Raw genomic sequence first — 115,343 nt, 5'->3', positions numbered from 1 at the left:
TGCAGGGATTCGGCTGGGATCCCGGGGCCGTGCGCCGGTTGCTCGGACTGGGCATGTGGATCCAGCTCGCCGGCGTGGCCACCGTATTGCAGCTGCAACTGGACAAGTTCTTCCTGACGCGCTGGGCCGGGCTGCCCGTGGTCGGGGCTTACGAACTGGGCTTCCGTGTCGCGGGCGGATTGTTCGCCCTGCCGATCCTCGCGTTCGGCGCCGTGGCGCCTGCGGCAGCTGACTTCGCCGCGCGGGGCGACAGGGTGCGGCTGAGGGATCTCCACGTGCGGGGGGTGCGCTGGGTCGCGGCGCTGGCGCTGCCGCTCCTGGCCGGCACGTGGTTCGGCGGAGGCTGGCTGATGCGCGGCTGGCTGGACCAGGTCCCCGGCGGCGCCGTTCCCACGCTGCAACTACTGTCGCTGGCCTGGGCCCTCAATGCGCTCACCGGGACCGGAACCGCCATCCTGCAGGGAGAAGGACGTCCGCAGCTCACGTTCGCGTGCATGTCCGGGGCGCTCGCGGTGCACGTGGCGCTCGCCCTGGTCTGGGTGCCGCGATGGGGCCTGTCCGGCGCGCTGGCGGCGATCCTCGTTTCCATGCTGGTGTGGGTGGGGGCCTTTGTGCCGCTGTTCCATCGCCGCTGCGGCTGGTCGTCGTGGGATTGCGTGGTGCGCCCCCTGGCCCGGCCGGTGGTTGTGAGCGCGATCGCGGCGGCGGGGCTGTGGGCTGTCCAGCGGGGGCTGCCCGAGCCGGCAATTACCGGGCGCTGGACGTCCCTGGGCGTGGGCCTGATCCTGGTGGTCGCGCCCGTCGCCGTGTGCCTGCCGGTGCTGGCTGCCATCCGGCACTTCGAGCCCGCCGACCTGGCCGTGGTGCGCGAACTGGCGCGACGGTGCACCGCACCACGGAGATCGGAGCGCCCGTAGGGTCAGTCTCCCGTTTCCTCCCCGCCCGGGCCCCGCCGTGCCCCCACCACGGATTCGCAGAGCTGGGCCGTGAGCCCGGCCACCCGCTCGAGCGAGTACCGCCCCACCCCGTACGCGTGCGCAGCTCCCGCCAGGGCGCGGGCCCGTTCCGGGTCGCAGAGCAGGTCCGCAACCCGGCAGCCCAGTTCCTCGGCATCGTCGGCACACTCGAAGTGCACTCCGCGCTCGATTCCCAGCCCTTCCGCAGCAACGGGCGTGGCCACCACCGGCACCCGGGCGGCCATGGCTTCCACGATCTTCACCCGCATCCCGGCGCCGGTCCAGAGAGGCACGACCACCGCGGTGGCGGCCGCGAATTCCGGCGCGATGTCGTCCACGTAGCCCACGGGCTCGGCGCCCGAGCGGCGTGCCTGGGCGACCAGGGTGCCCTCCAGGCCCTTGCCCACCAGGCGCAGCCGGGCATCGGGCACCCGGTCCAGCACCCGCGGCCACCCTTGGAGCAGGAACCGTCGGGCGCCTTCCGCATTCGGGGGCCATCGAAAGGAACCGGTCAGGAGCACCACCGGCGGCAGGCCGGGCCTGGGGTCCTGGAAGCGGGCAAAGTCCACGCCTACGGGAACGATCTCGACCCGCGCGCGGGGAGCGAGGGCACGGATCGCCGCGGCCTCCTCCGGGTGGATCGCCAGCACGAGGTCGGCACGCTCGCACAGCCGCGCCTCGGCGGTCCGCATGCGCGCGGCCTGGCCGCGGGCATACCAGCGCGCCGGTCCGCGCAGTGTCCCGGAGTAGCGCTCCAGCCACACGCTCTCCACGTTGTGCTGTCGCAGCACGAAGGGAGTGGTGCCGAGATTGTCCGCGTAGGTCGCCAGGTGCAGGTGATTCACCATGGCGACCCTGGGCCGGACCTCCGCGACGGCGCGGGCCACCGCGGCGGAGAAGGCCGCGCTCCGGTACCGCGCGAGCGTGTACGGCCACGGACCCGCGAGGCCCTTCCACACCGCGAGGATGCCCCGCGGCGGCACATGGGGCACGGCCACCACCCGGGCGCCCAGCGCGAGCAGTTCCGGGGGCGTCGGACCGGCCTCGCGGCCCGGGGGCAGCATCATGAGGATCGTCGTGTCGTAGAACCGGGCCATGGACCAAGTGATCTGCCAGAGCCCGACGCGGCCGCCGTCGTCCAGCGGCCAAGCAGGTTGGGGCAGGAGCACGAGTGCGGGCTGCCGGGTCAATGAGGATCCTCCGCGCGTCACCGGGCCTGCGGAATCGAGTTGAGTGGGTGAATGCTACGTACCCGCGGCCGGGCGCGTCAAGGCGACGGGCCGCGCGACGGTCCGCGCGGCCCGGTCCGCGCGCGGCACGCGTCCGCCGTCCGTCGCCGCAGCGCGGCGGGGACCGCGGCGGGCATGCCCGGAGGGGAGGCAGGGGGACATGCGCGTTGACACTCCTTGGAAGCAGTACGTAGACTCCCGGGGTCGAGCAGGACAGTCCGCGAGAACACCCACAGTCGGGCAGTGGCGCTCTGGGTCCTGGGCCCGCCGCCGCGAATCCGCGCCGCCGGCGTGGGTCCGTGGAATCGGCAGAGGATCCGCCTCTTCTCCGGGAGAAACCTCTGTTGATCCTGTCCATCCGCCTCCGCCGCCGAGAGTACGTTGCCGCGTGCGTGGCGTTCTCCCTGGCGTCTGCCGCCGCCTGTCCCGCCGCGCCGGTCATCCTGGGCCGCCTGGGTGGCTTGGATTCCGCCGACCCAGGCCTTCGCTCCCGGTCCGCCGACTCGGTTCTCACGGCCAACCTTCCGGGCACCGCCGGCCTGCTCTCCGGGGCCATTGATCCGAGGGAATACGTCGTGGGGCCGGGGGACGTGTTCAGCCTGGAGAAGGGCTCGCCCGCCGGCACGCAGCAGACTCTCGTGGTGGACGCCGAAGGATCCCTGTACGTGCCGGATCTGGGGCGCCGCGGTGTCGCCGGGCAGCGCCTCGCCGATGTGCGCAGCAGGGTCCTGTCCGACCTCCGGCGCTTCGTGCCCCGGGCGGAGCTCGAGTTGCGCCTCCTCCGCCCGCGGGTCTTCAAGGTCTTCGTGGTGGGGGAGACCACCAATCCCGGGACCGTCGCCGCCACCGCCACGAATCGCGCCGTGGAGGCGCTGCAGGAGCGCGGCGGGCTGACCAAGACCGCCTCCATCCGGAACATCGAGCTGCGCCGGTCCTCCGGCGCCACGGATCGCGTGGACATGCAGCGGTTCCTGGTTCTCGGGGACAATGCGCACAACCCCTGGCTCCAGGACGGCGACCGCATCGTCATCCCGCGTCTCCGCGGACAGGTCTACCTGGCCGGGGCGATCGAGCGCCCGGGCTACGTGGAGAGCGCCCCGGGGGACAGCCTGGCCACCCTGGTGCGACTCGCGGGCGGGCTTTCGGACGGGGCAAGGGAGGACTCGGTCCTCGTCCTGGGCTTCCACGAAGGGGATGCCGCCGACTCCACATGGCTGCCCGTCGCGGCCGCAATGGCCTCGCCGATGCGCCCCGACGACCGGGTCTTCATCCGCCGCCGGACGCACTGGCGCCCGCTGGACCTGGTCACGGTGGAGGGGGAAGTGACGCTGCCCGGGGAGTACCCCATCCGGGAGGGGCACGATCGGCTCTCCGACGCGGTGTCCTGGGTGGGTGGATTCACTCCGGAAGCGTCGCTCCGCAACGTGGTCCTGACGCGCGACGCGGACGCGGCCCTGTTCGGCGATCCGGATCTCGAGCGGCTCCGGCGGCTCACGCGGGCGGAGATGACCGAGACCGAGTACTTCGACCTGAAGATGCGCACCGAGGGACACAGTCGTCTATTCCAGGTGGATCTCTCGCGTCCGCTCGCGCCGGGTTCCCAGGAGGACATCCTCCTGCGAAGCGGCGATCGGCTGACCGTGCTCCCGCGGGGACGGACCGTCCGGGTCGGCGGGGAAGTGGCCCGCCCGGGGCTGGTCGGATTCCATCCGGGTCTCGCGCCCGGGGACTACATCAACTTGGCCGGCGGATTCGGCTCCCGGGCCCAGAAGGACGGAGTCCGGGTGATTCGGGCGGGGGACGGCCTCTCCATGCCGCAATCGGCGGCGGGCAACCTGGCGCCGGGGGACTTCGTGTGGGTCCCGGAGAAGCAGCCGGGCACGCCGGCGTGGTCCCTGTTCAAGGAAACCCTCTCGGTCGCACTGCAGGTCGCGACGTTCTACTTCATAGTCAAGAAATAGCGGGTGGCGAAGATGTCTGATTCGACCTGGGGTGACCTGTTCCGCCCATTCCGGCCGCACTGGCGGATCCTGGCGTGGTGCTGCGCGGTCTCCACCGCGCTGGGCATCCTGCTGGCGTTCGTCCTGCCCGCCAGGTACATCGCGATCACGACCCTGCTGCCGCCGACCGAGGATCAGACCGGCCTCAGTCTGACCAGCCTCCTGCGGGGGATTTCCGTCCCTGGCGTGCGGGTGGCCCAGGCGGTGTCGGCCTCGGACCTCATGTTGTCGGTGCTGGAGAGCGACTGGATGCGGCGGCGGGTCGGTGGGCGGGTGGACCTGTGTCGCGTCTACTCCGTGCGGGACACGCTCGATGCCCGCGAGAAGCTGCGCCGGAAGTCGAAGTTCAAAGTCACCCCGCTCGGGGTGATCGAGATCCGGGTGGAGGCCCCGCAGGCCGACGATGCTGCCAGGCTGGCCAACACCTTCACGGAGGAGCTGGATCGCTTCGTGAGGACCCAGCGCATGACCAAGGGGCATCGGACCCGCGTGTTCATCGAACGTCGCATGGCCGATGTCCGGGCGGACCTGGACAGCCTGCAGCACGAATTCTCCGAATATGAACGCCTGCACCATGCCGCCGCGCTGGGTTCCGGCATGAACCCCGGTTCGGAGAGCGGGGCCCGCCTCTTCGCGGAGCGCCTCAACATCCAGTTCCAGCTGGAGCTGGCGAAGAGCTACTCCGCCGGCAACAGCCAGGAAGTCAGTCTCCTCGAGGCGCGTCTCGGGGCGCTGGACAAGGAACTGGACCGCCTCCCACCGGTGGGCATGGGCATCGCGCGCCTGCTGCGCGAGCTCAAGGGGCTGGAGGGGGCCTACGCGTTCCTGAGCGCCCAGTACGAGGACGCACGCATCGAGGAGGCCCGCGACGTCGTGGCGCTGGAAGTGCTCGACGCGGCCCGGCCGCCGCGCAAGCCCTCGTGGCCGAAGAAGAAGTTGTTCGCGGCGGCATCCCTCGCGGTGGGCCTCCTCTCGGGTGTGAGCTGGGTGGCCGTGGGGGCGCCCGGGAGCCGCGGAGGGCGCGCCATGGACGCCGTTTCGCGGAGCGGATGATCCCGGCGCAGGTCGACCCGGACCTGGGGGTCATCGTGGTGACCTACCGCTCCGGGCGCCACCTCGATGGCTGCTTCGCGGGCCTGCGAAGCGTCGCGGCGCCTGGAGCGGTGGTGGTGGTGGACAGCGCTTCGCCGGACGACACGCTGGAAGTGGCCGCCGCTCTCTGGCCGGAAACCACCCGCCTGCGCATGGATGACAATCTCGGCTACGCGGCCGGGGTCAACGCCGGCCTTCGCCTCCTGAGCCAGCCATTCGTGCTGGTGCTGAACCCGGACACCCGCGTGGACTCCTCCGGTCTCCGCGCGGGACTGGAATGGCTGCGCCGCCACACCGAGTTCGGCATGTTGGGCCCCCGGCTCCTGGGGGCGGACGGCCGGCCCCAGGCTTCACGCCTCCACGAGCCTACGATTCCCTGGGCGTTCCGCACCTACCTTGCCCGAGATGCCCGCGAGGCCCCCCCGCTGGCGCACGTGGATGGGGCGCTCGAGGCCCGGGTGCTGGCGGGGGCGGCCCTGCTGGTGCGGCGGGATGCGTGCCGCGCGGTGGGGGGGATGGACGAGGGGTTCTGGCTCTTCAGCGAGGAAGTGGACTGGTGCGTGAGATTCCGCCGCGCCGGGTACCGGCTGGCCTCGCTGCCCGGCTGGACGCTGACTCACCTGGGAGGGGCGAGCACGGCGCTCCTGCCCGTTCATCACCAGGCGATGGTGCACCGCAGCCGCCACCGGTACTTCCTGAAGCACCACGGACGCGCAGCCGCGGGGGTATTCCGGTTGCTCCTGGGTCTGTCGCTGCCGTGGGCGGCGGTCATCGCCGCCGTCAACGCTCTCCTGGGGCGCATCACCTGGCGGGAGGCGTGGCGGCGGGTCCACGCGCAGGCGGCCGCGCTGCTCTCTCCCGGCGTGTCGCGACCCGCGAGCCGGGCGTAACCCCGGGATCCCGCGCTCATGAAGATCCTCTATCTCAACAACTACCCCATGGACGAGGCATGGAGGTTGTGGGAGGCGGGGAAGTACCCGGGGAACCACCTCTTCGGCACGACCCACCTGGGCCGGCACGGCATCGAGGTCCGGATCGCTCCCTATCGCGTGCACACGTGGCTGGCGTCCCTGGGCAGGTGGTTGCGGCTCGGGGACCTGGACCAGCAGTACCGTGCCCTGTTCAGCGGATGCGACCTGGTCTACTCGGCCTGCCAGGGCGACACCCTGGGGCTGGCGATGCTCCGGTCCGCGGGGCTCCTCCGCCGTCCGCTCGTGGCGACGGTCCACGCGCCCTTTCGCCCGGGATTGGAGCGCTGGGTCGCCCGCGCTCCTTACTCGAGGGGGCACGACCAACTGATCTGCCTGGGCCCCGCCGTCGAACACCACATGCGCGAGGTGATCGGGTTTCCGCGGGAGCGGCTCCACATGATCCCCTGGGGAGTGGACTTGGACTTCTATCGGCGCGAGTTCCTCTCGGAGCCTCCGTCGGGCCCGCTGCGAATCCTCAGCGCCGGCAAAACGGCCCGCGACCACGAGACCCTCGTCCGCGCCGTGGACGGGATCGCCTGCGAGCTCACCCTGGTGACGTCCGGGAGACACGCCCCACCCCGCGGCTCGTTGCCCTCCAACGTGCGGGTGATCGCGGGGCCGGGAGATGAATTCGCACTCACTTACCCGGAGCTCATCGCGGCCTACCAGCGGGCCCACGTCGTGGCCGTTCCGCTCCTCGCGATGCGGCATCCAAGAGGGCAGACGGGAGGGACGAGCCTCCTGGAGGCCATGGCGATGGGCCGCCCGGTCCTCGTCACCCGCACCGAGCTGATGCCGCTCGACATCGAGAGCGAGGGGGTCGGCCTGTGGGTCGGGCCGGGAGACGTGACCGGCTGGCGGCACGCGATTCGCCGCCTGTTGGACGACCCCGGGGAGGCCCGGCGCATGGGTTCGCGCGGCCGGTGGCTGTGCGAAACCCGGTACAACATGGAAGAATTCGGCGCGCGTCTCGCCGGCGTGCTGTGGCAGGCCCTGCCGCGGAGGGGCGGCGCGCCCCCGGGCCGGCCCCGGCCGCAACCGGATGACAGCCGAGGGCGGCCGTGAGCGGGACCCGGGCCGATGGGCTCCGCCCGTTGCGGACCCACTGGCGGGTCCTGGTCGTGAACTGCGTGCTGTGTGCCGCCACGGGTCTGGCGCTCGCGTATCTTCTGCCGAAGCGGTACACCGCCCGCGCCTCGATCCTGCCGCCCAGGGAAGAACAGACCGGCCTGAGCGCTTCCGGCCTGGTGCGGGGCCTGGATCTTCCCGGAGTGCAGCTTCCGGCGCCTGTTTCCCCGACCGAGATGCTCCTGCCGGCGCTCGAGAGTGAGCGACTCCGGGCCGCGGTGGCCCGGCGATGCGACCCGCGCCGGGTCTACGGCGTGCGTGACTCGCTGGACGCGCTGGAGCGGCTGCGGAAGAAGAGCGTCTTCAAGGTGACGCCACGCAATCTCCTCGAGATCGAAGTGGTCGCGCCCAGCGCCCGGGACGCGGCGGCCCTGGCGGATGCCTACGTAGTCGAGCTCGACGGGCTGCTGCGGGGCCTGCGCGCGTCCCGCGCACGCCAGGCCCGGATGGCCCTGGGGCGCCGGCTCGGGGAAACCCGGGCCCGGCTGGACAGCATCGGGAGCGGGCTGGCCGACTACCTGCAGACCCACCACGCGGCGGCCTCGGACCTGCGGGGCGCGGCGGGGGGCGGGGGTGCCGGTGCGCTGGCGGCGGAGCAGGTGGCCCTGCGAGCCCGGCTCCGATGGGTCCGGGGCTACGCCGCGGACAGCAGCCGGGAGGTGCGCGATCTCGCGGGTCGCCTGGCGGCGCTGGAGCGCGTTCTGGACCGGCTGCCCCCGCAGGCGACCGAAGCCGCCCGTGCCATGCGCGATCTCGTCGCGGGGGAGCGGGCATTCGCCTTCCTGGCCGCCCAATACGAGGGCGCCCGGCTCGAGGAAGCCAGGGATCTCCCCGCGCTCGTGGCCCTCGATGCGCCGGCACCGCCACGCCGTCCGTCGTGGCCCCGCGCCCGCCACTTCGTCGCTGGTGCGCTGCTCGTCGCACTCATCGCGGGCGCGGGCTGGGCCGCGGCCGCCGCAGGTGCGGCAGGAGGTGCGGCGAAGGCCGCAGCGGCGCGCGCCGCGACACCCTGGCGGACCCTGGCGGGGCTGGGACTGGCCGAGGCCGCGCTGCTCGCAGTGGGCGCGCGGTTCGGGTGGCTGCCCGCAGTCCTGGTCGCCCTGGCGGCGGCGGTGCTGTGGCGGATGGGGCCGGACCTTCGCTGGCCGTTCGTCATGGCCCTCGGTGCCGGCGTGTTCACGGTCTACGGCGGCGGTCAGCTCACGCGCGAGCTGTCCATCGTGACCTTCTTCGGCGTACTCGCGGGCGCCCTGGGGCTCCGCGAGTACGCCCTCCGCGGGTGGAGCCTCTCCCGCAATCCGCTCACGATGGTGCTCGCCGGATGGATCCTGGTGGCGCTCTACGGCGCGGCGCTGGGAGTGGTCCGCGAGAACTCGCTCAAGTACCTGGGGATCGACATGTCGGGCTCCTTCGGCATCCTGACGGCGCTGCTGGCGCCCTTGTGGCGTGCGCGTCGGCGCGCGTTCCTCGCGTTCCTGGGAGCCTTCACATTCCTCTCCTACGTCAGCGCCGCGTACGGCCTGGTGGCCTTCGTCCGCTACAGGCGTCGGATCGGGGATGCCTGGTTCGGGCCCCTGCCGGCGATGGGAGCCCTGCTCCTGGTCTCGGTCGCGGCCCACGCGCCCCACCGGGGGGTACGCTGGGCCGCCCTGCTGCTGATCCCGGTGCTGCTGCTGCACCAGTTGCTTTCGTTCACCCGGGGATACTGGCTGGGTTTCCTGGCCGGTCTCCTCACGGTGCTCGTGGTGATCGTGGCCGGCAGCCGCGACCGGGGGCGGGCCGCCCTCAGGGCGGCCGGGGTGGGGCTGGCCCTGGGACTGCTCGCGGCGGGGTCATTCCTGGCGGCCCAGCAGCTCGCGGGAGGGGACCTGGCGGCTTCGGTGGGTTCCCGCTTTGGATCCAGCTTCACCACCGAAGCAGGTACCGCCACCATGTCCAACATCGTCCGCCTGGCCGAATGGGGCGTCGCGATCGAACAGATTTCGCAGCACCCCCTGATCGGTCATGGGGCGGGGGCCACGCTCTCGGTGAAGGACCCGTTTGTCGGGTTCCGCAACGAAGCGCCGTACATACACCAGATGTACCTGTTCGAGTGGTTCAAGTATGGGCTGGCCGGGCTCATCGCGCTGCTCCTCCTGTTCTGGGCCTTCGGCCGGGCCGGTTGGCGCGAGGGACTTGCCGCGCCGACGTGGGAGCGGCGCGCCGTGGGCACGGCGGTGCTTGCCAACACGCTGCTCATGGCCGTCGTGTGCACTTCCAATTTCACGCTCAACCTGGTCTTCGCGGGACCACCGCTGGCGTTCCTGTGGGGGCTGCTGCTCCCGGTGGACGGGCCCGAGGGGCGGAGTCGAATCGAGTGGCAGGGGGAGGCGTCCTGACCCGACGGCATCCCGGTGCGGCTTGCGACGGGGCATGGTGATGGGATAGGATGCCGATGCCAGCGCAGTTTCGGCCGACCCTCCCTTGCCTGCAATGCGCGCCCGCCGCCGCCGGCGCCGTGAAGCGCGGCCAGTTCGGTCATCCCGTGCACGTTCGATCCGGCAAGGACGGCACCCTGTGAAGATCGCCCTCCTGACATTTCGCTACCCCCATCCCCCCGATCGCGGCGACCGCATCACCGCCCTGGGGCTGCTGAAGGTCGCCTCCCCGAAGCACCGTTTCCATGTGCTCGCGCAGTGTCAGCACGCTCCGGCTCCCGCCTCCGAGCGGTACATGCGTGACCTCGGGGTTGATATGCGGACGGTGCGGCTCGCCCGGGAGCGGTCCACGGTCCAGATGGTCCTGGCCCTCCCCGGGCGGGATTCGTTTCAGCTCGCCTACTTCCGAAGCCGGGCCTTCGAGGCGGCGGCGCAGGACCTGGACGCGCGCGGCCCCTTCGATTGCGTGATCGCGCACGCGGTCCGCATGCTGCCCGCCGCCCGTCTGGTGCGCGCCCGGAGGCGGATCCTGCTGGCCGTGGACTGCCTGTCCATGGCCATGCGCCGGATGGCCGAGTGCAGTCGCGGTCCGGTGCGCTGGCTGGCCGCCGAGGAGGCGAAGAGGCTGGCGCGCGCGGAAGCGCTCGGGGCGGAATGGGCGGACGAGGTGTGGCTGATCTCCGACGTGGACGCGGCGGAATTCCCCACCCCCCTGCGACACAAGGTGCGGGTGGTCCGGCAGGGCATCAATGTCGGGCTGGATCCGCGGCTGGGATGGCAGCCGGATGGCCGGACGCTGCTGTTCGTGGGGCGCCTGGACGTGCGCCACAACATCGCGGCCGTCCAGAGGCTGTGTCGGGAGATCCTGCCCCGGGTGCGGCGGGAGGCGCCGCGTGCCCGGGTGCGGATCGTCGGGGCGTCCCCGGCGCCGGCGGTGAAGGCCCTGGCATTCATCCCGGGGGTCGAGGTGGCCGGTCGGGTCGAGGACCTCCAGCAGGAGTATGTCCGGGCCGCCGCGATGGTGGTGCCGCTCACGTTCTCTAGCGGGATGCAGAACAAGATCCTCGAGGCGGCCGCCGCGGGGCTGCCGGTGGTCACTACCACGAACGGGGCGGCGGGCCTTGGGCCCACCCTGGGCGCACGGGTGACCGTGGCGGATTCCAGCGACGCGATGGCCCGGGCCGCGCTGAGGATCCTGGCGCACCCGGGGGAATTCCTGGCGCTCGCGGGGCGCGCCAAGCAGGCGGCGTGGGAGGGCTTCCGGTGGGAGAACTTCCTGGATGCGCTGAATCGCCCCATGGCGGTGCCATCGGGAGGGAATCCGCCGGGCGCGGTGGAGAGATGGGGACCCGCTACCGGGGGCGCACCCGCGGAAGTCTACCTGCCCAGCGGTCGGACATCCCCGATCACCCGGACGTCCACGGCGAAGCCCTCGATCGAGTCCGGCACCCTCTCCAGCTCCGGGGTGCGGCGCGACACGTAGACCACGATTACGGCCCGGCCGCCGCTCTCACCCTGGCCCGTGCCCTCCACGCCCGGGATCGCCATGAGTTCCGGGGTGTGGTCCTCCAGCACCTTCTCAATGGGACGATCCGGCACTCGCAAGGTGCCTCCTTTCGGCGTGGCTGATCGGCCGCCGCATCCGGCTGCCGACAGGGCGAGGGCCAGCGCGATCGTGGCCAGCGCCCGCAGGGGCAGCGGGGGCCTCGTCGCGCCGGGTGCGGCGGGGGCGAAACCGCGGCGTGGTGCGGCGACAACAAACGAGGGAGGCCGCCGGCGGGAGGCCTCCCTCGTCTCCATGCTTGCGCTCCGTTCTCTTGCGGTGCGCGGGGCCGGCGCGGCGCGCCGGCCCCCGCTTCCGCTACTGGTTGCAGACCGTCGCGCTGAAGCGCGACAGCACGTTGCTGATCACGTTGGAGAACGACGCCTGCGAGCTGCCGGCGAAGCACAGCCCCACCGGGTTGTTCCCGCTCTGGGTCACCATCAGGGAGCCGGAGTCGCCGGAACGGATGAACTTGCCCGGGGTCTGGATCTGCCCGACGAACGTGGCCGTGCCGCCCGTGTAGCCCACGCGGATGGTCACATTGATCGCCTGAATGCTGCCGGTGGTTAGCCCGCTGGTGCGGCCGGTCTTCTTGACCGCCAGCCCCACGCTGGGTGCGACCACCGTGGATGATGGCGTGTAGCCGCCGGCCTCGGCGCAGGTGTACGCCAGGCCCGAGATGGGCTGGGCGATGGCCGCGTCGATGGTGTTGTTGGACGAGAAGCTGATCGCCTGGAAGTCGGTCAGCGTGGCGATCTGCGGCGTCTGGGCGCACTGCGGCCTGGCGTCGTAGCGGCCCGGCGCGTCAATGCGTTCGCCCTTGGCGGCGGCGTTCTGGCGCGCGAACACGTGGTTGTTGGACAGGAAGTACTTCACCCCGCCCTTGAGCACCACGCAGCCCAGGGTCCCGGAGGCGCACTCCTTGTCGTTGCCGGTCGAAGTGCCCATCTGCAGCGTCGCCGCGGCGGCCGCCACGGTGCCCCCGCCGCCCACGTACGGGGCCACGCCGCCGCCCTTGGAGACCACGGCGTCGTCGTCCTCGTAGGCGCGCACGTCACCCACGTACCGGAGGTCCACCGGGACGCCCTTGATGCTGGTCGGAACGCCGCCCACGATGGCCTTGCTGGTGTACACCACGATCGCCGGCGCGCCGTTCCAGCTCGCCCCGGTGCCGGTGCCCACCACGCCCGGGATGCTCATCAGTTGCTCGGTGTTCTCGTCCTGCAGCTGCATCACCATGGCCACGTGCGCGGGATTCTGCACCGAGAGGCCGGTGCGCGGCAGCGGCTGCGGCGCATCGGGAGCGGTGAGCCCCGCGCCCGGCCGGGTCGAACATCCCCAGCTCAGGAGCGCGGCCAGCGTCAGCAGGCAAAGGGCGGCGAGAAGAATGGGGCGGGAGCGGAGTTGGCTGCGGTGCATCGGTGCCTCCGGGGTCGAAGGGGGGTTTCCACCGTGAGGGCCGTCCAGTGAACCGCCGCCGGCATGCCGGTCCGCGAATTGGCCCTCGCATCCGAAATGGGGTTCCAGAGAGGCTAGTCCTGAGAGAGGGCAGGGTCAATTGGAATCGCGTGGATTTCGAGGGGAGGTGCGGGAGAGGGACGGATGGTGCGCCGGGGCACGCGAAGGGCCCCGCCGTTTCCGGCGGGGCCCCTGGGGGCACGCGCATGTCGCTCCGGAATCGCCTAGCGGTCCTTGCGCAGCTTCGCCGCCAGCGGAACCAGGCCCAGGGCCAGCAGCAGCATCGTGCCGGGCTCGGGCACCGCGCCGCCGGCCTCGGTCAGGCCGGCCACGGCGTCAATCTCCGCATCCCCGTCGGCGTAGTAGTAGTCCGGGTTGGGGTTGCCGGGGTTGCCCCAGGCCACCGAGGCATAGCGGAAGGTCTGGCCCGACTGGGCGGTCCACACGGTGGTCCAGCCGTCGGCGATGTTGGGGTTGCCCGACCAGCCCTCATCGTAGAGCACGTCCAGCTTCGCCTCGGTCCAGGAGAGCAGGTCGTTCGAGAGGTACACGTCGTACTCGAACGACTCCGGGCCCACCGGGCCATGGTCGATGATCGGGAACACCACCAGCTTGTTGGCCTGGCCCTGCAGGTCGAACCACAGGCCGGTCAGCACGTTCGCCACGGAGCCACCGGAATCGTGGATCCAGTTCCAGTCCCGGGCGTCGCCGTAGCCGCCGAAGCTGCCGGTCAGCGTGTAGTTGTAGGTGGTGGGATCGTAGGAAGTCCCGCCGTCTTCCGAGCCCTGCAAGTACTTCCCGTAGACCAGCCCGGACGGGTCGGTGAACGTGCCGTTGATGATGGTCACCGCGTCTGCGGGACCGGAGGCCACGGCGAGGGCCAGCAGCAGGGCAAGCATGGGGAGAAGTGGTTTACGCATGGGGGGCCGCCTTTCTCCGATATCTCTCAAGCGTTGTGTGGGTTCTGCGGGCCCTGCCGGGAGGCGGCCAGCCCCGGGGCCCCATATGTTCTTGAACGTATACTTTAGTCTACCGACAAAGGCGAGTCAAGCAGAATCGTAAAGCTGACCGGGTTCCTGGTCCCCAAGCCGGAGCCCGGGCGGCCGGGGAAACCCGCCCGGGCCCTTGCGGATTCAGGACTTACGCGTGCTGCAGCGACGGCATCACCTCCGGGCGGACCAGCCGGGCAAAATCGCTGTACGCCAGCTGGATCACCTCGGTGTGTGATCCCGCGTTGAACACGATGTCGCGGTTCTCCGCGAGGCTCTCCTCCACGTAGACCGGGAGCCCGTAGAGGTTGCCGAACGGAGGCATGGCCCCGGGTTCGCAGTCGGAAAAGAGGATCTTGAAGTCGGCCTCGCTGGCCAGTTCCACCCGGTGGGACCGGGAGCTGCGGCGCAGCACGTCGAGGTCCACCTTGTGGTTGGCCGGAAGCACCGCCATGGCCATGCGGCCGTCGAGCTTCACCATGACGGTCTTGGCCATTACCTTGCCGGGCACGTGCGCGGAGGCGGCGATCTCCTGGGCCGTAAACGCCTGTGAGTGGGACACGCTGACGTAGCGGACGCGGTTCTCGTCCAGGTAGGCACGGAGGCGGGTGGCGGGCATGGCGACCTCCTGCGTTCCGCTCCGGGGGCCGGGGAGGAGTTCTCCCGGGCCCGCCCGGTGCGATTTCGGCATCCCGCGGGGCGGGACATCGCGCTCGGTCGGCGGTCGCGGCGGGGTGGCCGCGGCCCGAACTGGCATCCGGAGTATGTCTTTATCATCGCGCCGCCGGGGCGGCGATGCAAGCGCGGTTGCGGCCGGCGCGCCGCTAGCGCGTCGGCAGCTCTCGCTGCAGCTTCTTCTCCGCCACCGGGCGGTACTTCACACCCAGTTCCTTGAACAGGAACGCGTACACGTCCACCTCCTGCTCCACGCGCTCGCTGCGGGAGCTGCCGATGCCGTGCCCCGAGTTGGCGCTGGTGCGCAGCAGCACGGTGGTCCCCGGGGAGGCCGCCTGCAGTCGCGCGGTCATCTTGCGCGAGTGGGCCGGGTCCACCCGGGGGTCGTTCTCGCCGGTCAGGAACAAGGTCGCGGGGTAGCTCGCGCCATCCCGGACGTGGTGATAGGGCGAGTAGGCGTGGAGCGCCCTGAACTGCTCCGGGTCTTTCACGGTGCCGAACTCGGTCACGTTGAATGCCCCGTTGGGGGAGAGCTCCACGCGCAGCATGTCGTAGATCCCCACGTGCGACACCACCGCCTTCATCAGCTCCGGGTGCTGCGTGAGCACCGCGCCCATCAGCAGACCGCCGTTGCTGCCGCCCTCCAGCGCCAGTCTCCGGGGATGGGTGTACTTCGCCTCGGCGAGGCGCTTCGCGCAGGCGGCGAAGTCGTCGAACACGTGCTGCTTCTGCACCAGGTTGCCGGCGGTGTGCCAGTCCTCCCCGAACTCGGAGCCGCCGCGGATGTTGGCCACCGCGTACACGCCGCCCTGTTCCACCCACGCGCGCACCATGGTGCTGAAGTGCGGGGTCATGTTGATGCCGTAGCCGCCATAGCCGTAGAGCAGCGCGGGGTTGCGGCCGTCGCGCTTCGCGCCCTTGCGGAGCAGGATGCTCATGGGCACCCGCGTGCCATCCCTGGACACGGCGTATTCGCGCACCACCTCGCAGTCCCGGAAGTTCGCGGGGGAGGTGCGGAACAGCGCGGTCTTGACCGGGGTCGTGGCGGCGGGGGAGAGCCGGTACCACGCGGGGGGATCGAGGTACGACTCGTTGCGGAACAGGATTTCGTCCCCGGAGAGACGGGTGAGCCCATCCACGGCGGAGACCGGCAGGATCGGCACGCTCCCGAGCCGTGCGCCGTCCAGCCCGTGCACGTCCAGCCGCGACGGCCCGCCCAGGATGCCGACCACGTGGATGCGGGTCGCGGTGGCCTCGAACTCGGTGATCGCGGCCTCGCCTTCGGCCACCACCGGTTCCGCGTCGGCCAGGGTGCCCGCGCCCGGCGCCAGGCGCAGCAGGCGGCCGCGGGGCGCCCCTTCGCGGGAGAGCAGGTACAGGTTCCCGTCGCCCCCGAACTTCACCACGGGGACCTTCTCGCCGTACTTCACGATCTGCTTCCACGTCCCGTCGGGCCCGAGCAGGTAGTGGGCGTAGTCGCCGCCGTCGCCGTTCTCCACGCTGGCCAGCACGAACCGCCCGTCGTCGGAGGACTGCAGCGCCACCTCGGCGATCCGCGGGAAGTCGTGTCCGATGCTGTAGGTGTCGCCGCCCTCGCGGGTGCCGAGCTTGTGGAAGTAGACCTGCTGGTAGAAGTCCAGGTCCTCCTTCGGGCGCTCGCCCTCCTTCGGGTAGCGCGTGTACCAGAAACCCGTGGCGTCCTCGTTCCAGGCCAGGCTGCCGCCGGCGGTGCCGCCGTTCACCCGCGGGATCACATCCTCCAGGGCCTTGCCGGACTCCACGTCGTAGAGATGCACGGTGCCGCTCTCGCTGCCGCCCTCGGACAGGGACACGGCCACCAGCCGGCCGTCGCGCGAAGGCACGTACCAGTCGATGGAAGTTCCGCCCTTCGGGTCGAGCAGGTTGGGGTCCACCACCGTGCGCGTGGAACGGGCGTCATCCACCGAGCCCAGCGTGACCAGGAAGGGCTGCTGCAGCGGAGGCTCCGACTTGATGGCGAACAGCCGCCCGCCCCGCTGGCTCAGCTCGTAGTGGTCGGGTGAGGAGGCCCGGTCGAGTTCCGTGATCCGCTTGCGGATGGCGCGCACGGAGGGCAGCCGGTCCAGCACCGAGCGGGCGTGGCGGTTCTGGCCGTCGCTCCAGGTCCTGACCTCCGGGCTGGCGATGTCCTCCAGCCAGCGGTAGTCCTCGGTGACGCCCGCGCCGTGGAAGACATCGGTGACGGGGCGTTTCTCGGCGCGGGGTGCGGGGGCGCCGGACGGTCGGGCGGCGAAGCCCATGGAGGCGGAAGCGCTCGCGGTGGCCAGCGCGAGCACGAGCGCCAGCCCAAGTGCGGACAGGGAACGTTGCATTCAGCTCTCCTTCCTGGATCCGGGGGGCCGGGCAAGTGGCGGCACGGCGCGAGTCTAGCGGATCGGGCCCGGGTGTCTACGGGCTCCGGCCGGGAGGCCGGTTTGCCGCCGGGCCGGGGCCCGTGCCATACTCCGGCCGCCCTTCCTCGAAGACGATGTACCGAACCTTTTCACGGAGGAGACATGCCCAACAGGGTCCAATGGCCCGGATTGCGCGGCATCGCGGTGTGGGGGCTGGTGGCGGGGCTGCTGGCGCTCGCCCCGGCCGCCCGCGCGGCGGCCAAGCCCGCGCCGGCCCGTCCCGGCGCCCCCGCCCCGGTCCGCACGGGTCTCGAGGCGATCGAGAAGCAGGTGAAGGAATTCACCCTGGCCAACGGCTTCAAGATGATCGTCCTGGAGCGCCACGACGCGCCTATCTTCAGCTTCGTGACCATGGTGAACGCCGGCTCGGCCAACGAGAACACCGGCACCACCGGCCTGGCGCACATGATGGAGCACATGGCATTCAAGGGCACCCCCACGGTCGGCACCTCCGACTACTCGAAGGAGAAGCCGCTCATGGATGCGGTCGAGAGCGCCTGGCAGGGCGTGCTGGCCGAGCGACGCAAGGGCTATCGCGCGGACAGCACCCGGATGGCGGCGGCCCAGGCGGCCTTCAAGGACGCGCAGGAGGCCTCCTTCAAGTACGTGGTGTCCAACGAGTTCTCCAAGATCCTGGAGCGCAACGGCGTGCAGGGCATGAACGCCTACACCGCCGACGATGTCACCGCCTATCACTACAGCCTGCCCTCCAACCGCCTCGAGCTGTGGGCGATGCTGGAGGGGGACCGGATGGCCAACCCCACGTTCCGCGAGTTCTACAAGGAGCGCGACGTGGTCTACGAGGAGCGGCGCATGCGCACCGAGTCCTCGCCCATCGGCCGTCTGATCGACGAGTTCATCCACGCGGCGTTCGTGGCGCACCCGTACGGCTTCGGCGGGATCGGCCACCCCTCGGACCTCAAGACCTTCAGCGCCGCGCAGGGCGCGGACTTCTACAAGAAGTACTACGTGGCGAAGAACATGGCCTGCGCCATCGTGGGCGACGTGAAGTTCGAGGACGTGCAGAAGTACGCGCAGCAGAACTACTCGGTGCTTTCCGACGCGCCGGTGCCCCCGGGACCGGACACCCAGGAGCCGCCGCAGTCGGCCGAGCGGCGCGTGATCCTGGAGGACCCCGCGCAGCCCATCGTGGTGATCGGCTGGCACATCCCCGCGGTCACCGACCCCTCCTTCACGGCGTACGAGGCCCTGGGCAGCCTGCTGGGCGGTGGCAGCTACTCGCGCCTGAACAAGGTGCTGGTCAAGGAGAAGAAGATCGCGGTGCAGGCGCAGGCGTTTCCGGGCTTCCCGGGCAACAAGTATCCCAGCCTGTTCGGCATCCTGGTGGTGCCCGCCGCGGGGCAGGACCCGCTGGCGGTGGAGAAGGCCGTCTACGACGTCATCGACGAAGTCATGACCAGCAAGCCCTTCACCCAGGAGGAGCTGGACGGCTACAAGGTCCGCACGCGGGCCCAGATGGTGGGCTCGGCGGAGTCCCGCGAGGACCTGGCCTCGGAGCTGGCCCAGGCCCAGACGCTGTTCGGCGACTGGCGCGAGTTCTTCCGCCAGGCCGAGCGGGTTCAGGGGCTGACGGTCCAGGACCTCACCGACGCCATGAAGCGCACCATGGTCAAGAGCAACCGCACCGTGGGACTGATCGTGAACGCGAAAACCGAGACGGCCTCGGGCGGGGGGCAGAAGTGATGACGACGAGCTTCCGTAGAATCGCGCCGGCGCTGGCCACCGTGGTGGCGGCCGCGGCGCTCGCGGTCGGGACCGCGGCCGGTGCGGGGGATCCCCGCACGCTGGCGATCCCGCCGCTGAACCCGATCCAGACGTTCCAGCCCGAACGCTACGTGATGCCCAACGGCATCGTGGTCTACCTGCAGGAGAACCACGACCTGCCGCGGGTGACCGCCACCGCGTACTTCAAGTCCAGTTCCGCGTGGTCCCCGGCCGAGAAGGCCGGGCTGGCCAGCGTGGTGCCCGCGGTGATGCGCCGCGGCGGCAGCACCACGCACTCCGGCGACTGGCTGGACGACCGCCTGGGCGCCCTGGGCGCGTCCATCGGCGCGGGCGTCGGGGCCGACAACGCCTCGGCCAGCTGGCGCTGCCTCACCGAGAACACCGCCGAGGTGTTCGGCCTGGCGGCGGAGATCCTCCAGGCCCCGGCGTTCCCCGAGGACAAGATCGAGTTGCAGCGGGTGGCCGTGCGCCGGGGCATCGCGTCGCGCAACGACGAGATGCTCAGCGTGCTCACCCGGACCGCGCAGCAGGCGATCTTCGGCAAGGAGAGCCCGTACGCGCAACAGCCGGAGTACGCCACGGTGGATGCCATCACCCGCGACGACTGCGTGAAGTTCCAGCAGCTGTGCTTCGCGCCGGAGCGGATGATCCTCGCGGTGTACGGCGACTTCCGCTCCGCCGACATGAAGAAGATCCTGAATGGGAAGTTCGGCGCGTGGAAGAAGAGCGGGCTCACCCCGCCGGCCATGCCTGCCATGCCGGTGCTGGGGCCGAAGCGCGTGGTGTTCGCGCCCAAGGACGACGTCACCCAGTCGGGCATTATCATGGCCCACCTGGGATTCAGGATCCTGGACGCGCCGGACTATTCGGACATGGACGTGCTGGAGAACGCGCTGGGCGGGGGTTTCCAGTCCCGGCTGCTCAACGTGATTCGCACCCAGCGCGGGCTGGCCTACGCCGCGGGCGCCGGCGCGGGCAGCGGCTACGCCCGTCCCGGCGTGTTCATGGCCTACACGCTCACGCGCAACGACTCCATCATGGTGTCCGCGGACCTCATGCGCACCGAGCTGGAGAAGGCGGTGCGCGAGCCGTTCACCGACGACGAGGTGAAGATCGCGCGGGAGTCGCAGCTGAACTCCTTCGTGTTCAACTTCGCCGAGCCTTCGGCGGTGATGTTCCGCTCGGCATTCTACGAGCTGGTGGGATACCCCAAGGACTTCCTCACCACCTACCAGAAGGGGCTGCAGGGCGTCACGCCGGCGACCATGTTCGAGGCCGCCAAGCGCCACATCCACCCGGACAACCTGGTCACCATCATCGTCGGCCGCGAGAAGGAGTTCGACCGGCCGCTGACCTCGCTGGGCCAGCCGGTGGAGCGCGTGGACATCTCGATTCCGCCGCCGGCCTCGAAGCTCAAGGTGGGCGCGGGCTCGGCGGAGGACGCGACCAGGGGCGCGGCGTGGCTCAAGAAGGCCGCCGACCTGGCCGGGGGCTCCGCCGCGTGGGCGGGAATCAAGACCTGGACCGTCGAGCAGAACCTGACGCTCAGCATGCAGGGCCAGTCCATCCAGCTGGGCGCGCACAGCTCCTGGGCGCTGCCGGACCGCTACCGCCAGGCGATGAAGACCCCCAGGGGCGAGATGACCTCGGGCGTGTCGGCGAAGGGCGGCTGGGCGAGGACGCCCGGCGGCCTGCAGGACCAGCCCGGCGCCATCGAGGATCTCAAGAACGAGTACGAGCGCTCCCTCTTCCGGCTGTTCGGTCACTCCGAGCAGGTGCAGCTGCAGGCGCTCGCCGAAAAGAAGGACCTCGGCGGGAAGAGCTGCGACGTGGCGCTGGCGAAGAGCGAGCTGGTCAAGGACTGGCTGCTGTACTTCGGGCCCGACGGTTCGCTGGCAGGCATGGAGTACATGGGCAAGGGCCAGGGTGGCCCCGCCCGGCACACCGAGATCTACACCGACTGGAAGGCCGTCGGACCCGTGAAGTTCCCCCACGCGGAGAAGGCGCTGATGGATGGCAAGGACTTCATGTCGTCCACCGTAACCGCCGCGCAGGCGAACCCGGCGCTGTCCGACACGCTGTTCACCAAGCCGGCGAAGTAGGGCAGTTCAGTCAGCAGGGATCAGGCGCCCGGGAGGGCGCCGAGCAGTACCAGGCGACCCGGGGCCAGGCAGTGGGCCCCGGGTCGTTGCTGCAGAGCGCAAGCGTCTGCCCGCCGCCCGGACGCGCCGATCCCCCGGACGCGATGCCCTCAGCGCCCGCCCGGGCGGGCAGCGAGGCGCGCCAGCATGCTCCGCGCGATGGTCCGGCTGGGCTCATCGATCCCCAACTCGATGCTCCGCTCCAGGTAGCGCGCAGCCGCCACCGGGTCGTGCCCGTTCTGCACCATCACCGCCCCGCAGCTGAACTGCACCACCGCCGCCCAGGGCATGCGCCGCGCGGCCGATTCCAGGTGCGGCTCCGCCTCCAGGAAGGCGCGGCGCATGACCAGGGTGGTGCCCAGGCCGAAGTGGGACTCGCCCAGCGTGGAGTCGTCCGCCACCGACTCCCGGAACACCTGCTCCGCCTCTCCGTGGCGGCCCAGCTTCTGGTACACCTGCCCCAGCGTGAGCAACGCCCCGGCGCGCCAGTCGGGGCTCAGCGCGTGCCACTCGGGCTCGCGGCGCACCCGCTCGATGAGCGGCGCGACCGCGCCCATGTCCTGGGCATTCAGCGCCCGCTGGATGCGCACGCGGAGGTCCACGAACCCGGGGCTCTCGAACGACCAGCGGTTGGGCTCCACGGTGGGATCGCAGTCCAGCACCACCCGCTCCACGTCCAGGCGTGTCATGGCGCGCTCGTCGATTACGCCCATGGCCAGGCTCGAGTCGGCGTACCAGGCGCGGAGCGCGTCGGAGCCGTGCAACGCCACGAGGCTCATGTTGGGCACCCTCGAGAGCAGCACCTGCGTGCCCGGCTTCAGGGTCGGATAGCGGCCACGCAGCGTGCGCTGCAGCCCGTCCACGAACCCACCCAGGCGGCGCAGGCGCGCCAGCGTCCACACCGAGTCGCCGCCGCTGTCGAACGCCCCCGCGCGCACCCCGTCCGCGGCGGGCCCCGCGAGCAGCAGCAGACCGCCCGCGGCCAGCGCGGGCCAACGCATGTTCCCCAGGAATGCGCCGGCGAGCAGGGCCAGGCCGGCCCCGGCCATCACCGCCAGGTAGGCGCTCCAGCGATGCCCCACCAGGAGCAGCGGCAGCAGGCCCAGCACCAGCCAGCCCGCGCCCAGCAGCGCCAGCGCGGGCAGCCGCGCGCCGCTCCGGGCGGCGGGCGCGCGGCGGGGTTCACGGCCCTTCCTGGCCCTGCCCCCCTGCGCCTGCGCGGACGGGGGAGCCGCGGCCCCGTCCCGCGCGCCACGAGTCGCGGGGAACACCGCCAGCGCGATGGCCCCGCAACCCAGTGCCAGGCCCAGCACGCCGCGCACGAGGTCGGCCGCGGTAGCGGGCACGGCCAGGCCGGCGTCGAGATTGACCAGGGCCAGCAGGCTCAGGGCCAACCCGGAGAGCGCGGACGCGCCGTCGGCGCGCACGTCCAGCACACCCACCGGGGGGGCGCCGGGGAAGTGCCGGAACCACAGCGCGTACGCCACGGCCCAGGCCGCCAACACCGCCAGGTGGGGCAGCGCCCCGCGCGCGGCGGCGCTCCAGCTTCGGCCGGGCAGGGATCGGGAGGCCAGCAGCACCACCAGCGGGCCGGCCGCGGCGGTCTCCTTGCTCAGCAGCGCCAGCGCGGTGGCGAGCACCGCGCCCGCGCGGCGGCCGGACAGGTGCAGCTCCACCGCCGCCGCCACGAAGGTCAGCGCGAACAGATCCTGCGCGCAGGAGGCCCAGCCGGTGAGCACGCTGCCGCCGTGCTGCGCCAGGAACACCACCGCGGCCACCACCCCCGCGCCGGGCGAGGCCAGCCGCGCGGCGATGCGTGCGAGCAGCCACGCACTCACCAGCAGCAGCCCCAGGCTGACCGCGTGGTAGGGCAGGGGGCTGGTGCCGAACAAGGCGCTCATCAACCCCATGTAGGCCTGCCGGGCGAAAGGCCGGTAGTACGACACACCGCCGGTTTCGCCCAGCCAGCGCAGGAAGGGGGTGAAGTGAGCCCCCGAGATAAACGCATAGTCGTCGGCCAGCAGCTGCAGGCGCAGGTTGGGGGCGTACAGCGCCAGGCCGCTGCACAGGGCCAGCGCCAGCGCGGCGCGGGGGCGGGGGACCGGCACGCGGGTGGGGGAAGCGGTGGTTCCGGACATGCCGGAGAGACTAACCGAGCAGGCGCGCGTCGCGCCAGAGCGCCGTGCCGCCGACCGGTTCGACGCGATGCCGTGCCGCGGGCGCCGCGCCGGCCGCTTGACGCGCTGCGCCCCATTGCCTCACGGTTGCCGCCATCCAATCCCGCGCGCCGCAAGGCGCGTCCCTGGCCCACGAACCCTGGAGGGACCCCGATGCGGCCCGGCGCCCTGTTCTCCTCCGTGCTGTGCTCCCTGTGGATGGCGGCGAACCCCGCGGCCGGCGAGGAGGCGCCCTCCGGGGGACCGCCGCCCCTGGCCGGCTACTCCGCCGCGGCCTCGCGCGCCGAGCGCGCCTGGGAGGAGCGCTTCCGCGCCATCCCCAGCGCCGACAGCGTGCGCGAGCATGTCCGGGCGCTCTCCGCCCGCCCGCATCCGGTGGGCTCGGAGGCCGGCAAGCGCAATGCCGAGTGGATGCGTGACCGGTTGCGCGCGTGGGGGCTCGAGGCGCAGATCGAGACGTTCTACGTGCTCTTCCCCACGCCCCGCGATCGCAGCCTGGAACTGCTGGAGCCGTCCGCGTTCACCTGCCGGCTGCGGGAGCCGGCGGTGCCGGGGGATCCCAGCTCGGCGCAGCAGGACGAGCAACTGCCCACCTACAACGCCTTTTCCTGCGACGGCGACGTCACCGCGCCGCTGGTGTACGTCAACTACGGCATCCCCTCCGATTACGAGCAACTGGAGCGCCTGGGCGTGGATGTGAAGGGATGCATCGTGATCGCGCGTTACGGGGCCTGCTTCCGGGGGGTGAAGCCCCGGGTGGCGGCCGAGCACGGTGCCGTGGGCTGCATCATCTACTCGGACCCGCGCGACGACGGCTACTACCAGGGTGAAACGTATCCTGCGGGCCCGTTCCGCCCCGCGGACGGCGTGCAGCGTGGCAGCGCGATAGACCAGTCCACCTACCCCGGTGACCCTCTCACCCCCGGCTACGCGGCCGCCTTCGGAGCGAAGCGACTGGCGCTGGCGGACGCGAAGTCCATCACTCGCGTGCCGGTGCTCCCGATCTCCTACGGCGACGCCCAGCCCCTGCTGGCCGCGCTGGCCGGTCCGGTGGCGCCGGACGCCTGGCGCGGCGCGCTGCCCATCACCTACCGCCTGGGCCCCGGCCCCGCGAAGGTGCGCCTGAAGGTGAGCTCGAATTGGGACCTCAAGCCCATCCACGACGTGGTGGCGCGCATCCCCGGCGCCGCCGCGGACGACGAATGGGTGATCCGCGGCAACCATCACGACGCCTGGGTGAATGGCACCCAGGACCCGGTCTCGGGGGTGGCGGCGGTGCTGGAGGAGGGCCGTGCGTTCGGTCAGCTGCTGCGCGCGGGATGGAAGCCGCGGCGTACCATCTTCCTGTGCGCGTGGGACGGCGAGGAGCCCGGGTTGATGGGCTCCACGGAGTGGGCCGAGGCCCACGCCGACGAGCTGCGCCGGCACGCCGTGCTCTACATCAACTCCGACAGCAACGGCCGGGGCTTCCTGGACGTGGACGGCTCGCAGCCGCTGGAGGCGTTCGTGAACGAGGTGGCCCGCGACGTGCCCGACCCGGAGACCCGGCTCTCGACATGGGAGCGCCGGTGGCTGCGCGAGATCGGGACCGTGGCGGGCGCCGACGAGCGCAAGGAACTTCGCGCCGCCCGCGCGTGGCGCCTGGGGCCGCTGGGCTCGGGCTCGGACTACACCGCCTTCCTGGACCACCTGGGCGTGGCGAGCCTCAACATGGGCTTCGGGGGCGAGGACCGCGGCGGCGTGTACCACTCCATCTACGACGACTTCTCATGGTACACCCGGTTCGCCGACGGCGATTTCCGCTACGGCCGCGCGCTGGCGCAGACCGCGGGCAGCGCGGTGATGCGCTTCGCCGGGGCCGAGCTGCTGCCCCTGGGCTTCACTCCGCTGGCCGCCGCGACGCGCCGCTTCGAGGACGAGGTGGAGAAGCTGCTGAAGAAGGCCCGGGAGGATGCGGTGGAGCACAACCAGCGGCTCGGGGAAGGCTACTTTGCCGCCGTGGCGGACCCGAAGGTACCGCTGCCCGCGCCGGTGCCGATGGAAGTGCCGCCCGAGCTGGACTTCCAGCCGCTCCGGTCGGCGGTGGATTCGATCGCCGCGTGCGCGACGCGCTACGACAGCGCGCGAGTCCGCGCGGCGGTCCGCGGAGGCGAGGCGCTGGCGCGGGTGAGCCTGGCCACGGTCAACCAGGCGCTCATGGAGACCGAGCGCCGGCTGACGCTCCCGGAAGGGCTGCCGGGGCGCCCATGGTACCGGCACATGGTGTACGCGCCGGGGCAGTACACCGGCTATGGCGCGAAGACGTTTCCGGGGGTGCGGGAGGCCATCGAGTTGAAGCGATGGGACGAGGCGCGCACCGAGATCGTGCGGCTGGCGGGGGTGCTGAAGGCCGAGGCGGCGCTCATCGACTCGGCGGCGCGGGAGCTGTCCCAGGCCGGGCCGTAGCGCGCGCGGTCGCGATCTTCGCCAGCCGGTCAAGGAACGGCTGCTCGCGGCGCGGGTCGCGCACATGCCCGAAGTAGATGCGCTTCAGGCCGGGGTAGAGCATCTCCACGTCGGCGTCGCGGACGGCCGGGAGCTGCTTGAGGAACCCGTCCAGGAGCACCGGGAAATCGTCGAAGCGCGCGCCGCGGCGGCGAAGCTGTTCCATAAGCGGCGGGTCCCACCTGAGGACGCGTCCGCGCACGTCGTCGAACAGGATGTCGAGCGTGGGCAGGGCCTCGTCCAGCTTCAGCTCGCGGGCCGCCTGCGGGTGGAACACGAACTGGCAGCGGCGCTGCTCGATCAGGTAGTCGAGCGGCGCCGTCTTCTCGTGCCCGATCCGGCCGCGCGCGCGCAGCGGCAGGCGCGCGATGGTGCGGTCGGTCAGGCCGGTCTGGCTCTCGATGGCCACCGCGGGTCGCGCGTAATACACCAGCCGCGCCTCCGAGCCCAGGAACGCCACGCGCACCGGCAGCCCCTCGAAGTAGCGGCGCAGCGTGAGCCCGTGCGCCTTCGTGGTCGCGGTATTCTCCGGCGAGTAGAAGGCCCACTCGTGGACGATTCCGCTGATCCAGCCGGTGCCCGCGAACGGGTACGGCGTGAGGGCGACGGCTGCCGCGGCCGCGGCGACCAGGAGCGCCTGCGCGGGCGCGAAACGCGGCGCCAGTCGCGCCACGCCCAGCTCCGCCATCACCAGGTAGAATGGTGTGGCCGGGATCAGCAGGCGCGCGAACATGAAGTCCCCGCCCACGCGCATCACGTACGCGGTGTAGCCCAGCGCAAAGAGCGCCGCCAGCGCGGCGCGCGGCCCCCAGCCCGCCCGCCCGGAGTCCTCGGGGTCCTCGCCGCGGGCGCGGGAGACGGCCCATGCCACGCCGGCGAGCGCGGCGCCGACCGCCACCGCCCAGTACTTCACGAAGTACAGGCGCACGTAGATCCAGCCCTGGGACATCCAGCCCAGCGAGGCGGACTTGGCGTAGTAGGGGTTGGGGAAGAAGTCGCCGTAGTAGCCCACGCGCCACGCGGTGAATGGCGCCCACAGCGCCAGGAACGCTCCGCTGAAAGCCAGCGCGCAGCGCAGGCGGGGGCGGCCCGCGGCCAGCACCCACGCGCCCGCCAGCGCGGCCAGCAGGGGCCCGTCGGGGCGCGTCATGGAGGCCAGGGCCAGCACCGCTCCGGCGCCCGCCGCGAGCCGCGGGCCGCCGTCGCGCTTCGCCAGCAGCAGGTAGCCCAGGACCGCGAGCAGCGTGTAGAGGGGTGTCTCCAGCCCGCTGGTGCCGAACACCTGCGCGTCCGGATGGACCGCGAACAGGATCGCCGCCACCGGCAGCCACGGGGCGGCGCCCGGAGCCTCGCGGCGCAACCGCCAGGCGTTCCAGGCCAGCAGCGCGATGCTCCCCGCAAAGCAGGCCACACCCCACGAGATCGCCCACGCCTCGGGGTCGGCGCCCAGCCGGAGCCCTGCCGCCACCCACATCGTCCACAGGAAGTTGCTGTAGCCCTCCACGCGCTCGCCGGCGTTGTACACCAGCCCCAGCCCGTGCACCAGGTTCTCCGCATAGCGGAAGGAAATGAACGCGTCGTCGCACACCCACGCCTTGCGCGCGGCGGCCCAGGTGGCCCAGCACATGGCGCCGATGGCCGCGGCCGCGAAGGGCCACGCCGCCGAACGCGACACGAGAGGCACGATGGAAGCCTGGGCCTTGCGGGCATGCCGTCGTCGGCTCATGCGAAGACTCCGTGGATGTTCGGGTGAAGCACCGAATTGGAATTGGCTGCGGTGTGCACGGGCAGCCGGGCGAGGCAACGATTCCGAATCCCTACCATGCCCGACCCCGGGGACGCAATGGAGCGGCGCGGCGACGGCGGGGAATAGTCCCCGGCATGGGTGAAATTTCGCCCAGTTCCGGGATGCCGCCGGCCGGGCCCGGACGCCCGGAGTCGCGATTCGCAGCCTGCCGGTTGCACTCCGCAACGGGTCCTCCCATGCCTCCACCGCCGCATCGCTTCCTGCGCCGCCCTGCTTCGCGTAATGCGATATGGCGGATGGCACTGCGCGGCACGCTCCCTGCAATGGAGGGAACCCAAGCAATGGAAGCCGCCCGGCCGCGCCGGGACTTGATGTCGAATCCACGGAGGTCGCCATGGAATCAGTCTCGAACCCTCATCCTCTGCGAAGGCTGGCAGCGCTGCTGATGCTCTCGGGAGTGGTCCTGGCCGGGTGCCAGGGGGATCCGGTGCAGCGGCTCGCGAACGTTCCAGACCCCTCCGAGCAGCTCGGTCCCGGCGGCCTGATGTGGATCAACCCCTCCCCCGGCTCGAGCGGCGGCGCTCTTGGCCACGCCGGCCGGCAGTACTCCCGGACCTTCGCCCTGGACGGCTCGAAGGGCGGCACCTACACCTTCGACCGGTACACGGTGTCCTTCCCGCCGGGCGCGGTGGCCGGCAACGGGTTTGTGACCATCGTCATCCCCAACCCGATCTTCGTGGGCTGTGACCTCAGCATCAGTCCTTCGAACCTCAACGGGTTCAGCAAGCCGGTCACGCTGACGATGGGCCTCGTGAACACCAACGTGACCCCGTTGAACATCGACGGCGTGTCCATCTACTGGGATGATCCGTCCTCCAAGTGGGTCAAGGTGGGCAGCAAGATCGACAAGGTGAAGTTCACCGTGGGCGCCGACCTGCAGCACTTCTCCGCCTACCGGGCAGGCTGGTAGGCGCGGAGTGGGTGGGATGAACCTCCTGCGACTGCCGCGCGGCGCCCTCGCACTGTGGGTGGTCGCCCTGGGGGCCGGTGCCCTCGCGGTGGCCTCCCCGTCGGTGGCGGCGCCCGCGGTGCTGGCGGTGTGGGTGGTGGCGTTCGCGATGGGGGAGGTGTTCTGGCTTCCCACCTACGGGCGCCGGGGCACCATCAGCACCGCGATGATGCCGCACCTGGCGGCGGTGGCGTTGCTCCCGGCGGGCCAGGCGGTGGCACCCGCGGTGTGCGTGGCGCTGCTGGCCGACCTGGCGATGCAGCGCAAGCCGGCGGTCAAGGCGCTGTACAACGCGGCGCTGCTCGCGATCACGCTGCGGGCCGCCGGGTGGGCATGGGCCGCGGGCGTCGCCGCGGTGCCGCACGCCGGCGTCATGACCGCCGCCCTGGGCCTGGCCTGCGCGGCGCTGGCGTACTGGAGCGTGAACCGCGCGGGCGTGGTCGCGATCATCTCGCTCGCGGAGGGGGTGAGTCCCTGGCGCGCCTGGCGCGAGAACTTCGGGTTCCTCTACGAAGCCCTGGTGCACGGCGTGGAGGTGGTCGTGACCGGGATCCTGCTCGCGGCGTGGCCGCGCGTGGGCGTGGCCGGGCTCGCCGCGCTGGCGCTGGTGTGCTTCTTCTGCAACGACGCCTACCGGCGGCGCAACCGCCTCGAGCGGCTCCGGGTGTCGCCGCGGGCGGGACGATCCAGCGGGCGGGCCCGGGCGGCGTAGGTCCGCGGGTCACAAGCTCCCGGTGGTTCCTTGGGGTCCGTGCCAGCCAGGCGCGGACCTCTCTGCTATACTCCCCGCAACTTGGCCGCGGGCGGCGGTTCCGCCCGGCTTCGATGGGGAGGAGCAGGGAGATGGACCGACGCACGGGGCTGATACTCACGGCGGCAGCCGTGGCGGTTGCGATATTCACCTGCGCGCCGGGTGCGTGGGCCGAAGACAGTCCCGACACTTCGCTGGCGGCGCGGGAACTGCGGCCGGGGGCGTGGGCGCTGCAGTTCCAGGGCCGGGGGTACTCCATCCTCGGGGACTTCACCGGCACCGGGTTGTCGTTCAAGCGGCATTGGTCCCCGCGGTCCGCGCTGCGCTTCGGCCTGGACATCACGCACTCCTCGCAGCGCATCGACGACACGAACTCGGAGGCGTACTCGGACACGACCCGTTCGGGCTCCTCGTCGTACGCCTACGATATGCGGAGCTCTTCGGTGGGCGTGGCGTTCCAGTACCTCTGCTATCCCCGGGCGCGCAGGAATCCCTCGCCCTTCTTCGGGATCGGACCGTTCGTCTCGATCTGGAGTGACCGCGACGTATCGGCAAATTCCCACACGAGCCAGGGGAGCACCGTGGAGTCCGGCCAAATTGACGCGCGTCACGGGGTCTCCGTGGGCGTGACGGGAAACGTGGGCATGGAGTGGTTCGTGGCCCGGGGCGTGAGCCTCGTGGCCCAGTACGACCTCACCATCCAGTACCGGCCGTCTGCACGTGACCAGCAGCGGGCCCAGGGATCGCAGTACGGCGATGCCTCCCTGCAGCATGACACGCAAACATCCCGCGTCTGGGACCTGGGAATGAAGTCCGTTGGCCTGGCGCTCTCGCTGTACTTCTAGCCCAGCCATGCCACGCGAGCCGCTCCCGGTCCGATTACGCCGGCTTCTCCACTGCTTCTGGGCCGCGCTGGCGGTGGCATGCGCATTGGGCCAGATCCGCGCGGACCGGGCCGCGGCGGCGGGTGCGTCGCTGGTCGCGGACTCTATTGCGCCGGTCGCCCGTGCTTGGGCTCTGAGCCTCCGCAGCACCGATGGCTACGTCTATCCCGTGCCCCGCGAGTTCGGCCTGGTGATCCAGCGCCGGATCTCCGCGGCGGCCGCCCTGCAGGTGGGCGTCGCATTCAAGAGCGCGCACAACAAGGAGGAGTATGCGGACAGCTCCGGGATCCAGTACTGGAATCCCATCGTTCGCGGCCGGGACAACACATTCGATCCCGCCTCGTGGAGCCTGAGCCTGAGATACGTCCGCTTCGCCCGCCCCCGGGGACGCTCCGTGCTGCATTTCGGGGCGGGTCCCGTCCTGGGCTATTCCGCCGAAGACCAGGCGCGTGATACGCGGATCGGCCCCGACAGCGTCGCCTCCCGGGACAGAGTGCGGCAGGGATACCGCACCCTGAGCCTTGGCCTGCGCGCTGGGATCGGGGCGGAGGTCTTCCCGGTGCGCAGGGCCAGCCTCGGCGCGACAGTAGATGCACACGCTACCTGGACGCGAATCCACGATTGGCGGGAGGCCGTCAACACGCCCTATGGCCGGCCCACCACGACCAGCACCTGGGATGTCCTCCGCCACCGCTTCTCCGCCGGCACTCTTGTCACCCTCGCCCTCACCTTCTACCTCTGATTCCTGCTATCCTCCTCTCCGGGAGGGCCAAGTCATGAAATCCGCCAAACGCCTCGTCTTCCTGGGCTGCCTGTGCCTTGCCGCCGCCTCCGCCTGCGGGAAGGACGCCCTGGTGAACCCGCTCGACGTCCGCAAGCTCGACGCCAGCCTGAAGCCGGTCGTGGACCAGATCGTGCCCGCCAACAACCGCTTCGCCCTGGAGCTGTACCGCCGGCTGGCGGCACAGCCGGGCAACCTCTTCTGCTCGCCGCAGAACATCTCCACCGCCTTCGCCATGACCTATGCCGGGGCGGCGGGGGACACCCGCGCGGAGATGGCGAGCGTGTTCCACTTCCCGCTGGCGCAGGACAGCATCCACGCCGCCTTCGGCGCCGTGCTGTCGAGCCTGGACCGTGGGGCCGCGCTGGGCGGCTACGAGCTGAGCCTCGCCAACCGGCTGTGGGGCCAGCGCGGGTTCCCGTTCCTGGCGCCGTTCCTGGACATCACGGGCATTCACTACCGGGCGGAGCTGCAGACGCTCGATTTCCACGCGCACCCCTCGGAGGCGCGCGACACCATCAACACCTGGGTGGGGGAGAAGACCCGCGGCAAGATCCCCGAGCTGATGCCGCGGTCCGCCGTCACCTCGGACACCCGGCTGGTGCTCACCAGCGCCATCTACTTCAAGGGCCAGTGGCAGACGAAGTTCGACCCGAACCTCACCGCCTCGGGTCCATTCCACGTGGCTCCCGGGGTGGACCGCATGGTGCCGACGATGCGCGGGGAGCTGGCCTGTCGCACCGGCCACGGGCCCGGCGTGCGCCTGCTGGAGCTGCCGTACAAGGGCCTCGATCTCTCGATGGTGATCCTGCTGCCGGATTCCGTCTTCGGGCTGGCGGAGCTGGAGTCGCGGCTGATCGCGGACGATCTCGATACCTGGCTGGCCACCCTGTCGGACCGCAAGCTTCCGGTGCGCCTGCCGAGGTTCACCGTGGAGTCATCGTTCTCCCTGGTCGAGACGCTCGCCGCAATGGGCATGCCGTCCGCGTTCCAGGCCTTCCAGGCCGATTTCTCGGGCATGGACGGCGCTCGGGACCTCTTCATCGCCGCGGCGGTGCACAAGGCGTTCGTGAACGTGAACGAGGAGGGCACCGAGGCCGCTGCGGCCACCGGGATCTCCATCGGGGTCACCAGCCTACCGGTGGACAACTTCTACGTGGATCACCCGTTCGTGTTCCTGATCCGCGACAACGTGACCGGCAGCCTGCTCTTCGTGGGCCGGATCGTGGAACCGCCAGCATAGCCCTGTCCGCAAGCCCTGTCGCGCAAACGAAGACCGCGCCGCCCTGCGAGGGGCGGCGCGGTTCGTTGGATGGGGCACCCCGCTCCGAAGGCTCAGTTCACGATCATGACCCGTCCCGCGGCGCTCTGCGAGCCCTGCTGCCAGCGTATGAAGTAGGCGCCGGGTTTCACTCTGCGTCCGAAGGCGTCCCGGCCGTCCCACGCGGCGGTCATGGAGGCCCCGTCACGGGCGGTCTCCAGCAGCCGCACGGTGCGGCCCTGCACGTCGAACACCAGCAGCCTGCCCGTCCCGGCGTCCTTCGCCGGGATCCTCACGAAGCAGGCACCGCGCGACGGATTGGGGGAGATGGAGAGCCGCCGGGCGCCACCGAGCAGCTCGTCGGCCACCGCGGTGACCGTGGTCCCGTGGGGGCCGGGACCGGTGGGCGTCACGCCGTGGCACACGGTGCAGTCCGAGAGAATCCCGGCGTGCCCCTGCAGCGCGATCATCGAGGCGTTGTCCTCCGGGCGGCGGCTGGGATACTCGCCGTGGGTGCTGCCGTGGCAGGCCTCGCACATCACGCCCCCGTGCCCCGCGCTCTTGCGATACAACTGGCCCGCCGGCTCGCCGTACCGGCTGGTGTGACAGGTGCGGCACGCCGGTTCGTTGACCCACGGGATCCGTCCCTGCTCGATGGTATTCGACACGTTCGCCATGTTTCCGTGACAGTCCTGGCACACCATGTTGTGCTTGTCCGCCATCACCCCGCGCAGGCACTTCACGGACTTCCCGGGGTGGCACTTGTAGCAGCCGTCCATACCCGGAATCGTCTCGTCGATGAACTTGTGCTGATCGTGTATCCGGAAGGAGAAGTACTTCGCCTCGGGGATCCCGGCGGTGCCCAGCGCCGGCGAGGCGTGGCACTTCGCGCACAGGATGGGCCGCTGGGTGGGGTCGAATCCGGCCTCGCGGGGGTGTCCCTGCAGGATCTGGCTCTCGCTGGAGTGGCAGCCCGAGCCGATGCACGAGAGCTCCACGGAAACCGGAATGGTCGGCGTGCTGCGCGCCAGCTCCGCCCCGCTGGTCGCGTCGTGGGCGATCAGCAGCGCCTTCTGGTAGGCGTTCTCCACGGTGGGCGTGGCGTCGGGAAAGGGGGTGATCGGGATGCCTTCGGCGTGGAAGTAGTTTCCTGCCGGGTCCAGCGTGCCGGTGAGCCCCTTGCCGGTCAGCCCCACGTCCGGGGGCAGCGTCACGCCGAAGAGTGCCGGAGCATAGGTCCAGAAATCAGTCTTGCCCACCGAGGTGGTGTTGCCTGGGATGGAGTAGGTCACCTGGATGCCCGAATTGACCACCTGCGGCTTCACCCCGGAGCTGCCCCGCCGGATCACCTGCGCGTACTGGTTGTTGTACGGCGGGAGCACCGAGAAGTTGGCGTGGTACTGGTTCATGCAGTGCATCCCGAGGTCGTTCCACCCGAGCAGGATGTAGTCGCCCAGCGTGGCGCTGGCGAGAGCGATTCCCGCCCGCGCGTCGGTGACCGGGGGTGTGGCGTGTGCCGGGGGCGGCGGCTGCGTGGCCGCCGCGAACATCATCGCGGCGGCAATGGTCCAACGTCCTGTCATGTTCCGCCTCCAGGTGCCGGGATTGAGGATCCCGTGAGGAGAGTGCGGCCGTCCCCGTCGCGCGGCCATGGCGACGGGTTCGGCGGAGCGTGGGCCGTCTGGGGAGCCGGCCTCCGGCGGGATGGGGGTCCTGCCTCGCGAGGTGGGAGACACCGTTCGGGCGGGAGGATTCGCTGTTCAAGCGCGGTTCTTTCTTGCATCTTCGGGTCGAAGCCAGGTGCCGGCACCGACCGGGCCGGCCGACATCCGACACGGCAGCGCCCGGGACGGGCCAGGCCCGGGTCCACGGGGCCGGCGGCCGACGCGGGCCGCGGCGTTCCTTCGCGCCGGACATGCACTCTCGAACCCAGGGGAATGTCGTGAAACTACTTATCCTTGGCGGGACCATCTTCCTCGGGCGTCACGTGGTGGACGCGGCCCTCGCGCGCGGCCACCAGGTCACGCTGTTTCATCGGGGCCAGCACGGTCCGGACCTGTTTCCCGGGGTCGAGCGCCTGACGGGTGACCGCGACGCGGGCCCCGGGGAGCTCGGGGCCGCGTTCCGGGGCCGTCGCTGGGACGCCGTCGTGGATACCAGCGCCTACTTCCCGGACATGGTGGAGGCCTCCGCGGGGCTGCTGGCCGGCGCGGCGGACCGCTATTGCTTCATCTCCAGCGTTTCGGTGTACGGGGACTTCTCGAAACCCGGGCTGGATGAGTCCGCCCCGGTGACCCGGCTCACGGCGGATCAGCTGGCGCGCGCCAGGGAGATCCGCGCCGCGGGCCCGGTGCGCGCGGCGGCCCTGGGCGAGCTCTACGGCGGACTGAAGGCCCTGTGCGAGGAGGCGGCCGAGGCGGCGCTCCCGGGCCGGACGCTGAACATCCGCCCCGGCCTGATCGTCGGTCCGCACGACTACAGCAATCGGTTCACCTACTGGGTGCGGCGCGTGGCCGACGGCGGCGAGGTGCTGGCTCCCGGGGAGGCGGCGCGCCCGGTGCAGTTCATCGACGCGCGAGACCTGGCAGAGTGGATCGTGCGGCTGCTGGAGGACGGGCAGACGGGCGTGTTCAACGCCACCGGGCCCGCAACGCCGCTGTCCTTCGGGGCGCTCCTGGATGCGTGCCGCGCCGCGGCCGCCTCGGAACCGGCCTTCACCTGGGTAAGTGACGAGTTTCTGTCGAATTCCGGCGTGGGCGCATGGATCGAGCTGCCCCTGTGGACCGGGGCGGACCCCTCGCTGGCTGGCTTCATGTCCGTGGACTGCGCGCGCGCCCGGGCCGCGGGGCTCACGTTTCGGCCGGTGGTGGAGACAGCCCGCGACACCCTGTCCTGGGACCTGGCCATGCCGGCGGACTCCGAGCGCAAGGCGGGCCTGGCGCGCGAGCGCGAACGCGGGCTGCTCGCGGCGTGGAAGGAGCGCTGATGCGGATTCACCCGCTGGCCCGGGAGCACTGGGACGAGGTGCGCGCGATCTACGAGGACGGCATCGCCACCGGCAACGCCACTTTCGAGACCGGGGCACCCTCGTGGGAGGTGTGGGACCGGTCGCACCTCGAAGCGGCGAGGCTGGTGGCGGAGGAGGACGGGCGGGTGCTGGGGTGGGCGGCGCTCTCGCGCGTCTCGGACCGCTGCGCGTACGCGGGCGTGGCCGAGGGCAGCGTGTACGTGGCCGCCGCACACCGCGGGCGCGGTGTGGGCCGTGCGCTCACTGCGGCGCTGATCGAGGCCTCGGAGTCTGCCGGCATCTGGACCCTGCAGGCGGGCGTATTCCCGGAGAACGCCGGCAGCCTGGCGCTCCTCGGCGCCTGCGGGTTCCGCGAGGTGGGCCGCCGGGTGCGGCTGGGCCGGTTGCGCGGCGTGTGGCGGGACGTGCTGCTGCTCGAACGGCGGAGTCCCCGGGTCGGGGCCTAGCGCGCGGGCCCTTCCCTGGGCAGGGAACAGGTGAAGATGGTCCCGATCCCCTCGCAGCTGACGAACTCCACGCGCCCGCCCAGGTAGCGCTCCCCGAAGAGCTTCACGCCGTAGGTGCCGATCCCGCGGCCTTCGCCGCCCTTGGTGCTGAACGATCGCTGGAACACCTGGAGCTGAACCTCCTCCGGCATCACCCCCGGGTTCTTCACCCAGAACATCACCTCGTCGTTCCCCTCCTCGGCAGAGACGGTGACGGTCTCACCCGGCTCCACCGCTTCGAGGGCGTTCTTCACCAGGTTCCCCAGGATGCGCCGCAGCAGGGCGCGGTCGGTGCGCACGGACTGCGCCTTGCAGGGTTCGACCACGATGCTGCGATCCCGGGCCACGGCGTGGCCGCGGTAGCCCGACGCCACGTCCTCCAGGAGGTCCTGCGGCCGTATGTCCTCGGGCGTGACTACCAGTTCGCCGCGTTCGGCGTCCAGCATCTGGCGGTGGGCGCGGATGTCGTCGCCGAGGGCCGTGGAGATGCGCAGGAGACTGTGCTTGAACTCGCGCTCGGCCTGGGGGTCGATGCCCTCCGCGATCAGCAGTTGTGCGATGCCGTGCACGCCGCCGCATTCATTGAGCACGTCGTGGAAGAAGGTTCGTTCCAGCACCTGCCGGCGCTTCTCCGCGCTGATGTCCGCGACGGCGAGAACGGCGTAGTCCTGGCCGTTCACCTGCATGAAGGTGCACTGGACGCGGAAGTCGAAGGCACCGGCGCCCTCCGCCTCGCGGCTGCGGATCCGGCATTCCTGCGTCACGCTCCCGCGGCATTCGAAACAATCGAGGATCGAGCGCACCGCCCCGCACACCGAGCAGGAGCGCGAGGTGCCGCAGCCCCCGGGAGTCTCGAATGCGTGCATGCAGCCCACGGCCTCGCCGGGGCGCCTGGAGAGGACTTGGGCCACCGCGCCCGCTCCCAGCATTTCCAGGAACTTCCGGTTCGCGGCGACGATCTGGCGACGCGGATTGAGGACCACGGCCGGCGTGGGCATGGCCTCCAACATCGCCGTGAAGGACGCATCGCTGACGATGTCCCGCGCCTGGGACTCCACGGTGAGGCGATCCTCGCGCTCGGCCGGCGCGAATTCGGTCTCCGAGCTCGAGGGCACGGGTTCTGCGGCCATCGTGAGTTCCTCCATGATAAAGGATGAGGGTGCTTCACTTATCGGCCGCGGGCGGGGGCATCCTGAGATCATCCTCTCCCGGCGCGCCAGGGTGCGGCCGGGAACGGCGGGGCTGGGCCCCGTGCGGCCCGCCCCGGGGGCCGATGCTGCGGGAATCTCGATGTGTGGCTACAATGACGCGGCCCGGAGTCCCGGGCCGGTTCCGGGCGGTGTGCCGTACTGTCGGCCGCCCCCGCGCCCCGGGCCCGGGGTTGCGCGTTCCCCCGGGAACGCAATGGGGCTTCCGGGCGTCCAATAAGCCAGTACCATCCCGGGCGTTGCCGTGCCGGCATGGGGGCGGCCCGGGCTTCGCCGTGGATGGCTACCGTGACGAGGGGAGGATGATGATGCCGCACCTGGAGCGTGGGGTCCGCGCCTGCGCCTGGTTTGCCGCGCTGGCGTTGCTGGCTGCGGCGGGCGCGGCGGGCTGTGCGAAGAAGCAGCCGCCACGCTCGCAGCGCGTTCCGGTCACCGTGACCCGGGCCGAATCCCGGGACGTGCCCTTCGAGATCGTCACCAACGGCACCGTCGAGGCCCGCCAGACCACCGAGGTGTGCGCCCAGGTGGGTGGCGTGGTGCAGCGCATCGCGTTCCGCGAGGGCGACGAGGTGCGTGCCGGGCAGGTCCTGGTGCAGATCGACCCGCGGCCCTACCAGGCGGCGCTGGCCCAGGCCCGCGGCGCGCTGGCGCGCGACGTGGCGCAGTATGAGAGCGCCCGGCTGCAGGCGGAGCGCTCGCGCAGGCTGGTGGCGGAGAACTACGTCTCCTCCGAGGAAGCCGAACAGAAGTCCGCCGCCGCGGAGGCGCTGCGCGCCACCGTGCGCGCCGATTCCGCCGCGGTGACCAGCGCGGCCCTGAACCTGGAATACGCGACCATCCGCGCGCCGTTCGCGGGGCGCACCGGGAACCTGCGCGTTCACGTGGGCGACCTGGTGAAGGCCAACGACACGGCCGCGCCGCTGGTCTCGCTCAACCAGGTGCGACCGGTCCTGGTCCGCTTCACCATTCCCGAGCGCGGCCTGGCGGCAATCCTGGCGCGGCACACCGCCCCCATGAGGGTGGAGGTGCATCCCGGCGACTCCGACTCGCTGCTGCAGGCGGGGCGCCTGGTGTTCCGCGACAACGCCGTGGACCCGGCCACCGGCACGCTGTTGATGAAGGGCGAGTTCGAGAACCTCGACGACGGGCTGATCCCCGGGCAGTTCGTGGACCTCCGGCTGGTGGTGTACGTGGAGAAGGGCGCCGTGGTGGTGCCCCAGCACGCCGTCACCACGCTGCCCTCGGGCGCGTTCGTGTACGTGCTGCGGCCCGACACCACGGTGGCGATCCGGCCGGTCACGGTGGCCCGCACGGTGCGGAACCTGGCGGTGGTCGCGCGGGGGCTGCAGCCGGGCGAGTTGGTGGTCACCGACGGGCAGCTGCGCCTGTCCCAGGGTTCCCGGGTGATGGTGCGCGACGGGAAGAAGCTGGGGCTCGAGGCGGGAAGATGAACCTCTCGGAGCTGTTCATCCGCCGCCCGGTCATGACCACGCTGATCATGCTGGGCATCCTCATCTTCGGCATCGTGGGCTACCGGCTGCTCCCGGTGAGCGACCTTCCGAACGTGGACTATCCCATCATCTCGGTGCGCGCGAGCCTGCCCGGCGCCAGCCCGGAGACCATGGCGTCCGCGGTGGCCACGCCGCTGGAGAAGCAGTTCTCCACCATCGCCGGGCTGGACGTCATGACCTCCAGCAGCGGCCAGGGCACCACCAGCATCACGCTGCAGTTCACGCTGAGCCGGGACATTGACGCCGCGGCGCAGGATGTGCAGGCCGCCATCGCGCAGACGCTGCGAAGCCTCCCCACCGGCATCATCCCGCCCTCCTACAGCAAGCAGAACCCCGCCGACTCCCCGGTGCTGTTCCTGGCCATGACCTCGAAGACGCTGCCGCTGTCCACGCTGAACCAGTACGCGGAGAATTTCCTGGCGCAGCGGATCTCGATGGTCAACGGCGTTGCGCAGGTGGCGGTGTACGGCGGTCAGAAGTACGCGGTGCGCATTCAGCTGGACCCCGGCGCGCTCGCCGCGCGCGGCATCGGGATCGACGAAGTGTCCGCGGCGGTGTCGAACGCCAACGTGAACATGCCCACTGGAATCCTGTGGGGCCCGAACCTGGCCGCGACGGTGCAGGCCAACGGCCAGCTTACCAACGCCCGCGAGTTCGGGAACATGATCGTGACCTACCGCGAGGGGGCCCCGGTGCGGCTGCGGGAGCTGGGCCGGGTGATCGACGACGTCCAGAACAACCGCGTGGCCAGCTGGTGTCGCGGGCAGCGCTCCATCGTGCTCGCGGTGCAGCGCCAGCCCGGCACCAACACTGTGGAGGTGACGCAGGCGGTCAAGGCCCTGCTGGTGCGCCTGGGGCCGCAGCTGCCGGCCTCGGTGGACATCCGCCCCCTGTACGACCGGTCCCTCTCGATTCTGAAATCGGTCAATGACGTGAAGTTCACCTTGCTGCTGACGCTGTGCCTGGTGGTGCTGGTGATCTTCCTCTTCCTGAGGAACATCCCGGCCACGGTGATCCCCAGCCTGGCGCTGCCGCTCTCGCTGGTGGGCACGTTCCTGGTGATGAAGCAGCTCGGCTACAGCATCGACAACCTGTCGCTCATGGCACTCACCCTCTCGGTGGGATTCGTCGTGGACGACGCCATCGTGATGCTGGAGAACATCCACCGGCACATGGAAATGGGCAAGCCGGCGCTGCAGGCGGCGCTGGAGGGCTCGCGCGAGATCGGCTTCACCATCCTGTCCATGACCCTCTCGCTCACCGCGGTATTCATCCCCGTGCTGCTGATGGGTGGCCTGCTGGGGCGGCTCTTCCACGAGTTCGCGGTCACCATCAGCGCGGCCATCCTGGTCTCGGGGTTCGTTTCGCTCACACTCACGCCCATGCTGTGCAGCCGCTTCCTCAAGGCGGAGCACACCCGGCGCCACGGCCACGCCTACGCCGTCGCCGAGAACGCCTTCAACGCCTCGCTGCGCTTCTACCAGCGCACCCTGGCCTGGGTCATGGACCACCGCCGCGCCGCGATGCTGTTCTCGCTGGGCATCCTGGTGGCCACGGTGGTGCTGTTCCAGGTCGTGCCCAAGGGGTTCATCCCCAGTGAGGACAACTCGATCCTCAACGGGACCACCGAGGCCGTGGAGGGAACTTCGTTCGAGGCCATGGTGCGCCACCAGCAGGTGGTGGCGGGGATCGTGGCGAAGGACCCCAACGTGCAGGACTTCATGTCCTCGGTGGGGGCGGGTGGTCCCAGCGCCACGGGAAACCTGGGCCGGCTCACCATCCGGCTCAAGCCGCGGGAGCAGCGGAAGATGAGCGCCGACGAGGTGGCTCGCTCGCTGGGGGCGAAGCTCTCGGGTGTTCCGGGCATGCGCGTGTACATCCAGAACCCGCCCAGCATCAGCGTGGGGGGGCGGACCTCCAAGAGCCAGTACCAGTTCACGCTGCAGGCCACCGACATCGCATCGCTGTACCCGGCATCCGCGAGTCTGCTCGAGAAGCTGAAGGAAGCCCCGCAGCTGCAGGACGTCACCAGCGACCTGCAGATCAAGAACCCGCAGGTGAACGTGAGCATTGACCGCGACCGCGCGTCCGCCCTGGGGGTCAGCGCGCAGCAGATCGAAGAGGCGCTGTACAACGCCTACGGGTCGCGCCAGGTTTCCACCATCTTCACGCCGGACGATCAGTACTGGGTGATCATGGAGTTGATGCCCGAGTTCCAGCGCGACCCGTCGGCGCTGAGCCGGTTGTATGTCGGGGCCCGGAACGGCACCCTGGTGCCCCTGGGTTCCGTGGCGGCGTTCAGCACCGGCATGGGCCCGCTGACGGTCAACCACTCGGGGCAGATTCCGTCGGTGACCATCTCCTTCAACCTGCGCCCGGGCGTGGCGCTGGGCGCGGCGGTCGAGGCGGTGCAGCGGACCGCACGGGAGACGCTTCCCTCCAACATCAACACCAACTTCTTCGGCACGGCGCAGGTGTTCAAGGACAGCCAGCGCGGTCTCCTGTGGCTGCTGCTGCTGGCCGTGCTGGTGATCTACCTGGTGCTGGGGATGCTCTACGAGAGCTTCATCCACCCCCTGACGATCCTCTCCGGACTGCCGTTCGCCGGGTTCGGGGCCCTGCTCACGCTGCTGGTGTTCCGCACCGAGCTCAGCGTGTACGCGTTCGTGGGGGTGATCATGCTGATCGGGCTGGTGAAGAAGAACGCCATCATGATGATCGACTTCGCGCTGGACGCCGAGCGGACCGAGGGCAAGTCGCCCCGCGACGCCATCGTGGAGGCGTGCATCATCCGTTTTCGTCCCATCATGATGACCACCATGGCCGCGCTCATGGGCACGCTGCCCATCGCACTCGGCCTGGGCGCGGGCGCGGAGTCGCGCCGGCCGCTGGGTCTCGCGGTGGTGGGGGGGCTGGCGTTCTCGCAGATCATCACGCTCTACATCACGCCGGTGGTCTACACCTACCTGGACGGGTTCGCGAGGAAGTTCCGGTGGAGGTGGCGGCCGGCGCCTGCGGCCACGGCCAGGGTCGCGGCAGGGAGCGGCCTGCCGTCGGTCGCGGGCTCCTCCGCAGGGGAGGCGGATTGAACCGCGGGGCCGTCCGCGAGGATGGGCACGATGCGGGATAGCGCCCGCTCCGGCCGGCTCCGAGCGCCCGCGTCCGTCGCCGTGGGGCTCGCTGCGGCGGCGCTGTACGCGATCCTGGCGCCGCGCGTCGCCGGGGAGGGTGACGGGAACGAGCTCACGGTGACTCTCGCCCTGTTTGGTGTGCCCCACCCGACGGGCTATCCTCTCTACACGATGCTGGGAGGCGCGTTCTGCTCGCTGGCACACCGCTTCGGGCTGGGTTGGTGGCATGCTGCCAACCTGTGGAGCGCGGTGGGCGGGGGGGTCGCCATCGGCCTCCTCCATGCGCTCGCCGTGCGCCTGATTCCCGGGGAATCGCCTTCGGGCCGGGGCGCGCGCTTCGCGGCGGCCCTGGTTCCGGCCGGACTATTTGCGATCCACCCGGTGTGGCTGGCCGAATCCACGCTGGCCGAGGTGACCAGCTGGCACCTGGCTTGGGTCGCGGCGGCGGCGCTGCTGTGCCTCGTGCTGGCCGGCCGCATCCGCGCCCACGCGAAAGAGGGATCGTCGGGAGCGGGCGCCGCGTTCGCATGGGGTGCCGTGTGCGGTCTCGGGATGGCCCACCACGTGACGGCGGTGCTGTTCATTCTGCCGCTTTCCCTGGTCCTGGGCTGGGAGGTGTCACGCGCGGGAGGCTGGCGCCCCTGGATGCTCCCTGCCGCGCTCGCGGGTGCCGCCCTGCCGATCGCGAGCTACGCCTTCCTTCTGTATCGGGCCTACCACCCATCAGCCTTCCAGTGGCCGCTGCTCGAGCCCTCGCTCGCGAGTGCGTGGCGGCACGTGCGGGGCGGGCCCTACGGGGTATTCGTGGGCCACTTCGCGCCCCCTCCCGAACAGAAGGCCCTGCTGGCGTCCAGCGTGTACCCGCTGTTGATCGCCGGGCTGCCCATCACGCTCGTGGCTTCCGGCATGGCCCGCGAAGCCGTACGGTCGGTCCTGCTGGCGCTGCTCGGGGCGGTGCTGCTGCAGGGCCTGTTCGTGTGGAATTACGGCGTCGCCGATCCCGTGACGTACTTCCTGCCATTGCTGCTGGTCGCGCTGCTCGGACTGGCGCCGGTGGTGGCATGGCTCTCGGAGCGTGCGAACCTGGCGTTCGTCCCCGCTGCCGTGGCGCTGCTCGCGATCGCGCTTCCCGCCGGGCCCTGGCTGAAGACCGCTGTGGATCGCTCGCGCCGGCTGGAGTTCGTCGAAGAGAGGATTCGAGTCGCGTGGCTGTCCATTCCGTTCCCGCGCGCGATTGTCCTCTGGCAGACCGACCTGTACCTGCGCCTGCGCGGGTACCAGTTGCTGCACGGCGAGCGCCCGGACTACTACGTGGAGAACCCGACCATGCTCACGTGGAACGCTCCCCGGCTCGCGTTCGAGGGGCGCTGGGGATTCGATCCCCTCGATGGCCTGGAGCTGCGGAGTGACGCGGACCTGGTGCTCGTGGGCGACAATATCCAGAGGCAGACGCAGGTCCCGGTGGTGGACTTCGCGCAGGCGCTCCACCTGACCCGGGAGATGTCGAAACCGGGTCCCGTGAACGACGCCGGCGGAAACAGCGGCGGGCGGTGACCCCGGCGGAGGCGCAGTCCCGCTTGGTGCGTCCATCCCATCCAGGATCCGCTGGGAGGTCAGTGACGAAGCCCGTCGTCCGCCGCAAGGCGGGGTCAGTCCGCTATCGGGTCGCGCCCCTCACCCCCGCCCGGCCGGGCCCGAGCCGCGCGATCGCCATGATCCCCAGCGCCGGCCCGATCGCGAGCGCCACGAAGGCCCATCGCCAGCCGGCTGAGCCCGCCAGCAGCGGGATCAGCTGGATGCTGCCCATCGTGAGCAGGAAGCCCAGGGACGTCTGCAGGGTGAGCGCGGTGCCCACGGCGTGGGAGGGCGCGGCGTCGGTCACCATCGCGCTGAACTGGGCGGAATCGGCGACCACGAAGAACCCCCACACCCACAGAACGGGCAGCAGCAGCCACAGGTGCGTGCCGTACAGCAGGCCCACGAGGAGTGAGCACGCCCCGCTGGTCGCCATCGCCACGGTGACCACGCGGGCGTAGCCCAGCCGGCGCGAGGCCCAGCCTCCCCACAGGCAGCCGATCCCCCCCGCCGCGAGCGTGGTGAATGCGGCGACGTCCGGCGCCCAGCCCGGACGCGGGCCGGGATGCGCGGCGATGCTCGCGGCCAGGAACGCCGGCACCCACGTCCACATCGCGTACAGCTCCCACATGTGTCCCAGGTAGCCGCCGATGGCCAGCCGCGTCTCCCGGTGACGGGCCACCACCGCCGCGAGGCGCCAGTCGAACGCGCGGCGCTCGAACGGGTACGGCCCGTCCCGGTAGAACAGGCTCACCAGGAGGGCGGCCACCAGGCAGGCGCCCGACGTGGCGAAAACCACCCCCTCCAGGCTGGCGCCCCCGGCCGCGTGCGCGAGGTAGGGCAGGGCCTTGCCCGTGGTCAGCGCGCCCACCACGATGCCGATGGCCAGCCCGCGCGAGGAGCGGAACCACGTGGCGGTCATCTTCATCGCCGGCGGGTACACGCCCGCCAGGAAGGCGCCGGTCAGGAAGCGAGTGGCCAGGGCCACGGGATAGTCGCCCGCGCCCAGCAAGGCCAGGTTGGACGCCGCCGCCAGCAGCGCTGCGCCGGCGAAGAAAGCGCGTGAGGGCCAGATGTCGGCGAGGTTCAGCAGCGCGGCGGCCGCGGTTCCGGCGACGAATCCGAGCTGGACGACCGCGGTGAGCCATCCGAGCTGGCCCGCGGAGAGATCCCAGTGGGCGCGGAGCTGGGGCCCGAGGGCGTTGCCCGCGAACCATGGCGACATGCCCAGGAGCTCGGCCACGGCCAGGAGCGCGAGGATGCCGAGGCGGCCGCGGGCGTCCCCGCGCGGGGAGTCGGTGGGAATCATGGCGCGGACACTACACGCAGCCCGGCCGATGAGGAACCGGGTTTCGACGCGGGACGCGATCCAGCCGCCGCCGTCCCACGTGGCGCTTGCTTCCCGCGAGGAGGCCGGTGCACTATCAGGACGGCCGCATCAGGTCGCGAACCCGGAGGAGGCTTCAATCATGATCCTGGTGCGAAGCGTGTTTCAACTGAAGTTCGGCAAGGCCCGCGAGGCGCGGGAGGCTTGGGAGCAGGTGAAGCCGATCATGAGCAAGGTCGGATCCGGCGCCACCCGCACCATGACGGACTTCACCGGTCCGTTCTACACCTTCGTGCTCGAGACTTCGCACGCCAATTTCGCGGCGTTCGAGAAGCACCTTCAGGAAGTCACGGGCAACGCCGAGTGGAAGCAGTGGTACGCGAAGTTCACGCCACTCGTGGAGTCGGGCCGCCGGGAGATCTTCACGATCCTCGAGTGATCTGCGGCGCGGTCGCCCCCGCGTCCGGCCGCGGGCCGGGGGTGACCGCGCTCACCGCAAGCACCACCACCGCGTTCACCGCCATGGCCACGAAGCCCACGTTGAGGTCGGTGATTTCCGGGGGCCATCCCGGGAGGACCCTGGCCAGCGTGGTTCCCGGCGTCGACAGCCACGCCACCGTGGCCACCCCTGCGAGGATGCCGGCGAGCGCGCCCGCGCGGCTGGCCCACGGCCGCCGCGGCAGGCTGAGCATCATCGCGGGAAAGAGCTGCGCGACGAAGTTGTAGCCCATCAGCAGCAGCGGCACCAGCGTGGTGCCTCCGTGCAGCGCGAAGAGCACCGACACCAGGGCGATGACCGGCACCAGCGAGCGCGCGAGAATCCCCACGGTGCGCTCGTCCGCCGACGGGACGAACACGCGGTACACGTTCTTGGCCAGGATGGTGGCGGCGGTCAGCAGCAGCATGGATCCCGGCACCAGCGCCGTGAGCAGGCCCGCGGCGCCGATGAGACCCAGCAGCGCGGGCGAAAAGCTCTTCTGCGAAAGCCGCAGCAGCGACAGGTCCGCATCCGGGCCCGCGAGCCCGGGCACCTGGAGGATCGCCGCGAACCCGGTGAAGAACACGAACAGCAGCACCAGCTGGTAGATCGGCATCAGCGCGGCGTTCTTGCGAAACACGTCCTCCGACTTGGCGGTGTAGCTGGATGCGAAGGCATGCGGCCACATGTAGAACCCCAGGGCCGAGAGCATCACCGTGGAGAGGAACCACGGCACGCTCCGGGTCTCCGCGGACAGCGTGAGGAACGCCGGCCGGGCCCGCTCGATGGCCTCGAACATGGGCTGGTACCCGCCGTAGTAGTGCAGCGGAAGGTAGATGCCCAGCCCCACCGCCACCGCGAGGATCATGACGTCCTTCACCACAGCAGTCCAAGCCGAGCCGTGCACTCCCGAGACGATCACGTAGGCCACCAGCGCCGCGGTGCTGAGCCACACCGCCGGGTGCGGCGGGATGCTCCCGCCGGACGTCTCCGAGACGATGATCCCCAGGCCTTTCAGCTGCAGCACCAGGTAGGGCACGATGGCGGTGACGCTCACCAGCGACACCACCACCCCCAGGGCCGGGCTGTCGTACTTGCGCACGAAGAAGTCCGCCTGGGAGTGCAGGCGGTGGGCGGTGGCGTAGCGCCACACCACCGGCAGCAGGAAGTAGGAGAGCGAGTAGGCGATCACGCCGTAGCACAGGATGTAGAAGGCGGGCGCGCCGCGCCCGTACGCCCAGCCGCTGCCACCGAGGAAGGTGAAGGTGGTGTAGATCTCGCCCGCCATGAGCAGGAACACGAACACGGCCCCGAAGCCCCGGCCGCCCACGGTCCACTGCTCCAGGCTCATGGTTCGCCCGCGGCGCGCGGCCACGCCGAGCGCGAAGGAGAGCGCCAGGAACAGCACCAGGATGAGCAGGGCCGGGCTCACGGGGCCTCCCCGCGGCCACCCGGCCCGCCGCCTGCCCGCCCCGGGCCCTTCGCAGCATCCGCCGCGCGGTCCAGGTACCACACCAGCGTCATCACCGCCGAGGTGAGCAGCACGCAGCACACGATCCAGAAGAGCAGGAAGGGGAGTCCCAGGACGTAGGGCCGGACGCGGTTGGCGAGGGGCACCCCCACCAGGATCGCGAGCCCCGGGAGCAGCGCCAGCAGCCGGTATGCGCGCTCCATCACGACGCCGAGCTGCTGTGGTCGTGCACCACGCGCCAGCCGTCCCGGCCGAAGTGGCGCAGCCAGAGCGTGAAAAGCCCGTGCGGGCGGTCCGCGGCGCGCACCAGGGCCCAGGCGCCGCGCACCACCGCCTGGCCGGGTGCCACGATCGACACGTCCGCCAGGTCCAGGGTGAGCCGGCCCATCTCGCGGCCCTCGCCCTGGCAGCGCTTCCGGTAGCGTTCCAGCGTGGGCTTCCAGCCGCGGGTCACGTCGCCGCCGCCGTAGAAGGTGAGCGAGTCGGACTCCCAGTAGCCGCGCATGTAGCCTTCGAGGTCCCCGCGGTTCCAGGCGTCCGCCTGCGCGGCGATCACCTTGCGGACTTCGGCGGGGTCCCGGTCGGGCTCCACGGCGGGGGCCGGGCCGGCGGCGGTCGGCGCGCCGGTGACCGCGGCGGCCAGCAGCACCCATGGCAGCAGCATTCGGACGGACATCGTCTCCCTCCCTCGAATGGATGGGTCTCCGGCGCACTCTGACCGCCGGGGCGCCGGGCGTCAATCCCAAGAGTGGTTCGCGCCCGGGGGCCGGCGGGCGGAGGCGGGCGGCCGTGGGCGCAGGCGGACGGAGGCCAGCGCAGGCGGCTTGCCGAAGGCGTTTCCGTGGCCTATCATCCTGCGTCGAACGCCTTTGATTCGCATTCCGCGCCCCGGGCGGCCGCCGGGCGACCGGCCGCGCCCGGTCCGCGGGGCGGGCCGCCACCCGGCATCACTTCTTCGACAGGACTCGAGCATGGGACGCATTTTTGAAACCCGCAAAGCGACGATGTTCGCCCGCTGGGACAAGATGTCCAAGGCCTTCGCCCGGATCGGGAAGGAAATCACCATCGCCGTGAAGGCGAGCGGGCCGAACCCGGACAACAACCCCTCGCTCCGCCGGGTGATCCAGAACGCCCGCGCGATCAACATGCCCAAGGACAAGATCGAGTCCGCGATCAAGAAGGCCTCGGGGCAGACTTCGGCGGACTACCACGAGGTGCTGTACGAGGGTTACGCACCGCACGGCATCGCGGTGCTGGTGGAGACCGCCACGGACAACCCGACGCGCACCGTGGGCAATGTCCGCTCGATCCTGCACAAGTACGAGGGCAACCTGGGCTCCACGGGCAGCGTCAGCTTCAACTTCAAGCGCATGGGCGTGTTTCGCCTGAACCCCGCGGGGCTGGACGCCGAGTCGCTGGAGCTGGAGTTGATCGACTTCGGGCTGGAGGAGATCGGGGAGAGCACCGGGGAGAAGGGCGAGCCGCAGCTGGTGATCCGCTGCGCGTTCTCCGAATTCGGGCACCTTCAGAAGGCGCTCGAAGACCGCAAGATCACGCCGCTGTCGTCGGAGTCGGAGTACATCCCGCTCAACCCGGTGGAGCTGGCCGAGGACAAGGCCACGGATGTCCTGCAGCTCATTGACAAGATGGAGCAGGACGAGGACGTACAGAAGGTGTTCCACAACCTGGCGTAGGCGCCGGGCACTCCCGCGGTGTTCGAGCTTGCCGCCCTCGCTCCGGCGATGGTACGCTTCCGCAGGCCCGCACATCCCTATCCTCCCAGCCGCCGCGGAATCGTGGAGCCAAGCGTGATATCCGAGCAACGACCGCCGCATGACCGCGGCGCTGCCGCCATGGAGGGCGATCCGGCACTCTCCGTCGAGGATGTCGGCAAACTGTATTCCCCGGCGAGGTTGCCGTGGCGGCCGGCCGGGGGACCGCAGGCCACCCAGGCGCTGCGCGGGGTGTCCTTCCGGGTGCGCAAGGGCGAGACGATCGGCCTGCTGGGGCCCAACGGGGCCGGCAAGACGACGCTGCTCAAGATCGTGTCCACCCTGCTGTACGCGGATTCGGGGCGCGTGCTGGTGCACGGCTTCGACGTCCGCCGTCAGGCGACGCAGGCCCGCAGGACCATGGGCCTGGTCACCTGTGACGAGCGGACCTTCTACTGGCGGCTCACCGGGCTGCAGAATCTCTCGTTCTTCGCCACGCTGCACGGCTTGAGGCCCAGGCAGTGGCGGCCCCGCGCCGACGAGCTCCTGGAGGCGCTGGGGCTGACCCAGGCGGCGTCCCGGCCCTATCACAGCTACTCCTCCGGGATGAAGCAGAAGCTGGCGATCGCGCGGGGATTGCTGGGCGACCCCCGGCTGGTGCTGTACGACGAGCCGACCCGCAGCCTGGACCCGCTCAGCGCGCGCAACATCCGCTCCTGGATCGTGGCCCACCGCGCGAAGGACCCGTCCCAGACGCACCTCATCGCCACCAACCAGCTCTCCGAGGCCGAGGAACTGTGTGACCGGGTGTTGATCATCAACCGCGGCTCGCTCATCGCCATGGGGACCATCGCGGAGATCCGGGAGCGGTGGCAGCGGGGCGACTTCCAGGTGCACCGGATCACGGTGCGCGGACTGCCGGGGCTGGCCGGGCTCGCGGCCGATCCCGGCGTCGGGCTGCAGGAGGTGGGGCTGGTGTCCTCCGACGCGGATGTCGCGGTGATCCGCGTGCGGACCGTGAAGGGGGGCGGGGCACTGTCCGCGGTGCTGGACAGGATCCTGAAGTCGGGGGGGCTCATCATCGGTGTGGATGCCGAGCAGGTGCCCTTCGACGACGTGTTCTGCTCGCTGGTCCTGGGGCAGGCCGCGGATCCGACCGCGGCGGCAGGAAGCCGGGGGGCGGCGTGAGGCTCGCCTGGGCGTTCTTCAAGCGCGACGCCATCATGGCGCTCAGCTACCGCGCCACGTTCGCCGCCCAGCTGGCGGGCAACCTGGTGCTGCTGTGCCTGTTCTACTACATCGGGCGGACGGTGGGGCCCCAGAGCATCCCGGCGCTCGAGAAGTACGGCGGCAGCTTCCTGGCCTTCTTCCTGGTCGGGATCGCGCTCACGGACTGCGTCGGGGTGAGCCTCACGGCGTTCTCGAAGCAGATCCGCGAGGGCCAGCTCACCGGCTCGCTCGAGGCCACGCTGATGTCCCCGGTCCCCCTGCCGGTGATCCTGCTCATGTCGTCGCTGTGGCCCTATTTCCTCAGCGCATTCCGCTTCGTGATGTACCTGAGCCTCGGAATGCTGCTCTACCGCGTGGACCTGGCGCACGCCAACCTGCTCTCCGCGCTGGTGCTGTTCGTGCTCACGGTGCTGTGTTTCGCCGGGCTGGGCATCCTGTGGGCCAGCGTGGTCATGGTGGTGCAGCAGGTGGAGCCGATCATCACCGTGGGGGCGCTGATCGTGCTGCTGCTGAGCGGCGTGGTCTTCCCGAGCTCGGTGCTGCCGGTGTGGCTGCAGCACGTGGCCGCGCTGATCCCGCTCACGCACGCGCTCGACGGGATGCGCCATGCGCTGCTCCAGGGGTACAACCTGGGCCAGCTCGCGGGGGTCGCGTGGACCCTCATCGGCTTCGCGGTGGTGTTCCTCGCCGCGGGGCTCGGCTCGTTCGGCCTGGCGGTGGGATACGCCAAGCGGGCGGGCACCCTGACCCGGTTCTAGCCGGGCCCGGAGTTCGGGGCGGGGCTAGGGGAGCGCCCGGAACACGGCCCGCTTCGGCCCGCGGCCGCCGGAGCGCGGCGGAACCTCGAACCGGCTGACGACTTCAACCGAGCGGAAGCCGGCCTCGGTCACCATGCGCCGGAGCGCCCCGTAGCTGAAGTGCCACCAGACATTCTCGCGCCGGGCTCCGCGGTATTCGATCACGTCGTCGGGCAGCTCCGGGCGGTAGCAGTCAACGATGTAGGCGGAGCCCGAGGTCACGCTGCAGATGTTCTGGAGCGCGCGGACCGGGTTCTGGATGTGAAGCAGCAGGTCCCCGCAGAACACCAGGTCGAACTTGCCCAGTCGTTCGGGGGACAGATCGTAGACGTTGAGGATCTCGCGGCGGACCTGGGAGCCCAGGATCTCCCGGGCTGCCAGGAAGCCGGCGCCGGTGGGCTCATCCAGCAGTTCCGGGGCCATGCGGGCCCGCACCGAGGGGGCCAGGTCCAGGTGCCGCCAGCTGGGGATGTCCAGCCCCACGACCTCCCGGGCCCCGCGGCGCTCGAACTCGAACGCCCAGTAGCCGTCGAAGGTGGCGACATCCAGGACGCGCTTCCCGTCCAGCCGCGCGGGGAGCCCGTAGCGGTCCAGGTGGGGGGCATGGTCGTAGAAGCCGGGGGTGACCACTCCCTGCCCCAGGTCCACCGTGTGGTACCACTCGATCCCGCGAATCCGATCGAGGATGGCCGCGCGGGTGAGGGGACGGGGGAGTGGGGCATGGTCCTCCCGCGCACGCGGGGAGGCCTCCACGGGGCTGGCCGGCTCGCTGCTGTTGTCGCGATTCCGGACCTTGTCCAACCAGGCGCTCTTCATTCCAACCGAAACCTGGAGCGGCCCCAGGCGGAAACCCCATATGGCCAATGCTCACCTCCTGAGTGGAATCGGAGCATGATAGCACACCCAGGATCGTGCGGCGCACCCGATGGCAGTGCTTCATGGACGGGAGGCAGCCCATGAGAATCCGATCGCGCCGCGGCGCCTTCGCCCGCGTTCTCCTCGTCGGCCTGCAGGCGCTGTTGTCCCTGCTGCTGGTGGAGGCCGCCTGCCGCATCCTGCGTCCCGCGCGGCCCTCGGAGTTCGTCTCCCACCCGGTTCTCAACCACGTGCTGCGGCCCCTCGCCACGGTGGAGCACGCGGAGTGGGCCGCCTCCGGGATCCCCCTCTACCGGCTCAAGGCGAACCGGCAGTCGTGGATCCACCCCGCGGACGTGGTGCGCCGGAAGCCACCGGAGACGTTCCGGATCTTCTACGTGGGGGACTCCTTCGTGCAGGGCTACGGCCCGGCGGAACAATCCATGCCCGCGCGGGTGGGGGCCGCCCTGAGGGAGCCGCTGGCGCGCCGGGGATGGCGCCTCGAGCTGGTGAACACCGGCACACCCAGCTATTCGCCGATCCTCTATCACATCCTGGTCACGCGAACCCTGCTGTCCTACTCGCCGGACCTGATCGTGCTGAACGTGGACATGACCGACGTGTTCGATGACTTCCTGTACCGCCAGACCGCGGTCTTCGATTCGGCGGGGGCGCCGCTCGCCTGTCCGGCAGGCAGCCCGCTGAAGGGGCGCTACGTCCGCAGCCCGGACGGGCTGCGCGAGCCCGGCCGCCTCGAGGCCTTCATGATCCGGGTGAGGACCTATTCGCGGTTCGTGGACATCATCATGAACCGCACCGCGCGCTACCAGGGCACGCTGAACTGGCGCGTGGGCGCCCCGGCACGGATCGGCCGCAACGCCGGGCTTCCCCGCCTCTTCGACTGGTGCGGGCCCGAGTGGTCCGACGAGACCCGCGCACTGGTCGGACAATCCATGTCCACGCTCGCGGCCACCCTGCGCGCGGCGCGCGCGGCTCACGTGCGGGTCGTGGTGACCGCGGTTCCGCACCTGGGACATTTCACGGGGGTGTACTCGCTCCGGCCGTTCGAGGAGGTCCGCAGGGTGTGCGAAGCGGAAGGGGTCCCGTACCTGGATTCCTACGCCGGGATGCGCGGGCGATTCGGTTCCGCAGGCGCTTCGGCCTGCTACATTCCCGGCGACATGCACTTCAACCCCGCCGGAAACCGGCTGTGGGCCTCGGTCCAGTCGGATCTTCTGCGACAGTACCTCGAGACCGGCGTCGGTGCGCCCGCTACAGTACCAGGCTCCGGTGCCTCGCCGAGCCGTACAGCAGCACCGTGAAGAGCACCAGCGCGCGCGGCAGCCCCACGAGGATGCGCGCGAGCCTGAGCCAGGGGCTCCGGTGCCGGCCGCACTCGACGTACCGGGTGATGGCATAGGGCAGGATGAGCGCCGCGAACACCGGGTGCGCCAGCGCCGCCAGCGCCACGCCGACCAGCGCCAGGTCGAACATCGCGGTCACCCGGAGCAGGAAGTACCGGTGGTACAGGTGGGCGCGCAATTCCGGGATCGTCTTCACCATGTGCGGCCAGGCTGCCGCGAACCGGGGTTCCGTGAGCCACTGTCGCAGCGAGGCGCGGAATACCTCGTGGTGCACGAGGGCCTCCGGCGAGAACACCGCCTGCCGGCCCATGCGCAGCACCCTCCAGGCCAGGTAGGTGTCCTCCCCGAAGTAGTCGTAGGAACCCGAGAATCCTCCGGCTTCGAGCGCATCGGCGGTCCGGTAGAAGATGTTGCAGGTCTCGTACACGGGACCGAGCCGGGTCACCTCGATGGTCCGCTCGAAGAGGTGGCGCGGCTGCGCCGGGTTGGGAAGGGTGCGGCCCTGGACCAGTCCCACTCCGGGCGCGAACGCGGCCACGCCCGCACCGATCCAATCCGGCGTCACGGTGCAGTCGCTGTCGGTGAAGGCGACGATCTCGCCGCGGGCCATCCGGAGGCCGTTGTGACGGGAGAGCGCGGGGCCGCGGTTGTTCTGCGGCACCAGTCTCAGGGCATGGACCGCCCCGGGGACCCGGGACTCCACCATCGCCGCGGTTCCGTCGGAGCTGGCGTTGTCCATCACCAGCACCTCGAACCGGTCGGAGGGGTAGGCCTGCGCGGCGAGCGAGTCCAGCAGCCGCTCCAGCAGCTCGCGCCGGTTGTGGGTCGGCACCACGACGGTCACGAACGGCGGTTCCGTCCACTCCCCGGGCCGCGGGATCATCGGCCGGCCATTCCGGCGTAGACTGCCTCGAAGCGCGGCCCGAGTCGCGGCCAGCCGAACTGCTCCGCCTGCGCCCGGCAGGCGCCGGCCGTCCCGGGGCGCCGTGCCAGTTCCAGCGCCTCGACACAGGCGCGCGCGAGGCCTTCCACGTTGGTGGCGGCCGGCCGGGTCGCTCCCGGCTCGAAGAGCACTCCCACCTCCGGGCTGGCGATCACGTCCGGGATCCCGGCGTGGTTGGCGCCCACGACGGGCGTTCCGCACGCCAGCGATTCCAGCAACACCAGGCCGAGCGCCTCCCACACCGACGGCAGCACCATGACCGTCGCCTCCGCGTACAGCCGCGGCAGGTCCTCCGGGGACCCCATCCCCAGGAACTCCACGTCGGCCGCGATCGAGGGGGGCAGGAGTGCCGCCAGGGCGGCGGCGCCCGAGGGGCGGATCGCGCCCGAGAGGCGCAACCGTGCTTCCGGCACGCTCCGCTTCACTTCCGCGAACGCCCGCAGCATGAGCCCGGCCCCCTTGCGTGCCTCATCGAGCGCCCCGACCATGAGCAGCGTGGCGGGGTCCCGGGGGATGTCGGCCCGGAGGCGGAAGCGGTCCAGGTCCACCGGGGTGGGCAGGAGCCTGCCCTCCACCCCGAAGTCGCGGCGCAGGTTGTCCGCGGCGAAGTGGCTGAGCACGCCCACCGTGCGGGCCCGGGCGAGGGCGGTGCGCATCATGACCAGGTCGAGCGGGGAGGTCCGGAAGTACCTGCCCAGCGGAATTCCCATGGAGTGATACAGGAACGGAGCGCCGGTCCGCCCGGCGGTGGCCGCGGCGAAGGCATCGAAGTGGGACAGGCAGTGCACCGCGTCGAAGTCGCCGCGGGCCAGGTCCCGCCGGCACTGGAACGCATACACATGGGCGGACGTGAATCTCCGGCCGAGCCAGGCCGGCGGCCTCCGCTCAGGGTACAGCAGGTGCCTCGCGGGAGCGCCGGGGTCGGGGCGCGGGCCCCCGCCGTCGGTGGCGAGCACCGTGACCTCGTGGCCCCGGGCGGCCAGGTACCGCGAAAGGTCGTCCAGGAAGCGCTCGGACCCGCGGCGGACCTGGGGCCAGAAGAACGGGTTGGTGATGGCGATCCGCAAGGGGAGCGGGACCTCCGGGATTCACGTGGTACTGCAGAACCGACCGACCCCGCCCGCGGCGCCCGCGGGCGCCCGGCTTCGCTGCGGTCGCTTGACGATCTCCGCCGGCCGAGTATATGCTCATTCGCACGATACTTGTATCCCCATGAGGCTGAGAGGAGTCCCTGTGAACCCGGTCCGGCGCTTCTTCCGCACGCTGGTGGCCCGCACGGGCATCGCGGGAGCCCTGCTTTCGTTCTTCTGGCGCGGCCGGATCTGGTGGCTGACCCCGCTCGTCTTCGTCATCCTCCTCGTGGGTGTGCTGGTGATCTTCGGCCAGTCGTCGGCCATCAGCGCCTTCGTCTACACCCTCTTCTAGGCGGAGCGCCGGGGGCCCGGGCCCCGGACTGCCGGGCGCCATCCCAGCAGGCGCCATTTCGGAGCGTGTCCGGGCCGGGGGCGCTTGATCTCGGTCACGGCATCCCACCGCACCCGGGGCGAGCCGGCGCGCAGCGCCATGGCCCACGACGTGTCCGCGAAGTCCACCCGCGCCAGCACATAGTCGGCTTCCAGGTACGGGCGCGCCTCCTCCGGAAAGTTCCACAGTTGCGTCACCACGTCCGGCTTGAGATCCCCGATCGAGTGCCGGCAGTCCCACTTGAGGTGCCCCGGCCAGAACTGCGTGAAGGGGTTGCCGGAGGCGGCCACGTGCATGGGCAGCCGGGCCACATACGGGTCGCACTTGCCCAGCAGGTCCACCACGCGCCGGTCCGCGTAGTAACCCGTCGCGCCGATCCCGGCCGCGGCCACGCTCGCGCCGGGCAGGGTCACCGCGCGCGCGGCCAGCGCCTTGGCCACGAATATGGAATCCTCCTTCACGTAGGGCGGTGGCAGCAGCAGCGTCAGCCGCTGCCACGGGGAGAGGGCCGCCAGGGTGGCGGCGAGCGCCACCGGGGCGATCCATCCCATCCCGGCCCGCCCCGTCCCGCGGGCGCGCGACGGGCCCCGCCCTGCCTGCCACGCCCCCGCTGCACGCGCCACGCCCCACGAGCCCACGACCAGCAGCAGCGGCATCGCCACCGTGACGTAGCGGTTGCAGATGCCTTGTTCCTCCCACGCGTCGCCGCCCACCCACACGGAGTAGAGGCACTGCGCCGCGAACACCGCCAGCAGCGGCGCGACGCGGCCAAATGCGCCCCGCGCGGCATTCACCGCGGCCGCGGCCAGCAGCACCGGCGCACCCCACGCGCGGGCCAGGAACGTGAGCAGCACCCATGCCCCGCGGGCCACACGCAACCCGAGCGGATAGCCGGTCAGCTTCAGGTGGTAGGTGAGCGGGAGGAACTCGCCGAAGTAGAGTCGGCGCGCCAGGGTCTGGGCGGCCAGCGCGACCAGGGCCGCGGCCAGGCCCCAGCGCAGGTGCGTGCCGCGGCGCCCGGGGTCCGCCGCGGCCGAGGCGGCGCAGTACGCCAGCAACACCACCGCGAAGTCGAGGCGCACGAGCGTTCCCGCGGCCAGCAGGACGTAAGCCCTCCAGGGGGGCCGGCCCGCCAGCAACATCCAACCCGAGGCGGTGGCGATGAGCGCGAGCAGGCCCACCTCCATTCCCTGGAGCGTCCAGTTCACCAGCGGATAGTGGAACGCCGTCAGCGCCACCGCGGCGAACACCGTGCCGCGCGTCGCGCCGGGCAGCAGCGCGGCCAGGCGGCGGACGAAGTCCAGGTGGACGAGGAGCAGCGCCGCCCCCAGGGCCTGCATCACTCCGGACGCGTGGCGCCCGGCTACCGGCAGCAGGTGCACCCCCGTCATCACCAGCACCCAAAGCGGATTGGTGAAGCCCTCCACGGGCGGCTCGCCGGGATTGAACGTGAGGCCGTGGCCGTGCGCGAGGTTTCGGGCGTAGCGCATGGAGATCATGGCGTCGTCGAACAACGAGAAGTACCGGACGCCGTCAATGACGAAGGTGGTGCGGAAGATGAAGGCCACGTAGTAGAACAGTGCCAGCACGGAGAGCGCCGTGAAGACCGTGCCGAACGCCGGATCGGGCTGCATTCGGGGTGCCGCCGCGGGACGCGCGCGGGAGGCCCGGGAGGGGGAAATGGAACGGGGCATGGGGACAGTGTATCAGATCCCCATGCCCCGGTTTCCTGGTGGCGTTCCTAGTTCGAGTGGGAACCCGGCCTTGCACGCAGCGCGAGCAGGCCCAGCGCGCCGAGGCCCACCAGGAGCAGCGACGGCGGCTCCGGGACCACGCCCGAGGGGGACACGGTGATGGCGTCGAACACACCACTGGTGTTGTTGGCGCCCATCACGGTGAAGGCCAGGGCCACGTGGGAAGTCGCCGCGCCGGAGGAGAACTGGAAGCCCGCGGACTGCCAGTTGAACAGCCCCGGTGTGGCGAAGAAGAACTGGCCCAGCGTGGAATTGGCATCCGCGTCCACCACCTCGACCACGGAAGTGCCGGCCAGATAGCCGAACCGGTCGTCGCCGGCGTGCAGGAACGACACATCGTAGGCGGTGCCGGGGGTTACGGCGAAGCTGGAGTAGATTCGATCGAACCCGGACAGCCCGAAGTTGCCGATACCCAGCGCGGCGCCGTTGTACATGCCGGCGTTCTGCAGCAGGCTCGCGTAGAACAGCCCTTCCGCAGCCGGCTTGGGACCGGTGGACTTGAAGCGCTCCCCGTCGGTGTTGGACGCAAACCAGCCGAGGCCGGCGGCGTCCGTTCCGGAGAAGCTGACCTCGGCCACGTCCGGGCCCTGCTCGAAGCCGGGGCTCACGAGGAACGCGTGCGCGGGGGAGGATAGCGAAATCAGGATCAGGGCGATCGCGGTCGCCGCGATCGGGGCGATGCGGATGAACCGAAGTGTCATGGGGGCCTCCTGGGAGACAGGGTAGCTGAGCTTCGCGGCCTCGAAGGAAGCCCCATGATACCCCGGGATTCCGGGATCGGCAATGCCCCGTTGCGGGCCCCGTTGCGGATGGGCTCATCCCGGAAGGCCCCACGGAAGGGGCCATTCCTGCGTTCACGGCAGCTATGCTAGACTCCGGCTCATGCGATTCAGACGTATCACCCCGGTGCTGGCCGCGCTCGCGGCGCTGGCACTGTTCGCGGCCGGCTGCGGTGACGACGTGACCGCCCCCTCGCCGGACCCCGTGCCCAGTTTCTCGCTGACCGACGTCAATCCCGCCTCGCCCACGCACAACCAGGCGGTCACTCCGCGGCAGTACCTGGGCAAGGTCTCGGCGTGGTACTTCGGCCACGCCACCTGAGGCTACTGCCGAATCCAGTTTGGATTCCTGGACCGGATGCAGGCGGAGATCAATGCGGCCCATCCCGCCAAGGTGGTACGGCTCCTGGGCGTGAATGCGGAGGGGGCCGAGTCTGCCAACGCGGCCATGTGCGAGGGACGAGTGCTCCCCTGGCTGCAGGACACCGCGCAGGCGGCGGTGTGGGCCGGGTGGGCCGTGACCTACAGGGACGTCGTGATCCTGGGGACCGACAATGTGCGTCTCTCGGTGCATAACCTGACCGAGCACGACCTCTCCGACACCACGAACTACAACACGCTCAAGGCGACGCTGCTCGACGCGGCGAGGTGAGCCGCCGCCGGGCCATTCGGCGGGCGGCGCCACCGCGACGAAGATGAGGATCCCCATGCCCGACACCACGCTGGATCGCGACTCGCTGGCCTTCGATTCCATCACCGCGCTCGCTGCCCGCATCCGCTCCGGCGCCGTGGGCCCGGTGGCGCTCACCGAGCAGCTGCTGGACCGCGCCGCCGCCCTGGATCCGCACTTCCACGCGTTCATCGTGTTGCTGCGCGACCGCGCCATGGCCGAGGCGCGCGCCGCGGAGGCCGCGCTTCGCTCCGGCCGCGACCTGGGGCCGCTGCACGGGATCCCATTCGCGGTGAAGGACCTCTTCGACGTGAAGGAGGCCGCCACCACCGCGGGAACGCGCGTGCTCTCGCGGAATATCGCGCGCGAGGACAGCGAAGCGGTGCGCCGGCTCTCGGCGGCGGGCATGGTGCTGCTGGGCAAGACCCACACCATCCAGCTGGCATTCGGCGTGATCGGCATCAACCACGATTTCGGTACGCCGCACAATCCGTGGCACCGCGAGCCCCACGCCCCCGGCGGGTCCTCGAGCGGGAGCGGAGTGGCGGTGGCATCCGGGATGGTGCCGCTGGCGCTGGGCACCGACACCGGCGGCTCCATCCGCGTGCCCGCCGCCCTGTGCGGCGCGGTGGGCCTCAAGACCACCGTGGGTCGCGTGAGCCGCTCGGGGGTGCACCCGCTCAGCTGGACACTGGACAGCGTGGGCCCGCTCACCCGCACCGTCGAGGACGCGGCCACGGTGTTCCAGTCGCTTCAGGGCGAGGACCCACGCGACAAGGAGACTCTTGGCATCCCGCCGGTGGACACGCTGCGCGGCCTCAAGGACGGCGTGAAGGGCCTGCGCCTGGCCTTCGCCGAGACGCTCTTCTTCGACGACGTGGACGCGGAAGTGGAGCAGGCGGTGCGCGCCGCCGGCGAGGTGTTCCGCGGCCTGGGCGCACGCGTGGAGAGCATGGAGGTGCCCGAGGCGGCCGCCGCATGGAGCGAGCGCAAGCGCCCGTACCTGGTCAACGCGGAGGCCTGCGTCGTCAACCGCGACCTGCTGGACAACCACTTCGACGAGCTGGACCCGGTGGTGGGCCCGCGCATGATTTCAGGGCGCAAGCTGGCCGCCACGGACTATTTCCTGCTGCTGCGCCGCTTCCATCAGCTGCGCGACGAAGTGCAGGCGACGCTGCGCGACGTGGACGCCCTGCTGGTGCCGACCGTGGGGATGGTGGCGCCGCCGCTGGCCTCGATCACGCCCGAAGACTACGTGAAGCTCCACTTCAAGTTGCACCGGAACGTGGGCATCGGCAACATCCTCAACCTGTGCGCGGTGTCGCTGCCGTGCGGGTTCGGCGCCGGCGGCCTGCCCATCGGGCTGATGATCTACGCCAAACCCTTCCGGGAGGACCTGGCATTGCGAGTGGCCTGCGCGTACGAGAGCGCCACGGAATGGCATTCCCGCCGGCCGGACCTCGGCTGGACGGGCTAGGGGCGCCCGGTCCCGTCCATCTCCGTCTCCGGGCGCACCCGGCGCCCGGCGGGCTGCATCCTTGTCGGTACGGCCGGCCGCGGCATTCTGACAATGGAGGCGCGATGTCGCTTCGACCCATCCAGCGGATCCTCGAGTCCAAGCCGACCATGGAAGGCGCGGGAGTGCGCCTGCGCCGGGCCTTCGGGTTCGGCGAGACCCGGGACTTCGATCCATTCCTGCTGTTCGACGACTTCCGGGGCGACCGGCCCGAGGACTACATCGCCGGCTTCCCGTGGCACCCGCACCGCGGCATCGAGACCATCACCTACGTGCTCGCCGGGACGGTGAATCACGGCGACAGCCTGGGCAACCAGGGGGTGCTGGGCGCGGGGGACGTGCAGTGGATGACTGCCGGCAGCGGCATCCTGCACCAGGAGATGCCCCGCGGCGACGCCGAGGGGCGCATGCACGGCTTCCAGTTGTGGGCCAACCTGCCGTCCACGCTGAAGATGACGGCGCCGCGCTACCAGGACGTCACCGCGAAGGACATCCCCGAGGTCCTGGAGGATGACGGCACGCGCGTGCGCGTGGTGTGCGGCAGCTTCTGGGGGCGCACCGGCCCGGTGGACGGCGTGGCCGCCGACCCGCGCTACCTGGACGTGTACGTGCCGCCCGGACGCCGCAGGACGCTGCCCGTGGAATCCGCGCGCCATGCGTTCGCGTACGTGTTCGCGGGCGCGGGCACATTTCGCGACGCCTCCGAGCCCCGGCCGGTGATGACCGAGCCGCCGGGGCCGGGATCGGCGCCGAGGGCTCTCGCGCCCTCCCCCGAGACCGGCAACCGCTCGCTGGTGCTCTTCGGTGGCGGCGACGAAATTACCGTGCAGGCCGGGGAGGAGGGGGTCCGGTTCCTGCTGGTCTCGGGCCGGCCGCTGGAGGAGCCTGTGGCCTGGTACGGGCCCATCGTCATGAACACCCAGGATGAGTTGCAGCAGGCCTACGAGGAGCTCAAGAACGGGACGTTCATCCGCCGCGCGTGACGGGTGGGCCGGCGCAACCTCGGTGGTCTCCACGCCGCTTCTTCTTCCGGAGCTCGAGGCTCGAGGCGCACGGAGGCTCCCGGGAGCGTGCCCCGGGGGCCTCTCGCGTGCTAGGCTGTGCGCACCGTCCCTCGAATCCGGGGGCGGATCCCCCTGCGGGACCGGTTCCGCAGGAACCCGCTGTGACACATCGCCCGCGTGGGCGTGGTGTCGCATCCATGGATACGCGAAGGAGCAGGACGGAATGGGCATGGGCTGGAGCGAGCTCCTGAAACAGGACCACGAGATCACCGAGAGAGTCTTCGCCGCGATGGAGAGCGCCTTCGCATCCCCGGGCGGCCCGTCGCCGGTCATGGTGGCGAAGCTGCGTGAGTACGTGTGCGACTACGTGGACCGCTGTCACAACATGAAGGAGGAACGGCACCTCTTCCCGCTCATCGAGGAGCTGGGAGTGCCGCGCCACGGCGGCCCCCTGGCGGTCATGCTCGCGGAGCACGAGACCGGCCGGCAGATCCTCTCCCGCTTCGCCCCCCTGGCGGACGCGGTGGCCGCGGGCGACGGCAGCCGGGCGGTCGAACTGGGCAAGGCCTTCCGTGAGTATGCCGCGCTGTGCAAGGACCACTTCTGGAAGGAGAACGACATCCTCTACCCCATGGCGCTGCGCCTCATGTCGGAGCGCGACGGCGCGGCCGTGGTGGCCGGGATCGAGGACGTGGAGACCGGTCTCGGCCCGCAGACCCGCGAGCGCTATTATCGCCTGGCCCAGGAGATCATTGACGCCGGGAACCTGGACGATCTCGCTGTGGGTCTCGACCCGGCGGTGCTCGCGGCGATCCTCAACACCCTGCCCGTGGAACTCTCCTTCGTGGACCAGGACGACACCGTGCGCTACTTCAGTCACGAGCACGGGGAGAAGATCTTCGGCCGCACGCGCGGAGTGATCGGGACCCAGGTCCAGAACTGCCACCCGCAGCAGAGCGTGCACGTGGTCAACCAGATCCTCGCCGATTTCAAGGCCGGCAGCCGCCAGGTGGCCGAGTTCTGGATCGAGATGAACGGGCGCATGGTCCACATCCGCTACTGGCCGGTGCGCAACCCCGAGGGGCGCTACCTGGGCTGCCTGGAGACCGTGCAGGACGTGACCGGCATCCGGGCGCTCACGGGGGAGAGGCGCCTGCTCGACGCCTGAGGAGACCCCATGCTGCCGGGACATTGTACCGTAATCTATCCGGCTCCCGACCTGGACGCCGCGAAGCAGTGGTACACCCAGGCGCTGGGGAGGGCATCAAGGTCGCAGCGGTCCGCGATCCCTTCGGCAACCGGCTCGGGCTCATCGAAAACCCGCACTTCGACTGGCAAGCCGTGAAGTAGTCCGGCAATCGGATCCCTCCCGGGGGGGCACTCCCCCGGGAGGGGGCCGTGCCGGGTCTGCCCTGGCCTCACGTTTCCACCGCCAACTACGCCTTAAGTACCACCCCAACCTCGCCGAACCTGCCTCGAAGGCCGCCGGATCCACCTACCGCCCAGCCCCCTGGGCACGGGAAACACGCATCTTTATGCGCATTTCCATCCTGGCAGTGGCGGCCATCGCATTCCTCCCGGCGCCGGCCCTCTCGGGCACCGTCCGCGGCGTGCTGCGCATCCCGCAGCAAATGCAGGCGGCCGCGCCCGCCGCGTTCAATCCGTATCCCGGCAGCGCCAGGGCGATGCCCGGATGCCACTCCCCGGCGCGCGGCCAGCTGGCCGACGCGGTCATCTACCTCGACGGCTTGCCCCCTGGCGCCGGCCCTGCCGCGGAGCCCGGGGCGCCGGTGCCCCGGTTGAGCCAGAAGAGCCAGGCCTTCGTCCCGCGCGTGGTGGTGGTGGCGCGCGGCGGGGCAGTGGACTTCCCGAACATGGACCCCATCTTCCACAACGTTTTCAGCGTCTCGCCCACCCGGCGGTTCGACCTGGGCAAGTACCCGCGCGGCCATTCCCGGCAGGTGACGTTCTCGCGCGAAGGCCTGGTCAAGGTGTACTGCGACATCCACTCCGACATGGAAGCGTTCGTCCTGGTGCTGCCGCATCACTGCTACGCCCGGCCGGACGCGTCGGGCGCCTTCGCCATCGCCGGGGTCCCGGCGGGCCGCTATCGCGTGAAGGTGTGGCACCCCGACCTTCCCGAGACGGGCTGCGACGTGGTGGTGACCGAGACCGGTGAGGCGACCGTGAGCCTGGGCTACTGAGCATGCGTTTCTCGCTGCGGTGGAAGATCCTCGCCTTCGCGGTCCTGCCGCTCCTGGCGCTCACGGTCCCGCCCCTGTGGATCGTGAACCGCAACGTGTCCCGGCAGGTGGGCCGCAACACCAACGAGGACCTGGCCCGCGCCGCGGCGGTCTTCGAGCAGATGCTGGCCGCGCGCGCCACGCAGCTGGCGGTGGACGGCCAGGTGATCGTAAGGGACCCGAAGTTCTTCGCGATGCTCACCGTGCCGCGGGAGGAGCGCACCGCTGAGTTCGACGCCACGGTGGCCGGGGTGGCCCGCGACTTCAACGCCGTCACCCGCACGGATGTCTTCGACGTGCTGGACGACCGGGGCCAGCCGCTGGCCTCCGAGGGGCTGGGCTCGCGCGAGGGGGGAGCGCCTGCGGCACTGGTGCGTGCGGCGCTGTCCGGCGCACCTGCCTCGGGGGTGGCGCTGCGCGGGGCCTCGCCGTTCCAGCTCACCGCCACCCCAGTCCTGGTGAGCGGCCGCGTGGCCGGCGTGCTGGTGGTGGGCATGCGCATCGGCCAGTCGCTGGCCGAGCAACTGCGCACGCTGACCCGGAGCGAAGTGACCTTTGTATTCAACGGGATCGTCAGCGGGAGCACGCTGCGCGAGCCGGCGGATCGCGAGGCGCTCAGGACCACGCTCGGCGCGGCGGCCGTCTCCCGTGGCTCGAGGCGCGCCACCGACGGCCCGTACGCGCTCCAGGGGCACGGGCAGCGCTACCTCACCCTGGCCCGGGCCATCCCGGGATCGGGGCCCTCCGGAGGCCAGTACTACGCCCTGCAGCGCTCGCTGGACGCCGAAACGGCATTCCTGAGGCGGATCCAGGGGCAACTGGAGCTGCTGGGGCTCTTCGCCGTGCTGGCGGCGCTGGCCGCGAGCCTGCTGCTTTCTCGCGGCATCCTCACGCCCATCGGGCAGATCGTGCGTGGCGCGATGGAGATGGAGCGCGGCAACTACGAGTTCCCCATCCGCGTGCGTTCCCGCGACGAGATCCGTTACCTGGCCGACCGCTTCCTCGACATGCGCCGACACCAGCAGGAGCACGTGGCGCGCCTGGAGGAGGTGATGCGCATCAAGACCGACTTCCTGAGCGTGGCGTCGCACGAGCTGCGCACACCCATCTCGGTGATCCAGGGCTTCCAGGAACTGCTGGCGGGGGGCGTGCTGGGTCCCCTGTCGGACCCGCAGCAGGAAGCCGTGAGGGCGATCGGAAAGAGCACCGCCGCGCTGACCCGGATCGCCGAGGACGCCACCCGGATGTCCCAGATCGAGCGCGAGGAACTGGTGCTGGAGCCGGGCGAGCACGATCTGAGCGCGCTGCTGCGGGAGGCCATCGCCGCCTCGCGGGCGGTGGCTCCGGGCCGGGAGGTGGAGGTCAGTCTCCGGGCGGTCCTCGCGCCAGCGCCCCTGCGCGTGGACGGGCCGCGCCTGGTGCAGGCGGTGGGCAACCTGGTGCGCAACGGCATCCGGTTCACGCCGGACGGGGGCAGGGTGGAGGTGGAAGCGGGATGTGCCGGGAGCGGCGTGTGGATCGCGGTCCGGGACACCGGCATCGGCATCGCACCCGGGAAGCAGCGCGAAGTGTTCGAGCGGCCACTGTCGCTGCGGGACTCGCTGCAGCACCACTCCTCGGACACCCTGGAGTTCTGTTCGGCGGGGATGGGACTGGGGCTCACGATCGCGCGCGGCATCGTGGAGGCGCACCGAGGCAGCATCGAAGTGGTGAGCGCGCCGGGGCAGGGCAGCACGTTCACGGTGCGCCTGCCGGCGGCGGTACTCATGGAAGAGGAGAATGCGGCGTGAACGACCACCCTCGTGGTACGTGCCTCCGGCTGCCCTCGTTGGCCCTGGCCGCACTGGTCCCGCTGGGCCTGGCTGGATTGGCCCTGTGCACCTTCGCCCGCGGCGCGGGCGCCGCGGACATCGAGCTGCGCGGGCTGCTGGACCTCGCGCTGACCAGCCGCGGCAACGCGCTGGTGCTGAACCGGAACGACTCTCCGTTCGATCCCTACCGCCTGACCCTGTTCGCCGACGGCCGCGTTTCGGAGCGGCTCGAAGCCTACAGCGAGTTCCGATACGACGAGAACCGCGGTCCGCTGGTGGTGGGCGCCTACATGAAGTGGACGCCCCGCGACGAGCGCGACGTGCACCTGCTGGCGGGGAAGGTGCCCTGGCTGATAGGGGCCCTCGGGCCGCGGACATATTCGAATCGCAATCCGCTCATGGGCCTGCCGCTCTTCCACCAGTACCACACCAGCCTGCGCTGGGACCAGCTTCCGGCGAATGCGGACATCCTGCTGAACCAGGCCGGGCGCGGTCCCTATGGCGTGAGCTACGCCAATCCGGGTCCGGGAAGTGGCGGCTACGGCTCGAGCGCGCCGGCCGCGCTCCCGGGAATGACCGTGCTGTACGATACGTGGTGGGACTTCGGCGTGCTCCTCACCGGCAGCGCGCGACCTCTCGAGCTGACCCTGGGAATGGTGAACGGCACCCCGGGCCGCCCCAACCCGGGCGCGGACGAGAACGGCGGAAAGACGATTCTCGGCCGGCTGGGCCTCATGCCGGTTGCGGGCGTCCGCGTGGGTCTCTCGGGCTCGCGCGGGCCGTATCTCTCGGATGCCGTCGCGGCCGCCCTGCCGGCCGGCCGCAAGGTAACCGACTATGATCAGCGGCTGGTGCTGGCGGACGCCGAATTCGAGATCCAGCACGCCGAGATGCGCGGCGAGGCATTCCACTCCACCTGGCAGACCCCCGCGCTGGGCGATCTGGGTGTGAGCGGCTACAGCCTCGAGGGCAGGTACGTGCTGCCGCTGGGCTTCTACGTGGCCGCCCGGTGGGATCGCATGGACTTCACGCGCCTGCAGGAATCCAACGGTGAATCCTACCCGTGGGACTACAACCGCCGCCGCGCGGAGTACGGGCTGGGCTGCCGCATCGCGCGCAGGTCCCTGGCCAAGCTGGTCTACCAGAAGAACGTGGCCCGGGGCTGGGAGGACGGCGATCCTGACAAGGTGGACGAGCTCTTCGGCGCGCAGGTGTCGCTGGCGTTCTAGCACACCGACCATCCGGCAAATTCGAGGCAGGATGCGGGGGAGTATGCGGTGCCGTTCGACGGCCGGGACTCCGACGGCGCCCGATTGGCCTCGGGCGTGTACTTCTACCTCCTGAAGATCGGCGACTTCGAGTCCAACAGGAAGATGCTGATGCTCCGGTGAGGCGATCCAGGGGCGTGAGTGAAGGTGGCTCCACGCACGCCCCTGGAGGCCCGCTACGAGCCGCCCTTGCCGGCCGGGGCGAAGTTCTTGAAGAACTCGGCCGCCCGTGCGTCCATCTCGGCCCGGCTGAGGTCCTCCTTGTGCGTCGCCACGGTCCACGCGTACCCGTGCGGGTCCTTCAGCGTTCCGCAGCGGTCACCCCAGAATTGGTCCTCCACGGGCCGGACCACGGTCGCGCCCGCCGCGACGGCGCGCTGGAAGAGAGCGTCGCAATCCTCCACGTAGATCCACAGCGCCATGGGAGAGCCGCCGAATCCCCTGGGGCCCCTGCCGCCCATCATGGTGTCGTGCGCCATGAGCTTGGAAGCGCCGATTCGAAATTCCGCGTGCATGACCTTTCCGTCGGGCCCCAGGCTCTTGGCGACATCTTCCGCGCCGAGGGCCCTGCCGTACCAGTCGAGCGCAGCCGCGCAGTCTTCGAGTGTGAGGATGGGCGTCACCGTGTGGTAGCCCTCGGGGAGGTGTCGCTTCGCGGGTGCCATGGGTGCCTCCTGCGGGTGGAATTCCGCCTACGGGAAATGTGTGGGAGTCCTGGGCGCGGTCACGACCGCATCCGCACGGTCACCCGAGTTTCGCCGGTTCGATGTTCTGGTTCAGCCGGAAGACGTTTTCCGGATCGTACTTCGCTTTGATGCGCTGGAGCCTCGCGAACTTCGCGTCGCCGTAGGTGGTGCGGAGCGACGCCTGGTCCTGCTCGCTGGAGAGATTGACGTAGGCACCGTGTGCGTATGGCTGCATCGCATCCCAGTAGCCGCGCACCCAGTCCACGGTCGCAGTCCGGTCCGCGGGGTCTTCCCAGATCCCGATCGCGAACGTCTGGAACGCCGCGTCACGGCCGCCGAACGAGGTGGCCTCGTCCGCCACGCGGGCCACGGCCCCGCCCATCTGCGCGATGAACACCTGGGATCGCCCGGCAGGCATCTTCGCCGCCCGCTCGTGGATCACCCGGATCGCGTCGTCGCTCATCTCCTGCAGGTAGTGGCCCTTGAGATAGGTCTGCGTGCCGTGCGGCAGCGCCGGGTCGAACATCCCCTGCAGGGCGAGGTAGGGCATCGGCCCGATGACATCGAAGAGCGGGGGGGCGAACGACCGCATCTCCTTCACGGCGCGCTCGGCCACCGCCACATCGGTGCCGGCCACGACCAGCGCGTACCCGGGCTTGTGCTGCACGTCCTTGGGGACGAAGTCGAACGGCGGGGCGCACAGGTGAACCAGCAGGGTGGTTACCTCGTCGGGAGCGGTCTTGCAGAACTCGCGGTAGCGTCGCATCAGTTCCGGGCCCTTCTCCGGGGCCCAGAAAGCCAGGCCGCCGAGCACGGTGGGCCCCAGGGGCGCGAGCCGGAACTCGAACTCCGTGACGATGCCGAAATTCCCACCGCCGCCCCGGATCGCCCAGAAGAGGTCCGGGTTCTCCTTCTCGCTCGCCTTCAGCACGCGGCCGTCGGCGGTCACGATCTGCGCCGACAGCAGGTTGTCCACGACCAGGCCGAACTTTCGCATGATGTGGCCGATGCCGCCGCCGAGTGTCAGTCCCGCGACGCCGGTGTGGGTCACGTGCCCGCCCGTCACTGCGAGCCCGTGCTCCTGCGCCGGGACATCCACCTCGGACCAGATCGCGCCACCCTGGACGGTGGCGCGGCGCGCCGTGGCGTCGATCGAGACCTTGTTCATCGGGCGCAGGTCAATGAGCAGGGCGTCGTCCGCGAGCGAGTGGCCCGGCAGGCTGTGCCCGCCGGCCTTGACCGCGATCTGCAGCCCCCGGGAGCGTCCGAAGGCCAGGGCGGCCCGCACGTCCTCCACGCTGGCGCAACGGGCGATCACGGCCGGCCGCCGGTCCACGTCGCCATTCCAGATCTTCCTCGCCTCGTCGTAAGTCTTGTCCGCGGGTGAGATAACCGTTCCGCTCATCGTCTCGCGGAGACTTCCGAGGGCAGTGTCGGTGAGTGCGATGGCCATGGCGCTACGTTCCTTCCCAGTCTGGGGCTGCGGGTCCGCGGTTCGTCTCGAATCCTGCGGCGGTCGGCCGGCGCGAAAGGCGCCCACGAGGATTGGTGGGCAACCGGTCGGCGCGACGGGCCGTGGATGGCCGCGGCGACGACAGGTGCACTGATGAGATGCGGTGCGCGCGCTTCCGGATCCATGGAACCGGCAGGTGCCGGAACCGCGATGAGGAATGTGCGGCCGTCCCTCGGAGTTTCGCTGGCATGACAATTGCGGTTCCTCGGGGAAGACGGCGGCACGCCCAGGCCGCTTCCCCAGTCCCGCGCGCCAGACTGTGAACCCGCGCAACGGGATACCAAGTGAGAATGCATTCGTGCGTGTGGGGAGCATGGAATGAACCGCCCGGGCAGGCGGGAGATTCTACAAACTGCCCTGGTGCCGGCTGAACCCGCGGGATCCCCATCCCCGGCGGCCGGTCCGGAGAGCGCGGCAGCTGCCCGAGACATCGCGGCCGGGGGCCCCAGGGCGGGAGCCGGGTGAGACGCGCGCCGTGCAGGGATCCTGCGAGGCTGTTTCGCTTCCACCCGAACCCACCGACGGCCGGGGCCCTTCGGCCCGCGATTCCCGGACACCCCGGCCAGGACGTTGTCGCGCCCTCCCGCAGGCCGCGGGAGGAGAACCCGATGAGCCCGGATGCCGGAATGCGGGTCGCGTTCGAGCGGATCGTGCGGCGCACGGGCGCCCGGGGTCGGCTGTGCGCCGTCCTGGATTTCGACGGGACCCTGGTGGCCTTCGCCCCGGACCCGGGAGGGGCACGGCTGGACGGTCTTGCCCGCCTGACCTTGGAGACCCTTCTCGATACTCGTGGCGTGCATGTTGGCATCCTGAGCAGCCGCGGCGCCGCGGACCTCGCCCGTGCCGTCAACCTGGACGGGGTGGAGTTGGTGGCGAGCAACGGGCTCGAGCGAGTCCACCTGGGAGCGGCGCTTCCGCTCCCGGGATTCGTGCCGCCCGAGCCCGTCCTGGTCGAGGCGGTGCGGGACCTGGTCCTGCGGCACCCTCCCGCACGAATGGAGGTCAAGCCCGCGGGGCTGTGCGTGCACGTGTCCCGGCTGACGATCGCGCAGCGCGACGACCTTGCGCGGGACCTGGTGCGGATGTCGGCGTCGCTCGGGTCCGGACGTGTCGAGTCGGGCCGCTGGGTCCGATGCCGGCGGTGCTTCGAATGGATGCCCGCGGCGGCGGGGAAGGGCCGGGCCCTGCGCCAACTCCTGCGGCAATGGCGCCATGCGCCGGCCGACATCGCGCTGTACGCCGGCGACGACACCAACGACATCGATGCGTTCGAGCAGGTGCGGGCAGCTGGCGGCCTTGCGATCAGCGTGGGCCGTCGCGCGCTGCCCGGAACCGAATTCCGCGTGCCTTCCCCCGGGGACCTCGCGGAGTTCCTGTGGCGCGTGGCGCGTCAGCTCCGCTCCGCGGCATTCACGGGGCGGCGCGGACTGGCCCACGCGCGGGAAGGGGACTGAACCATGGAACAGGGAGTGCAGCGATCCGGCACCAGCCTGGGTGCGCGGCTGAGCGATGCCCTGGGCCTGGCGGCGGACCGACAGCTGCTGCTGCATTCGAGCCGCGATCTTATGGATGCAGAGTCGCTCCGCGTCTGGGCGCGGGACGCCCTGTCCGGAAATCGGCTGGTGGTGGTCTCCAATCGCGAGCCCTACTCGCACCGGCGGGGCCCCGGGGGAGTGCGGATGAACCGCAATCCCGGAGGTCTCGTGGTCGCGCTGGATGCGGTCCTGCGCGCCACCGGAGGCACCTGGGTGGCCCACGGCTCCGGGGACGCCGACGAGGAGTACTCCGACAAGCGCGGGAGACTCGCGGTGCCTGAAGACGGGCCGGCCTACACGCTCGCGAGGCAGTGGTTGAGCGAAGGCGACGTGCGCCGTTACTACGCCGGGTTCGCAAACGGCGCACTCTGGCCCCTCTCGCACCTCGTCTTCGTCCGCCCCCGCCTGGATGAACTGGACTGGGAGAGCTACCGGCAGGTGAACCGCCGATTCGCGCGCGCGGCGCTCGAGGAGGTGGGGCGCGACCCCGGCGTGGTGCTGCTCCAGGACTACCACCTGGCGATGTGCGCCGGGTACATCAAGGCGGAACGCCCCGATCTGCGGGTGGCCCTGTTCTGGCACATTCCATGGCCCGGGCCGGATGTCTTCCGGGTCCTGCCCTGGAAGGAGGCTTTGCTGGACGGACTGCTCGCCAACGACGTTCTGGGGTTCCACCTGCGCGAGCATGGCATGAGCTTCCTGGAGACCGTGGCTTCCGAACTGGAGGCGCGCGTGGATTTCGCGCGGATGACCGTGGACCGCCGCGGGCACACCACGCGCATCCGGGCCTTCCCGATCGGCACCGACGTGGACGGGATCGCCCGGCATTCTTCGGGCGCCGCTTGCCGCGCCGCCACGGCGCGCTGGCGCGAACGGCTCGGCCTGGGACCGGGGCCGGTCGCGCTCGGGGTGGACCGGCTCGATTACACGAAGGGCATCCCGGAGCGGTTCCAGGCCCTGCGGCGCCTGCTGGAGAAATATCCCCGCTGGCGTGGGTCGCTGCAGTTCGTGCAGGTGGGCGTGCCGACCCGCGTGGAGCTGCCCGAGTACCGGGAGCTGACTGCCCGCGTGGAGGCCCTGGCGCAGGGTCTGAACCGCGACTTCGGGTCCGTGGGCCGCCCCTTCCTGCACCTCATCAAGCACGACCTGGACTTCGCTGACGTGGTGGCCTTGTACCGCCTCGGCAACGTGGCCGCCGTCACGCCCCTGCACGATGGAATGAACCTGGTGGCCAAGGAGTACGTGGCGGCCCGGCCCGACCTGGGGGGCGCCCTCGTGCTCAGCCGGTTCACCGGGGCCGCGCGCGAATTCCGCACCGCGGCACTGGTGAATCCCTACGACACGGAGGCGGTGGCAGACGCGATGGACGAGGTGCTGTCCACGCCAACTTCCGAGGCGCGGCGTCGCATGGCCGCCCTGCGAGAACGGCTCCTGCGCAACACCATCTACGACTGGGCGAAGGACCTGCTGGACTGCGTCCTGCGGCTGGACCCCCAGTTCGAGGAAGGAAGGTAGATCATGGGTATCCTCGCGATCGTTGCGGCCCCCGCGGGATCGGCTGCCGCCGCGGCCGGCGCGGGCGGGCGCATGGACTGGCTGATTGCCGGATTGCGCGACAGTTCGCTGAACGTCCTGCTGGCTTTCGCCATCCTGCTCACGGGATGGCTGGTGGCGCATGGAGTATCGGTCCTGGTCCAGACGGGCCTGGGCGCCCTGCGCTTCAATCACGCCCTCCGGCAGTTGCTCCGGGGCCGCGCGATGGTGGGCAACGGGGAGGCCGCCGCGACCGCCGCGTGGCTGGCGTTCTGGGGCGTTCTCGCGCTGACCTGGCTGGTGGCCCTGGACCTGGTGGGCATCCATGCGCGCGCGGCGGTCAGCGGGCGCCTGGCGGACCTGTTGCCGCGGGCCGTGGTGGCCGCGCTCGTGAGCCTGGTGGGCATGTTCGCCGCCGTGGTGGCCGGCGCCATGACCCGCTCCGCGCTCCGCGGATTCGGATGGCGCCGTCCCGCGCTCGCTGGAAGGGTGGCATTTGCGGTGGTGCTGTCGGTGGCGCTCCTGCTCGCGGTGGAACAGCTCGGAGTGGCCGCGCAGTTGGTGGTCGGCGCCGGGCTCATCCTGGTGGCGGGGGCGGCCCTGGCCGTGGCGCTTGCGTTTGGCCTCGGTTGCCGGGACATGGCCCGGGACGTGCTCATCGAGTTCCTGCGCCTGCGGGAGGAAGGTCCCGCGATGCCCCGCGAGCGCACCGGCACGGAGGACCGATGAAACCGGGCGGGTTTCGGTTCAAGCGTACGATCCGCCTGGTGCAGGCGTCCGGCGCTCTGGCGCGCAGCCTCGAAGAGTTGCTGGCGGAAGTCGAATCCGCGGACGACGCGACGCTCTTCTACCACGTGTACGAGGCCCCGCTCCGCGATCCCGGTGCGTCCGAGGCCCCCCCGGACCACTTCACCGCGTGGTGCGAGCACGTGCTGATGGACCGCGAGGCCGCGGAAAGGCTCGCCTTCGCGGCGCTCTTTCGCGCGCCCACCATGGTGGGTCTGCGGGCGACGCTGCTGGGCGCCCTGGGGCAACTCTGCCGCTCGGGACGCGGCTCCCGGCCCGCCCCGGAGGGCCGAGGACTGGGCCTCCAGTGCTGGCAGACCCTCGCCCTGGAATCCGGGATGACCGCGGCGGACCCCGCGGAGGCGGTCGAGTGCGTCGCCGCGCTGGGAGCCGAGGAGTTCCTGTATCACCTGAGGGAGGTTCCGCTCCTGGACTCCGGCTCCGCGGATGATTTGCTGTACTGGCTGGAGGGCATGGGCGCGGTACGGATGGCCCGGGCCGCGGCCCCGGAACGATCGCCAGCCACGGGGCTGAGAGCCGCGCGGAGCAGGGTGCTGCGGAGCTGGCGGTCCTCGGGGATCGGTTTGCGCATCGCGGAGCGCGGGGACACCCCGGAGGCGCGTCGCCCGGGGGAGGCGCGCGAGATGGTAAGCCGACTTCTGCGCGACTGGGGGCGGGGCGGGGAGCTTCTCCCATGACGGGCACTCCCACCCTGGACCGCTACCAGGCGCTGCTCGGAACCCAGGAGCTGGACCGCCTCGAAGCGCTGGCGCGGCAGTTCCGAGGGCACCGGCTGGTGATGGTGAACTCCACCGCCTCCGGTGGAGGAGTGGCTGAGATCCTGCGCGGCATGATGGTGCTGCTGGGAGAACTCGGCATCGATGCTGCCTGGGAGGTGATGGGCGGCGACGCCGGGTTCTACCGGGTCACGAAGGCCATCCACAACGGCCTTCACGGGCGGCCCGCCGGGCTCACCGCGGAGATGCGCGAGACCTACCGTGCGCGCATGGAGATCGAGGCCGCGCGCCTTCGACTCGACGGCGACGTGATCATGATCCACGATCCGCAGCCCGCGGGCCTGGTGGCGCTCCGCCGCCGGGGGGGGCAGGCGTGGATCTGGCGCTGCCACATCGACCTCTCCGCGCCGGACCCGGAGACCTGGGAGTTCCTGGAGCCGTGGGTGGCCCTCCACGCCGCCGCCATCTTCTCGGCCGCGGCATTCGTGCGGCCGCTGCCCATCCCCTCGTTCCTGGCGCCGCCCTCCATCGATCCCTTCGCGGACAAGAACCGCGAGCTGGCCGACGGCGAGATGCAGAATGCGATCCGGTCGCTCGGCCTCGAGGGGGAACGGCCCATCCTGGCCCAGGTGTCGCGCTTCGACCGGCTCAAGGACCCGGTCGGCGTCGTGCACGCGTTCGCGCGGGTGAAGCGGCGACGGGATGCCGTCCTGGTGCTTGCCGGTGGCTCGGCCGACGACGACCCCGAGGGTGTGGAGGTTCTGGAGGAAACACGTTCGGCAGCCGGCAAGGTCGGCGATGTTCGTGTGCTGGAGCTGCCCAACGACGCGAATGTCGAAATCAACGCGCTGCAGCGGGCATCCACGGTGGTGTTCCAGAAGTCGCTGCGCGAGGGATTCGCGCTCACGGTATCCGAGGCGCTCTGGAAGCGCCGGGCCACCGTCGTGTCGGCCGTCGGGGGGATTCCGCTGCAGGTGATTCACGAGCGCACCGGGCTGCTGGTGCATTCCATCGAGGGGGCGGCCTTCCAGGCGCTCCGGCTCCTGGAGCGGCCGGGCCTGCGGCGGCGGTTGGGGGAGGCCGGCAGGGAACATGTCCGGCTCCACTTCCTCCAGCCGCGTGAGACCCGGGACTACCTCGCGGTGGGGCTCACGGCCCTGGCGCAGCAGGCGTCGGGCACACTCCCGCACGCGAGATCTCCACTCCTGCTGCCGTCGGGGAGGCGAGCCGGGGGCCCGGCGTGATGCCCCGGATGCCGGTCCGGCCGAGGACTCTCCTACTTCCGGGAGGAATATCATGATGAGCCATCAGCGGACTGAGAACACGCGCAGCTTCCACATCGGGAGGGGCCTGCTCCTGGCCGCGGCGGTCTCCGTTGCCCTGGGGTGCGACCTCATTCCCGGGGAGGCGTCGGGCATCGGGCAATTCGGTGTCGGGGCGGGTCCCAACAACCCCTCCGGAACGCTCGCGTCCACGCGCGCAACCGGGTTCCACCTGGAGGCCACCGCCCGTGTGACGCCCCCGCTGTCCAGTCTCGGCGCCGGTGCCGACCTTGCGATCTATCACTTCGGGGAGAGGCTGCCGGGGCAGGGCTCCACCAACGTGGCTGCCGCCACGGTCCACGCCACCTGCAACCTCATGCCGGGCCCGATCGCGCCCTATCTGACGGGCGGGTTGGGGATCTACCACGTCACCGCCCCCGGCGGCGCCGCCGGGAACTCCTCCCAGACGCGGCCAGGGATCCACGTGGGGGCGGGGGTGTCGCTGAACGTGATGCGGGTCCGCGCGTTCGTCGAAGCCCGCTATCACTCCGTGCATACAGCCTCCGGCGAGGTATCCCCGGCAACCACGCGGTTTGTGCCCGTGACGATCGGGATCCTGTTCTAAGGCTGGGGCTGCTTCCTCGCGCGGCAGGAAACGTGAAAGGTCGAGCCGCGGCCGCGGGCATGGTCCGGCTTCCGTGAGCCTGCCTGATGAGAGGCCATTCTCCAACGCGCCTTGCCCGGCAGATGCCGCGCTCCTTCGGGCAGGCTTCCAGCATCGAAATGTGGGTGCGCGGTCCACTTGATCCGCGCCGATCAGGTTCATACGTGACCCGTTCACCCCGCCTGCGGAGCGTGGGATCGGTCCCCGGCATGAGCCGCGGAACTCGACCCCGGCGCCCCCGGCGAAACACCGGCCGCCCCACACGGAGGGATCCCATGAAGCGTGCCTCGAGTCTCCTGCTGGTCCTCGCCACCGTCGTCCTCGGCGCCTGCCTCCTGAGCGGGGGCGCGACGGCCAAGGGCGGTGCCATGGCCACGCGCTACCTGATCAGCTCCACGCACACCCCGGAAGAGTGCCTCGCCGACCTGGACAAGTTCTCGGCTGCCGGCAAGGCCGCGCTGGCGAGGTTCGATTTCGGCTGCGAGGCCGGGGACCACACCGGGTACACCATCGTGACCGCGTCCAGCGAGCAGGAGGCCCTCAAGGCCGTCCCCGAGCCGCTGCGGGGGAAGGCGAAGGCCACCAAGCTCCATCGGTTCACCGCCGACGAGATCCGCTCCTTCCACCAGCACGACGCGCATAAGTAGAGCCCCCGCCGACGCACCGGGCCCAGGCCCGGCTGCGTGCCGACGCACCCATGCCCGCTCCCGGGAGGCAATCCCGGGGGCGGGCAGTGCCTTTCAGCGGATCGGCACCACCGGGAGCGGGAACGGTTTGAAAGAGCGAAGTACCTGTGAGATAGATTGCCTCGGACTGCCGAAGGCGCAGTTCTCGTCCGGGAACTGGTACGACGTGGGGTTTCCGAATCTCGCTCCAGGCGTGGGAACCATGAAGCTGGGGCAGGAGGCCGCGTCACCGGCGAAGTGGGCGGAGTTCCCAGGAAGTACAGGGCCGAGATGGCTGCGCCGGAGGCACGGGGGGCTGGAACGATGGACATTCTCAACGCCATCGGGGACACGTCGATCGTCCGGCTGCGCAAGGTCGTGCCGCCCGGGTGCGCGGAGATCCTCGCCAAACTCGAGTGGGAGAACCCCACCGGGAGCATGAAGGACCGGATGGCCCGGGCCGTCATCTCGAGGGCGGAAGCGGATGGCAGGCTGCGCCCCGGCGACACCGTGCTCGAGTATACCGGTGGCAGCACCGGGACCTCCCTCGCCCTGGTCTGCGCGGCCAGGGGCTTGCGGATCCGGATCGTCACTTCCGATGCGTTCAGCCGCGAGAAGCTGGACCACATGGCCGCGCTGGGTGCGGAGTTGACGCTGGTACCGAGCGAGGGAGGCCGCACCACCAGGAAGCTGATCCTGGACATGATCGAAGCCGCCCGTGTGTTGAGCCAGGAGCCGCATACGTATTGGACCGACCAGCTCAACAACCAGGACAGCATCGCGGGCTATCACCCGCTGGGCGAGGAGATCTGGAACCAGGCAGAAGGGAAGATCGACGCCTTCGTTCATTGCGTCGGCACGGCTGCCTCCCTGCGCGGGGTCGCGGCGGTGCTGAAGCGGCACAAGCCGGACATCAGGATCGTCGCCGTGGAGCCCGCGGAGTCCTCGGTGTTGCTTGGAGGCCAGCCGGGCCCCCACAAGATCGAGGGAGTCGGGATCGGGTTCACGCCTCCACTCTGGGATCCGGCGCTGGTGGACGACATCCTGGCCGTGCGGACCGACGACGCGAAGGAGATGACCCGGCGCATCGCCCGCGAGGAGGCGCTCTTCGCGGGGACGTCCTCCGGTGCGAATGTCATCGCCGCGATCCGCGTGGGGCAGCAGTTGGGCCCGGGTGCGAGGGTGGTCACGCTGATGGTGGATTCCGGGCTGAAGTACCTGAGCACGGATGTGTATCGGGGAACGTAGGAGGCGGTCAGAACCTCCGCTGCAACTGGAGGGACACCACGCGGACCCCACCCCGTGAGTCCGGCCGCGACCATTGCTCCCTGTAGCGGACCGAGGATTCGAGCTGCGCCACGCGGAAGTCCCCGCTGAGTCCGGCGTCCATTATGCGCTCGTCGGGTGTCCCCGGACGCCGAATGGAGTAACCCTGGAGCGTGGCTCCCAGCCGCACCCAGGGCATCGGGGCCCAGCCGGTTCGAGCGGTCGCGGAGAGCACCACCAGCCGCCCCCCCGACCCGGTGCGGCGGCTCCATTCGGCGGACAGGGCCGTCTCCACGGCGCCGGGGGTGGTGCCGGACAGCTCGAGGTGCACCTCCTGGGTGCGGTTGAAGAACCGTTCGGACCGCCGGGTCTCATGGCGCGCCCTCCCTGTCAGGGCGCCGAGCGGCGTCCTCCCGCGACCTTCCAGCTCGGTGAGTGCGCTCTGCTCATCCGGAGCGCCCACGGGACGTCCCAGTCTGCCCTCGTCGGTTCCGCGCGTGGAGCCGGTGTGGCGCAGCGAGAAGGACCGGTACTCCAGCCCCAACCGGTAGTGCAGAGTCGCCGAGCGGGTTTCAGGCCGCGCGTCCGTCCGGAACCGGTAGTCCGCCTGAAGCGTTTGCCCCGCCATGGCCCGGCCCGCGGGGGTGAGGTTCACCTCGGTTCGGTCCCCGGCCGCGTAGAGCACGTAGTCCACCCCGCGTATCAGCAGGATGAGGGGATCGAGGACGCGGATCTCGACGCTGGCGGTGTCCACGCGCGGCATCTCGAGCAGAAACGAGCGGGAGGATCCCACAATGTGGCGCTCATCCGCGCGGTCCAGCATGAGCCCCTCAGTGCCCCGTTCCTCCCTGCGCTCGAAGGTGGCGTCCGCGGAGCAATGCACCCTGAGGCGCCGACCCACGAGGTGGTCCAGGGAGAGGCGCGGGGCCAGCGCCAGCGACTTGCTCTCCAAGTCGCGCGACCGGGTGAGACTGGACGAAGCGCCAATGCCCCATGCCAGCCACTGCCTGGGCCGGTGGTCCAGCGATCCGCGGAGGAACGTGCTGCGGGACTCCGAGCCGGTGGAGGCCACCGTATGTTGAGACCAGGCCCAGTCGGTGGAGAGCGGACGGAGGTGCTGCAGGTGCAGGCTCTCCTCCCACGAGGATTGCAGGAAGCGGGAGGAGCCGTCCCGTTCGCTGCGCTGGTAGGAGGACTGCAGCCGGCTTCCCTTGCCCCAGCGCAGCGCGTGGCCGGCCACGGCGCTCCATGCTTCGTAGTCGCGGGCGGAGACGCGATTGTCCTGCCGGGTGCGCTCGTATCGCAGCGTGGTGCGGCTGTTTTGGGCCTCCAGCCTCCAGGTCCCGGTGCGCTCGCCCTGTTCCAGCAGGGGAGCGAACGGCGAGACACTCCAGGCCAGGCGCGAGTCGCGGTGCGTGTGCTCCGCGCTGAGCGGGAGGGCCTGGAGTCGGAATGCCAGCGCCAGGGAGCGGGTCTTGACGTCGGTTTCACTCAGCGGCGCGCCGCCGCGTTCGCCCCGGGAGCGGCCCCGGGCGAGCGAGCCCGACAGCGTCGTCGAAGGGATGCCCACCAGGCGGAATCCCGCGTCGAAATCGAACTGGCGAAGCCTCACAGCGTCGTCGCCTTCCCGCTTCGGGGAGTAGGCGCTCGACGGCCGTAGGACTACCCGGTAGTTCAGATTCCGCTCCCCCCCCAGCTGGCCGCGGAGCGGCATCTTGACCCAGAAGCGAAGTCTCCGGTCTGGATCCGTCCGCGACCCGCCGCTGACGCGGGCACGCTCCTCGAAGGAGAAGCCGCCCTCGCCGCTGCCCCGCTCCTGCTCCAGGAGCCCGGCGTGGCCGGTTCGCGCTCCCCATGCTGCCATGGCACATGCCACGAGCAGCGCGCGGCCGCGGCTAGGAGGGCGCATGGCAGCGCTCGCAATTGCCGAACCCTGCCCGGAAGGCGGTGTTGCCGTCGTGGCACGCCCCGCAGGCGCGGCCGCCCTGGATATCTGCCATGCGGATGGTGTTCGCGCCCGCCCGCGGTACGAACAGCTGCATGTGGCAGGTCCGGCACTGATAGCGAATCCGGTGGACCCAGTGGGGGAACCGGGCCCGGGGCAGCGAGTCCATGACCACCCCGCGCGAGATGCCGGAATCCCCCGGGGCCCGGGCCAGGACGATGGTACCCAGGAGCTCGGCCGATCCTCCCGCCTCCGGGAATGGCCCGCGCACGTGGCACCTCTTGCAGCCCGTGATGACGGGGAAGGCGACCTTGCCGTGGCAGCGCCCGCAGTACTCGCCGTCGAGGACCTCGGACATGGAGATCTTCTGGTCGCGATACTGCACGATGGGACCATGGCACTGTCGGCAGTCGATCACCTCGGCGTGCACCGAATGTGGAAACCAGGCGTCGAAGCTGGTGTCCGGCCCATGGTAGAAGAAGTCGTATCCGAACCGCGGGGCTTCTCCGGGCGAATAGCGCCGCCCGTGGATGCCGGCGCGCGGATGGAAGAGACCTCGCCGCAGGGCCTCGGCCCAGTCCGCGTGCCCGATGGCGTCCCGCGGCAGGAGCGCGAGTATGGAGTCCGGGTCGAGTGTGCGCTCCAGCGCGGGACGGACGGAGAGACTGTCGGTGGAATCCATTGCCGCCACGGCGGTCCCCGGGACGGGCGCGCGCGCGGCCGTGGGGACCGCCGGTGGCCGGGCCGGGGGCGGGGGCAGGTCGAGGATAACCCTGGCCGCCCCGCACCCGAACGCCAGCAGACCCAGTGCCGCGATCGCGGCCAGGCGGGGTCTTACTTGATGTGGCAGGTCAGGCAAAGATTGCTCCCCCCGTTCGAGACCCTCAGGAACGGACGGTTGGCTGCCGTGTGGGGGTTGTGGCAGCTCGCGCACTGGACCTTGCCGGAGTAGAGCTGCAGCCCAGCCGCGGTGACCGAAGTCGAGCTCTTGAACTTGGTGTCCAGCGTGTTGTCATAGGAAACGGACACCGGGTGGTCGTTCCTGAGGTCCGTGCCCAGGTTGAACATCCCGGCGGGCATGGTGGTGCCCACCGCGGCGGAGCCGGAGTAGCTGTTCGGCACATTGGTGATCACGTCCAGGCCCACGGTTCCATCGTGGCACGAGAGACAGGCCATGGACACGCCGGTCGGCTGCGGATCCACGGTCATGTCAATGGTGGTGCTGTGACTCTGGTCATACATCTGGTACGTGGAAACGGAGAAGTTGCGGTTCCACAGGGGGGCGCTGGTCTGCCCGCCGTGCGGGGTGTGGCAGTAGACGCAGACCTCCCCGTAGTCCCGGACCGAGTTCGCGCCGTACCGATTGCTGGACGCCGAATAGGACAGGTTGTGCAGCGTCTCCACGACCGACGTGCCGTTCGGCCAGGCGCCAGGCTGAGCCGAGGCCATGCCCGCCGACACGCCCAGGAGCGATGCCACCAGGACTACTGTTGCGCCATGCCTACTCATGTTTCTCCTCCTTCACCGGGGTCCTTGGGGCGGCCTGCATCACCACGGGATCCCCGCCCAGGGCGGAGTGTGGACGCAGGTATTGGAGGATCTGAACGCGGCCGTTGTAGCGGTCGGCCACGTAGATCCGGTCGTTGCTGTCTATGTGCAGGCCCAGCGGCAGCCAGAATCGGCCCGCCGCCTGCCCCAGTCCCCCCACCGCGAGCAGCAATTCCCCGCGGCCATTGAAGATCTGTAAGTTGTTGAACGCCGCGTCCACCAGGTAGATGTTGCTGTCGGAGTCGCAGGCGATGCCCTTGGGGCGCGGCAGAGAGCCGGGGGTGTCCCCCAGGCGTCCGAAGGTGGAGAGGAAGGTCCCCTCCTGGTCAAAGGACTGAACGCGGCCGTTCAGGCCGTCCACCACGTGGAAATGGCCTTCGGGGGATCGCGCGATCGAGCAGGGATACAGGAATTCCCCATTGCCCCCACCGCGATTCTCCACCACGTCGTGTGATCCCCGCTCCGAACCGCCCGTCTCGTGCCCGGTAACCGGGCTGCGCCACTCGCTCTCCTTGGTAGTGGCCTCCGCCACGGTCTTCCCGATGCGCCGGAGCACCACGCCCGCGGAATCGAACACCACCACCTGGTGGAGGTAGCTGTCCACGACCCAGGCCCTGTGGCTCGCGGGGTCCACCGCCACGTCCACCGGGTTGAGAAGCGCACCCGGCCCCCCGAATGCCCGCAGGAAATGGCCGTCCAGGTCGAAGACCACCACGCGCCGGGAGGGTGGATCGGTGACGTACACCTCGGAGCGGTCGCCGCCCAGCCCCATGGGCTTGGAGAGAGCTCCGTCTCCCTCCGTGCCGAGGACCCGCACGGAACGATCGTTGTAGTCGAACAGGAAGAGCTTGCTTCCAGATGCGTCGGTCACGAACACCTGCGTGCTGTCCGGGGCGTATACGTCCGCGGGCCGGGCCAGCCCCAGCTCGCCCGAGCCCCGTGCACCGACGAGCCCGCGCGCGATCCTCCCCAGCAGCGACCCCGACCGGCCCAGGTCGCGGGCGCTGCGGAACTCCGACACGTACCGCACCCTGGCGGGCTCGGGCGGAAGCGGCCACATCGGCGGTTCGCCCGGAACCGCCGCATCCCGCGCGGCCGCCGCGCCCGCTAAGAGCAGGGCGGCGGCCGTGGCGGCGAGCGCCCAGCGAAGGGGAGGGGATTGCCGGACGGACTTCATGCGCACGCTCCTACCAGAAATGGGCCGTGGAGCGGCCGGTTGCCCCCGTGTGGCATGCCGAGCAGAGGCTCCCGGTGGCATTGCTTCGCCGCAGGAATGGCTGGTACTGCTGCGAGTGAGGCTCGTGGCACGTGATGCACTCCACCTTGCCGTCCACAAGACGCAGCCCGGCCGCCTCCACGAACGAGACGGGAGTGAAAGTCCGGTCGCGGGTGGGGTCGTACGCGATGGAGACCGGGTGGTGCTTGCGCAGATCGGGCTCGAACCAGACGTGCTCCCAGTTGAAGCCGCCCTTCGGGTCTCCGCCCTTGTGACAGTCGGTGGCGCAGAGCTTTATCGTCTCTCCGTTGCCGCCCACCGTCTCGTACCCGCGAGGCTTGTCGGTGATGCGGTCCAGTGGCACCGTGCCGTCGTGGCAGGAAAGGCACAGCCGGGTCGTGGAGGTCGGCTGGGCGTCGATGATCATGTCCAGGGTGTTGCTCTCGTACATGCGGTAGGGCCCCGTGGGGAGCTGACGATTCCAGAGCGGGCGATTTCCCTGCGTGCCGTGCGGGCCGTGGCAGTACACGCAGGCCTGGCCGTAGTTGGCGATGAACCCGCTCATCGGGCTTACCTGTGCGGTCCGCGAGAGATTGTGGACCGTCTGCACCACCTCGCTGCCGGCCGGCCACTGGGCGTGCGTCAGGCTCGGGAACAGGAGGAGCGTCGGCACAAGACCGGCGACTCTCCATCCGAAAGTCCGGAGTGGGGAGGCCTGTCGTGCGAACTGCGCCATCGTCCTCATGCATTTGCCGTCCCTCGGTTCCGCGGCTGCCTTGACGGGTCCATCATGATCCCCGGCCTGCGCAACTGCGGGCCGTGGCTATTTGAGCCTTGCGATGTAGGCGGCCACGTCCTTCATGGCCACGTCGCTGGTCAGGGTCAGGGCCATCGCCCGCATCTGGGCGCCCGTGGCGTCCTTGAGATCTGCGCCGCGCAGCCCCTGCTTGAACTTCTGGAGCTGGAGCACCACGTACCAGTCGTTCTGCCCCACCAGGGCGGGGGTCTTGAGGTCCGGCCTGCCCCTGGCTCCATCGCCATGGCAGGCCGCGCACACCTTGATGAACGTGGCTGCGCCCGCCTGTGCATCCCCCTTCACCTCGGGTGTCGCGGGAGGGCCCTCGATGCTCGAGACGTATGCGGCGACATCCAGGACCGCCTGCTCGTCGGGCAACGACAGGGCCATCGGCCTCATCACTAGCCCGCCGGCGTCCTTGGGGTCGACCCCGCGAAGACCGCTGCGGAACTTCTGCAGCTGCGCGGCCAGATACCAGGGCTCCTGCGTGTGGAGCGCCGGCGAATTCAAGTCCCGCTTGCCCTGGGCCTTCTCCCCGTGGCACGCCACGCAGGTCTTCGTGAATATGACCTTGCCCTTGACGGGGTTCGGGGCGGCTGCCGCCCCGGACGGCTGCGGCCACGCCACGGAGGCAACCGCCAGAAGCCCAACGCCGCCGGCCAGCAGGCCCCGGGTCAGCCGTCCAGGCCGCGGATGGCTCATCTGCTTCAGGTACATCCCCTCCATTCGTTCTCCCTCCGGACTTGCGGCCCGTGCGGCAGCCTTGGGTGGCCTCGTGTCGGCGCAGTTGTGTGACAAAAGGCACTGACCAACTTTCACAAACTCGGGTACGATTCACGGGCAAGGAATGCGTGTTCAATAATCGCAATCCATGAGGACGGGTTCAGTGCCATACGTCACGCATCCAGCGTTTTCTTCGTGGTGACTCAGAAATAGCGTCCGGGCCGCCGGCGCGGCCGCGAAATCGGAGCGCCCGATCCCGCCCTGGCAGGTCCATCGATTCCCGAAGGGAGTGACCCCATGCAGCGCAGTGACGACTCCACGGCCTTCTCCATCCTTTGCCGGCAGGTGCCCAGGATGGAGGCCGCCTCCGGTCTGGTGCGTGGGGAGATCACCAGCAACGCGGCCGTGGTCAGGCGTGTCGCCGGAACGGTGCTGTTCGACGAGGGGAGTCATTGCGGGGGGATGCTGCTGCTCGACCGCGGCCTGATCCGGGTGTCGAAGGCCGGCCCTCGAGGGAGGGAGCTCACCCTGTACAGAGTGAGCCCCACGCAGATCTGCGTCATCACGCTGAGTTGCGTACTGGCGTGCTCGGACTACCCCGCCCGGGGAGTGGTGGAGCGTGACATCGAGGGAGTCCTGCTGCCCGTTCCGCTGTTCACGTCACTGACCGGCGAGGTGCCCGAGTTCCGCGCCTATGTCTTCGACGCCTTCTCGAATCGTCTCGCCGAACTCATCGACCTGGCCTCCGCGGTGACCTTCGAGCACCTGGACAAGCGTCTTGCCGCCGCGCTTCTGAGGCAGTGCGAGGCCCGGACCACCCGGGAGCTCATGCTCACGCACCAGGACCTGGCATCGGAACTCGGCACGGTGCGCGAGCGCGTAAGTCGGCTGCTGGAGGACCTGGAGGCCAGGGGAGTGCTGGAGCTGGCCCGGGGGAGAATCCATGTCCTCAACTGCGAGAAGCTCCGCGAAATCGTGACCGAATCGGAATAGATCCGGCCGCGGATACAGGAGAGCGAACATGCGTCACACCGGAAACACCATTGCCACTGCCACAGCAGGGCTCCTGCTGATCGGGTGCCTCGAGGGCTGCGACAAAGACAGTCAGGGCACGATTTCAATGGCGTCCAAGTACTCTGCCGCGGCAATCGCCTCCTCGCGGCGGGTTCCTCCGCAGGCCGGAAGGAACGCGGCCGCGATCGACTCGATCGTGGTCACGCGGGCAAGATTCGTGCTCCGCGACATCAAGTTCAAGGGCCAATCGGACAGTGCCAGCTTCCGTACGTTGCCATTCGTGCTGGAGCTGAACCTGGCCGGAAACGTGCAGGACATCTCCTCGATCGACGTGCCGTTCGCGACGTATCGCCGGGTGGAGTTTGATGTCCACAAGATCGAATCCGGCGAGGTGGCAGCCCTGCCCCCGGCGGAGCGGGCCCAGTTCGACGACTTCCTGCAGGGCGACAAGTACAGCATCATCCTGACGTGCAGGGTGTACAGTCAGGGCGCCATGGAAGAAGTCCTTGTCCGCTCGCGTGTCAACGCGAAACAGAAGATCGACCTGTCTCCGGAGCTTGTTGTGAGCGAGGCCGACCCGGTGGCCACGGTCACCCTGCGGGTGAGCGCGGGGGGGTGGTTCGACGACAAGCATGGCGGTCTTCTCGATCCGGCAGACCCCCACAGCGAGTCCGAGATCGCGGATAACTTGAAGGATTCGATCCACGTGTTCAAGGACCGGAACCGCGACGGCAGCCCGGACTAGGGTGGTGCGCTCCAATTCGCGGCATGGCAATGCCGATCGAGGCGGGCCGACTGAATGTCGCGGTGGCCATCAACGCGCGCGGCGCGAGCATCGTCGTTCACTCTCACCACATCGGGAGCAAATGCGAGGGTGTCCGCCTGAAGAGGGTGTCCGCCTGAAAGAGTGAAGCGACGCGGCCGCTCCCGGAAGCCGTGCCCTCGTCGGGGGTGGTGGAGCTGTGGAGTGCCCGTCACCTGGGCGGGTGGTTCGAAGTCAATCGCCCCGGGCCCTGTTTGAATCCTGAGGGCAGGGAGGGTCTCCCATGCGGCGCCTCTGCGACAGGCGAGCGATCGCCCTGGCCAGGCTTCCCAACCTGATTCGGGATGCCGCGCGCGATTTTTCGAGGCTCACGGGACTTCCGGTTGCCACCACCCTCGCCTGCCCGCCCATGCAGGGAATGGCCCGCGGCCTGCCATCCCCCCGGTGCATCCCCGGTGCGCAGAGCGGCTGCGGGACGTGACCCGCGGCAACCCGTGCGACGCCGAGTGGCGCAGGCACCTCCTGTCGGCGCGGAGACTTCACGACAGCCGCGTGCATACTTGTCCGCTTGGACTTCGCTGCGTGGGAGTTCCCATCGCCCTCGGCGACGAGGTCGTAGGCCTGGCGAAGTGCGTCTGCGGTCCCGAAGTCCCAGCGGGGCAGTTTCGTCTCCTCGCGCGACTGCTGGAGTCCATGATCACCCGACCATGCCAGGATCTCGACGCGCATCTGCTGAAGGAGGAGATTCGTGCCCTGAGGGCCTCCGTGAACCGGCTGCACCAGACCAGACAGCCGTTCCGGCCGGTCGTGGAGACCGCCGGCACACGGGAGGCCGACGCGCGTGGCGACGGCAAGGCGGTCCAGTTGGATTCGCTGATCAGCCGGATCCTGGACTACTTGCATCGGCAGTACGCAGACAGCGATCTCTCGCTGGTTCGGGTGGCGAAGGCCGTGGGCAAGAACGAGAAGTACGTCGCTCACCTGTTTGCCCGGACCATCGGAGAGCGAATGCGGACCTACATCACGAGGCTCCGGGTACGGCACGCGTGTGAGCTGCTCCTGCAGACGGACCGTGCCATCCAGGAGATCGCCCGCGAGAGCGGCTTCGCACACTCCGCCCACTTCCGCCAGTCGTTCCGCCGCATCGTTGGCGTGGCGGCCTCCGAGTATCGTGGGATCTTCGCGCCCCAGAAATGAACCGGGGCAGGGGAACGCAACTCCCGCGCAGCCCCCGCCTGCCGTGGCGGGAACTCCCTCACCGGGTCATCCCGCCCCAACTTCTCCGTCGCTCACGCAACTTTCGGACTGCTAGTCGCCCGCGTCCTCAGGGTTCTACCATTGAATATGCCGATTTGGGCGCGAGTCCAATTCCGCGATCCGGCGGCGTGCCTGCGTTCGAGGGAGGCCCACTACCTGGAGGTGCTGCGTGCGTCCAACCCGATGCTGCATTGCCGCTCTGCTGATGCTCCTGGCACTCGTTCCCGTGGCCCGGATCGCGCGGGCCAGCTGGCCGAGCTCCCCCCTTACCAACCTGCCCGTGTGCACTGCCGCGAGCACCCAGGACTTGCCGAATGCCATCCCGGACGGGGCCGGCGGCATGATCGTGGCGTGGCAGGATTCCCGGGGCAGCAGTACCGACATCTACACCCAGCACGTGCTGGCCTCGGGCACAGTGGACCCCGCCTGGCCGGTAAACGGCGTGGCCGTGTGCACCGCAGCCAACTCACAGACCTACGCCTCCATCGTCTCTGACGGTGCGGGAGGAGCCATTATCTCGTGGATTGACCGCCGATCCGGAACGAACGATGACATCTACGCCCAGCATGTGCTGGCATCGGGGATGGTGGACCCCGCCTGGCCAGCGAATGGCCGTGCCCTGTGCACCGCAGCCAACGACCAGGGCAACTACAGCTTTGCGATTGCCTCCGACGGCAGTGGCGGGGCGATCGTGGCCTGGGCGGACTACCGCAGCGGTACCAACAACGACATCTACGCCCAGCACGTGCTGGCCTCCGGAACGGTGGATCCCGCCTGGCCCGTGAACGGCCGCGCGGTGTGCACGGCTGCCGGCGACCAGACGGCCCAGGCGGTGGTCTCGGATGGCGTCGGCGGGGCCATCCTCGCCTGGCAAGATCGCCGCAGTGGGACCTCCTGGCAGGCCTATGCGCACCACGTGCTGGCGTCCGGAGCCCTGGACCCGCTCTGGCCGGCCATCGGTCTCCTGGTGGCCGGATCTCCCGGCGATCAGTACGTGAGCGCCATGGTCACGGATGGCGCGGGCGGAGGTATCGTCGCGTGGCAGGATGGCCGCAGCGGAAACTGAGACATTTACGCGCAACATGTGCTGGCAAGCGGCCAGTCGGATCCCAACTGGATCGCCATGGGCGTGGGATTGTGCACGGATGTCGCCAACCAGTACCAACCGATGATCACATCGGATGGGAGCGGGGGCGCCCTCATTGCCTGGAGTGACGATCGCTCGGGGACCTCCGATATCTACGCTCACCACGTTCCTGCAGCCGGGGTGGCGGATCCCGCCTGGCCCATGAACGGGCGCGGCGTGTGCACCGCGGCGGGCATCCAGAATACCCCCGTCATCGCGTCGGACGGAGCCGGCGGCGCCATCATCGCCTGGGGCGACCAGCGCGGCGGGACGTCCAGCGACATCTACGCCCAGCACGTCCTTGCCTCCGGCTCGACGGATGGTGCCTGGCCCACGAACGGGCGCCCCGTGTGTACAGCAACGGGATCGCAATGGTATCCCGTGGTATGCGCTGACGGCGCGGGTGGCTCCGTGGTGGCCTGGGCCGACAGCCGTGCCGGCCTCAACGACATCTATGCCCAGCGCGTGGAGCGCTTCGGCCAGCTCGGCGATCCCGAGCCCATGATCTCCCGCATCCGCGACGTGCTCAACGACCAGGGCGGCAGGGTGGCGGTGGAGTGGACGGCCAGCTACCTCGACGTCAGTCCATCCTTCGAGCTCCAGCAGTACTCGATCTGGCGGCGGGTGCCGACGCGTGCCGCCGCCCTGCTGCTTGCCGGGGGGGCGCACTTGGCCGGGGCCACGCGTGCCGCGTCCGGCGCGAATGACAGGTGGATCCGGACATCCATCCACGGCAGCCAGACACTCTACTGGGAATACGTGGCCACCCAGCCGGCCCGCGGGTTCCCGGGATACAGCTACGTGGCGGCGACCACCGGCGACTCCATGTCCGGCTCGTACCCGTACACTTCCTTCATGGTCCTGGCGGAAAAGACGGGGGGCATACCGTTCTGGGCCTCGAGCCCCGAGAGCGGATTCTCCGTGGACAACCTTCCGCCCGCCAAGCCGTCTCCCTTCACGGGGAACTACTCCGGTTCCTCCACGGCGCTGCACTGGGGGAAGAACACCGAGGCGGACCTTGCCTTCTATCGCCTGCACCGGGGTGGCACCCAGGGCTTCGTGCCCGGGCCGGGCAACCTGGTGAGCCAGCAGCCGGACACCGGCTACGTGGATTACCTCGCGGGCGGCGCGTGGGATTCGCGATCTACGACGCGACCGGGCGGCTGGTGCGGCAGCTTGTGAACGGGCCCGTTCCGGCAGGAGAGCACTCCGTCACGTGGGACGGCCGCGACGAGTCCGGCCGATCCACGTCGAGCGGGCTCTACTTCTACCGCCTGATCGCGGGGGGCAAGGTCCTCACGGGGACAGTCACCTCGGTCCGTTGATCGAGGCACGGGAAGGCCCCGTGGTGCCTGCGGACGCGGCGGCCCTCCCGGCTGGCAGTGATCTCGATCCCCGCAGCCGTACTGCATCCCGGCGCCGATTTCGAAGTTTGGCGTCCCGTGGCTGACGGCTTTCAAAATCGATGAACATGAGGCGCGCTCGGGGCGGTACGCGCCCATTTTCAGTCTTGACATTGACCTCTCCTGGATGTCATATGACCTCCTATGGCGGTCAAGACCTCCTCAAGCCCATTTGGCAGCGCCACCCGGACCAAGGTGCTGCTTGCCTTGGAACTCCTGTCGGAGAGCTACCCCAGGGAGCTCGAGCGCGTGCTCGCGGTCCCCGTTTCCGTCCTGCAGAAGGCTGTCCTCAGCCTCGAGCGAGACGGATTGGTCGCCGGGCGGTCCATCGGCCGCACGCGCATGTTCCGAATCGACCCGCGCTACTTTGCCTACCGGGCGCTCCGGGCCTACCTGAAGCGCCTGGCTGCTCCTGAAACCACCCTCCAGGGCCGCATCGCCGGGCTCCGCAAACGTCCGAGGCGATCCGGCAAGCCTCTGTGAAGCTGGATAAGAACTCCACACTAAGCACCGTCGCCCTGCACGTTGGCAATACCCTCCGGCGGCGGGGCATCCATGCGGTGCTCACGGGCGGGGCCTGTGCCTGCGTTCACACCAGGGGTGCGTACAGCTCCCTCGACATCGACTTCATCCTGAGCGGATCCATAAGGCAGGATGCGCTGGATGCCGCAATGGCGGAAGTCGGTTTTCGAAGGAAAGGAAGCCAATATGTCCATGATCGGGTTCCGTTCACAGTCGAGTTTCCGAGGGGTCCGCTGGCGATAGGCGCGGATTACGAGATTCGACCAGTGAGTTCCGGGGGCGCCACCATGCACATGCTCATGCTCTCGCCGACGGACTCGTGCAGGGACCGGCTGGCTGACTACTACCACTGGAATGACCGGCAGAGCCTCGAGACGGGGGTCCTGATTGCCCTCGCGTCCCGTGTCGGGATGTCCAGGATCCGCGCGTGGAGCGAGGGGGAGGGGCACGCGGCCAAGTTCGGCGAGTTTCAGGCAGAAGTGAGGCGGCGGAAGCGAAGAAGAGCCCGGGGGAGGTAGGGCGGGTCTTGGCGTCCCCAACGGGATTCGAGGTGCCGGACCAGAGCGAACCATCGTCCACAAAAGTCGACGAAATGGCCATTTCCAACGACCTACGGGGACAGCCACAGGACGATGACAGACGATAGGCGACGATGAAGACGGACAGTTCGGGGACAATTCGGGGACAGGCACGGGCCGATGCTGACCGGGGTCTTCCCCGCCCCGCCTGCGTCGAACTCGGAAGCTTGACGGTCGTCCAGGCTTCTGAGTAGACTTCCGAGTATATGGACCTGCTCGAAATCCTCAGGCGCCCCGAGGGGAAGACCCTCGAGTTCAAGCGCCAACTCTCCGCGCCTGAGGGCGCCCTGAAGACGATCATCGCCTTCGCCAACACCGCGGGAGGCATCCTGCTTCTGGGTGTCGAGGACCGGAGCCGGCACGTCCGGGGCGTCCGCGAACCACTCGAGCTGGAGGAGCGGCTCGCGAACCTGATGAGTGACTCGATCGTTCCCCAGCTCCTGCCCGAAATCGAGATCCTGCCCTGGCGCCATACGCAAGTCCTGGCCCTGCAAGTTCACCCGAGCCCGAGCCGGCCGCACTACCTGAAGCGGGAGGGGACTGCCAATGGCGTCTACGTGAGGGTAGGTTCCACGAACAGGCGAGCCGATCCCGAACTGATCGGCGAGTTGCGCCGCTTCGCCCAGGGCACGGGATTCGACGAGCAGCCAATGCCCGGCCTCGACTCGGAAGCACTCGACTTCCGAGCTGCTTCCGAGTCGCTCGCCCCAGTGCGCGCGCTCGTGCGGCGGGATCTGGAAACCCTGCGCCTGGTGACCATTCACCAGGGCCGCAAGGTGCCGACTGTCGGCGGGATGCTCCTCTTCGGGAGGGATCGCGAGAGGCACTTCCCGGACGCATGGATCCAGGTCGGACGGTTCGCAGGGAGGGACAAGAGCCACATCGTCGACCGAGCCGAGATCCGCTCGCAGCCCGTGCAAGCCATTGAGGAGGCGATCGCTTTCGTCGACAAGCACACCCTGCGTGGAGCGGAGATCGGTCACACGCGCCGAAGGGAGCGTTGGACGCTGCCGCCCGTGGCCGTGCGCGAGGCGATGATCAATGCCGTCGCACACGCCGACTATGCGCAGCGCGGCGCTCCATTGCGCATCTCATTCTTCGAAGATCGCCTCGAGGTCGAGAATCCCGGTCTCCTGCCATTTGGCCTCACGGTCGAGGATCTCCCCCGTGGCGTCTCCAAGCTCCGTAACCGGGTGATCGGACGGGTGTTCCACATCCTCGGGCTGGTCGAACAGTGGGGCAGTGGCATCCAGCGGATGAGCGCCGCCTGCCGCGACGCGGGACTCGCACCACCGAAATTCGAGGAGATCGCCACGCGCTTCCGGGTCACGATCGAGACAACCCGCAGCGGGCATCCGGTCCTGGACAAGACCGACGAAGGCATACTTGCCTGCCTCCGTGGCGGGAAGGCGTCGCTGACGAGCGAGATCGCCAGAGCCATCGGGCTCACCCCGCGGGCCACACGCACACGGCTCGCTCGGCTCGCGGGCCTGGGCCTCGTCCGCGAGTTGGGCACCGGACCACAGGATCCGAGAAGGCGGTACCTCCTGGCGGAGTAGCCGGCGTTCCACTTGGACGAAGTCGGTCGCGATTGCGGCCGATCGGTGGGCTCAGAGACGCAGCAGGAAGCGAACCAACCTGGAGGACCCGACGTTGAAACCCATCATCTGGATCGGTGGCCGGATTCCCTCCCCGTTCCTCGTGGATGAGCCGACGCCATGCCGCCCCGATCTCGTCCTGTGGCTGGACCTCTCACATGACCAGGTGCTGGCTGCCGACGTGGTTGAGCCCGGGGTCCCCTCCGCAGTGCTGGCGGAACGCCTGGGGGAGGCGCTGGCGATGAAGGCGAACCCGCGTCCATCGGTGGTGCGCGTGCCGGATTCCGCGTCTGCTGACGCGATCCGCGCTGCGCTCCCGGCCGGGATCCGGATCGAGATCGGTCCAACCCCCGAGCTCGCCGCCATCGTTGAGCTGATGGGGGAGAAGATCGGGGGTGCGGGGCACCCGCATTCCTACCTGGAGAACCGTCGCATCCCACACGGGGTGGTTGCCTGCATGTTCCGGGAAGCCGCCACCCTTCACCGGCTGGCCCCCTGGCGAAAGCTCGCCGACTCGGACGTGCTTGCGATGGACGTGCCCGCGCTCGGCGTGGCGAACGCCTGCCTCTCCGTGATTGGGGCGATGAAGCAGAACTTCGGTGTGCTGGTGTTCGATTCCTTCGACGACTACGACGAGTTCGGCAGCCGGGAGCCCGGCAGCGCTGCGGCGTCGGTGGGCCGAATGGACATCGGCGTTGAATTGCTGTCGCTAGCCTTCGAGCGGGGGGCCGATGTCCCGGACAGCATGCGGCGCGAAGTGGCCGCGCACAGCTGGCCGGTGGCTGGGCCCCGGGCCTATCCCGTGGTGTGGGCGGCAGAGCGCACCGGCGATGTGCGCCCGCTCACGACCCGCGACATGCAGCTGGCGACCGCTGCTGCGTGCGGGGTCGCGACGCTCTTCTCGCGACACCGACAAGAATTGGGCGGATCGGATCCCCGCCCCGCGGCCGAGATTCTGACTGTCGAGGTGCCCGAGCCGGTGGAGGTCACCATCCGGTTCCCCCATCCCGACGCGAGCGCCGAGATGCTGGGGGTGGATCCTCCCTCCGAACGGGACTACGAGCGGATGATGGAGTGCGCGACCAGCCAGGTCCGGAAGTTCTTGAGCTCGCGGGCTGTCGCGAACATGGCGAAGGACTGGCGCGACGATGCGGGCTTCGTGTGCGAGACCCTGCATCGGACCAAGGTGGACTACACCGGTGGCCCCTGGAGCGCACTCACCCCGCGATACATGGACTGGTTTCTGATCGAGCACTATCCCCGCAAGGTGAGCGCAGACGCCCGCACCATCGGGCGCACGCCGGAGATCCTACATCGCTACTTCGAGTGGCTCGGCGCGGAGGGCCTGGAACCGGCTGCGACGGTCGCGCGGCTCAAGGACCGGTTGGAGCGAGTGCGGGAGGAGTTCCTTGAGGTGGCGGGCAACCCCGAGAACTTCGGACCCGCCAAGTCGTTCGTCATGGAGATGCACGCCGCGGGCGTGGACTTCAGTGACCAAGCTGCCGTCACGGAGTTCATGGAGAAGCACAATCAGCACCTGGATGCGGGGCGGCGCAGGCGCGAGAAATCCGCACCGGCAGGAGGATCCGGTCATGTTCAAGATGCCCACGCGAGCGGACCGCGTCCCGGTCGCGTGCGCTGGCAGCCGACGCCGGAGCATCCAGCCCCGCCGCCTGACACCCCGTGCCCGTGTGGCAGGGGACGGCGCTACAAGAGTTGCTGCATGCCGAGGTGAAGGCGGCCGACGTGCAGGCGAACCTCATGCGTGAGTACAGCCCAACGGGCTTCCAGCACAATTCAGGGACAATTGGGAGCCCGATCCGCGCGCAAGTTGTTGGTGCGCATGGGCAGGCTGTGGCGTCCCCAACGGGATTCGAAGCGGAGGCTGCCGCCGAACCATCGTCGGCAACTGTCGGCCAAACGAGTGTTTCCAACAGATTACCGGAGCCCTCAGGCGACGATGGTGGACGGTAGTGAACCAAGAGGGACGGCAGTTCGGGGACAACTGGGGGACAGCGGGGGGCAGGCTGCGCGACGCTCCGGCGATTCGGACTCCGAACTGTGTGACGCAGATCGGACTACCGTCCGGCTCGAGACCGACCGGCCTGAGAGCAAGTCAGCCCCGTGTCGCGCCCCTGCGCGGAAGGCCTTGACTTTGAACTACGATGTAGTTACATTGTAATCATGTCGAAGCTGAGGTTCGAGTGGGATCCGCACAAGGCGGCCGAGAACCGACGAAAGCACGGCATCTCGTTCGACGAAGCCGAGACCGTCTTCTCCGATGAGTTCGCCGGAATGATCGGCGACCCGGAGCACTCGGCCGGCGAGGACCGCTTCCTGCTCTTGGGCCTGAGCGTGAAGCTGCGAACCCTCGTCGTAGCCCACTGTTACCGGAGGGCCGACGTCGTCATCCGGATCATCTCGGCCCGCAAGGCGACCAGACGAGAATCCGACCTCTATAACCGAAGGTGGCACAGATGAGAAAGGAATATGATTTTTCGAAGAGTCGCCGGAACCCTTACGCGGCCCGCCTGAAGCGTCAGGTGACGATTCGTCTTGACCAGCACACGATCAAGTATTTTAAAGAGTTGGCCGGGGAATTGGGGATTCCCTACCAGACGCTGATCAATCTCTACCTGCGTGATTGTGCTTCGAGCCAGAAGCGGCTCGCCCTGACTTGGAGGTCTGTTGCTTGAGTGGCGGGCGAAGAACCTCCCCCTGGGCAAACTCCCGGTGGGGAGCGTCACGCCTCCAACCCCAGCTCCCGCCGCAGCTCCGCCACGCTGAACCTCTCGGCTTCCGGAAGCCGGGCTTCCCCGTGCTCGATCTCCCTGAGCAGCAGATCGAGCTTGCTGCGAGACCGGACCCGCTTGGCGGCCGCGCGGGGTGTGAGGCCCCCGAGTGCGGGTATCTCCGAATCCAGCCAATCCTGATACTCCCGGCGCTTGAATTCCCGAAGGACTTCCTGCAACTCGGGTGGGGTCTCCCGTGCGCGTTTCTCGGAACCCGCCTCCTGGGGCCCGAGGCTGCGGTCCTTGAGCATCGCCATGGGGTCCTGGTGCTTGCGCAGCGGCGAGGCGCCGAGCTCCGGACAGACGCCGGTGACACGGGCCCGCAGGTCGTCGGCCCGCTTGAGCGAGTTGGTCTCCAGCGTGAGCCTGTCCGCTGCTACCCGCGCCACCCCGATCACGGTGTTGTCCCAGGACGCGTGCATGGGATTGCCCTGCTTCAGGAACTGAATCGACGTGCAGCCCTCCTCGGTGCGGCCCAGGTCCGCGCCCTCGAGGGCGGAGATGCGGGCGATGACCGGTTCCCGCGCGGTGGGATCGAAGGAGTAGGTGTCCGTGGTGAGCAACAACGGATCCCCATCCGTGTTGGCGAGTTGCTTGGGCAGGCGTGAGCCCGAGTCGATCTCCTCCAGGGCGTCCCGCCACAGATCCGCCAGGACCGGCATCATCTCAGCCTTCCAGAGGCTCTCGAGCGGAACCGGCTTGACACTGCGTCCCAGCAGCATCCGTACGTGCTGCACCACCTCATCCGCCTCGCGGGGTGGCAGGGGCCTGGGGTACACGCCCGAGAAGACCGAGAACCCGGGGTAGTCCACGATCCGGCACAGCACGCAGTCGCGGTCCACCAGCGTTCGCGTGGCCGAAATCTCGCTCACGAAGCGCCGCTCCCCAGTGAGCAGGTCCGTAGCGTGGATGCCCCTGTCCCGCTCCACGCGGGTCATCTCCCACACGGAGAGCCAGGCCTTCCGCTCGGCGTCGCTCCATTCCCGCTCCGCCGGGCCGATGGGCCGGGGCGGCTTCTCGAAGTAGAGTTCCGCGACCGTGCTGCCTTCGGGCCGGTCGTGGAAGAGCGCCCAGGGGACGAAGATGGGAGACTCCATCTCGGGATCGCCCTGGCCCGCGCCCGGCAGGAATTCCTCGAGGGCGTCGCCGAGCCAATCCTCCCCGAAGCGCTGGGCGGCGAAGCGGACCAGCTCCGAGGTCATTCGCTGGTCGGTCTCGATGCACTGTCGAACGCGGGGATCCAGCAGCAACTGGGGGGTGACGTCGCTCGCCAGGCAGCAGTGCTTGTATTTCTTGCCGCTGCCGCAGGGGCAGGGGGCGTTCCGTCCGGCGCGGGTCATGCGAGGGCTCCCAGGTGGCCACGGTCCCCGATTCTCGGAGATGCCGTTTGAGCTTACAGGAGAGGGAGCTTGGATTTCAATCAGGCTGGTGAAACGGCGGCAACGCCATAGTCTCGCCCGTCGCGAATAATGCAGGCTAGATTCAGGCTCCACTGAATTTGCCGCTGGATCCGCCCCCTCTGAGACCTTTCCGCCCCGGTGACTGGGGGCCCAGGAGCGCGATCTGGAAAAGCAACGACACGATCGAGGTATCTACGGAGGTGCTGGGAGAGCGCGACACTATCATCCCAGGCAACCTACTCAGGGTCGTGCGAGAGCCCAGAGGTTGGGTCGTTCACGGAAGGGCAAGGTAATCTCGGTGGGGCTGCCCTCCAAGATGCGTCCCCAACGGGATTCGAACCCGTGTCGCCGCCGTGAAAGGGCGGTGTCCTAGGCCTCTAGACGATGGGGACCCCGGAAGGTGCTGTCGCAGGAACTCTTACGCAGGCGCCGGGTACGTTACCACCCCTAACTGCCGGCGTCAAACCACCCGCGCCGCGGACCCCACACCTGCCGCAGGCTTTCGCCGATGCGCCCCGGTCCCACATGGCATATAATAGATAGTTGGAAAAGGAGGGCCGCCTCATGCTCATGGCCACGTTTCGCCGCATCACCTGGCTGGCCGCGCTAGCACTCCTGCTTGCCGCCGCCTCCGCCAGCGCCCAGACCGTGAAGATCAACGAGATCCGTACGGACAACTCCGGCACGGACACCGACGAGTACTTCGAGCTCAAGGGCCCCGCGGGGATGAGCCTGGCCGGTTACTACTATATCGTCATCGGCGACGGGTCCTCGGGCACGTCCCGTTGCGGCTTCACCGAGTCCGTTGTGAACCTCGGCGCCTTTTCGCTGCAGGCCGACGGGTTGCTGTGCCTTCGCAACACCGCCGGGACCCCGGCGCTCACCGGCTATGACGGCTCGGTGGCGCTCACCTTCGAGAACTCCGACAACGTGACCCACATGCTGGTCATGAACTTCACCGGCACCAACAACCAGGACCTCGACACCAATGACGACGGTGTCTTCGATCTCACACCGTGGACCAGCATCGAGGACGCGGTGGGCCTGTCCACCGGGGTCGCGCCGAACTGCACGGGCGGTGTCGAGCACATCTACGCCGCCACCGTGCTCGGCCCGGACGGCGCCAACGTCCCCGGCCACGTGTACCGCTGCAGCGACACCGGCGCGTGGGTGATCGGTACGTTCACCCCGCTGGGCACCACCGACACGCCCGGGGCGCCCAACTTCTCGTGTGCGGCGCCGCCGCCGGAGTTCCGTTACGAGATGCGCAGCCCGTGCGCCCCGCTGGTGAGCGAGTCGCCGACCGTCACCGCGGTGGCCCGGCACTCCACCGGCGCCGACCTGTACTACAAGGTGAACGGCGGAGCGGAGACGCGCATCGGCATGACGCTCTCCGCCACCTCGGGGGACACTTCGACCTTCACTGCCGTGCTGCCGGGCCAGCCGACCGACGGCGACCGCGTGGAGTACTACGTCCGCGCCTTCAACGCCACGCCGGACACCACCCAGGACTTCAACCAGGGCTACTTCGTGGGCCTGGTCAGCGTGAGCGCCCTGCGCGTCAACGACGGCAACGGCGCGGCCATGTACCGCTTCTACGGTGCGCGCGTGCGCGGAAACGTGACGGTGCCCTACGGTGTGTTCAGCACCACGGACACCGACTTCTACATCCAGGACGCCACCGGCGGCATTGACCTGTTCAAGTACGGCCTGCACTCGGTGCAGCCGGTGCTGGGCGACGACGTGACCGTGGAGGGCACCATCGAGCAGTACCAGGGCAAGCTCGAGATCGCCTCGGTGGGCTCGTGCGACACGCTGCTGCTCACGGTCAACGGCTCCGGCTCTGCACCCGCCCCGCTCACGCTGCCGTGCGCGTTCGGCGAGTCGGAGGAGGGTGAGCTGGTCCGCATGGCCAACGTCACCCTGGTCCCCGGCGCCGACACCGCCTTCGTCGGCAACAAGACCTACAAGATCATCACTTCCTGCAATGACACCACGTCGCTGCGCATTGACGCCGCCACCGACATCCCGGGGATGCGCATCACCTCCACGACCATCAACACGCTCCGGGGAATCGTGAACCAGGTGGACTCGAACTCGCCGTACACCATCGGCTACCAGTTGATGCCGAGAAACCGCTTCGACCTGGCGCTGGGCACCACCGGCGTGGAGGACGGGGCGAAATTCCAGGCCCGCCTGGGCTCGGCGATGCCGAACCCGGCCAGCCGGACGGCCCGCATCGAGTTCACGGTTCCGGGCGCGTCGGGCAAGCTGGTGCCGGTGCGGCTGGCGCTCTACGACGTCCAGGGCCGCCTGCGCCACGTGATGCTGGATGGCGCGCTGGAGCCCGGCCCGCACTCCGCGACGCTCGACGCCCGCAGTGCGGGCATGCAGGCGAACGGCATCTACTTCTACCGTCTCGAGCTTCCGGGCCGCACCATGACCCGCAAGCTGGTCCTGGTGAAATAGGCAGCAAGCAGGTCAGGCATGAATGCCTGACCTGCAGATCGAGTGATCTCACCCCCAAGGGGGCGGTCCCCCCAGCCGCCTCCGAACGGCTCCGAGGGCCCCGCGGCATCCCCGCCGCGGGGCCCTCTTCTGTTACAATGGCCCTCCGGCCCGAAATCCACGATTCCCCGCGCCCGCCGCTGGGCGCCCGGGCCGGTTCGTTCCAGCCAGGCGGGAGCGTCACGCACTTGGAAGAATCCGTCACACCCAGGTCCCAGCTCCTCGATTCGTTCGGGCGCGAAATCCGCTCGCTGCGCGTCTCGGTCACCGACCGCTGCAACTTCCGGTGCACCTACTGCATGCCTCCGGAGGGGATCGAGCTGCTGCCCCGCGCCCACTTCCTCACCAACGCCGAGATCGCGCGGCTGGTGGGGATCCTGTGCGGCCTGGGGATCGCCAAGGTCCGGCTCACCGGCGGCGAACCGCTGCTGCGGCGCGACCTCGAGGACCTGGTGTCCCGGCTGCAGGGCACGCCGGGGCTGCGGGACCTGGCACTGACCACCAACGGCTACTACCTCGGCGAGCGCGCGCAGGGCCTGTGGGACGCCGGCATCCGCCGCGTCAACGTGAGCCTGGACAGCCTCGACAAGCACCGCTTCCACGAAGTGACGCGCGTGAACGCGTTCGACCGCGTGTGGCAGGGCATCGAGGCGGCCGTGGCCGTGGGCATGCGCGTGAAGCTCAACGCGGTGGTGCTGCGCGACACGCCGATGGAGCAACTGGTGGCCTTCGCCGGGCTGGCGAAGGAGGGCCGTGTGGAGGCGCGCTTCATTGAGTTCATGCCGCTGTGCGGCCACGGTTGGGCGCCGGAGAAAGTGCTGCCCATCGCCGAGGTGCGCGATGCGGTGCGCAAGGCCTACCGCCTGGAGTCCAACGGTCACCCTCGCGGCTCGGACGTGGCCGAGACCTGGCGCGTGGACGGCGGCAGCATGGTGGGCTTCATCGGCTCGCTCACCGAGCCGTTCTGCGAGAACTGCGACCGCGTGAGACTGGGCGTGGACGGCCGCCTGCAGCTGTGTCTGTTCCGCACCGAGATGCTGGAACTGGGGCCCATGGTGCGCGGCGGCTCCACCGACGAGGAGATCGAGAGCTACCTGGTCAAGGGCGTGCTCCTGAAGCCCGCGGGCCACGGGTTCCGCTGGGACGATCCGCGCAATTCCATGCGCCCGAACATCCGCAGCATCGGCGGATAGGCCGGAGGAATCGAAGCCGTGATCAACACCGCGAACAAGCCCGAGTCGCTGCGCACCGCGCGGGCGCGGGCCACCGTGCTGGCCGGCGCCGCGGCGCGACGCGCCCTGGCCGAGGGCAGCGTGCCCAAGGGCAACGTGCTGGAGCTGGCGCGCGCCGCCGGCATCCTGGCGGCCAAGCGCACGCCGGAGCTGATCCCGCTGTGCCACCCGCTGCCCCTGGACCAGGTCACGGTGGACTTCGAGCTCACCGAGCGCGGGGTGGAGGTGACCTCCACGGTGGTCGTGACCGCCCGCACCGGCGTGGAGATGGAGGCGCTCACCGCCGTGTCGGTGGCCGCGCTCACCATCTACGACATGCTCAAGCCGCTGGACAAGGAGCTGGAGATCACCGGCGTGAAGCTGGTGGAGAAGCGCGGCGGCAAGAGCGACTTCAAGTCCGCGGGGGCGGACGTCACCGCCGCGGTGATCGTGGTCAGTGACCGCGTAAGCCAGGGGAAGATGCAGGACGAGACCGGCGCGGCGCTGCGCGCGTGCCTGGACGGCCGCGGGGTGCGCGTGACGCACACCCGGGTGGTGCCTGACGAGGCCGCGCAGATCGCCGCCGCGGTGCGCGAGAGCGCCGCCCGCGGCTGCTCCCTGGTGCTGACCGCCGGCGGGACCGGGCTCGGGCCGCGCGACGTGACGGTGGAGGCGGTGCGGCCGCTGCTGGAGCGCGAGGCGCCGGGCATCCCGGAGGCCATGCGCGCGCACGGTACGCGGCGCCACCCTTACGCGATGCTCTCGCGCGGGGTGGTGGGACTGGTGGGGACCAGCCTGGTGGTCACTCTCCCGGGCTCGCCGCGGGGCGCGGTGGAGTCCCTCGAACCGGTGTTCCCGGCGCTGCTGCATGCGCTGGCGATCGCCGGCGGCGCGGGGCACTGAGTCCGATGCATCCCGAGGAGGCCCTCCGGGCCGTGCTGGAGCGCGTCCGACCCGGGTCGCTGGAGCACCTGGCCCTCGAATCCGCGGGCGGGCGGGTCCTGGCGCAGCCCGTCCACGCCGCCACGGACCTTCCGTCCTTCGCACAGTCCGCCATGGACGGGTACGCGCTGGCCGCCTCGGGCGAGGCCCCCGCGGGTTCCCGGTTCCGGCTGGCCGGTGTCTCGCGCGCCGGTGGTGTCCTGCCCCCTCCACTTCGTCCGGGCGAGGCCACCCGCGTCTACACCGGGGCGCCGGTGCCGGAGGGGGCCACGCGCGTGGCGATCCAGGAGATCGTGAGCGTCGCCGGCGACGTCATCGAGCTGCAGAAGCCGGTGGCCCCGGGGCTGTACGTGCGCCCGGCGGGCGGCGACGTGGCGGCTGGCGCCGAGGCGCTTGCGGCCGGCACGCCGCTGGGCTCCGCGGCGCTGGCGCTGCTGCGCGCGCTGGGGGTGGAGTTCGTGGGGGTTCACCGCGCGCCGCGCGTGTCCCTGGTGGCCAGCGGCGACGAGCTGTGCGGAGATCCCGCCGCGCTGCAGCCGGGACAGGTGCTGGAGTCGAGTTCCGCCGGCGTGCGCGAGGCGCTGCGCCGCGAGGGGCTGGCCCTGGCCTCGCTGCGCATGACCCGCGACACGCGCGAGGCGCACCTGCGCGCCCTGGGAGCGGCCCTGGAGGAGAGCGAGGTGCTGCTGGTGGCCGGCGGGGTGTCGGTGGGCGATTTCGACCTGGTGCGCCCCACGCTGCAGGAGCTGGGTGTGGAGACGGTGTTCTGGCGCGTGCGGCAGCGCCCCGGCGGGCCGCTGTATTTCGGCGCGCACGGTGGAAAGCTGGTCTTCGGCCTGCCGGGCAATCCGGCCTCCACCCTCGTGTGCTTCCACGAGTACGTGCTGCCCGCGTTGCGGCGCGCCCTGGGCCACGCGCATCCGCGGCTGCCGCGCATTCCGGTGCGGCTGGAGGAGCGCGTGAGCAAGCCGCCGGGAAAGACCCACTTTGCGCGCGCCCGGTTGCGCGCCGGCGCGGAAGGCTGGCGGGCGACGCTGGATCCGCAGCAGGATTCGCACACCCTGCGTTCGTTCGCGCGCGCGCACGGGCTGGTGGTGCTGGCGGCGGAGCGGGAGCGGTTCGAGCGCGGCGAGACGGTGCCGTGCGACCTGCTGCCGGGGGCGTCGCCGGAGGTGGTGGCGTGAACATCCGCGTACTGTGCTTCGCGGGCCTGCGCGAACGGCTGGGGCGCTCGGACTTCCCGAAGGAGGTGCCCGCGGGGAGCACGCCGCGCTCGGTGCTGTTGGGCCTGCTCGGGGACGCGGACGCCGCCCGCGCCGCGGGCGTGGCGTACGCGGTGAACCTCCAGCATGTTGCGGCCGATCACGAGCTGCGCGAGGGCGACCAGGTGGCGTTTCTCCCGCCGGTGAGCGGGGGATAGGAGGCGCCGTGATCCGCATCACGCACCTGCCGCTGGACGCGGCCGAGGCCACGCGGGCGGTGTACGACCCGGCCCACGGGGCCGTGGTGGTGTTCGAGGGCCGCACCCGGGAATGGAACCGGGAACGGCGCGTGGTGCGGCTGGAGTACGAGTTGTACCCCGAGATGGTGGAGCGGGAGCTGGAGCGCATCGAGGGGGAGCTGCTGGAGAATCACCGCGTGGGTCGCGTGGCGTTCCTGGTCCGGAGCGGCGCGGTCCCGGTGGGTGAGGTCAGCGTGGTGGTGGCGGTGGGCGCGGCGCACCGCGCGGACGCCTTCGCGGCATGCCGCGCGGGGATCGACGAGCTGAAGCGTCGCGCCCCCATCTGGAAGAAGGAGATCTTCGAAGATGGACAGGAATGGGTGGAGAATCCGCTGGAGAACGGCTAGGGCAGGGCGCCACCTCACGCTCGTCCCCCGCGCCCCGGGGAGCCGGGCTGTGCTAGGATGCCGGCCATGACACCGATGCGCCGTCACCGCAGCGGGCCGGGCCGCCCCGCCGTGGGCGCGAACATTCCGCGCAAGGAAGGCCCGGGGAAGGTCACCGGCTCCGCGCTGTACGTGGACGACATCGTCATGCCGGGCATGCTGCACGGCGCCACGGTCCGCTCCACCGTTGCCGCAGGCCGTATCCTGGGCATCGAGTTCGATCCCGCCTTTGACTGGTCCGATGTGACCGTCGTCACCCACCGCGACATCCCCGGTCGAAATGTCGTCGCACTCATCGAGGACGACCAGCCGGTGCTGGCCGCCGACGAGGTGCGTCACGCCGAGGAGCCGGTGCTGCTGCTGGCCTGCGCCGACCGCGAGAGGCTGCTGGCTGCAGTTCGCGCGGTCACGATCCGCTGCCAGCCGCTCGATCCGGTGCTCACCATCGAGGATTCCCTGGCGGCGGGCCGCGTGATCCGCGAGCCGGGCAATGTGTTCAAAAAGTTCCTGATCCAGTGCGGGGACGTGGACCGCGCGATGGCGAAGGCCCACCGCGTGGTCGAGCGCACCTACCGCGTGGGACACCAGGAGCACGTCTACATCGAGAACAACGGCGTCATCGCCTACCTGGAGCAGAATGGCGGCGTGGTGGTGCGGGGCTCGCTGCAGTGCCCGTACTACGTGCACCGCGCCCTCACCGGGATCATGGGCCTGCCGGAGAAGCGCGTGCGGGTGGTGCAGACCGTGACCGGCGGAGGCTTCGGCGGCAAGGAGGAGTACCCCTCGATGATCGCCGCGCACGCGGCGCTGCTGGCGCGCAAGTCCGGCCGCCCGGTGAAGCTGGTCTACGACCGCGCCGAGGACATGGCCGCCACCACCAAGCGCCATCCCGCCATCGTCCGCCACCGCACCGCGGTGGCCGCCGACGGCACGCTGCTGGCGCAGGACATCGACGTGGTGATGGACGCCGGCGCGTACCTGACGCTTTCCCCGGTGGTGCTCTCGCGCGGCACGCTGCACGCCGCGGGACCGTACCGCTGCCCCAACGTGCGCATCCGCTCGCGCGCCGTGGCCACCAACACCCCGCCCAACGGCGCCTTCCGCGGGTTCGGCGCGCCGCAGACGCTGTTCGCGGCCGAGCTGCAGATGGATCACATCGCCGAGGTCCTGGGGCTGGACCCGGTGGCGCTCCGCCGTCACAACATGTACCGCGTGGGCGACGGGATGCCCACCACCCAGGTGTTGCGCGAGAGCGTGGGCGCCGCGGAGGTGCTGGACCTCGCGCTGCGCGAGTCCGGCTACGCGCGCCGCCGCAAGGCCGCCGAGGCGCACAATCGCAAGGCCCGCGCCCGGACCTCCGGGCCGCGCCGCACGCGCGGTGTGGGGCTGTCGCTGGTGATGCACGGCGGGGGGTTCACCGGCAGCGGGGAAGCCAAGCTGGCCTCCGTCGCGGCGGTGGAACTGGGCCCCGACGGCCGGCCCAACGTGCTGGCGGCGAGCACCGACATCGGCCAGGGCGCCATCACCGTCTTCGCGCAGCTGGCTGCCGACGCGCTGCACGTGAGCCCCGACATCGTGGACGTGGCGCAGCCCGACACCTCCGCGGTGCCCAACAGCGGTCCCACGGTGGCCTCGCGCACCACGATGGTGGTGGGAAAGCTGGTGGCCGAGGCCGCCGCGGGCATCCGCGACCGGCTGTGGGCCTACGACCCGAAGGGCTGGAAGGACGACGCCGGCTACCTGCGGGTGGCGCGCCGCTTCGTGGCGGAGCACCGCGGGCTTCGCGAGGACCGCGCCTACCGCCAGCCCGCCGGCCTGCGCTGGGACGACGACACCTACACCGGCGACGCCTACGGCTGCTTCTCGTGGGCCTGCAACGTGGTCGAAGTGGAGGTGGACCTCGACACCGGCGAGGTCCGGCCCATCGAGGTGGTGGCTGCCGTGGACATCGGCAAGGCGGTGCACCCGCGGCTCGCGGAGGGTCAGGTTGAGGGCGGCATCACCCAGGCGCTGGGCTGGGCGCTGCTCGAGGAAGTTCGGACCCGGGACGGGCGGATGATCAACAATCAGCTCACCAATTACATCATTCCGACCACGGTGGACACCCCGCCCATCCGCACGCTGCTGGTGGAGGCGCCGTACTCGCAGGGGCCCTGGGGCGCGAAGGGGCTCGGGGAACTGCCCATGGATGGCCCGGCTCCCGCGGTGGTCGCCGCGCTGCGACAGGCCACGGGCGCGTGGTTCGACGAGATCCCGGTCACGCCCGAGCGGGTGCTCGCGGCGCTGGAGCGGCAGGCGGAGGAGGTGGGGGCGTGAAGATCCGCGTGCATGTGAACGGTGCGTGGCGCGAAGCCAACGCCCCGCCGATGAAGCGGCTGCTGGACTGCCTGCGCGAGGACCTGGGGTTGACCGGCAGCAAGGAGGGTTGCGGCGAGGGCGAGTGCGGCGCGTGCACCGTGCTGCTCGACGGCCAGGCGGTGAACTCCTGCCTGGTACCCGCGTGCCAGGCGGATGGGGCGCACGTGATCACGGTGGAAGGGCTGGCCCGCGGGGGCCGCCTGAGCCGGCTGCAGGAGGCGTTCCTCCAGGGCGGCGCGCAGTGCGGCATCTGCACTCCCGGCATGCTCATGAGCTCCGTGGCGCTGTTGCGCTCGCCGGGCGTGCCCAGCGAGGCGAAGGTGCGCGAGGCGCTGGCCGGCAACCTGTGCCGCTGCACCGGGTACGTGAAGATCGTGGAGGCGGTGCGCGACGCGGCGCGGAAGCCGGGGGTGAAGAGACCTTCGGCCAAGAAGCTCGCGCCAGGAAAGGTGGCCAGGAAGAAGCCCGCGGCGAAGAAGGCGGCGGCGAGGAAGGCGGCGGCGAGAAAGGCGGCGGCGAGAAAGGCGGCGGCGAAGAAGGCGGCGGCGAAGAAGGCGGCGGCGAAGAAGAACGCCACGCGCAAGGCCGCGCGCGGGAGAGCCGTGACCGGCGCCGCGAAGCGGAGCCGCCGTGCGTAGCGCGCTCTCGAAGCTCGACGTCGCCCGCGCGCGAAACCTGGCCGAGGCCATCTCGTGGATGGAGATGGGGGTGCGGCTGGGCCGCCCGTGGACGCCGCTCGCCGGCGGAACCGACCTCTTTGTCTACCTGAATGCCGGAACCCAGCCCGACGCGCGCTTCCTGGACCTGTGGCTGCTCCAGGAACTGCGCGGACAGCGCAAGGGACGCGAAGGGCTGCGCCTGGGCGCGCTGGAGACCTTCACCCGCCTGCGGCAGTCGCCGCAGGTGCGGCGGAGCTACCCCGCGCTGGCCGCGGCGGCCTCGGTGGTGGGAGCCATCCAGATCCAGAATCGCGGCACGCTGGGCGGGAACCTCGCCAACGCGTCCCCCGCGGGAGATTCGCCGCCGGTGCTGCTGGCGCTGGGCGCCTCGGTGCGGCTGGCGGGCCCGCGGGGCACGCGCGACGTGCCGATGGACGGGTTCTTCACCGGCTACCGGGCCACGGTGCGCGAGCCGGACGAACTGATCCACTCGGTGCTGCTGCCGCCGCCGCCGCGCGGCGCGCGCCAGTTCTTCCGCAAGGTGGGCACGCGGCAGGCGCAGTCCATCTCCAAGGTGGTGCTGGCGAGCGAGATGGTGCTGGCGCGAGGCCGCATCGCAGGGGCGCGCGTGGCCCTGGGCAGCGTGGCGCCGACGGTGATCCGCTCCCCCGGGGCGGAAGAGGTGCTCACGGGAGAGAAGCCCACCCCCGCCGTGGCCCGCGAGGCCGCGCGCCGGCTGGCGGCCGCCCTGCGCCCCATCGATGACGTGCGCTCCACGGCCGCGTATCGGCGAAGCGTGGCCGCCAGGCTGCTGGAGCTGGCGGTGGCGGAACTGACGTAGGTCGGGCTTCCCGCGAGGCCGGTCCTGCGTCAGGCCATCCCGAAGTCCTTCGCCGTGTTCAGGTTCGTCACCACCCTCTCGTCGCCTGTCTCCAGGCGCGTGATTCGCGGGCCCTGCGAGCGCAGCCACACGTCCAGCCGGGCCCCCGGCGAGGCGACGTCCATCCGCAGCAGTTCCCCGCACGCCTCGGCGGCCAGCAGCACCGGGTGCCCGCCCCGGCCCTTGAAGAGCGGCACCGCGGCCAGCAGGGGGGAGCCCGTCCGGCGTCCGGCGGCGGCGCCGGCGGCGGGTACCACCCGCCTCTTCCACGCGGCGTGAAACGCCCCGCACAGCGCCTCGAATACCGGAAGGCCGGGAACCGGCACGTCCACCGGGAGCACGAACACGGGCATGTCGGGAGGGCTCTCGGAAAGGCCGATCTGCAGGGAAGAGAAGGGCCCCAGTTCGGGGCGCAGGTTGATGGCCCAGCGCAGGCCGGCCAGCAGACCACGGGGCGTTTCGGGCGGAGGCTCGCCCAGCACCGCGACGATGGACGCCAGCCGGAGCTCCGACAGCGCCTCGAGCTGGTGGGCCAGCCACGGACGCCCGCGCACCAGCTTCCAGGCTTTCGGCCCGCCGGCCCGCCGGCCTTCGCCGGCGGCCAGCACCACCAGCGCGGCTTCCATGCTCAGGCTCCTCGTGGGTGGGTCAGGTCTCCGGCCTCCTCGGGGCGCGGCATTCCCGCCAGGGAGGCCACTTCCACGCGCAGCCCGTCGCGCACCGCCAGCAGTTGCGCCACCACGGAAACCGCGATCTCCTCGGGCTCCTTGCCGCCCACGCCGATCCCGATCGGGGAAGTGATCCGGGCCAGGTCGGCTTCCTGTACGCCGCGCTCCAGCAGCGCCGCGCGGAAGCGCGACCACTTGGTGCGGCTGCCGATCATGCCCAGGTAGCGCAGCGGGCGGGCCACCAGCACGCTCACGATGTGGATGTCGAGCTTGTGGCTGTGGGTGAACACCAGGGCGTAGGAGGCCTCCGCGGTGGTGTGCAGGCTTCCCAGGGCGGTGAGCGGGTCCGCACAGATCACTTCCACGCCCCCGGGGAAACGCCCGGGCGCGGCGTACTCCTCGCGGTCGTCAATGACCGTGACCCGGAAGGGCAGGGGGGCCAGCGCGCGGGCCACCGCCTGGCCCACGTGCCCCGCTCCGAACATCACCACGTGGGGCCGTGGGGCGATGCGTTCCATGAACACCTCCACCTCGCCGCCACAGCACTGGTCCTCGGCGGGATTCAATCGGTAGGTGCGGTGGACGTGCGGCGTGCCCTCCGCGAGCAACGTCCGGGCCTCGGCGCACACCTTGAGCTCCAGGCGTCCCCCGCCCAGGCTGCCTTCGATGCGCCCCACGGCGAACACCAACATGCGCGAGCCGGGTCCGCGCGGGGCGGAACCGGTCACGCGCACCACGGTGGCCAGCACCGCGGGCGCTTCGAGCCGGGGCAGGAGGTTCCAGATGCGATCCATGCCGGAATTGTAGCACGCTTTCCTTGGCAGGGGCGGGCGGCGCTGCTACCATGCCGGCCTGAGGTTCCGCCGGTGTCCGGCCGATCCTGCCCGAGGACCATGCCCAAACTTCGATTCCCAGCGGGCCGCTGGCGGCCCATCCTGCTCGCCGTGTGCGTCCCGGCGCTGTTGCTCGGCTGCAGCCGGGGCAACCGCCTGGCCCCGTTCCCGGTGGCCGCGGAGATCCAGCGACTGAGCCGCGGCGCGGCCGACGCGCCCGAAGGGCTGCCGTCCTGGTCCTCGGACGGGTCGAAGATGTACCTCCCGCGCCACATGAGCGGCGGATGGCGGCTGTGCGAGGTGGACGTCGCCTCGGGAGAGGTCCGAGCACTCACCGATCCGCCCCCGGGCACCCTGGACGTGTTTCCGCAGCGCGGCCCGGCGACCGGCTCCAGCCCCAACCTGGTGGTCTTCGTCCGCGCCCACACGGGCTCCGCGGGATACGATTCGCTGATGGTCGTGGACGTGGTGACGGGCGAGTCGCGCACCCTGCAGACCCGCGGCTCCGGAGTGCCGGCGGCCTTCGACAACATGGATCGCCCGCTGTGGTCCTCCGACGGGAGGCGCATCCTCTTCGGGGGCGGCCCCAACGGCGCCGAGCACCTGTGGGTGCTCACGTGGCCGGAACTGGTCTGCGTGGATGTGGCCGGCGACTTCTCCGCCCCGCGCTACACCTCGGTGTGCAAGTACGCGTGGGGCCGCGTGAATCCCGCCAGCGAGCCGGGCGTGTTCTACAAGATCACCTACGAGGCGGTCTCCAACGGGGACACACGCATCGGCGTGATCCTGCTGCGCAGCGGGTGCCTGGAACGCAAGCTGCTCAACAAGACCACCCTGGGCGCTTCCGACTGCGGCACGCAGATCAAGACCGACTACGAATTCTCACCGTCCTTCTCGCCCGACGGCGCGCGCGTGATCTTCGCCTGCAACTACGTGATCGCGGAGACGGATATCACTGTCGAGGCGATCTGCCCCGACTCCCTGTCCCTGCTGGTGCGAAACGTGCCGCGCGTCGTGGACCTGGCGTCCAGCGTGCGCTGCAACGAATTCGCCGCGTGGTCGCCCGACGGCAATTCCCTGGCGATCGAGGCCGGCGCCGAGGGCGGCAGCCAGTTGTGGCTGCGGCGCATCGCGGACCGCAACGCGGTTCAGCTCACGGCGTTCCCGAACGGCGTGGGGAGGTACTTCGCGGCCTGGTCCCCGGACGGCCGGACCATCGCGGTGATGGAGCGCGTGCCGGTGGCTTCCAAGGCCGACTCCACCACGCAGCGGGTGACGCTGGTGAGGGGATTCTGATGCGGCCGCTCGTCCTGGCGCTGCTGGCGGCGCTGGCGACCGCTCCGCCCGCGTCCGCGGGGGATGCTCCGGGCGCGGTGTACCCCTCCAGCGAAGTGATCGGCAATTCCGCGCTGCCCTTCCGGGTTTCCGGACGCACCGGAGTGGCGGCGCTCTCCGGCGGGCTCGCGGACTACATGGACGGCGGCCTGCTGCTCGGAGTGGACGTGGACATCCCCGTGGGGCGGTCGCTGTGGGTGGACGTGCCCATCACCATCGTGCACCGGCGCGAATTGAAGCACCCGCTGAACTTCCCCTACACCGACGACCGCAGCTACGCCTCGGGGTTTGCGCCCGCCAGGGGCTACTACAATTCGGTGGGCCTGGGCCTGCGGTGGGAACCGCGGCTGGATCTGGAGCGCCAGCCCTTTGGTTCCGTGACGCGCCTGGAGACTTCGGTGCGGGCGGGATGGACCCGCGCGTTCGTGGGCTGGGAACCTCGCCCGGAGTGGGGGGGAGGGGCCTCCACCGACTACGGCACCAACCAGCGCTTCGCGTACCAGTCCGGCTGGGGCCCCTACGGCGGGCTGGGGCTGAGCGCCGTGCGTTACTCCGACGGCGACTTCACCGTGGCCGGTGTGGGAGCCGAACTGTTCATGTCGCATGTCTCGGCCGAGGGAGACGAATTGCTGCCGGTGGGGTCCAAGGTGAGCGGCACGCTCGCCTCGATCTCGCTGCGGGTCTTCCTGGGCTCGCGCTAGCCGGGTTCGCCCCGGCGGGGCCAGCCCGGCCACCGCCGCATGCATCGGTCCCTGGAGAGTGCGGCAGCCGGTCGCGGGGAGAGCCGGAGGCTGGGCCCCCGGCTCTCCCGGTGCTGCGCGACGTTGGGGACTCGCTCCTGCGCCGGACGCGAGGGCGCACCCGGGCAGGCGGCTACTTTACCCGCTTGACGATGTGGAAGCCGAACGGGCTGTTGGCCTTGTCGTAGTCGGCGATGCCGATGTTGCCGACGCTGAGCTCGAAGCCCACGTTGCCGAACGCCGGGACCATGCCGTTGCGCGGGTACTCCCCCTGGGCCGGCGCCACGCCGTTGTTGCTCATCCCGTAGACGCCCGGCGCCTGGTCGTCGGTGTACTTCGCGACCAGCTTGTCGTAGTCCTCGCCGTCGCGGGCGCGCTGCAGGATGTCGTAGGCGAGCTTCTTCGCCTCTTCCAGCGTGCGGGTGATGGGCTTGCCGGGCACGCTGCCCTTGAAACCGATCAGGATGTGCTGCACCTGGATGTGCGAGGGCGGCTGGGCTGGCTTCACCGGGATGGTCCCCTTCACCTTGGCCTTCAACTTGGCAGTCGCGGGCGCGGACTTCGCGCCGGCCGCGGGCTGAGTCTGCGCGCCTTCCCCGGCGAGCGCGGCGGCGGGCATCGCCACGGCCAGGGCCAGCGCGGCGAGCAGCGTGATGCGGATTGGCTTCTTCATGTCGTCCTTCATGTCACGGGTGGAGTGACTCGCGCAAAGCAACGGCGCCGGGGCGAGATGGCCCCGGCGCCGCGCGCGGAAAACCGGAGCCTACTTCTTGCCGAGCACGGCCTCCTTGCAGGCCTTGGCGACGCGGAACTTCACCACGCGCTTGGCGGGGATCTTGATCGTGGCGCCGGTGGCCGGGTTGCGGCCCATGCGCGCCTTGCGGTTCACCAGCACGAGCTTGCCGATGCCCGGCAGCGTGAACGCGTTCTTGGCTTCCTTGTAGGCCAGCGTGGCAAACTCTTCCAGGAGCATGGCCACCTGCTTCTTCGGGAGATCGGACTTGCCAGCAAGGTGCGCGATGATCTCCGACTTGCTCTTCGACTTCGCCATCGGTGAGTTCCTCCTCCTCTGTGGAACCTAGGACAAGGGACGCGTTTCGTCCCGAACGACAGGCGAAGTGTAGGCACGCCCATCGGCACGCGCAAGAAATATCCATGTTTTTCGGGCCTTTTTCGCAGTTTTTTTTGGGGGCGTCCCCGGGGGCTGGAAGGGCGGGCGGGTTTTGGGCCCGGCCCGCCGGGGTGAAACTCGCCTGCCTTCCGGCGGCAACCGAAGGCTCGCGTCGCCCGCACGCGCCGAGAAAGTGTCCCCCCACGGTCAGCGAACCGGGTGAGCGGCAGTCGGAAGACGGGCGCGCCGCCGGCGTGCGCGCGCCGCGCGCGCCGCCGGGGAGGGTCCGGCGGGAGCTCGTTCCGGAGATGGCTGGGAGCGGCGCCGCGCTGGTGTCGGCGCGCCGGATGTGGAAAGATGGGCTTACTGCGGGCCGGTGGAAAACCCGCGCGGGCCCGGTTCGCGGCTCAGGCCCGGCGCGAAGGAGTGCCCGCAAACCCCTGTATCTATTGGAGGAATCGAGGATCTCATGAATCGTCCCCGCGTGGTGGTGAGCGAGACCCTGGACCCGGTGTGCGCGGCGTGGCTGGAGGAGCGCGCCACCGTGACACGCCTGGAGCCGGAGAACCGGACCGGCCTGCTGGCCGCCGTGGCGGATGCGGATGGACTGGTGGTGCGAACCTACACCCGGGTGGACTCCGAGGCGCTGGCTGCCGGGCCCCGGTTGCGCGTGGTCGGTCGGGCCGGCGTGGGCCTCGACAACATTGACCTGCCTGCCTGCCGGGCCCGGGGGGTGGCCGTGGTGCATACCCCGGATGCCAATACCCAGGCGGTGGTGGAGTACTTCTGGGCCCTGGTCCTGGACCACATCCGGCCCCGGCACCGGCTGGTCGCGGTCCCGACCACGCCCGAGTGGCACCGGCTCAGGACCGACGTGGTGGGCCGGCGCCAGCTCAACGAGCTCACCCTGGGGGTGCTCGGCGTGGGGCGGATCGGCAGCCGCGTGGCGCGGCTGGCGCTGGATTTCGGGATGCGGGTGGTGGCTCACGACCTGCTGGGCGAGGAGGTGGTGCGCGGCCGCGTTCCGGGCGCGCTGGAATTCGTCCCGCCCGAGCGCGTATTCGCGGAGTCGGACATCCTCACCCTGCACGTGGACGGCAGGCCCGCCAACCGTGGCCTGATCACGGCCGGGAAGCTCGCGCTCTTCAAGGGCTCCTGCCTGTTCGTGAACACCGCGCGGGGCATGCTGGTGGACGCCGGCGCGCTGGCCGCCTGGGCGCGCCGCGCGGCGCCGGCGGGCGGCGCGGCGCTGCTCGACGTCCACGACCCGGAGCCCATCACGCGCGACTACCCGCTGCTGGGCCTGCCCAACGTGGCCCTCGCCCCCCACCTGGCGTCCCGCACCGAGACCGCGATGCGGAACATGAGCTGGGTGGTCCGCGACGTCATGGAGGTGCTCGAGGGCCGCGTGCCAGAGTTTCCCGCAGCACCCTGAAATCCTGATGACACCGGGTTCTCACGAGTGGTCTCCGCTTGCCTTCACCCGGGTTCGCAGTACTATCTTCTCGCAGGGCCGCCGCGGTAGGCGCCGCAACCGCGAAACCAGTGACCACGCATCACGGCGCCGCCCCCGACTCGAACCTGCGCTCCCGCATCGCCGGCGCCGTGAGCAATTCCGTGCCCCACCCGGGGCACACGGAGGCGCCCTCCATGAAGCGCAGCATCATTCTCGTGTCCCTCCTGGCCCTGGCCGCCGTCGCCGCGATCGGCGCGACCACCGCCGACCGCGCGAAGACCTGGGAATTCCGCGGCGACTATGTGGAAGCCTGCTCCTGCGACCTGTTCTGCTCGTGCTACTTCCACGGGAACCCCTCCGACGGACACGCCTGCAAGTTCGACAACGCGGTCACCATGGAGAAGGGCAGCCATTACGGCGCGCTGGATCTCGCCGGCGCGAAGTTCTGGATGTCCGGCGACCTGGGTGCCGACTTCAAGAACGGCAACGCCACGTGGGGACACCTCACCTGGGACCCGTCGGTGACCGCGCCGCAGCGCGACGCCATCAAGAAGATGCTGGGAAAGGTCTACCCGGTGAAGTGGGGCGAGATGACCGAGAGCGAGTCGGGCATCGAGTTCACGCGCACCGCCAAGATGGTCTCCGCGAAGACGGCGGATGGCAGCGCCCACGTGGAGCTGACGTTCATCCCGGCGTCCAAGCCCGGGAATCACGTGGTGCTGGCCAACCAGCAGTACTGGGGCTCCAGCGGCAACGAGGGCTTCGTGCTGGCATTCTCCAAGCACGGCTACAAGGGTGTGGACGAGAACCACAGCTACGATTTCCAGGACAACCGCAACGGCTTCACCATCAAGGTGCGGGCGCACGGGGCGGTCACGGAGTAGGAATATCGCGTCGCGGGGCAGGCAGCCCGGCTGCCTGCCCCGCCCAGCTCCCCGCCGGCCCGCCGACAGCCCGCGATTCCCCGACCGTCCCCCGGCATCTATAATGGCAGAGATTCCCGGGTGTCCCCCGAAGAGCCCGCGGGGCCGCCAGGCCCGCATCCACGCATTCCTCCGGAGGCGCCTTGAACCGCTCGCACGCGCTTGCATCCCTCGCCGTCGCCCTGGTCTTCGCCGGCTCCGGAACCCCCGTGAGCTCAACCGCCGCGTCCGAGCCCGCCCCGCTCGGGCCGCCCCGATTTCTCTCGTCGGGCGCGCGCCGTGTCTACGAGCAGGTGTGGGCGCCCGCGCGGGGCATCCGCGTTTCCGCGGCATCGGAAACATCCGACGGCTCCAGGCCCGCGGTTCGGAGGATCCCGGCGGACCCCGGACCCGCCTGGCCGCTGCCGAGGTCCATCGCCGCGCCCGCCTCGGGCCTGGGCACTCTTTCCATTCCGCCCTTCGCCAACCTGCGGGTGAACAACCCCACGGGGGACGGTACCGGGGAGACTCAATCGGAGACCGCCGCGGCCGCGTTCGGGTCCCGGGTGATCCTCGGCTTCAACGACTCGAAGGGCTTCACCACCGGGACAATTTCCTCCTCCGCCTACTCCTCCGACGGCGGCCAGACCTGGACGGACGGCGGGGACCTGCCGTTGCAGGGCCTGGGGGCCGGCGAGCAGCTTTACGGCGATCCCGGGCTGTGCGCGAACCGCCGCGGCCACTGGTGGTTCAGCAGCCTCTACTTCCAGCCCGGCAACATCTCCGCCATCGGCGTGCTGCGGGGCACGTTTGCCGGTGCCGCGCCCGTGTGGCTCCCCCCGGTTGCGGTGAGCCCCACGGTGCCCGATTTCCAGGACAAGCCGATGATCGGCTGCGATCCCGATTCCGACTACGTCTATGTCGTATACACGCGCTTCATCAACGGTGCGGGAGAGGGCCGCATGGAGTTCTCCCGCTCCCTGGACGGCGGCGCCACGTGGAGCCCGTTCACCATCCTGCAGCCCCTGATTCCCGGGGACAACGTGCAGGGCGGCTGGATCGTGGTGGACGACCTGGGAGCGGTGCACGTGTTCTGGGAGGACGGGCTGGGTCGCCCCCCCGGCACGGGCCAGCACTCGTTCCTGCTGCACCGCAAGTCCGGCGATCACGGGTCCTCGTTCGCCCCGACCGACACGGTGGCGACGATTCGCCCGAACTGGTATGCCGGCCCGCCGGGCTTCAATCGCCGGGACGGGTTCTTCGAGTTCCCGAACGCGGGGGTGGACCTCTCCGCCGGGCCCAATCGAGGGACCATCTACGTGACCTGGAACGAGTCCGTGGAGCCGGTGTTCAGCGGCACGCCTCCCGCGCCCCACGCCGAGGTGGAGCCCAACAACGTGGCCGCCCAGGCCGACAGTGTGGGCCTGCCGCTGCGCATCAGCGGCAACATCAGCACCACCACCGACCTCGACTACTTCAAGTTCCAGGGCACCGTCGGCCAGATGGTGCGCGTGAGCGTGACGCCGGACGCGGCGCTGTTTCCGTGGGTGCGCCTGGGCGGCATGCCCACCGGCGACACCCTGCTCATGGAAGCCCGCTACGGCACCGGCGCGCAGACCTTCGGCTGGGTGACGCTGCCCTCGACCGGCATCTACACTGTCTACCTGCGCTCGTGGAACTCCACGGTGGGTGCGTACACGTTGGACCTGGAGACTGTCTCCGCGGGGGCGGGCAGCGTCGCGCGCGACCACCGCGACGCGGTGGTGGCGGTGAGCCGCGACCACGGCGCGACGTGGGATGCCCCGGTGGTGCTCAACGACGACGCGCCGTACTTCGACCAGTGCATGCCGATGATCGCAGTGGACTCGCTGGGGCTGGCGCACGTGTTCTGGTACGACCGGCGCAACGACCCGCAGCGCGGAGGGCGCACGGACATCTACTTCGCCCGGTCCTCCGATGGCGGCGCTTCGTGGTCACCGAACGTGCGCATCACCGACCAGGCCTCCACCTGGCAGGTGTCCTCCCGTGCGGCGCCCAACTTCGGCGATTACTCGACGGCGGCCAGCAGCGGCAACCAGATCTTCCCGGCCTGGGCGGACGGCCGCTTCGGCACGCCGGATGCCTTCACCGCGCCGGTCCTGAGCGGATTCTCGCTGGCATGCCCCGCCGACACCACCGTGGTGCGCTCCGACACGCTCCGCGCGAACTACACCTTGACGAATCTGTCCGCGTTCGCGGAGGTGTTCCGCTACACCGTGGGCGACAGCCTCGGCTACTTCGCGCCGCAGACCGACAGTGTGAGCCTGGCGGCCCAGGGCTCGGTGTCGTTCAGCTACGTCCGGGTCGTGCCCGACACGATTACGATCAACCGGGACGACCCGGTGCTCATGACCGGCACGTACCGCTCCGCGGCGTTCGCGCCCGGCGTTTGCCGTTCGGTGGCCCGCCTGCGGTGGAGCCTGGTGGCGGTGGGGGATGCCCCGGCGCCCGAAACCCGGCTGCAGCGCCCGTGGCCCAGCCCGGCGCGGGGTGGAGTGCGGCTGGGGTTCAGCCTGGCGCGTGCCGGCCAGGTGCGCATCTCCGTCTTCGACGTGGCCGGCCGCCTGCTGGCGCGCCCCGTGGACGGCGCCCGGCCCTCCGGGGCGCACGAGGTCCGCTGGGACGGCCGCGGCCCCGGCCGCGGGCCGGTTCCCGCAGGGGTGTATTTCGTGCGCGCCGAGCTGCCGGGAGTGACGCAGGTGGAGCGGTTCGTCCTGCTTCACTGATGCAATCAGATTTGCGCCGGGAGAGGCTTCACGCTTCTCCGGCGGGGAGCAGACTACAGGGTGGCCGCGCCCGGGGACTGCGACGGCCCGTCTATCGGCGTCGCGGGAACCGAAACCGTCCCCGCAGTGTCGTAGGGGTGCCGCGCCAGCGAGCCGCGCGGGCCCCGGCCGGCAGGGTGCCCGGCGGCCCATTGACCACCCCGAGGACCGCTCCCTATACTCCGCGGACGCTTCGGCCCCGCGGTTTGGAGGGGCCGGCCTCGGA

At 70.2% G+C, this 115,343-nt stretch carries 99 protein-coding genes and 1 tRNA gene (1 of these 100 cut by a window edge); 68 read left to right on the top strand and 32 right to left on the bottom strand.

The genetic code is table 11. The features are described from left to right. Positions 1–917, top strand: the 3' portion of a protein-coding gene (locus HZB25_09975) for a polysaccharide biosynthesis C-terminal domain-containing protein (GenBank protein ID MBI5837561.1). The gene continues 616 nt to the left of window position 1, outside the view; the window shows 917 of its 1,533 coding nt (coding positions 617–1,533); its start codon lies beyond the left edge, outside the window; it ends in the stop codon at positions 915–917. 2 nt (positions 918–919) lie between these two features. On the opposite strand, the gene HZB25_09970 is transcribed toward HZB25_09975, so the two are convergent. Further along, entirely contained in the window at positions 920–2,146 is a 1,227-nt protein-coding gene (locus tag HZB25_09970; GenBank protein ID MBI5837560.1) for a glycosyltransferase, read from the bottom strand. Between the two features lie 383 nt (positions 2,147–2,529). Between HZB25_09970 and HZB25_09965 the strand changes: the two genes are divergently transcribed. From HZB25_09965 to HZB25_09940, 6 genes are all read left to right on the top strand, one after another. After that, on the top strand, positions 2,530–4,146 hold the full coding sequence (locus HZB25_09965) for an SLBB domain-containing protein (protein ID MBI5837559.1): 1,617 nt from the start codon (positions 2,530–2,532) through the stop codon (positions 4,144–4,146). A gap of 12 nt (positions 4,147–4,158) precedes the next feature. Next, a complete protein-coding gene (locus HZB25_09960; GenBank protein ID MBI5837558.1) occupies positions 4,159–5,238 on the top strand; it encodes a hypothetical protein in 1,080 nt (359 codons plus the stop codon). Beyond that, on the top strand, positions 5,235–6,167 hold the full coding sequence (locus HZB25_09955) for a glycosyltransferase family 2 protein (protein ID MBI5837557.1): 933 nt from the start codon (positions 5,235–5,237) through the stop codon (positions 6,165–6,167). The genes HZB25_09960 and HZB25_09955 overlap by 4 nt, the downstream gene beginning before the upstream one ends. Positions 6,168–6,185: 18 nt before the next feature. Further along, positions 6,186–7,313 (top strand): glycosyltransferase family 4 protein, encoded by a 1,128-nt coding sequence (locus HZB25_09950; protein MBI5837556.1) that lies wholly within the window; start codon positions 6,186–6,188, stop codon positions 7,311–7,313. After that, complete coding sequence (locus HZB25_09945; GenBank protein ID MBI5837555.1) at positions 7,310–9,754, top strand: hypothetical protein; 2,445 nt, start codon at positions 7,310–7,312, stop codon at positions 9,752–9,754. The genes HZB25_09950 and HZB25_09945 overlap by 4 nt, the downstream gene beginning before the upstream one ends. Before the next feature lie 178 nt (positions 9,755–9,932). Next, entirely contained in the window at positions 9,933–11,276 is a 1,344-nt protein-coding gene (locus HZB25_09940) for a glycosyltransferase (protein MBI5837554.1), read from the top strand. A gap of 378 nt (positions 11,277–11,654) precedes the next feature. Here HZB25_09940 and HZB25_09935 read toward each other — a convergent pair whose 3' ends face one another. The 4 genes from HZB25_09935 to HZB25_09920 form a co-directional block, all read right to left on the bottom strand. After that, entirely contained in the window at positions 11,655–12,755 is a 1,101-nt protein-coding gene (locus HZB25_09935; GenBank protein ID MBI5837553.1) for a hypothetical protein, read from the bottom strand. 263 nt (positions 12,756–13,018) lie between these two features. Further along, on the bottom strand, positions 13,019–13,714 hold the full coding sequence (locus HZB25_09930) for a PEP-CTERM sorting domain-containing protein (protein MBI5837552.1): 696 nt from the start codon (positions 13,712–13,714) through the stop codon (positions 13,019–13,021). A gap of 220 nt (positions 13,715–13,934) precedes the next feature. Further along, entirely contained in the window at positions 13,935–14,402 is a 468-nt protein-coding gene (locus HZB25_09925; protein MBI5837551.1) for a YbaK/EbsC family protein, read from the bottom strand. Between the two features lie 205 nt (positions 14,403–14,607). After that, on the bottom strand, positions 14,608–16,809 hold the full coding sequence (locus tag HZB25_09920; protein ID MBI5837550.1) for a S9 family peptidase: 2,202 nt from the start codon (positions 16,807–16,809) through the stop codon (positions 14,608–14,610). A gap of 183 nt (positions 16,810–16,992) precedes the next feature. On the opposite strand from HZB25_09920, the gene HZB25_09915 reads away from it, so the two are divergent. Together HZB25_09915 and HZB25_09910 are read left to right on the top strand one after the other, a co-directional pair. Beyond that, the gene (locus HZB25_09915) at positions 16,993–18,594 is read left to right on the top strand and encodes an insulinase family protein (protein ID MBI5837549.1); all 1,602 of its coding nucleotides are present in this window, start codon (positions 16,993–16,995) and stop codon (positions 18,592–18,594) included. Then, positions 18,594–20,738 (top strand): insulinase family protein, encoded by a 2,145-nt coding sequence (locus HZB25_09910; protein ID MBI5837548.1) that lies wholly within the window; start codon positions 18,594–18,596, stop codon positions 20,736–20,738. Before HZB25_09915 ends, HZB25_09910 begins: the two co-directional genes overlap by 1 nt. Before the next feature lie 149 nt (positions 20,739–20,887). Here HZB25_09910 and HZB25_09905 read toward each other — a convergent pair whose 3' ends face one another. Continuing rightward, the gene (locus HZB25_09905) at positions 20,888–22,915 is read right to left on the bottom strand and encodes a tetratricopeptide repeat protein (GenBank protein MBI5837547.1); all 2,028 of its coding nucleotides are present in this window, start codon (positions 22,913–22,915) and stop codon (positions 20,888–20,890) included. A 192-nt stretch (positions 22,916–23,107) separates the two neighbouring features. Here HZB25_09905 and HZB25_09900 point away from each other — a divergent pair, with 192 nt between their 5' ends. After that, positions 23,108–25,399, top strand: coding sequence for a M28 family peptidase (locus HZB25_09900; GenBank protein ID MBI5837546.1), 2,292 nt, complete (start codon positions 23,108–23,110; stop codon positions 25,397–25,399). Here the strand turns inward: HZB25_09900 and HZB25_09895 are convergent. Beyond that, positions 25,356–27,164 carry a hypothetical protein gene (locus HZB25_09895; protein ID MBI5837545.1) on the bottom strand — a complete coding sequence of 603 codons (1,809 nt, stop codon included), beginning with the start codon at positions 27,162–27,164 and terminating at the stop codon, positions 25,356–25,358. The genes HZB25_09900 and HZB25_09895 overlap by 44 nt on opposite strands. 415 nt (positions 27,165–27,579) lie before the next feature. On the opposite strand from HZB25_09895, the gene HZB25_09890 reads away from it, so the two are divergent. The 5 genes from HZB25_09890 (at position 27,580) to HZB25_09870 (ending at position 31,853) form a co-directional block, all read left to right on the top strand. Then, positions 27,580–28,155, top strand: coding sequence for a hypothetical protein (locus HZB25_09890; GenBank protein ID MBI5837544.1), 576 nt, complete (start codon positions 27,580–27,582; stop codon positions 28,153–28,155). Between the two features lie 16 nt (positions 28,156–28,171). Further along, positions 28,172–28,906 (top strand): hypothetical protein, encoded by a 735-nt coding sequence (locus HZB25_09885; GenBank protein MBI5837543.1) that lies wholly within the window; start codon positions 28,172–28,174, stop codon positions 28,904–28,906. A gap of 131 nt (positions 28,907–29,037) precedes the next feature. Beyond that, positions 29,038–29,790 (top strand): hypothetical protein, encoded by a 753-nt coding sequence (locus HZB25_09880; protein MBI5837542.1) that lies wholly within the window; start codon positions 29,038–29,040, stop codon positions 29,788–29,790. Positions 29,791–29,875: 85 nt separating this feature from the next. Next, positions 29,876–30,571, top strand: coding sequence for a hypothetical protein (locus HZB25_09875; protein MBI5837541.1), 696 nt, complete (start codon positions 29,876–29,878; stop codon positions 30,569–30,571). Positions 30,572–30,605: 34 nt separating this feature from the next. After that, positions 30,606–31,853 carry a serpin family protein gene (locus tag HZB25_09870; protein MBI5837540.1) on the top strand — a complete coding sequence of 416 codons (1,248 nt, stop codon included), beginning with the start codon at positions 30,606–30,608 and terminating at the stop codon, positions 31,851–31,853. A 92-nt stretch (positions 31,854–31,945) separates the two neighbouring features. Here HZB25_09870 and HZB25_09865 read toward each other — a convergent pair whose 3' ends face one another. Next, positions 31,946–33,454 carry a hypothetical protein gene (locus HZB25_09865; protein MBI5837539.1) on the bottom strand — a complete coding sequence of 503 codons (1,509 nt, stop codon included), beginning with the start codon at positions 33,452–33,454 and terminating at the stop codon, positions 31,946–31,948. Positions 33,455–33,813: 359 nt separating this feature from the next. Here HZB25_09865 and HZB25_09860 point away from each other — a divergent pair, with 359 nt between their 5' ends. Continuing rightward, positions 33,814–34,857, top strand: coding sequence for an NAD-dependent epimerase/dehydratase family protein (locus tag HZB25_09860; GenBank protein ID MBI5837538.1), 1,044 nt, complete (start codon positions 33,814–33,816; stop codon positions 34,855–34,857). Then, the gene (locus HZB25_09855) at positions 34,857–35,345 is read left to right on the top strand and encodes an N-acetyltransferase family protein (protein MBI5837537.1); all 489 of its coding nucleotides are present in this window, start codon (positions 34,857–34,859) and stop codon (positions 35,343–35,345) included. The genes HZB25_09860 and HZB25_09855 overlap by 1 nt, the downstream gene beginning before the upstream one ends. Here HZB25_09855 and HZB25_09850 read toward each other — a convergent pair. Next, positions 35,342–36,514 (bottom strand): PAS domain-containing sensor histidine kinase, encoded by a 1,173-nt coding sequence (locus HZB25_09850; protein MBI5837536.1) that lies wholly within the window; start codon positions 36,512–36,514, stop codon positions 35,342–35,344. The genes HZB25_09855 and HZB25_09850 overlap by 4 nt on opposite strands. Before the next feature lie 380 nt (positions 36,515–36,894). Between HZB25_09850 and HZB25_09845 the strand changes: the two genes are divergently transcribed. The 3 genes from HZB25_09845 to HZB25_09835 are packed head-to-tail and all read left to right on the top strand — an operon-like array spanning position 36,895 to position 42,788. Further along, entirely contained in the window at positions 36,895–38,043 is a 1,149-nt protein-coding gene (locus tag HZB25_09845) for an efflux RND transporter periplasmic adaptor subunit (protein MBI5837535.1), read from the top strand. After that, the gene (locus HZB25_09840) at positions 38,040–41,192 is read left to right on the top strand and encodes an efflux RND transporter permease subunit (GenBank protein MBI5837534.1); all 3,153 of its coding nucleotides are present in this window, start codon (positions 38,040–38,042) and stop codon (positions 41,190–41,192) included. Before HZB25_09845 ends, HZB25_09840 begins: the two co-directional genes overlap by 4 nt. A 30-nt stretch (positions 41,193–41,222) precedes the next feature. Then, positions 41,223–42,788, top strand: coding sequence for a DUF2723 domain-containing protein (locus tag HZB25_09835; GenBank protein MBI5837533.1), 1,566 nt, complete (start codon positions 41,223–41,225; stop codon positions 42,786–42,788). A gap of 103 nt (positions 42,789–42,891) precedes the next feature. Here HZB25_09835 and HZB25_09830 read toward each other — a convergent pair whose 3' ends face one another. Then, positions 42,892–44,118, bottom strand: a complete 1,227-nt coding sequence (locus tag HZB25_09830; protein ID MBI5837532.1) for an MFS transporter — start codon at positions 44,116–44,118, stop codon at positions 42,892–42,894. Between the two features lie 160 nt (positions 44,119–44,278). Between HZB25_09830 and HZB25_09825 the strand changes: the two genes are divergently transcribed. Continuing rightward, positions 44,279–44,575 (top strand): hypothetical protein, encoded by a 297-nt coding sequence (locus HZB25_09825; GenBank protein ID MBI5837531.1) that lies wholly within the window; start codon positions 44,279–44,281, stop codon positions 44,573–44,575. On the opposite strand, the gene HZB25_09820 is transcribed toward HZB25_09825, so the two are convergent. The 3 genes from HZB25_09820 to HZB25_09810 are packed head-to-tail and all read right to left on the bottom strand — an operon-like array spanning position 44,559 to position 46,761. Beyond that, the gene (locus HZB25_09820; GenBank protein MBI5837530.1) at positions 44,559–46,046 is read right to left on the bottom strand and encodes a sodium:solute symporter; all 1,488 of its coding nucleotides are present in this window, start codon (positions 46,044–46,046) and stop codon (positions 44,559–44,561) included. The genes HZB25_09825 and HZB25_09820 overlap by 17 nt on opposite strands. After that, positions 46,043–46,288, bottom strand: coding sequence for a DUF3311 domain-containing protein (locus HZB25_09815; GenBank protein MBI5837529.1), 246 nt, complete (start codon positions 46,286–46,288; stop codon positions 46,043–46,045). The genes HZB25_09820 and HZB25_09815 overlap by 4 nt, the downstream gene beginning before the upstream one ends. Continuing rightward, positions 46,288–46,761: a DUF4440 domain-containing protein gene (locus tag HZB25_09810; protein MBI5837528.1), complete on the bottom strand. Its 474-nt coding sequence runs from the start codon at positions 46,759–46,761 to the stop codon at positions 46,288–46,290. The genes HZB25_09815 and HZB25_09810 overlap by 1 nt, the downstream gene beginning before the upstream one ends. Before the next feature lie 295 nt (positions 46,762–47,056). Here HZB25_09810 and HZB25_09805 point away from each other — a divergent pair, with 295 nt between their 5' ends. From HZB25_09805 to HZB25_09795, 3 genes are all read left to right on the top strand, one after another. Beyond that, positions 47,057–47,779 carry a YebC/PmpR family DNA-binding transcriptional regulator gene (locus HZB25_09805; protein MBI5837527.1) on the top strand — a complete coding sequence of 241 codons (723 nt, stop codon included), beginning with the start codon at positions 47,057–47,059 and terminating at the stop codon, positions 47,777–47,779. A gap of 114 nt (positions 47,780–47,893) precedes the next feature. Continuing rightward, on the top strand, positions 47,894–48,985 hold the full coding sequence (locus HZB25_09800) for an ABC transporter ATP-binding protein (GenBank protein MBI5837526.1): 1,092 nt from the start codon (positions 47,894–47,896) through the stop codon (positions 48,983–48,985). Then, positions 48,982–49,785, top strand: a complete 804-nt coding sequence (locus HZB25_09795; GenBank protein ID MBI5837525.1) for an ABC transporter permease — start codon at positions 48,982–48,984, stop codon at positions 49,783–49,785. Before HZB25_09800 ends, HZB25_09795 begins: the two co-directional genes overlap by 4 nt. 24 nt (positions 49,786–49,809) lie before the next feature. Here the strand turns inward: HZB25_09795 and HZB25_09790 are convergent, their stop codons facing one another. Further along, positions 49,810–50,640, bottom strand: a complete 831-nt coding sequence (locus HZB25_09790) for a methyltransferase domain-containing protein (protein ID MBI5837524.1) — start codon at positions 50,638–50,640, stop codon at positions 49,810–49,812. A 140-nt stretch (positions 50,641–50,780) separates the two neighbouring features. Here HZB25_09790 and HZB25_09785 point away from each other — a divergent pair, with 140 nt between their 5' ends. Next, on the top strand, positions 50,781–52,001 hold the full coding sequence (locus HZB25_09785) for a hypothetical protein (GenBank protein ID MBI5837523.1): 1,221 nt from the start codon (positions 50,781–50,783) through the stop codon (positions 51,999–52,001). On the opposite strand, the gene HZB25_09780 is transcribed toward HZB25_09785, so the two are convergent. After that, positions 51,952–52,926 (bottom strand): glycosyltransferase, encoded by a 975-nt coding sequence (locus HZB25_09780; GenBank protein ID MBI5837522.1) that lies wholly within the window; start codon positions 52,924–52,926, stop codon positions 51,952–51,954. The genes HZB25_09785 and HZB25_09780 overlap by 50 nt on opposite strands. Next, positions 52,923–54,053, bottom strand: a complete 1,131-nt coding sequence (locus tag HZB25_09775; protein MBI5837521.1) for a glycosyltransferase family 4 protein — start codon at positions 54,051–54,053, stop codon at positions 52,923–52,925. The genes HZB25_09780 and HZB25_09775 overlap by 4 nt, the downstream gene beginning before the upstream one ends. A gap of 166 nt (positions 54,054–54,219) precedes the next feature. On the opposite strand from HZB25_09775, the gene HZB25_09770 reads away from it, so the two are divergent. Beyond that, on the top strand, positions 54,220–54,411 hold the full coding sequence (locus HZB25_09770) for a hypothetical protein (protein MBI5837520.1): 192 nt from the start codon (positions 54,220–54,222) through the stop codon (positions 54,409–54,411). On the opposite strand, the gene HZB25_09765 is transcribed toward HZB25_09770, so the two are convergent. Continuing rightward, positions 54,408–56,084, bottom strand: a complete 1,677-nt coding sequence (locus HZB25_09765; GenBank protein MBI5837519.1) for a hypothetical protein — start codon at positions 56,082–56,084, stop codon at positions 54,408–54,410. The two genes, HZB25_09770 and HZB25_09765, sit on opposite strands and share 4 nt — an antisense overlap. 107 nt (positions 56,085–56,191) lie before the next feature. After that, positions 56,192–56,905, bottom strand: coding sequence for a PEP-CTERM sorting domain-containing protein (locus HZB25_09760; GenBank protein ID MBI5837518.1), 714 nt, complete (start codon positions 56,903–56,905; stop codon positions 56,192–56,194). Positions 56,906–57,086: 181 nt separating this feature from the next. Between HZB25_09760 and HZB25_09755 the strand changes: the two genes are divergently transcribed. The 8 genes from HZB25_09755 (at position 57,087) to HZB25_09720 (ending at position 65,456) form a co-directional block, all read left to right on the top strand. Next, positions 57,087–57,305: a hypothetical protein gene (locus HZB25_09755; protein MBI5837517.1), complete on the top strand. Its 219-nt coding sequence runs from the start codon at positions 57,087–57,089 to the stop codon at positions 57,303–57,305. Positions 57,306–57,341: 36 nt separating this feature from the next. Further along, positions 57,342–57,635, top strand: a complete 294-nt coding sequence (locus HZB25_09750; GenBank protein MBI5837516.1) for a hypothetical protein — start codon at positions 57,342–57,344, stop codon at positions 57,633–57,635. Between the two features lie 55 nt (positions 57,636–57,690). Then, a complete protein-coding gene (locus HZB25_09745; protein ID MBI5837515.1) occupies positions 57,691–59,130 on the top strand; it encodes an amidase in 1,440 nt (479 codons plus the stop codon). 104 nt (positions 59,131–59,234) lie between these two features. After that, positions 59,235–60,152 carry a pirin family protein gene (locus HZB25_09740; protein MBI5837514.1) on the top strand — a complete coding sequence of 306 codons (918 nt, stop codon included), beginning with the start codon at positions 59,235–59,237 and terminating at the stop codon, positions 60,150–60,152. Between the two features lie 244 nt (positions 60,153–60,396). Beyond that, positions 60,397–61,341, top strand: coding sequence for a DUF438 domain-containing protein (locus HZB25_09735; GenBank protein MBI5837513.1), 945 nt, complete (start codon positions 60,397–60,399; stop codon positions 61,339–61,341). A 367-nt stretch (positions 61,342–61,708) separates the two neighbouring features. Continuing rightward, a complete protein-coding gene (locus tag HZB25_09730; protein ID MBI5837512.1) occupies positions 61,709–62,377 on the top strand; it encodes a hypothetical protein in 669 nt (222 codons plus the stop codon). Positions 62,378–62,379: 2 nt separating this feature from the next. Further along, positions 62,380–64,206, top strand: a complete 1,827-nt coding sequence (locus tag HZB25_09725) for a HAMP domain-containing protein (protein MBI5837511.1) — start codon at positions 62,380–62,382, stop codon at positions 64,204–64,206. Continuing rightward, complete coding sequence (locus HZB25_09720) at positions 64,203–65,456, top strand: hypothetical protein (protein ID MBI5837510.1); 1,254 nt, start codon at positions 64,203–64,205, stop codon at positions 65,454–65,456. The genes HZB25_09725 and HZB25_09720 overlap by 4 nt, the downstream gene beginning before the upstream one ends. 215 nt (positions 65,457–65,671) lie before the next feature. Here HZB25_09720 and HZB25_09715 read toward each other — a convergent pair whose 3' ends face one another. Both HZB25_09715 and HZB25_09710 read right to left on the bottom strand, forming a co-directional pair. Continuing rightward, complete coding sequence (locus HZB25_09715; protein MBI5837509.1) at positions 65,672–66,160, bottom strand: VOC family protein; 489 nt, start codon at positions 66,158–66,160, stop codon at positions 65,672–65,674. Positions 66,161–66,239: 79 nt separating this feature from the next. After that, positions 66,240–67,586, bottom strand: a complete 1,347-nt coding sequence (locus HZB25_09710; protein MBI5837508.1) for an FAD-binding oxidoreductase — start codon at positions 67,584–67,586, stop codon at positions 66,240–66,242. A gap of 716 nt (positions 67,587–68,302) precedes the next feature. Here HZB25_09710 and HZB25_09705 point away from each other — a divergent pair. From HZB25_09705 to HZB25_09670, 8 genes are all read left to right on the top strand, one after another. Further along, a complete protein-coding gene (locus HZB25_09705) occupies positions 68,303–69,148 on the top strand; it encodes a hypothetical protein (GenBank protein MBI5837507.1) in 846 nt (281 codons plus the stop codon). A gap of 3 nt (positions 69,149–69,151) precedes the next feature. Continuing rightward, positions 69,152–70,744 carry a trehalose-6-phosphate synthase gene (locus HZB25_09700; protein MBI5837506.1) on the top strand — a complete coding sequence of 531 codons (1,593 nt, stop codon included), beginning with the start codon at positions 69,152–69,154 and terminating at the stop codon, positions 70,742–70,744. A 3-nt stretch (positions 70,745–70,747) separates the two neighbouring features. Then, entirely contained in the window at positions 70,748–71,491 is a 744-nt protein-coding gene (locus HZB25_09695; GenBank protein MBI5837505.1) for a hypothetical protein, read from the top strand. Next, a complete protein-coding gene (locus HZB25_09690) occupies positions 71,488–72,246 on the top strand; it encodes a hypothetical protein (protein ID MBI5837504.1) in 759 nt (252 codons plus the stop codon). The genes HZB25_09695 and HZB25_09690 overlap by 4 nt, the downstream gene beginning before the upstream one ends. Next, positions 72,243–73,529, top strand: a complete 1,287-nt coding sequence (locus HZB25_09685; GenBank protein MBI5837503.1) for a glycosyltransferase — start codon at positions 72,243–72,245, stop codon at positions 73,527–73,529. The genes HZB25_09690 and HZB25_09685 overlap by 4 nt, the downstream gene beginning before the upstream one ends. Positions 73,530–73,581: 52 nt before the next feature. Continuing rightward, complete coding sequence (locus HZB25_09680; GenBank protein MBI5837502.1) at positions 73,582–74,172, top strand: hypothetical protein; 591 nt, start codon at positions 73,582–73,584, stop codon at positions 74,170–74,172. A gap of 314 nt (positions 74,173–74,486) precedes the next feature. Further along, positions 74,487–74,858: a hypothetical protein gene (locus tag HZB25_09675; GenBank protein MBI5837501.1), complete on the top strand. Its 372-nt coding sequence runs from the start codon at positions 74,487–74,489 to the stop codon at positions 74,856–74,858. Positions 74,859–75,200: 342 nt separating this feature from the next. Beyond that, positions 75,201–76,124: a cysteine synthase family protein gene (locus tag HZB25_09670; protein ID MBI5837500.1), complete on the top strand. Its 924-nt coding sequence runs from the start codon at positions 75,201–75,203 to the stop codon at positions 76,122–76,124. Positions 76,125–76,131: 7 nt separating this feature from the next. Here HZB25_09670 and HZB25_09665 read toward each other — a convergent pair whose 3' ends face one another. The 6 genes from HZB25_09665 to HZB25_09640 form a co-directional block, all read right to left on the bottom strand. Next, positions 76,132–78,006, bottom strand: coding sequence for a hypothetical protein (locus HZB25_09665; protein MBI5837499.1), 1,875 nt, complete (start codon positions 78,004–78,006; stop codon positions 76,132–76,134). A 31-nt stretch (positions 78,007–78,037) separates the two neighbouring features. Then, the gene (locus tag HZB25_09660) at positions 78,038–78,778 is read right to left on the bottom strand and encodes a hypothetical protein (protein MBI5837498.1); all 741 of its coding nucleotides are present in this window, start codon (positions 78,776–78,778) and stop codon (positions 78,038–78,040) included. Positions 78,779–78,921: 143 nt separating this feature from the next. Continuing rightward, on the bottom strand, positions 78,922–79,596 hold the full coding sequence (locus tag HZB25_09655; GenBank protein MBI5837497.1) for a cytochrome c3 family protein: 675 nt from the start codon (positions 79,594–79,596) through the stop codon (positions 78,922–78,924). Next, the gene (locus HZB25_09650; protein ID MBI5837496.1) at positions 79,589–80,812 is read right to left on the bottom strand and encodes a hypothetical protein; all 1,224 of its coding nucleotides are present in this window, start codon (positions 80,810–80,812) and stop codon (positions 79,589–79,591) included. The genes HZB25_09655 and HZB25_09650 overlap by 8 nt, the downstream gene beginning before the upstream one ends. A 10-nt stretch (positions 80,813–80,822) precedes the next feature. Next, the gene (locus tag HZB25_09645; protein MBI5837495.1) at positions 80,823–81,524 is read right to left on the bottom strand and encodes a hypothetical protein; all 702 of its coding nucleotides are present in this window, start codon (positions 81,522–81,524) and stop codon (positions 80,823–80,825) included. A gap of 150 nt (positions 81,525–81,674) precedes the next feature. Next, positions 81,675–82,373, bottom strand: coding sequence for a c-type cytochrome (locus HZB25_09640; GenBank protein MBI5837494.1), 699 nt, complete (start codon positions 82,371–82,373; stop codon positions 81,675–81,677). A 294-nt stretch (positions 82,374–82,667) separates the two neighbouring features. On the opposite strand from HZB25_09640, the gene HZB25_09635 reads away from it, so the two are divergent. The 12 genes from HZB25_09635 (at position 82,668) to HZB25_09580 (ending at position 93,327) form a co-directional block, all read left to right on the top strand. Beyond that, positions 82,668–83,363 carry a Crp/Fnr family transcriptional regulator gene (locus HZB25_09635; GenBank protein ID MBI5837493.1) on the top strand — a complete coding sequence of 232 codons (696 nt, stop codon included), beginning with the start codon at positions 82,668–82,670 and terminating at the stop codon, positions 83,361–83,363. A gap of 28 nt (positions 83,364–83,391) precedes the next feature. Next, positions 83,392–84,129: a hypothetical protein gene (locus tag HZB25_09630; GenBank protein ID MBI5837492.1), complete on the top strand. Its 738-nt coding sequence runs from the start codon at positions 83,392–83,394 to the stop codon at positions 84,127–84,129. 711 nt (positions 84,130–84,840) lie between these two features. Further along, a complete protein-coding gene (locus HZB25_09625; protein ID MBI5837491.1) occupies positions 84,841–85,344 on the top strand; it encodes a helix-turn-helix transcriptional regulator in 504 nt (167 codons plus the stop codon). A gap of 229 nt (positions 85,345–85,573) precedes the next feature. Continuing rightward, a complete protein-coding gene (locus HZB25_09620; GenBank protein ID MBI5837490.1) occupies positions 85,574–86,470 on the top strand; it encodes a hypothetical protein in 897 nt (298 codons plus the stop codon). 222 nt (positions 86,471–86,692) lie between these two features. Next, positions 86,693–87,712, top strand: a complete 1,020-nt coding sequence (locus tag HZB25_09615) for a hypothetical protein (GenBank protein MBI5837489.1) — start codon at positions 86,693–86,695, stop codon at positions 87,710–87,712. Further along, a complete protein-coding gene (locus tag HZB25_09610; protein ID MBI5837488.1) occupies positions 87,697–87,855 on the top strand; it encodes a hypothetical protein in 159 nt (52 codons plus the stop codon). Before HZB25_09615 ends, HZB25_09610 begins: the two co-directional genes overlap by 16 nt. A gap of 222 nt (positions 87,856–88,077) precedes the next feature. Beyond that, positions 88,078–88,416: a hypothetical protein gene (locus HZB25_09605; GenBank protein MBI5837487.1), complete on the top strand. Its 339-nt coding sequence runs from the start codon at positions 88,078–88,080 to the stop codon at positions 88,414–88,416. Continuing rightward, positions 88,413–88,973 carry a hypothetical protein gene (locus HZB25_09600; GenBank protein ID MBI5837486.1) on the top strand — a complete coding sequence of 187 codons (561 nt, stop codon included), beginning with the start codon at positions 88,413–88,415 and terminating at the stop codon, positions 88,971–88,973. Before HZB25_09605 ends, HZB25_09600 begins: the two co-directional genes overlap by 4 nt. A 266-nt stretch (positions 88,974–89,239) precedes the next feature. Then, positions 89,240–90,592, top strand: coding sequence for a putative DNA binding domain-containing protein (locus HZB25_09595; protein ID MBI5837485.1), 1,353 nt, complete (start codon positions 89,240–89,242; stop codon positions 90,590–90,592). 1,555 nt (positions 90,593–92,147) lie between these two features. Beyond that, entirely contained in the window at positions 92,148–92,366 is a 219-nt protein-coding gene (locus tag HZB25_09590; GenBank protein MBI5837484.1) for an SEC-C domain-containing protein, read from the top strand. A gap of 449 nt (positions 92,367–92,815) precedes the next feature. Further along, positions 92,816–93,112, top strand: a complete 297-nt coding sequence (locus HZB25_09585; protein ID MBI5837483.1) for a BrnT family toxin — start codon at positions 92,816–92,818, stop codon at positions 93,110–93,112. Continuing rightward, positions 93,109–93,327: a BrnA antitoxin family protein gene (locus HZB25_09580; protein ID MBI5837482.1), complete on the top strand. Its 219-nt coding sequence runs from the start codon at positions 93,109–93,111 to the stop codon at positions 93,325–93,327. Before HZB25_09585 ends, HZB25_09580 begins: the two co-directional genes overlap by 4 nt. 47 nt (positions 93,328–93,374) lie before the next feature. Here HZB25_09580 and HZB25_09575 read toward each other — a convergent pair whose 3' ends face one another. Both HZB25_09575 and HZB25_09570 read right to left on the bottom strand, forming a co-directional pair. Continuing rightward, positions 93,375–94,763: an SEC-C domain-containing protein gene (locus HZB25_09575; GenBank protein MBI5837481.1), complete on the bottom strand. Its 1,389-nt coding sequence runs from the start codon at positions 94,761–94,763 to the stop codon at positions 93,375–93,377. Positions 94,764–95,142: 379 nt separating this feature from the next. Next, positions 95,143–95,215: transfer RNA gene (locus tag HZB25_09570), tRNA-Glu, on the bottom strand. Positions 95,216–95,387: 172 nt separating this feature from the next. Here HZB25_09570 and HZB25_09565 point away from each other — a divergent pair. The 9 genes from HZB25_09565 to HZB25_09525 all read left to right on the top strand — a co-directional run bounded on the left by HZB25_09565 (position 95,388) and on the right by HZB25_09525 (position 105,229). Then, on the top strand, positions 95,388–97,292 hold the full coding sequence (locus HZB25_09565) for a hypothetical protein (GenBank protein ID MBI5837480.1): 1,905 nt from the start codon (positions 95,388–95,390) through the stop codon (positions 97,290–97,292). A 227-nt stretch (positions 97,293–97,519) separates the two neighbouring features. Then, positions 97,520–98,524, top strand: coding sequence for a GTP 3',8-cyclase MoaA (moaA, locus tag HZB25_09560; GenBank protein ID MBI5837479.1), 1,005 nt, complete (start codon positions 97,520–97,522; stop codon positions 98,522–98,524). A gap of 18 nt (positions 98,525–98,542) precedes the next feature. Continuing rightward, positions 98,543–99,445 carry a bifunctional molybdenum cofactor biosynthesis protein MoaC/MoaB gene (locus HZB25_09555; protein ID MBI5837478.1) on the top strand — a complete coding sequence of 301 codons (903 nt, stop codon included), beginning with the start codon at positions 98,543–98,545 and terminating at the stop codon, positions 99,443–99,445. Positions 99,446–99,477: 32 nt separating this feature from the next. Further along, positions 99,478–100,668, top strand: coding sequence for a molybdopterin molybdotransferase MoeA (locus HZB25_09550; protein ID MBI5837477.1), 1,191 nt, complete (start codon positions 99,478–99,480; stop codon positions 100,666–100,668). Next, the gene (locus HZB25_09545) at positions 100,665–100,904 is read left to right on the top strand and encodes a MoaD/ThiS family protein (GenBank protein ID MBI5837476.1); all 240 of its coding nucleotides are present in this window, start codon (positions 100,665–100,667) and stop codon (positions 100,902–100,904) included. The genes HZB25_09550 and HZB25_09545 overlap by 4 nt, the downstream gene beginning before the upstream one ends. An 8-nt stretch (positions 100,905–100,912) precedes the next feature. Further along, entirely contained in the window at positions 100,913–101,332 is a 420-nt protein-coding gene (locus HZB25_09540; GenBank protein MBI5837475.1) for a molybdenum cofactor biosynthesis protein MoaE, read from the top strand. Positions 101,333–101,407: 75 nt separating this feature from the next. Further along, the gene (locus HZB25_09535; protein ID MBI5837474.1) at positions 101,408–103,687 is read left to right on the top strand and encodes a xanthine dehydrogenase family protein; all 2,280 of its coding nucleotides are present in this window, start codon (positions 101,408–101,410) and stop codon (positions 103,685–103,687) included. Continuing rightward, a complete protein-coding gene (locus HZB25_09530) occupies positions 103,684–104,367 on the top strand; it encodes a (2Fe-2S)-binding protein (protein ID MBI5837473.1) in 684 nt (227 codons plus the stop codon). Before HZB25_09535 ends, HZB25_09530 begins: the two co-directional genes overlap by 4 nt. Further along, complete coding sequence (locus HZB25_09525; protein MBI5837472.1) at positions 104,360–105,229, top strand: xanthine dehydrogenase family protein subunit M; 870 nt, start codon at positions 104,360–104,362, stop codon at positions 105,227–105,229. The genes HZB25_09530 and HZB25_09525 overlap by 8 nt, the downstream gene beginning before the upstream one ends. A gap of 29 nt (positions 105,230–105,258) precedes the next feature. On the opposite strand, the gene HZB25_09520 is transcribed toward HZB25_09525, so the two are convergent. Both HZB25_09520 and xdhC read right to left on the bottom strand, forming a co-directional pair. Next, a complete protein-coding gene (locus HZB25_09520; GenBank protein ID MBI5837471.1) occupies positions 105,259–105,894 on the bottom strand; it encodes a nucleotidyltransferase family protein in 636 nt (211 codons plus the stop codon). A 2-nt stretch (positions 105,895–105,896) separates the two neighbouring features. Beyond that, the gene (gene xdhC, locus HZB25_09515) at positions 105,897–106,730 is read right to left on the bottom strand and encodes a xanthine dehydrogenase accessory protein XdhC (GenBank protein ID MBI5837470.1); all 834 of its coding nucleotides are present in this window, start codon (positions 106,728–106,730) and stop codon (positions 105,897–105,899) included. Between the two features lie 99 nt (positions 106,731–106,829). Between xdhC and HZB25_09510 the strand changes: the two genes are divergently transcribed. Then, positions 106,830–108,065, top strand: coding sequence for a PD40 domain-containing protein (locus HZB25_09510; GenBank protein MBI5837469.1), 1,236 nt, complete (start codon positions 106,830–106,832; stop codon positions 108,063–108,065). Next, the gene (locus tag HZB25_09505) at positions 108,065–108,805 is read left to right on the top strand and encodes a hypothetical protein (GenBank protein MBI5837468.1); all 741 of its coding nucleotides are present in this window, start codon (positions 108,065–108,067) and stop codon (positions 108,803–108,805) included. Before HZB25_09510 ends, HZB25_09505 begins: the two co-directional genes overlap by 1 nt. Positions 108,806–108,977: 172 nt before the next feature. Here HZB25_09505 and HZB25_09500 read toward each other — a convergent pair whose 3' ends face one another. Together HZB25_09500 and HZB25_09495 are read right to left on the bottom strand one after the other, a co-directional pair. After that, positions 108,978–109,517: a peptidylprolyl isomerase gene (locus HZB25_09500; GenBank protein ID MBI5837467.1), complete on the bottom strand. Its 540-nt coding sequence runs from the start codon at positions 109,515–109,517 to the stop codon at positions 108,978–108,980. Between the two features lie 90 nt (positions 109,518–109,607). Continuing rightward, on the bottom strand, positions 109,608–109,895 hold the full coding sequence (locus HZB25_09495; GenBank protein MBI5837466.1) for an HU family DNA-binding protein: 288 nt from the start codon (positions 109,893–109,895) through the stop codon (positions 109,608–109,610). 529 nt (positions 109,896–110,424) lie between these two features. Here HZB25_09495 and HZB25_09490 point away from each other — a divergent pair. The 3 genes from HZB25_09490 (at position 110,425) to HZB25_09480 (ending at position 115,078) form a co-directional block, all read left to right on the top strand. Continuing rightward, complete coding sequence (locus HZB25_09490) at positions 110,425–111,390, top strand: 3-phosphoglycerate dehydrogenase (protein ID MBI5837465.1); 966 nt, start codon at positions 110,425–110,427, stop codon at positions 111,388–111,390. Positions 111,391–111,605: 215 nt separating this feature from the next. Continuing rightward, on the top strand, positions 111,606–112,295 hold the full coding sequence (locus HZB25_09485; GenBank protein MBI5837464.1) for a DUF1326 domain-containing protein: 690 nt from the start codon (positions 111,606–111,608) through the stop codon (positions 112,293–112,295). Positions 112,296–112,477: 182 nt separating this feature from the next. Beyond that, positions 112,478–115,078 carry a hypothetical protein gene (locus HZB25_09480; protein MBI5837463.1) on the top strand — a complete coding sequence of 867 codons (2,601 nt, stop codon included), beginning with the start codon at positions 112,478–112,480 and terminating at the stop codon, positions 115,076–115,078. The last annotated feature ends 265 nt before the right edge of the window (positions 115,079–115,343 follow it).

It is taken from the genome of Candidatus Eisenbacteria bacterium, from assembly GCA_016235265.1.
In the GTDB taxonomy this organism is placed as follows: Bacteria; Eisenbacteria; RBG-16-71-46; order RBG-16-71-46; family JACRLI01; genus JACRLI01.
The sequence above is the reverse complement of the archived record's forward strand: the minus strand, read 5'-3'. Positions and strand labels throughout refer to the sequence as shown.

Coding starts and splice junctions, on each gene's coding strand:
- HZB25_09790 (MBI5837524.1), bottom strand. CDS start 50,640: ATGAAGAGCGCCTGGTTGGACAAGGTCCGGAATCGCGACAACAGCAGC.
- HZB25_09855 (MBI5837537.1), top strand. CDS start 34,857: ATGCGGATTCACCCGCTGGCCCGGGAGCACTGGGACGAGGTGCGCGCG.
- HZB25_09960 (MBI5837558.1), top strand. CDS start 4,159: ATGTCTGATTCGACCTGGGGTGACCTGTTCCGCCCATTCCGGCCGCAC.
- HZB25_09590 (MBI5837484.1), top strand. CDS start 92,148: ATGGAGAAGCACAATCAGCACCTGGATGCGGGGCGGCGCAGGCGCGAG.
- HZB25_09565 (MBI5837480.1), top strand. CDS start 95,388: ATGCTCATGGCCACGTTTCGCCGCATCACCTGGCTGGCCGCGCTAGCA.
- HZB25_09845 (MBI5837535.1), top strand. CDS start 36,895: ATGATGATGCCGCACCTGGAGCGTGGGGTCCGCGCCTGCGCCTGGTTT.
- HZB25_09725 (MBI5837511.1), top strand. CDS start 62,380: ATGCGTTTCTCGCTGCGGTGGAAGATCCTCGCCTTCGCGGTCCTGCCG.
- HZB25_09500 (MBI5837467.1), bottom strand. CDS start 109,517: ATGAAGAAGCCAATCCGCATCACGCTGCTCGCCGCGCTGGCCCTGGCC.
- HZB25_09850 (MBI5837536.1), bottom strand. CDS start 36,514: ATGGCCGCAGAACCCGTGCCCTCGAGCTCGGAGACCGAATTCGCGCCG.
- HZB25_09870 (MBI5837540.1), top strand. CDS start 30,606: ATGAAATCCGCCAAACGCCTCGTCTTCCTGGGCTGCCTGTGCCTTGCC.
- HZB25_09690 (MBI5837504.1), top strand. CDS start 71,488: ATGAAACCGGGCGGGTTTCGGTTCAAGCGTACGATCCGCCTGGTGCAG.
- HZB25_09740 (MBI5837514.1), top strand. CDS start 59,235: ATGTCGCTTCGACCCATCCAGCGGATCCTCGAGTCCAAGCCGACCATG.
- HZB25_09810 (MBI5837528.1), bottom strand. CDS start 46,761: ATGTCCGTCCGAATGCTGCTGCCATGGGTGCTGCTGGCCGCCGCGGTC.
- xdhC (MBI5837470.1), bottom strand. CDS start 106,730: ATGGATCGCATCTGGAACCTCCTGCCCCGGCTCGAAGCGCCCGCGGTG.
- HZB25_09780 (MBI5837522.1), bottom strand. CDS start 52,926: ATGATCCCGCGGCCCGGGGAGTGGACGGAACCGCCGTTCGTGACCGTC.
- HZB25_09615 (MBI5837489.1), top strand. CDS start 86,693: ATGAACGGGCGCGGCGTGTGCACCGCGGCGGGCATCCAGAATACCCCC.
- HZB25_09885 (MBI5837543.1), top strand. CDS start 28,172: ATGAACCTCCTGCGACTGCCGCGCGGCGCCCTCGCACTGTGGGTGGTC.
- HZB25_09535 (MBI5837474.1), top strand. CDS start 101,408: ATGCGCCGTCACCGCAGCGGGCCGGGCCGCCCCGCCGTGGGCGCGAAC.
- HZB25_09785 (MBI5837523.1), top strand. CDS start 50,781: ATGAGAATCCGATCGCGCCGCGGCGCCTTCGCCCGCGTTCTCCTCGTC.
- HZB25_09670 (MBI5837500.1), top strand. CDS start 75,201: ATGGACATTCTCAACGCCATCGGGGACACGTCGATCGTCCGGCTGCGC.
- HZB25_09605 (MBI5837487.1), top strand. CDS start 88,078: ATGGCGGTCAAGACCTCCTCAAGCCCATTTGGCAGCGCCACCCGGACC.
- HZB25_09830 (MBI5837532.1), bottom strand. CDS start 44,118: ATGATTCCCACCGACTCCCCGCGCGGGGACGCCCGCGGCCGCCTCGGC.
- HZB25_09825 (MBI5837531.1), top strand. CDS start 44,279: ATGATCCTGGTGCGAAGCGTGTTTCAACTGAAGTTCGGCAAGGCCCGC.
- HZB25_09755 (MBI5837517.1), top strand. CDS start 57,087: ATGCGATTCAGACGTATCACCCCGGTGCTGGCCGCGCTCGCGGCGCTG.
- HZB25_09765 (MBI5837519.1), bottom strand. CDS start 56,084: ATGCAGCCCGATCCGGCGTTCGGCACGGTCTTCACGGCGCTCTCCGTG.
- HZB25_09680 (MBI5837502.1), top strand. CDS start 73,582: ATGATGAGCCATCAGCGGACTGAGAACACGCGCAGCTTCCACATCGGG.
- HZB25_09700 (MBI5837506.1), top strand. CDS start 69,152: ATGGAACAGGGAGTGCAGCGATCCGGCACCAGCCTGGGTGCGCGGCTG.
- HZB25_09580 (MBI5837482.1), top strand. CDS start 93,109: ATGAGAAAGGAATATGATTTTTCGAAGAGTCGCCGGAACCCTTACGCG.
- HZB25_09650 (MBI5837496.1), bottom strand. CDS start 80,812: ATGAAGTCCGTCCGGCAATCCCCTCCCCTTCGCTGGGCGCTCGCCGCC.
- HZB25_09760 (MBI5837518.1), bottom strand. CDS start 56,905: ATGACACTTCGGTTCATCCGCATCGCCCCGATCGCGGCGACCGCGATC.
- HZB25_09895 (MBI5837545.1), bottom strand. CDS start 27,164: ATGAGCCGACGACGGCATGCCCGCAAGGCCCAGGCTTCCATCGTGCCT.
- HZB25_09745 (MBI5837515.1), top strand. CDS start 57,691: ATGCCCGACACCACGCTGGATCGCGACTCGCTGGCCTTCGATTCCATC.
- HZB25_09910 (MBI5837548.1), top strand. CDS start 18,594: ATGACGACGAGCTTCCGTAGAATCGCGCCGGCGCTGGCCACCGTGGTG.
- HZB25_09715 (MBI5837509.1), bottom strand. CDS start 66,160: ATGGCACCCGCGAAGCGACACCTCCCCGAGGGCTACCACACGGTGACG.
- HZB25_09750 (MBI5837516.1), top strand. CDS start 57,342: ATGCAGGCGGAGATCAATGCGGCCCATCCCGCCAAGGTGGTACGGCTC.
- HZB25_09925 (MBI5837551.1), bottom strand. CDS start 14,402: ATGCCCGCCACCCGCCTCCGTGCCTACCTGGACGAGAACCGCGTCCGC.
- HZB25_09710 (MBI5837508.1), bottom strand. CDS start 67,586: ATGAGCGGAACGGTTATCTCACCCGCGGACAAGACTTACGACGAGGCG.
- HZB25_09835 (MBI5837533.1), top strand. CDS start 41,223: ATGCGGGATAGCGCCCGCTCCGGCCGGCTCCGAGCGCCCGCGTCCGTC.
- HZB25_09675 (MBI5837501.1), top strand. CDS start 74,487: ATGAAGCGTGCCTCGAGTCTCCTGCTGGTCCTCGCCACCGTCGTCCTC.
- HZB25_09915 (MBI5837549.1), top strand. CDS start 16,993: ATGCCCAACAGGGTCCAATGGCCCGGATTGCGCGGCATCGCGGTGTGG.
- HZB25_09490 (MBI5837465.1), top strand. CDS start 110,425: ATGAATCGTCCCCGCGTGGTGGTGAGCGAGACCCTGGACCCGGTGTGC.
- HZB25_09510 (MBI5837469.1), top strand. CDS start 106,830: ATGCCCAAACTTCGATTCCCAGCGGGCCGCTGGCGGCCCATCCTGCTC.
- HZB25_09640 (MBI5837494.1), bottom strand. CDS start 82,373: ATGGAGGGGATGTACCTGAAGCAGATGAGCCATCCGCGGCCTGGACGG.
- HZB25_09665 (MBI5837499.1), bottom strand. CDS start 78,006: ATGGCAGCATGGGGAGCGCGAACCGGCCACGCCGGGCTCCTGGAGCAG.
- HZB25_09625 (MBI5837491.1), top strand. CDS start 84,841: ATGATCACCCGACCATGCCAGGATCTCGACGCGCATCTGCTGAAGGAG.
- HZB25_09520 (MBI5837471.1), bottom strand. CDS start 105,894: ATGGAAGCCGCGCTGGTGGTGCTGGCCGCCGGCGAAGGCCGGCGGGCC.
- HZB25_09865 (MBI5837539.1), bottom strand. CDS start 33,454: ATGACAGGACGTTGGACCATTGCCGCCGCGATGATGTTCGCGGCGGCC.
- HZB25_09685 (MBI5837503.1), top strand. CDS start 72,243: ATGACGGGCACTCCCACCCTGGACCGCTACCAGGCGCTGCTCGGAACC.
- HZB25_09635 (MBI5837493.1), top strand. CDS start 82,668: ATGCAGCGCAGTGACGACTCCACGGCCTTCTCCATCCTTTGCCGGCAG.
- HZB25_09935 (MBI5837553.1), bottom strand. CDS start 12,755: ATGCACCGCAGCCAACTCCGCTCCCGCCCCATTCTTCTCGCCGCCCTT.
- HZB25_09920 (MBI5837550.1), bottom strand. CDS start 16,809: ATGCAACGTTCCCTGTCCGCACTTGGGCTGGCGCTCGTGCTCGCGCTG.
- HZB25_09900 (MBI5837546.1), top strand. CDS start 23,108: ATGCGGCCCGGCGCCCTGTTCTCCTCCGTGCTGTGCTCCCTGTGGATG.
- HZB25_09890 (MBI5837544.1), top strand. CDS start 27,580: ATGGAATCAGTCTCGAACCCTCATCCTCTGCGAAGGCTGGCAGCGCTG.
- HZB25_09840 (MBI5837534.1), top strand. CDS start 38,040: ATGAACCTCTCGGAGCTGTTCATCCGCCGCCCGGTCATGACCACGCTG.
- HZB25_09955 (MBI5837557.1), top strand. CDS start 5,235: ATGATCCCGGCGCAGGTCGACCCGGACCTGGGGGTCATCGTGGTGACC.
- HZB25_09585 (MBI5837483.1), top strand. CDS start 92,816: ATGTCGAAGCTGAGGTTCGAGTGGGATCCGCACAAGGCGGCCGAGAAC.
- HZB25_09495 (MBI5837466.1), bottom strand. CDS start 109,895: ATGGCGAAGTCGAAGAGCAAGTCGGAGATCATCGCGCACCTTGCTGGC.
- HZB25_09705 (MBI5837507.1), top strand. CDS start 68,303: ATGAGCCCGGATGCCGGAATGCGGGTCGCGTTCGAGCGGATCGTGCGG.
- HZB25_09630 (MBI5837492.1), top strand. CDS start 83,392: ATGCGTCACACCGGAAACACCATTGCCACTGCCACAGCAGGGCTCCTG.
- HZB25_09905 (MBI5837547.1), bottom strand. CDS start 22,915: ATGTCCGGAACCACCGCTTCCCCCACCCGCGTGCCGGTCCCCCGCCCC.
- HZB25_09880 (MBI5837542.1), top strand. CDS start 29,038: ATGGACCGACGCACGGGGCTGATACTCACGGCGGCAGCCGTGGCGGTT.
- HZB25_09505 (MBI5837468.1), top strand. CDS start 108,065: ATGCGGCCGCTCGTCCTGGCGCTGCTGGCGGCGCTGGCGACCGCTCCG.
- HZB25_09655 (MBI5837497.1), bottom strand. CDS start 79,596: ATGAGTAGGCATGGCGCAACAGTAGTCCTGGTGGCATCGCTCCTGGGC.
- HZB25_09815 (MBI5837529.1), bottom strand. CDS start 46,288: ATGGAGCGCGCATACCGGCTGCTGGCGCTGCTCCCGGGGCTCGCGATC.
- HZB25_09730 (MBI5837512.1), top strand. CDS start 61,709: ATGCGCATTTCCATCCTGGCAGTGGCGGCCATCGCATTCCTCCCGGCG.
- HZB25_09695 (MBI5837505.1), top strand. CDS start 70,748: ATGGGTATCCTCGCGATCGTTGCGGCCCCCGCGGGATCGGCTGCCGCC.
- HZB25_09950 (MBI5837556.1), top strand. CDS start 6,186: ATGAAGATCCTCTATCTCAACAACTACCCCATGGACGAGGCATGGAGG.
- HZB25_09575 (MBI5837481.1), bottom strand. CDS start 94,763: ATGACCCGCGCCGGACGGAACGCCCCCTGCCCCTGCGGCAGCGGCAAG.
- HZB25_09595 (MBI5837485.1), top strand. CDS start 89,240: ATGGACCTGCTCGAAATCCTCAGGCGCCCCGAGGGGAAGACCCTCGAG.
- HZB25_09735 (MBI5837513.1), top strand. CDS start 60,397: ATGGGCATGGGCTGGAGCGAGCTCCTGAAACAGGACCACGAGATCACC.
- HZB25_09805 (MBI5837527.1), top strand. CDS start 47,057: ATGGGACGCATTTTTGAAACCCGCAAAGCGACGATGTTCGCCCGCTGG.
- HZB25_09485 (MBI5837464.1), top strand. CDS start 111,606: ATGAAGCGCAGCATCATTCTCGTGTCCCTCCTGGCCCTGGCCGCCGTC.
- HZB25_09930 (MBI5837552.1), bottom strand. CDS start 13,714: ATGCGTAAACCACTTCTCCCCATGCTTGCCCTGCTGCTGGCCCTCGCC.